Origin of the sequence: Thioalkalivibrio sp. ALJ2 (assembly GCF_000378325.1) — a bacterium.
In the GTDB taxonomy this organism is placed as follows: domain Bacteria; phylum Pseudomonadota; class Gammaproteobacteria; order Ectothiorhodospirales; family Ectothiorhodospiraceae; genus Thioalkalivibrio.
The window spans coordinates 112,397-225,574 of record NZ_KB899557.1 but is presented as its reverse complement, the minus strand read 5'-3'; the positions used below and the strand labels follow the sequence as shown (position 1 = coordinate 225,574).

At 67.3% G+C, this 113,178-nt stretch carries 113 protein-coding genes and 1 tRNA gene (1 of these 114 running past the window's edge); 52 read left to right on the top strand and 62 right to left on the bottom strand.

Features of this window, described 5'->3' with window-relative positions; translation table 11 throughout:
• Positions 1-8: 8 nt before the first annotated feature.
• Positions 9-788: an inositol monophosphatase family protein gene (locus tag F468_RS0110180; RefSeq protein WP_018174874.1), complete on the bottom strand. Its 780-nt coding sequence runs from the start codon at positions 786-788 to the stop codon at positions 9-11.
• Positions 789-918: 130 nt separating this feature from the next.
• On the opposite strand from F468_RS0110180, the gene F468_RS0110175 reads away from it, so the two are divergent.
• On the top strand, positions 919-1,236 hold the full coding sequence (locus F468_RS0110175) for a DUF2322 family protein (protein ID WP_018174875.1): 318 nt from the start codon (positions 919-921) through the stop codon (positions 1,234-1,236).
• A gap of 64 nt (positions 1,237-1,300) precedes the next feature.
• Here the strand turns inward: F468_RS0110175 and F468_RS0110170 are convergent, their stop codons facing one another.
• From F468_RS0110170 to F468_RS0110155, 4 genes are read right to left on the bottom strand one after another with little or no spacing between them, the layout of a single operon-like run.
• Positions 1,301-1,888: a histidine phosphatase family protein gene (locus F468_RS0110170; RefSeq protein WP_018138952.1), complete on the bottom strand. Its 588-nt coding sequence runs from the start codon at positions 1,886-1,888 to the stop codon at positions 1,301-1,303.
• Positions 1,885-2,451 carry a 1,6-anhydro-N-acetylmuramyl-L-alanine amidase AmpD gene (gene ampD / locus F468_RS0110165; RefSeq protein WP_018174876.1) on the bottom strand — a complete coding sequence of 189 codons (567 nt, stop codon included), beginning with the start codon at positions 2,449-2,451 and terminating at the stop codon, positions 1,885-1,887. Before ampD ends, F468_RS0110170 begins: the two co-directional genes overlap by 4 nt.
• Positions 2,448-2,774: a co-chaperone YbbN gene (locus F468_RS0110160; protein ID WP_081601210.1), complete on the bottom strand. Its 327-nt coding sequence runs from the start codon at positions 2,772-2,774 to the stop codon at positions 2,448-2,450. Before F468_RS0110160 ends, ampD begins: the two co-directional genes overlap by 4 nt.
• 31 nt (positions 2,775-2,805) lie before the next feature.
• On the bottom strand, positions 2,806-2,964 hold the full coding sequence (locus tag F468_RS0110155; protein WP_018138949.1) for an entericidin A/B family lipoprotein: 159 nt from the start codon (positions 2,962-2,964) through the stop codon (positions 2,806-2,808).
• Positions 2,965-3,104: 140 nt separating this feature from the next.
• On the opposite strand from F468_RS0110155, the gene F468_RS0110150 reads away from it, so the two are divergent.
• Positions 3,105-5,156, top strand: a complete 2,052-nt coding sequence (locus F468_RS0110150) for a UvrD-helicase domain-containing protein (RefSeq protein WP_018138948.1) — start codon at positions 3,105-3,107, stop codon at positions 5,154-5,156.
• Between the two features lie 256 nt (positions 5,157-5,412).
• On the opposite strand, the gene F468_RS0110145 is transcribed toward F468_RS0110150, so the two are convergent.
• Positions 5,413-7,134 (bottom strand): potassium/proton antiporter, encoded by a 1,722-nt coding sequence (locus F468_RS0110145; protein WP_018138947.1) that lies wholly within the window; start codon positions 7,132-7,134, stop codon positions 5,413-5,415.
• Here F468_RS0110145 and F468_RS0110140 point away from each other — a divergent pair.
• Positions 7,133-8,173, top strand: coding sequence for a lipid A deacylase LpxR family protein (locus tag F468_RS0110140; RefSeq protein ID WP_018174878.1), 1,041 nt, complete (start codon positions 7,133-7,135; stop codon positions 8,171-8,173). The genes F468_RS0110145 and F468_RS0110140 overlap by 2 nt on opposite strands.
• 15 nt (positions 8,174-8,188) lie before the next feature.
• Here F468_RS0110140 and F468_RS0110135 read toward each other — a convergent pair whose 3' ends face one another.
• A complete protein-coding gene (locus F468_RS0110135) occupies positions 8,189-9,136 on the bottom strand; it encodes an MBL fold metallo-hydrolase (protein ID WP_018138945.1) in 948 nt (315 codons plus the stop codon).
• Positions 9,137-9,585: 449 nt separating this feature from the next.
• Between F468_RS0110135 and F468_RS0110130 the strand changes: the two genes are divergently transcribed.
• Genes F468_RS0110130 through dut form a run of 3 tightly spaced genes read left to right on the top strand, consistent with a single transcriptional unit; the run spans position 9,586 to position 11,891 of the window.
• Complete coding sequence (locus tag F468_RS0110130; protein ID WP_018174880.1) at positions 9,586-10,188, top strand: DUF502 domain-containing protein; 603 nt, start codon at positions 9,586-9,588, stop codon at positions 10,186-10,188.
• 10 nt (positions 10,189-10,198) lie between these two features.
• Complete coding sequence (coaBC, locus tag F468_RS0110125; protein ID WP_018174881.1) at positions 10,199-11,449, top strand: bifunctional phosphopantothenoylcysteine decarboxylase/phosphopantothenate--cysteine ligase CoaBC; 1,251 nt, start codon at positions 10,199-10,201, stop codon at positions 11,447-11,449.
• Entirely contained in the window at positions 11,430-11,891 is a 462-nt protein-coding gene (dut, locus tag F468_RS0110120) for a dUTP diphosphatase (RefSeq protein WP_018995079.1), read from the top strand. The genes coaBC and dut overlap by 20 nt, the downstream gene beginning before the upstream one ends.
• Positions 11,892-11,909: 18 nt before the next feature.
• Here dut and msrA read toward each other — a convergent pair whose 3' ends face one another.
• From msrA to def, 13 genes are all read right to left on the bottom strand, one after another.
• Complete coding sequence (gene msrA / locus F468_RS0110115; protein WP_018995078.1) at positions 11,910-12,545, bottom strand: peptide-methionine (S)-S-oxide reductase MsrA; 636 nt, start codon at positions 12,543-12,545, stop codon at positions 11,910-11,912.
• Positions 12,546-12,576: 31 nt separating this feature from the next.
• Positions 12,577-13,737, bottom strand: coding sequence for a PQQ-dependent sugar dehydrogenase (locus tag F468_RS0110110; RefSeq protein ID WP_018995077.1), 1,161 nt, complete (start codon positions 13,735-13,737; stop codon positions 12,577-12,579).
• A gap of 84 nt (positions 13,738-13,821) precedes the next feature.
• Positions 13,822-14,646: an Fpg/Nei family DNA glycosylase gene (locus F468_RS0110105; RefSeq protein WP_018174885.1), complete on the bottom strand. Its 825-nt coding sequence runs from the start codon at positions 14,644-14,646 to the stop codon at positions 13,822-13,824.
• Positions 14,647-14,659: 13 nt separating this feature from the next.
• Positions 14,660-15,637: a lipid A biosynthesis acyltransferase gene (locus tag F468_RS0110100; RefSeq protein WP_018138938.1), complete on the bottom strand. Its 978-nt coding sequence runs from the start codon at positions 15,635-15,637 to the stop codon at positions 14,660-14,662.
• Positions 15,634-15,972, bottom strand: a complete 339-nt coding sequence (locus F468_RS0110095) for a tetratricopeptide repeat protein (RefSeq protein WP_018138937.1) — start codon at positions 15,970-15,972, stop codon at positions 15,634-15,636. The genes F468_RS0110100 and F468_RS0110095 overlap by 4 nt, the downstream gene beginning before the upstream one ends.
• 28 nt (positions 15,973-16,000) lie before the next feature.
• On the bottom strand, positions 16,001-17,455 hold the full coding sequence (locus F468_RS0110090; protein WP_018138936.1) for a TrkH family potassium uptake protein: 1,455 nt from the start codon (positions 17,453-17,455) through the stop codon (positions 16,001-16,003).
• A gap of 13 nt (positions 17,456-17,468) precedes the next feature.
• Positions 17,469-18,848: a Trk system potassium transporter TrkA gene (trkA, locus tag F468_RS0110085; protein ID WP_018995076.1), complete on the bottom strand. Its 1,380-nt coding sequence runs from the start codon at positions 18,846-18,848 to the stop codon at positions 17,469-17,471.
• 57 nt (positions 18,849-18,905) lie between these two features.
• Positions 18,906-20,285: a sigma-54 dependent transcriptional regulator gene (locus tag F468_RS0110080; protein WP_018138934.1), complete on the bottom strand. Its 1,380-nt coding sequence runs from the start codon at positions 20,283-20,285 to the stop codon at positions 18,906-18,908.
• The gene (locus F468_RS0110075) at positions 20,282-22,489 is read right to left on the bottom strand and encodes an ATP-binding protein (protein ID WP_038038520.1); all 2,208 of its coding nucleotides are present in this window, start codon (positions 22,487-22,489) and stop codon (positions 20,282-20,284) included. Before F468_RS0110075 ends, F468_RS0110080 begins: the two co-directional genes overlap by 4 nt.
• Positions 22,474-23,043: a DUF4390 domain-containing protein gene (locus tag F468_RS0110070; protein WP_018138932.1), complete on the bottom strand. Its 570-nt coding sequence runs from the start codon at positions 23,041-23,043 to the stop codon at positions 22,474-22,476. The genes F468_RS0110075 and F468_RS0110070 overlap by 16 nt, the downstream gene beginning before the upstream one ends.
• A gap of 3 nt (positions 23,044-23,046) precedes the next feature.
• Positions 23,047-24,402, bottom strand: coding sequence for a 16S rRNA (cytosine(967)-C(5))-methyltransferase RsmB (gene rsmB / locus F468_RS0110065; protein ID WP_018995075.1), 1,356 nt, complete (start codon positions 24,400-24,402; stop codon positions 23,047-23,049).
• A 3-nt stretch (positions 24,403-24,405) separates the two neighbouring features.
• The gene (gene fmt, locus F468_RS0110060) at positions 24,406-25,368 is read right to left on the bottom strand and encodes a methionyl-tRNA formyltransferase (protein ID WP_018995074.1); all 963 of its coding nucleotides are present in this window, start codon (positions 25,366-25,368) and stop codon (positions 24,406-24,408) included.
• On the bottom strand, positions 25,368-25,901 hold the full coding sequence (def, locus tag F468_RS0110055) for a peptide deformylase (protein ID WP_018138929.1): 534 nt from the start codon (positions 25,899-25,901) through the stop codon (positions 25,368-25,370). The genes fmt and def overlap by 1 nt, the downstream gene beginning before the upstream one ends.
• A gap of 144 nt (positions 25,902-26,045) precedes the next feature.
• Here def and F468_RS0110050 point away from each other — a divergent pair, with 144 nt between their 5' ends.
• The 10 genes from F468_RS0110050 to ubiA all read left to right on the top strand — a co-directional run bounded on the left by F468_RS0110050 (position 26,046) and on the right by ubiA (position 36,706).
• Positions 26,046-27,215 carry a LysM peptidoglycan-binding domain-containing protein gene (locus tag F468_RS0110050; protein ID WP_012983636.1) on the top strand — a complete coding sequence of 390 codons (1,170 nt, stop codon included), beginning with the start codon at positions 26,046-26,048 and terminating at the stop codon, positions 27,213-27,215.
• A gap of 28 nt (positions 27,216-27,243) precedes the next feature.
• Positions 27,244-28,377, top strand: a complete 1,134-nt coding sequence (dprA, locus tag F468_RS0110045; protein ID WP_018995073.1) for a DNA-processing protein DprA — start codon at positions 27,244-27,246, stop codon at positions 28,375-28,377.
• Positions 28,374-28,859, top strand: coding sequence for a DUF494 family protein (locus F468_RS0110040; RefSeq protein ID WP_012983638.1), 486 nt, complete (start codon positions 28,374-28,376; stop codon positions 28,857-28,859). Before dprA ends, F468_RS0110040 begins: the two co-directional genes overlap by 4 nt.
• 141 nt (positions 28,860-29,000) lie before the next feature.
• Positions 29,001-31,565, top strand: coding sequence for a DNA topoisomerase I (locus F468_RS0110035; RefSeq protein ID WP_012983639.1), 2,565 nt, complete (start codon positions 29,001-29,003; stop codon positions 31,563-31,565).
• Positions 31,552-32,145, top strand: coding sequence for an L-threonylcarbamoyladenylate synthase (locus F468_RS0110030; protein WP_018995072.1), 594 nt, complete (start codon positions 31,552-31,554; stop codon positions 32,143-32,145). The genes F468_RS0110035 and F468_RS0110030 overlap by 14 nt, the downstream gene beginning before the upstream one ends.
• A gap of 16 nt (positions 32,146-32,161) precedes the next feature.
• A complete protein-coding gene (gene hemF, locus F468_RS0110025) occupies positions 32,162-33,091 on the top strand; it encodes an oxygen-dependent coproporphyrinogen oxidase (RefSeq protein ID WP_018995071.1) in 930 nt (309 codons plus the stop codon).
• Positions 33,092-33,113: 22 nt separating this feature from the next.
• Positions 33,114-34,130: a porphobilinogen synthase gene (gene hemB / locus F468_RS0110020; RefSeq protein ID WP_012983642.1), complete on the top strand. Its 1,017-nt coding sequence runs from the start codon at positions 33,114-33,116 to the stop codon at positions 34,128-34,130.
• Positions 34,127-34,975, top strand: coding sequence for a shikimate dehydrogenase (aroE, locus tag F468_RS0110015; protein WP_012983643.1), 849 nt, complete (start codon positions 34,127-34,129; stop codon positions 34,973-34,975). Before hemB ends, aroE begins: the two co-directional genes overlap by 4 nt.
• 104 nt (positions 34,976-35,079) lie before the next feature.
• Positions 35,080-35,745, top strand: a complete 666-nt coding sequence (locus F468_RS0110010) for an OmpA family protein (RefSeq protein WP_012983644.1) — start codon at positions 35,080-35,082, stop codon at positions 35,743-35,745.
• 91 nt (positions 35,746-35,836) lie between these two features.
• Positions 35,837-36,706 (top strand): 4-hydroxybenzoate octaprenyltransferase, encoded by an 870-nt coding sequence (gene ubiA / locus F468_RS0110005; RefSeq protein WP_018993203.1) that lies wholly within the window; start codon positions 35,837-35,839, stop codon positions 36,704-36,706.
• Positions 36,707-36,711: 5 nt separating this feature from the next.
• Here ubiA and F468_RS14735 read toward each other — a convergent pair whose 3' ends face one another.
• Positions 36,712-37,464 carry a ComF family protein gene (locus tag F468_RS14735; RefSeq protein WP_255349414.1) on the bottom strand — a complete coding sequence of 251 codons (753 nt, stop codon included), beginning with the start codon at positions 37,462-37,464 and terminating at the stop codon, positions 36,712-36,714.
• 36 nt (positions 37,465-37,500) lie between these two features.
• Between F468_RS14735 and F468_RS0109995 the strand changes: the two genes are divergently transcribed.
• The 6 genes from F468_RS0109995 (at position 37,501) to F468_RS0109970 (ending at position 42,982) form a co-directional block, all read left to right on the top strand.
• On the top strand, positions 37,501-37,959 hold the full coding sequence (locus tag F468_RS0109995) for a hypothetical protein (protein WP_012983647.1): 459 nt from the start codon (positions 37,501-37,503) through the stop codon (positions 37,957-37,959).
• Positions 37,956-38,951 carry a biotin synthase BioB gene (bioB, locus tag F468_RS0109990; RefSeq protein ID WP_018174893.1) on the top strand — a complete coding sequence of 332 codons (996 nt, stop codon included), beginning with the start codon at positions 37,956-37,958 and terminating at the stop codon, positions 38,949-38,951. Before F468_RS0109995 ends, bioB begins: the two co-directional genes overlap by 4 nt.
• Before the next feature lie 13 nt (positions 38,952-38,964).
• Complete coding sequence (locus F468_RS0109985; RefSeq protein WP_018138923.1) at positions 38,965-39,717, top strand: class I SAM-dependent methyltransferase; 753 nt, start codon at positions 38,965-38,967, stop codon at positions 39,715-39,717.
• A gap of 24 nt (positions 39,718-39,741) precedes the next feature.
• A complete protein-coding gene (gene bioF / locus F468_RS0109980; protein ID WP_018995069.1) occupies positions 39,742-40,923 on the top strand; it encodes an 8-amino-7-oxononanoate synthase in 1,182 nt (393 codons plus the stop codon).
• A 121-nt stretch (positions 40,924-41,044) separates the two neighbouring features.
• Positions 41,045-41,623, top strand: a complete 579-nt coding sequence (locus F468_RS0109975) for a glycine zipper domain-containing protein (RefSeq protein WP_012983651.1) — start codon at positions 41,045-41,047, stop codon at positions 41,621-41,623.
• 135 nt (positions 41,624-41,758) lie between these two features.
• Positions 41,759-42,982: a DUF418 domain-containing protein gene (locus tag F468_RS0109970; RefSeq protein WP_018995068.1), complete on the top strand. Its 1,224-nt coding sequence runs from the start codon at positions 41,759-41,761 to the stop codon at positions 42,980-42,982.
• Positions 42,983-42,989: 7 nt separating this feature from the next.
• On the opposite strand, the gene radC is transcribed toward F468_RS0109970, so the two are convergent.
• The gene (gene radC / locus F468_RS0109965; RefSeq protein ID WP_018995067.1) at positions 42,990-43,661 is read right to left on the bottom strand and encodes a DNA repair protein RadC; all 672 of its coding nucleotides are present in this window, start codon (positions 43,659-43,661) and stop codon (positions 42,990-42,992) included.
• A gap of 186 nt (positions 43,662-43,847) precedes the next feature.
• Positions 43,848-45,701: a dihydroxy-acid dehydratase gene (gene ilvD, locus F468_RS0109960; RefSeq protein WP_018995066.1), complete on the bottom strand. Its 1,854-nt coding sequence runs from the start codon at positions 45,699-45,701 to the stop codon at positions 43,848-43,850.
• Between the two features lie 82 nt (positions 45,702-45,783).
• On the opposite strand from ilvD, the gene F468_RS0109955 reads away from it, so the two are divergent.
• The 3 genes from F468_RS0109955 (at position 45,784) to argA (ending at position 47,991) form a co-directional block, all read left to right on the top strand.
• Positions 45,784-46,056, top strand: coding sequence for a heavy-metal-associated domain-containing protein (locus tag F468_RS0109955; RefSeq protein ID WP_012983655.1), 273 nt, complete (start codon positions 45,784-45,786; stop codon positions 46,054-46,056).
• A 15-nt stretch (positions 46,057-46,071) separates the two neighbouring features.
• The gene (locus F468_RS0109950) at positions 46,072-46,542 is read left to right on the top strand and encodes a DUF192 domain-containing protein (protein ID WP_018174901.1); all 471 of its coding nucleotides are present in this window, start codon (positions 46,072-46,074) and stop codon (positions 46,540-46,542) included.
• A 207-nt stretch (positions 46,543-46,749) separates the two neighbouring features.
• Positions 46,750-47,991 (top strand): amino-acid N-acetyltransferase, encoded by a 1,242-nt coding sequence (gene argA, locus F468_RS0109945; protein ID WP_018174902.1) that lies wholly within the window; start codon positions 46,750-46,752, stop codon positions 47,989-47,991.
• A gap of 27 nt (positions 47,992-48,018) precedes the next feature.
• Here argA and F468_RS0109940 read toward each other — a convergent pair whose 3' ends face one another.
• Both F468_RS0109940 and dksA read right to left on the bottom strand, forming a co-directional pair.
• Positions 48,019-48,897 (bottom strand): sterol desaturase family protein, encoded by an 879-nt coding sequence (locus tag F468_RS0109940; protein ID WP_018995065.1) that lies wholly within the window; start codon positions 48,895-48,897, stop codon positions 48,019-48,021.
• Between the two features lie 42 nt (positions 48,898-48,939).
• On the bottom strand, positions 48,940-49,365 hold the full coding sequence (dksA, locus tag F468_RS0109935; protein ID WP_012983659.1) for an RNA polymerase-binding protein DksA: 426 nt from the start codon (positions 49,363-49,365) through the stop codon (positions 48,940-48,942).
• A gap of 141 nt (positions 49,366-49,506) precedes the next feature.
• On the opposite strand from dksA, the gene F468_RS0109930 reads away from it, so the two are divergent.
• From F468_RS0109930 to murU, 3 genes are read left to right on the top strand one after another with little or no spacing between them, the layout of a single operon-like run.
• The gene (locus tag F468_RS0109930) at positions 49,507-50,304 is read left to right on the top strand and encodes a phosphodiesterase (RefSeq protein WP_018995064.1); all 798 of its coding nucleotides are present in this window, start codon (positions 49,507-49,509) and stop codon (positions 50,302-50,304) included.
• The gene (locus F468_RS0109925; protein ID WP_018995063.1) at positions 50,301-51,287 is read left to right on the top strand and encodes an aminoglycoside phosphotransferase family protein; all 987 of its coding nucleotides are present in this window, start codon (positions 50,301-50,303) and stop codon (positions 51,285-51,287) included. Before F468_RS0109930 ends, F468_RS0109925 begins: the two co-directional genes overlap by 4 nt.
• Positions 51,287-51,979, top strand: coding sequence for an N-acetylmuramate alpha-1-phosphate uridylyltransferase MurU (murU, locus tag F468_RS0109920; protein ID WP_012983662.1), 693 nt, complete (start codon positions 51,287-51,289; stop codon positions 51,977-51,979). Before F468_RS0109925 ends, murU begins: the two co-directional genes overlap by 1 nt.
• Here the strand turns inward: murU and F468_RS0109915 are convergent.
• Genes F468_RS0109915 through F468_RS0109905 form a run of 3 tightly spaced genes read right to left on the bottom strand, consistent with a single transcriptional unit; the run spans position 51,964 to position 53,858 of the window.
• On the bottom strand, positions 51,964-52,452 hold the full coding sequence (locus F468_RS0109915; protein ID WP_012983663.1) for a DsrE family protein: 489 nt from the start codon (positions 52,450-52,452) through the stop codon (positions 51,964-51,966). The genes murU and F468_RS0109915 overlap by 16 nt on opposite strands.
• 40 nt (positions 52,453-52,492) lie before the next feature.
• Positions 52,493-53,305, bottom strand: coding sequence for a hypothetical protein (locus tag F468_RS0109910; RefSeq protein ID WP_012983664.1), 813 nt, complete (start codon positions 53,303-53,305; stop codon positions 52,493-52,495).
• Entirely contained in the window at positions 53,298-53,858 is a 561-nt protein-coding gene (locus F468_RS0109905) for an RNA polymerase sigma factor (protein WP_012983665.1), read from the bottom strand. Before F468_RS0109905 ends, F468_RS0109910 begins: the two co-directional genes overlap by 8 nt.
• Positions 53,859-54,002: 144 nt before the next feature.
• Here F468_RS0109905 and F468_RS0109900 point away from each other — a divergent pair, with 144 nt between their 5' ends.
• The 3 genes from F468_RS0109900 to F468_RS0109890 are packed head-to-tail and all read left to right on the top strand — an operon-like array spanning position 54,003 to position 56,907.
• The gene (locus F468_RS0109900; RefSeq protein ID WP_012983666.1) at positions 54,003-54,446 is read left to right on the top strand and encodes a hypothetical protein; all 444 of its coding nucleotides are present in this window, start codon (positions 54,003-54,005) and stop codon (positions 54,444-54,446) included.
• Between the two features lie 2 nt (positions 54,447-54,448).
• Complete coding sequence (locus F468_RS0109895) at positions 54,449-55,885, top strand: glutamate--cysteine ligase GCS2 (protein ID WP_018138912.1); 1,437 nt, start codon at positions 54,449-54,451, stop codon at positions 55,883-55,885.
• 8 nt (positions 55,886-55,893) lie between these two features.
• On the top strand, positions 55,894-56,907 hold the full coding sequence (locus F468_RS0109890; protein WP_018995062.1) for a M14 family metallopeptidase: 1,014 nt from the start codon (positions 55,894-55,896) through the stop codon (positions 56,905-56,907).
• 43 nt (positions 56,908-56,950) lie between these two features.
• On the opposite strand, the gene F468_RS0109885 is transcribed toward F468_RS0109890, so the two are convergent.
• From F468_RS0109885 to F468_RS0109865, 5 genes are all read right to left on the bottom strand, one after another.
• Complete coding sequence (locus F468_RS0109885) at positions 56,951-59,182, bottom strand: hypothetical protein (protein ID WP_018993212.1); 2,232 nt, start codon at positions 59,180-59,182, stop codon at positions 56,951-56,953.
• 209 nt (positions 59,183-59,391) lie between these two features.
• Positions 59,392-59,601, bottom strand: a complete 210-nt coding sequence (locus F468_RS0109880; protein ID WP_018138909.1) for a hypothetical protein — start codon at positions 59,599-59,601, stop codon at positions 59,392-59,394.
• Positions 59,602-59,740: 139 nt separating this feature from the next.
• Positions 59,741-59,817 (bottom strand) — tRNA-Met (locus tag F468_RS0109875).
• 60 nt (positions 59,818-59,877) lie between these two features.
• Positions 59,878-60,183 (bottom strand): ferredoxin, encoded by a 306-nt coding sequence (locus F468_RS0109870; protein ID WP_018138908.1) that lies wholly within the window; start codon positions 60,181-60,183, stop codon positions 59,878-59,880.
• A 54-nt stretch (positions 60,184-60,237) separates the two neighbouring features.
• Positions 60,238-60,972 carry a YdiY family protein gene (locus F468_RS0109865; protein ID WP_018138907.1) on the bottom strand — a complete coding sequence of 245 codons (735 nt, stop codon included), beginning with the start codon at positions 60,970-60,972 and terminating at the stop codon, positions 60,238-60,240.
• Between F468_RS0109865 and F468_RS0109860 the strand changes: the two genes are divergently transcribed.
• Entirely contained in the window at positions 60,971-62,263 is a 1,293-nt protein-coding gene (locus tag F468_RS0109860) for a (Fe-S)-binding protein (RefSeq protein WP_081616975.1), read from the top strand. The two genes, F468_RS0109865 and F468_RS0109860, sit on opposite strands and share 2 nt — an antisense overlap.
• 81 nt (positions 62,264-62,344) lie before the next feature.
• A complete protein-coding gene (gene coq7, locus F468_RS0109855; RefSeq protein WP_018995061.1) occupies positions 62,345-62,983 on the top strand; it encodes a 2-polyprenyl-3-methyl-6-methoxy-1,4-benzoquinone monooxygenase in 639 nt (212 codons plus the stop codon).
• 22 nt (positions 62,984-63,005) lie between these two features.
• Here the strand turns inward: coq7 and F468_RS0109850 are convergent, their stop codons facing one another.
• The 3 genes from F468_RS0109850 to F468_RS0109840 are packed head-to-tail and all read right to left on the bottom strand — an operon-like array spanning position 63,006 to position 67,723.
• On the bottom strand, positions 63,006-65,177 hold the full coding sequence (locus F468_RS0109850) for an HAD-IIB family hydrolase (protein WP_018995060.1): 2,172 nt from the start codon (positions 65,175-65,177) through the stop codon (positions 63,006-63,008).
• A gap of 13 nt (positions 65,178-65,190) precedes the next feature.
• Positions 65,191-66,588 carry a glycoside hydrolase 100 family protein gene (locus F468_RS0109845; RefSeq protein ID WP_018995059.1) on the bottom strand — a complete coding sequence of 466 codons (1,398 nt, stop codon included), beginning with the start codon at positions 66,586-66,588 and terminating at the stop codon, positions 65,191-65,193.
• Between the two features lie 58 nt (positions 66,589-66,646).
• A complete protein-coding gene (locus F468_RS0109840; RefSeq protein WP_018138902.1) occupies positions 66,647-67,723 on the bottom strand; it encodes an EAL domain-containing protein in 1,077 nt (358 codons plus the stop codon).
• Between the two features lie 105 nt (positions 67,724-67,828).
• On the opposite strand from F468_RS0109840, the gene msrB reads away from it, so the two are divergent.
• Together msrB and F468_RS0109830 are read left to right on the top strand one after the other, a co-directional pair.
• Positions 67,829-68,224: a peptide-methionine (R)-S-oxide reductase MsrB gene (msrB, locus tag F468_RS0109835; RefSeq protein WP_018995058.1), complete on the top strand. Its 396-nt coding sequence runs from the start codon at positions 67,829-67,831 to the stop codon at positions 68,222-68,224.
• 31 nt (positions 68,225-68,255) lie between these two features.
• A complete protein-coding gene (locus F468_RS0109830; protein WP_018995057.1) occupies positions 68,256-69,467 on the top strand; it encodes an MFS transporter in 1,212 nt (403 codons plus the stop codon).
• Positions 69,468-70,387: 920 nt separating this feature from the next.
• Here F468_RS0109830 and F468_RS0109825 read toward each other — a convergent pair.
• The 4 genes from F468_RS0109825 to gshA all read right to left on the bottom strand — a co-directional run bounded on the left by F468_RS0109825 (position 70,388) and on the right by gshA (position 77,476).
• Positions 70,388-73,546: an efflux RND transporter permease subunit gene (locus F468_RS0109825; protein ID WP_018995056.1), complete on the bottom strand. Its 3,159-nt coding sequence runs from the start codon at positions 73,544-73,546 to the stop codon at positions 70,388-70,390.
• Positions 73,543-74,658, bottom strand: a complete 1,116-nt coding sequence (locus tag F468_RS0109820) for an efflux RND transporter periplasmic adaptor subunit (protein WP_018649105.1) — start codon at positions 74,656-74,658, stop codon at positions 73,543-73,545. The genes F468_RS0109825 and F468_RS0109820 overlap by 4 nt, the downstream gene beginning before the upstream one ends.
• Before the next feature lie 76 nt (positions 74,659-74,734).
• Positions 74,735-75,751 carry a glutathione S-transferase family protein gene (locus F468_RS0109815; protein WP_018995055.1) on the bottom strand — a complete coding sequence of 339 codons (1,017 nt, stop codon included), beginning with the start codon at positions 75,749-75,751 and terminating at the stop codon, positions 74,735-74,737.
• 138 nt (positions 75,752-75,889) lie between these two features.
• Positions 75,890-77,476, bottom strand: a complete 1,587-nt coding sequence (gene gshA / locus F468_RS0109810; RefSeq protein WP_018995054.1) for a glutamate--cysteine ligase — start codon at positions 77,474-77,476, stop codon at positions 75,890-75,892.
• 147 nt (positions 77,477-77,623) lie between these two features.
• On the opposite strand from gshA, the gene budA reads away from it, so the two are divergent.
• The 8 genes from budA to F468_RS0109770 all read left to right on the top strand — a co-directional run bounded on the left by budA (position 77,624) and on the right by F468_RS0109770 (position 84,423).
• The gene (gene budA, locus F468_RS0109805; protein WP_018138895.1) at positions 77,624-78,436 is read left to right on the top strand and encodes an acetolactate decarboxylase; all 813 of its coding nucleotides are present in this window, start codon (positions 77,624-77,626) and stop codon (positions 78,434-78,436) included.
• A gap of 78 nt (positions 78,437-78,514) precedes the next feature.
• Entirely contained in the window at positions 78,515-78,913 is a 399-nt protein-coding gene (locus F468_RS0109800; protein ID WP_018138894.1) for a hypothetical protein, read from the top strand.
• Positions 78,914-79,013: 100 nt separating this feature from the next.
• Positions 79,014-79,886, top strand: coding sequence for a helix-turn-helix domain-containing protein (locus F468_RS0109795; protein WP_018995053.1), 873 nt, complete (start codon positions 79,014-79,016; stop codon positions 79,884-79,886).
• Between the two features lie 189 nt (positions 79,887-80,075).
• The gene (locus tag F468_RS0109790; protein WP_018995052.1) at positions 80,076-81,164 is read left to right on the top strand and encodes a class I SAM-dependent methyltransferase; all 1,089 of its coding nucleotides are present in this window, start codon (positions 80,076-80,078) and stop codon (positions 81,162-81,164) included.
• Between the two features lie 21 nt (positions 81,165-81,185).
• Entirely contained in the window at positions 81,186-81,548 is a 363-nt protein-coding gene (locus F468_RS0109785; RefSeq protein WP_018138891.1) for a group 1 truncated hemoglobin, read from the top strand.
• 19 nt (positions 81,549-81,567) lie between these two features.
• Entirely contained in the window at positions 81,568-82,050 is a 483-nt protein-coding gene (locus F468_RS0109780) for a DUF302 domain-containing protein (protein WP_018995051.1), read from the top strand.
• Between the two features lie 171 nt (positions 82,051-82,221).
• On the top strand, positions 82,222-82,641 hold the full coding sequence (locus tag F468_RS0109775) for a hypothetical protein (RefSeq protein WP_018995050.1): 420 nt from the start codon (positions 82,222-82,224) through the stop codon (positions 82,639-82,641).
• Between the two features lie 96 nt (positions 82,642-82,737).
• On the top strand, positions 82,738-84,423 hold the full coding sequence (locus F468_RS0109770; RefSeq protein WP_018995049.1) for an alpha/beta-hydrolase family protein: 1,686 nt from the start codon (positions 82,738-82,740) through the stop codon (positions 84,421-84,423).
• On the opposite strand, the gene F468_RS0109765 is transcribed toward F468_RS0109770, so the two are convergent.
• Both F468_RS0109765 and F468_RS0109760 read right to left on the bottom strand, forming a co-directional pair.
• Entirely contained in the window at positions 84,420-84,836 is a 417-nt protein-coding gene (locus F468_RS0109765; RefSeq protein ID WP_018137916.1) for an ABZJ_00895 family protein, read from the bottom strand. The two genes, F468_RS0109770 and F468_RS0109765, sit on opposite strands and share 4 nt — an antisense overlap.
• A 90-nt stretch (positions 84,837-84,926) precedes the next feature.
• Positions 84,927-85,289, bottom strand: coding sequence for a hypothetical protein (locus tag F468_RS0109760; RefSeq protein WP_018993225.1), 363 nt, complete (start codon positions 85,287-85,289; stop codon positions 84,927-84,929).
• A 211-nt stretch (positions 85,290-85,500) separates the two neighbouring features.
• Between F468_RS0109760 and F468_RS0109755 the strand changes: the two genes are divergently transcribed.
• Both F468_RS0109755 and fliL read left to right on the top strand, forming a co-directional pair.
• Positions 85,501-86,337 carry a zinc-dependent peptidase gene (locus F468_RS0109755; protein WP_018137914.1) on the top strand — a complete coding sequence of 279 codons (837 nt, stop codon included), beginning with the start codon at positions 85,501-85,503 and terminating at the stop codon, positions 86,335-86,337.
• On the top strand, positions 86,334-86,732 hold the full coding sequence (gene fliL / locus F468_RS0109750; RefSeq protein WP_018137913.1) for a flagellar basal body-associated protein FliL: 399 nt from the start codon (positions 86,334-86,336) through the stop codon (positions 86,730-86,732). Before F468_RS0109755 ends, fliL begins: the two co-directional genes overlap by 4 nt.
• A 119-nt stretch (positions 86,733-86,851) precedes the next feature.
• Here fliL and F468_RS0109745 read toward each other — a convergent pair whose 3' ends face one another.
• Complete coding sequence (locus F468_RS0109745; RefSeq protein WP_012983699.1) at positions 86,852-87,148, bottom strand: hypothetical protein; 297 nt, start codon at positions 87,146-87,148, stop codon at positions 86,852-86,854.
• Between the two features lie 75 nt (positions 87,149-87,223).
• Positions 87,224-89,131 (bottom strand): ATP-binding cassette domain-containing protein, encoded by a 1,908-nt coding sequence (locus F468_RS0109740; protein ID WP_018995048.1) that lies wholly within the window; start codon positions 89,129-89,131, stop codon positions 87,224-87,226.
• Positions 89,132-89,391: 260 nt separating this feature from the next.
• Here F468_RS0109740 and F468_RS0109735 point away from each other — a divergent pair, with 260 nt between their 5' ends.
• Positions 89,392-90,315 (top strand): GGDEF domain-containing protein, encoded by a 924-nt coding sequence (locus F468_RS0109735; RefSeq protein ID WP_018137911.1) that lies wholly within the window; start codon positions 89,392-89,394, stop codon positions 90,313-90,315.
• A 19-nt stretch (positions 90,316-90,334) separates the two neighbouring features.
• Here the strand turns inward: F468_RS0109735 and F468_RS0109730 are convergent, their stop codons facing one another.
• Together F468_RS0109730 and F468_RS0109725 are read right to left on the bottom strand one after the other, a co-directional pair.
• Positions 90,335-91,276: a hydrogen peroxide-inducible genes activator gene (locus tag F468_RS0109730; RefSeq protein WP_018995047.1), complete on the bottom strand. Its 942-nt coding sequence runs from the start codon at positions 91,274-91,276 to the stop codon at positions 90,335-90,337.
• The gene (locus F468_RS0109725; protein WP_018137909.1) at positions 91,273-91,626 is read right to left on the bottom strand and encodes a DUF3301 domain-containing protein; all 354 of its coding nucleotides are present in this window, start codon (positions 91,624-91,626) and stop codon (positions 91,273-91,275) included. Before F468_RS0109725 ends, F468_RS0109730 begins: the two co-directional genes overlap by 4 nt.
• A 60-nt stretch (positions 91,627-91,686) precedes the next feature.
• Here F468_RS0109725 and F468_RS0109720 point away from each other — a divergent pair, with 60 nt between their 5' ends.
• The 4 genes from F468_RS0109720 (at position 91,687) to F468_RS0109705 (ending at position 96,353) form a co-directional block, all read left to right on the top strand.
• Entirely contained in the window at positions 91,687-92,520 is an 834-nt protein-coding gene (locus F468_RS0109720) for an inositol monophosphatase family protein (RefSeq protein WP_018995046.1), read from the top strand.
• Between the two features lie 26 nt (positions 92,521-92,546).
• Complete coding sequence (locus tag F468_RS0109715) at positions 92,547-93,914, top strand: adenylate/guanylate cyclase domain-containing protein (RefSeq protein ID WP_018137907.1); 1,368 nt, start codon at positions 92,547-92,549, stop codon at positions 93,912-93,914.
• Positions 93,914-95,056 carry a hypothetical protein gene (locus F468_RS0109710; protein ID WP_018137906.1) on the top strand — a complete coding sequence of 381 codons (1,143 nt, stop codon included), beginning with the start codon at positions 93,914-93,916 and terminating at the stop codon, positions 95,054-95,056. Before F468_RS0109715 ends, F468_RS0109710 begins: the two co-directional genes overlap by 1 nt.
• 82 nt (positions 95,057-95,138) lie before the next feature.
• The gene (locus F468_RS0109705; RefSeq protein ID WP_018137905.1) at positions 95,139-96,353 is read left to right on the top strand and encodes a TraB/GumN family protein; all 1,215 of its coding nucleotides are present in this window, start codon (positions 95,139-95,141) and stop codon (positions 96,351-96,353) included.
• Position 96,354: 1 nt separating this feature from the next.
• Here the strand turns inward: F468_RS0109705 and F468_RS0109700 are convergent, their stop codons facing one another.
• The 4 genes from F468_RS0109700 to F468_RS0109685 form a co-directional block, all read right to left on the bottom strand.
• A complete protein-coding gene (locus F468_RS0109700; protein WP_018993229.1) occupies positions 96,355-97,353 on the bottom strand; it encodes a zinc-binding dehydrogenase in 999 nt (332 codons plus the stop codon).
• A gap of 72 nt (positions 97,354-97,425) precedes the next feature.
• Positions 97,426-97,941, bottom strand: coding sequence for a Slp family lipoprotein (locus tag F468_RS0109695; RefSeq protein WP_081601190.1), 516 nt, complete (start codon positions 97,939-97,941; stop codon positions 97,426-97,428).
• Positions 97,922-98,494 (bottom strand): Slp family lipoprotein, encoded by a 573-nt coding sequence (locus tag F468_RS0109690; RefSeq protein WP_018137902.1) that lies wholly within the window; start codon positions 98,492-98,494, stop codon positions 97,922-97,924. Before F468_RS0109690 ends, F468_RS0109695 begins: the two co-directional genes overlap by 20 nt.
• Before the next feature lie 36 nt (positions 98,495-98,530).
• Complete coding sequence (locus tag F468_RS0109685; RefSeq protein ID WP_018174916.1) at positions 98,531-99,412, bottom strand: HDOD domain-containing protein; 882 nt, start codon at positions 99,410-99,412, stop codon at positions 98,531-98,533.
• 159 nt (positions 99,413-99,571) lie between these two features.
• Between F468_RS0109685 and F468_RS0109680 the strand changes: the two genes are divergently transcribed.
• Positions 99,572-100,351: a dienelactone hydrolase family protein gene (locus tag F468_RS0109680; protein ID WP_018137900.1), complete on the top strand. Its 780-nt coding sequence runs from the start codon at positions 99,572-99,574 to the stop codon at positions 100,349-100,351.
• A gap of 82 nt (positions 100,352-100,433) precedes the next feature.
• Here F468_RS0109680 and F468_RS0109675 read toward each other — a convergent pair whose 3' ends face one another.
• The 6 genes from F468_RS0109675 to F468_RS0109650 all read right to left on the bottom strand — a co-directional run bounded on the left by F468_RS0109675 (position 100,434) and on the right by F468_RS0109650 (position 105,636).
• Entirely contained in the window at positions 100,434-101,729 is a 1,296-nt protein-coding gene (locus F468_RS0109675) for a response regulator transcription factor (RefSeq protein WP_018995045.1), read from the bottom strand.
• 143 nt (positions 101,730-101,872) lie between these two features.
• Positions 101,873-103,426 (bottom strand): bifunctional GNAT family N-acetyltransferase/carbon-nitrogen hydrolase family protein, encoded by a 1,554-nt coding sequence (locus F468_RS0109670; RefSeq protein ID WP_018137898.1) that lies wholly within the window; start codon positions 103,424-103,426, stop codon positions 101,873-101,875.
• Between the two features lie 39 nt (positions 103,427-103,465).
• Complete coding sequence (locus tag F468_RS0109665) at positions 103,466-103,789, bottom strand: hypothetical protein (RefSeq protein ID WP_018137897.1); 324 nt, start codon at positions 103,787-103,789, stop codon at positions 103,466-103,468.
• Positions 103,786-104,178 (bottom strand): PH domain-containing protein, encoded by a 393-nt coding sequence (locus tag F468_RS0109660; protein WP_018137896.1) that lies wholly within the window; start codon positions 104,176-104,178, stop codon positions 103,786-103,788. The genes F468_RS0109665 and F468_RS0109660 overlap by 4 nt, the downstream gene beginning before the upstream one ends.
• A 108-nt stretch (positions 104,179-104,286) precedes the next feature.
• Complete coding sequence (gene speD, locus F468_RS0109655; RefSeq protein WP_012983717.1) at positions 104,287-105,096, bottom strand: adenosylmethionine decarboxylase; 810 nt, start codon at positions 105,094-105,096, stop codon at positions 104,287-104,289.
• 111 nt (positions 105,097-105,207) lie between these two features.
• On the bottom strand, positions 105,208-105,636 hold the full coding sequence (locus F468_RS0109650) for an OsmC family protein (RefSeq protein ID WP_018137895.1): 429 nt from the start codon (positions 105,634-105,636) through the stop codon (positions 105,208-105,210).
• Between the two features lie 223 nt (positions 105,637-105,859).
• Between F468_RS0109650 and crp the strand changes: the two genes are divergently transcribed.
• Complete coding sequence (gene crp, locus F468_RS0109645; RefSeq protein WP_018137894.1) at positions 105,860-106,498, top strand: cAMP-activated global transcriptional regulator CRP; 639 nt, start codon at positions 105,860-105,862, stop codon at positions 106,496-106,498.
• 91 nt (positions 106,499-106,589) lie between these two features.
• Here the strand turns inward: crp and trpC are convergent, their stop codons facing one another.
• The 6 genes from trpC to F468_RS0109615 form a co-directional block, all read right to left on the bottom strand.
• A complete protein-coding gene (trpC, locus tag F468_RS0109640; RefSeq protein ID WP_018137893.1) occupies positions 106,590-107,396 on the bottom strand; it encodes an indole-3-glycerol phosphate synthase TrpC in 807 nt (268 codons plus the stop codon).
• Positions 107,396-108,433 carry an anthranilate phosphoribosyltransferase gene (trpD, locus tag F468_RS0109635; RefSeq protein WP_018995044.1) on the bottom strand — a complete coding sequence of 346 codons (1,038 nt, stop codon included), beginning with the start codon at positions 108,431-108,433 and terminating at the stop codon, positions 107,396-107,398. The genes trpC and trpD overlap by 1 nt, the downstream gene beginning before the upstream one ends.
• A gap of 336 nt (positions 108,434-108,769) precedes the next feature.
• Positions 108,770-109,969, bottom strand: a complete 1,200-nt coding sequence (locus F468_RS0109630; RefSeq protein WP_018993233.1) for a multidrug effflux MFS transporter — start codon at positions 109,967-109,969, stop codon at positions 108,770-108,772.
• Positions 109,970-110,270: 301 nt separating this feature from the next.
• A complete protein-coding gene (locus tag F468_RS0109625) occupies positions 110,271-110,864 on the bottom strand; it encodes an aminodeoxychorismate/anthranilate synthase component II (RefSeq protein ID WP_018174921.1) in 594 nt (197 codons plus the stop codon).
• A 114-nt stretch (positions 110,865-110,978) separates the two neighbouring features.
• Positions 110,979-112,466 (bottom strand): anthranilate synthase component I, encoded by a 1,488-nt coding sequence (gene trpE, locus F468_RS0109620; protein WP_018174922.1) that lies wholly within the window; start codon positions 112,464-112,466, stop codon positions 110,979-110,981.
• A gap of 91 nt (positions 112,467-112,557) precedes the next feature.
• On the bottom strand, positions 112,558-113,178 hold the 3' portion of the coding sequence (locus tag F468_RS0109615; RefSeq protein WP_018137888.1) for a phosphoglycolate phosphatase. Its footprint extends 63 nt past the window's final position; the window shows 621 of its 684 coding nt (coding positions 64-684); the start codon falls outside the window, past its right edge; its stop codon occupies positions 112,558-112,560.

Below are 113,178 nucleotides of genomic sequence, written 5' to 3'. Positions count from 1 at the left end.
CGACCGATCTAGCCCTTCCAGCCGAGGCGCTGCAGCGCCGTGCGGTGCAGTTCCGGCGTCGCGGCCGCCAGCACGTTGGTGGTCTGCAGGTCCAGCTCGCCGCCAGACAGATTGGTGAAGGTCCCGCCCGCCTCGCGCACAATCACGGCCAGCGCCGCGATATCGAGGATGTTCACATCCGACTCGATGATCAGGTCGATGCTGCCGCGCGCCAGCAGGTGGTAGTGGTAGAAGTCGCCATAGCCGCGCGTGCGATTGACCTCGGCCATGATCCCGCCCAGCGCCGCCCAGCCTTCGGGATTCTGCGCGAGGGTCTTCAGGTTCCCGGTGGACAGCGAGGCGCGGCCCAGCTCGGTGGTCGGGGCGACGGCAATCTTTTCGCCGTTGAGGTAGGCGCCCTGGCCCTTTTCCGCCCAGGCGCGCTCTCCGAACTGCATGCCATTGGACAGCCCCAGGATCAGATCGCCCTTGTGCATCAGCGCGATCTGGGTGGAGAAGAACGGGTAGCGACGCACGAAGCTCTTGGTGCCGTCGATCGGGTCGATCAGCCAGACATAGTCGGAGTCCATGTCCGACTGGCCGGTTTCCTCGCCGTAGAAGCCGTGATCCGGGAACCGCTCGCGGATCACCTGGCGGATCGCCTGTTCGCTTTCCACGTCGGCGCGCGTCACGGGCGTGTCGTCGGGCTTGGTCTCCACATCGACGCCGGCGGCGTAGTAGTGACGAATGACCTTGTCCGCGGCATCGGCGGCGGCCTGGGCGGCCTCCATAAACGCGCTTTGCTGCATGCTGCTACCCCTTCAAAAAAAGGAGCTATCTTAGCATGCCGCCCCCAGCGGCTCTGGCCAGGAAGCGGTCGGCGGTTGTCCCGGCCCCGGCATGCCCCGATAATGCCGCCATCTTTTCGAGGAGTCCGACATGCCCAAGAAGCTGCCCGACGTCAGCAATCTCGAACGCCTGGAACTGTTCGGCGAGGACTACAACCCGAGCGCGACCATCGAGAACGTGGACGGCCAGACCCTGTCGCTGCAGATCTACTACCAGCTGGCGCTGGACTACGGCGGCATCGGCCCGAAGGCCGCCAACTCCGGTTTGCTGATGTACGGCAGCCATGCCGACGATGCCCGCGCCAACCCGGGCAAACACCCGAACATCGACCGCCTGTTCGAGATCCTCGACAAGGGCTACTACCTGTCGGTGAAGGCTGTACCCAAGCGCAAGAGCCGCGCCAGCTAGTTCCTTGCGGAGACGTTCTCCCGTTCCGGCGCATACGTGCAAACCGGAACGCGTCCTCCGCACATCACGGCAGGCGGTTGGTGTGGATCACGCGCCAGCCGCGCGTCGGATGCCGATGCAGTCGGGTCCGGCTCGCATACTCGCATTCCAGCTGGAACAGCCGCTCGTCCGGCACCCCCATCACCCAGCCGACCAACGCACGGATGACCCCGGCGTGCACGATCACCAGCACTCGTTCCACCGGCTGGCCGCCGACCGTGGTCTCGAAGGCCGCCTCCACCCGCCGGCGAAAGGCGCCCAGCGGCTCCGCCCCGGCCGGCCGCGAATGGACCGGATCGGCATAGAACGCCCGGTATTCCTCCGGCCGTTCGCGCTGCAGCTCGACCCGTGTGCGTCCCTCCCAGTCGCCAAAGCCGACCTCGCGCAGGTCCGGCTCCAGATGCAGGGACAGGTCACGCTCGTCCGCCAGGCGCTCGGCAAACGCCCGGCAGCGGTGCATCGGCGAACTAACGACCGCCTGCCAGCCGTCATCGTCACGCACCGCGTGTTCCATCTGCGTCCACCCCTGCGCGCTGAGCGGGTCGTCGCAGCCATGCCCACGATAGCGCTGCCCGCCCTCCGGTTCGCCGTGTCGCAACAGATCCACAATCATGCCGTGTCCTCGCTCAGGCAGGCCTCCAGCCAGGCCCAGTCGAAATGCGGGCCCGGGTCGGTCTTGCGCCCGGGGGCGATGTCGCAGTGGCCCACCAGCGCATCCGGGGTAATGGCCGGAAAGCGTTCGCGCAGCCAGCCGATCAAACGGGCCAGCTCGGCGTACTGCACCGGCGTGAACGGATCGTCGTCGGTGCCCTCGAGTTCGATGCCAATGGAAAAATCGTTGCAGCGCTCGCGGCCACGCCACTGCGAGGCGCCGGCATGCCAGGCCCGCCGGGAGAACGGCACGAACTGGGTCGCCACCCCCGCCCGATCGATCAGCACATGGGCGGACACGCGCAGATCGGCGATCTGCGCAAAGTAGGGGTGGGCACCGGGGTCGAGCCGGTTCTGGAACAGTTCGGCCACGTGCGGCCCGCCGAACGTGCCCGGCGGCAGGCTGATGGCATGCACGACGATCAACTCGGGCTCCATCCCCGCAGGGCGTGCGTCCTGGTTCGGGCTCTCAAGCACTTGGGCCGACGGCCACCAGTCGCGATCGACGATCATAGTCTCGGTCACGGGGCCTCCTCGGGCGGGCGCTGCAGGCAGGCCGCGAGGGCCTCGAGCAGCAACGGCAGGCGTGGCGGGGCCTCGAGGCGGCCGTGGTAGGCACCGGCATTGAAAACGAACAGGGCCGGGAGGTGGAAGACCTCGAACTCGCGCACCAGCGCGGTATCCATCTCTGCATCGACGACGAACAGGGCGGGCGCTTCGGGCTCGGCCTGCCACTGCTCCAGCACCCGGCCCATCACCTTGCAGGCCCCGCAGCCCCGGCGGGTAAACAGGATCACCGCCGGACCCGGGACCTCCAGGAGGTGCTGATGAAAGTCGAACTGGGTCAGCCGGGGCAGGCCCGTCTGACGCAGGGTCGGGTCAGTTGGAGTTGTCTTCGGCCTGTCGCTCAATGGATTCACCGGCATCCTGCACGTCTTCGCCAAACCCCTCCATAGTGGCGCAACCAGCGATGCCAAGCGAGCCCAGAGCCACCAGCAGGATCAGCAGGGCGGCGGGAATGCATTGCGTGAAATGCATGCGAGCTCCTTGTCTCTTTCGTGATTCGGTCCGTGATACCGACCGACAAAGGGCACTCCAGGGACGGTCACACTTTATGAGGCGCACGCACTGGGGTAGTTTACGCGCCGCCCTCTTTTCGTGAAGGAAGTCGCAACCCTGTGTCCGACCTGAATCCGCAACAACAGGCGGCCGTGACCACCACGGACCGCCCCCTGCTGGTCCTGGCCGGAGCGGGCTCGGGCAAGACCCGCGTGATCACCGAAAAGATCGCGTACCTGATCGAGCAGCGCGGGCTCGAGGCGCGCCGGATTGTCGCAATCACCTTTACCAACAAGGCCGCGCGCGAGATGCGCGAGCGCGTCCAGGGACGCCTGTCGAAGGAACAGGCGCGCGGGCTCGGCGTCTCCACCTTCCACACGTTCGGGCTGAACTTCCTGCGCCGCGAACTGGACGCGGCCGGGCTGCGCGCAGGCTTCTCCATCCTCGATCCAGGCGACTGCCGCTCGCTGCTGCGCGAGATCACCTACCGCGACGATACCGGCTCCGAGGTCGACGCCCTGATCGGCCACATCAGCCGCTGGAAGAACGACTTGATGACGCCGGAAGAGGCGCTGCATGAAGCCAGCCAGATGAGCGACGCCCCGGAGGCGATCGCCGCGGCCAATCTCTACCCGCGCTACGAGGATGCCCTTCGCGCCTACAATGCGGTGGACTTCGACGACCTGATCAAGCGCCCGGTGGACTGCCTGCGTGCGGACACCGAGCTGCGCAACCGCTGGCAGGACCGCATCCGCCACCTGCTGGTGGACGAATACCAGGACACCAACTCCGCGCAGTACCAGCTGGTGCGCCTGCTGGTGGGCGTCAGTGACGGCCTGACGGTGGTCGGCGACGACGACCAGTCGATCTACGCCTGGCGCGGCGCCCGCCCGGAAAACCTCGCGCGTCTGCAGCAGGACTTCCCGCGCCTGGAGGTGATCAAACTGGAGCAGAACTACCGCTCCACCAACCGCATCCTGCATACCGCGAATGCGCTGATCGCCAACAACCCGCATGTGTTCGAGAAACGCCTGTGGAGTGCGCTCGGCGAGGGCGAGAAGATCGAGGTGATCGGCTGCTCCGACGCCGACACCGAGGCCGCGCGCGTAGTCTCCGAACTGATGCGCCGGCGCTTTCGCCTGAACGCGGGCTGGGGCGACTTCGCCATCCTCTACCGCAGCAACCACCAGTCACGGTTGTTCGAGAAGCTCCTGCGCGAGCAGGGCATCCCCTACCGCCTGAGTGGCGGGCAGTCGTTCTTCGAGAAGGCCGAGATCAAGGACCTGGTCGCCTATCTGCGCCTGCTCGCCAACCCGGACGACAACACCGCCTTCCTGCGCGTGGTCAATGTGCCGCGCCGCGAGATCGGCCCGGCGACGCTGGAGAAACTCGGCCACTACGCCAACCAGCGTGGCACCTCGCTGCTGCAGGCCGCGCGCGGGGCCGGCCTGTCCGAGTACATGGACGCCCGGGCGCAGGCACGCCTGGAACGCTTCACCGACTGGGTCGACGGCTTCCAGCGCCGCGGCGAGGACGAAGCGCCGGACGCCTTGCTGCGCACCCTGGTCGAGGACATCGACTACGAGTCCTGGCTGCTGGAGAACAGCTCCAACCCGCGGGCCGCGACCCGACGCATGGAGAACGTGCGCGAGTTCATCGACTGGGTCGGGCGCATGGGTGGCGGCAACACCACCGCGGAGTACGGCGACGACGAGGCAGACGACGAGCAGACCATGGACCTGGCCGATATCGTCAACCGCATCAGCCTGATGGACATTCTCGACCGCAACCGGGAGTCCCAGGACGGCGACGAGTCCGTGCAACTACTGACCCTGCACACGGCCAAGGGGCTGGAGTTCCCGCATGTCTGCCTGGTCGGCTTCGAGGAGGAGCTGCTGCCGCACCGGGTCAGCGTGGAGGACGATTCCATCGAGGAGGAGCGGCGGCTCGCCTATGTCGGGCTGACCCGTGCCCAGCAGACCCTGCTGATCACCTACGCCCAGAACCGGACCCGCTACGGCGAGACCCTCGAATGCGAGCCCTCGCGCTTTCTCGACGAATTGCCCGAAGAACACCTCGAATGGCCGGACGCCAGGCCGCCGGATCCCGAGACCCAGAAGCTCACTGCCCAGGCCCACCTGGCCGGCCTCAAGGCCATGCTCGGCAAATAGCCGCTGCGCGGCCGGGGAGCCTTCGCTCACTACTGGGGCGCCCGGCCCATTCCGGACGCCCCGGCCCGCTCCCCCCTTCGTCTTCTTGGCATCTCGCCGTGCGCGCCCAGCGCCTCAGGCGGCCCAAAAGTATGAAATTTGTCACACCCTGCTTTTGATTCTTATATCAAAGCCCCCACCTCAATTGAAGCCGCAAATGCGATCCATACGGATCTGATCAAGCAAGCCCCCTGTCCGGCCTCCGGCATCGACGGCATCAGTGGCGCAGCTTCAGGCCGACCTTGGTGATGCGGGCGCCGTCCATCTCGCGGATCACCAGGCGCATCGGGCCAAGGTCGACGGCGTCGCCGACGACCGGCTCGGCCTGGAGTTCACGACGCAGGTAGTCCTCCAGGGTGTCGCCCTGGTGTTCGGGCGGTACCGGGGCGCCGTAGGCCATGCCGACCGCCCCGAGTTGGGCGTCGCCATTGAGGGCAAACTCCCCGAACACACTTTGCTCGGTCAGGCGTTCCGGCACCTGGTCCTGCGGGACGAACAGGCGGTCGAGGTCATGCAGATCGGCCGGGGCGACCATGATGTAGAGGTGGTCGCCGGCATGCAGATCGAGCAGCTCGAGCGTGTCCAGCAGCTTGCCCTCGCGCAGGTGGGCCACGACCCGCGCACTGCCCGGCAGGCGGAAGTTCGACCACGCCTCGCGCACCACCGGCGTGGTCTCGGCCAGGCGATAGCCGACCAGCTCCATCTCCTGCTGTCCGGGGATGTCCAGCTCGGTGCGCTGCACCCGCGCGGTGGTCGGGGGCAGCTCCAGCCCCAGCCAGCGCGCCGAGGGCGCGACGGTCCAGCCCTGCACCAGCAGCGAGATCAGCACCACGAAGAACACGACGTGGAAGAAGTAGCCCGCCAGCTCCAGCCCGGCGAGCAGCGGGAACAGCGCCAGGATGATCGGTACCGCGCCGCGCAGACCGACCCAGGCGATGAAGACCTGTTCGCGCCACGGGAAGCGGAACGGGTACAGGCACAGCCATACGGCCAGGGGCCGGGCAACCAGGATCAGGACCGCGGCGACGAGCCCCGCATCCAGTGCCACCGGGGGCAGCCCCGAGGGCGTCACCAGCATGCCGAGCATCAGGAACATGCCGATCTGTGCCAGCGAGGCGATCCCGTCGTGGAAGCGCTTGATGTTCTGCGAGGCCTCCAGCGGGCGGTTGCCGATCAGCAGCCCTGCCAGGTACACGGCCAGAAAGCCCGAGCCGCCCACCAGGCCGGTCAGGCCGAAGATGGCCAGTGCCCCGGCCATCGCGAACAGCGGGTACAGCCCGCCCGCCATCGGCACCCGGTTGATCAGCGCCAGCAGGGCGAAACCGCCCGCCACACCAAACAAGGCCCCCAGCCCCATTTGCTGGACAAACTCGATGGCGACGACCACCCCGAATTGCTGGTCGGGCATCAGCAACAGCTCGATCAGCACGATGGTCAGGAAAATCGCCATCGGGTCGTTGGAGCCGGACTCGATCTCGAGGGTGGCGCCGACACGGCTTTTCAGTTCGAGCCCGCGCGAACGCAACAGCGAGAACACCGCAGCCGCGTCGGTGGATCCCACAATCGCTCCCAGCAGGAGCCCCTCCAGCCAGGACAGCCCCAGCCACCAGACGGCAAACACTCCGGTCAGGCCCGAGGTCACGAGCACCCCGAGCGTGGCCAGTCCCAGGGCCGGTTTCAACCCGATACGGAAATTGCGAGCAGGAGTGCGCATCCCGCCGTCGAACAGGATAATCGCCAGCGCGGCCGAGCCGATCAGATAGGCCAGGGTGATATTCTCCACCTCGAGACCGCCCGGGCCCTCCGGCCCGAGCAGCATGCCGATCACCAGGAACACCAGCAGCAGGGGCACACCCAGCCGCGAGGTGATCACGCTCGAAAGGATGCTGCCCAACAGCACAATGGCCGCCAGGAAGATGATCTGGTTGGAGAGGTCCATGCGTCGATCATACCGGAAGCCCCCGAAAACCCGCCCGGGGAGAGCGGCCCTTGCCCTGGCCGGCGCGCTGGCTGTCCCACTGGGTCTCGCAGCAGCGCCGGCCGCCGCCGAGCGCGGCGTCGACGCGCTGCACTTCGAGTTCGAGAACGACCTGTTCGCCGGTGAGGACCGCTACTACACCAATGGTTTCCGCATCGGCTGGACGCGCAGCGAGGAGCGCGTACCCCCCTGGCTGCAGCGGGTCGCGGACGCCCTGCCCTACTTCGTCGATCGCGAGGAGCGCGGGCGCCTGAAATCGGCCATCCACCTGGGCCAGAACATGTACACCCCGGAGGACATCGAGCGCTCGCCCGCGGACCCGGACGACCGTCCCTACGCCGGCTGGCTGTACCTGAACTTCAGCCTGGCCGAGGATCATGGCGACCGCCTGGACCGCCTGCAGGTCACCGTGGGCACCGTCGGGCCCGCCTCGCTGGCCGACCGCACACAGAAGGAAGTCCACAGCTGGTCCAGCGCGCCGCAACCACAAGGCTGGGACGATCAGATCGGCAACGAGGCAACCCTGATGGTGGGCTACGAGCGCCAGCTACGCGGGCGCTCGCATCGCGCCGAGGGCGGCTGGGGCTGGGACCTGACGCCACACTGGGGCGCGACCGTGGGCAGCCCGTTCACCTTCGCCAACGCCGGTGCAATCGTGCGCGCCGGCCGCAACCTGCCACGCGACTACGGCCCGCCTCGGATCAATCCGGCCCTATCGGGTTCGCATACCTTCGAGACGGTCGGCTCCATGGGCGGCTATCTGTTCGCGGGGGTAGATACCCGGCTGATGGCCTATGACCTGTTCCTGGACGGCCCGCTGTTTCGCGACGGGCCCTCGGTGGACAAGCACCCAGCAGTGGGGGAACTGACCGCCGGGTTCGTGTTCCATGTGGGCGGGGTGCGCCTGGGCTACACCCATGTGTGGCGTTCGCGGGAGTTCAGCGGCCAGGCCAAGGGCGCGGCGGAGTTCGGCTCGCTGCACGCCACCTGGCAGTTCTGACTCCGGCCGCGCGCCTCAAAACACCGCGGCCTCGACGTCGGGGTAGGTCGTGGCGACCGAGCGGTCGATCTTGTCCTCGAAGCCCGGGTAGTCCTCGAGGATGTCCGCCATGCGCTCGCGCACGAGCGGCACGGTCTCGAAGTCGGCCAGCCCCTGCTCCACGCCCTCCTCAATCGCATCCCAGAGGGTGACCAGATAGTTCTGCAGGCGCGGCAGGGTCTCCGCCCCCTCGAGCCGGCCGTGGCCGGGCACGACCACATCGGGTTCCAGCGCGATCAGCTCGTCCAGCAGCTCGATCCACTGCGCGACATCGCCATCCCAGACCGAGGGCGCGCGATCGCTGTACACCACATCCCCGGCCAGCAGGATCTTCGTCTGCGGCAACCAGACGATCAGGTCACCCGGGGAGTGGGCACCGCCGGAGGGAAAGATGACGACCTCGGTACCGCCCAGGACTCGCGTGACGCGCTCGTCCACGGGCTTGTTCGGCAGCAATGGTGTGGTATCGCCGGTCGCACCATCGGTCATCTCGCGAAAGTTCTCGACCCAGGTCTCGGCCTCCGCCTCCATACGCTCGATGGCCTCGGGGCCGGCCATGATCTCCGGCTCGTCTTCGGCGAACGCATGATTGCCCAGCCAGTGGTCGCCATGACTGTGGCTGTTCACGATCCAGCGCACGGGCTGATCGGTCACCTCGCGGATGGCCTCGCGCAGGGCCACGCCCATGGTCTCGGACGAGCCAGTATCGAACACGAGTACACCTTCGTCGGTCACCACGAACGCCATGTTCGCGTTCCAGCCGAGATTCTCGCGGCTGGGGAAATCGCGCGCCGATGTCATCACGGCGTAGACCCCGGGGGCCACGGCCTCGGGCTGCATTTCGTAGTCCTCGGGCGCCGCCGGCTCGCCAGCAGGCGACGACGTGGTCAAGACCAATGCCATCGCCAGGCTCGCCAGCACCACACCCAATGGTTTCCATCCCTGCATGGCAATCACCCCCGACTATTCCCGATCGTGAAGAATAGACCCGCCAGCCGCCGCAAAGTGCGCTGCGCCGCCTACGCGGCCGAAACTGATAGCATCGGGGCCTCCCCCCAGGGAAACACTGATCAATGTACACGCTCGCGTTGGTACCCCAGGTTTTCCGAGACAAGGAGCGTCGTGCAGCGGGTAGTGGTTCTACCCGCCCGTTTCTGATTGATTCGGGGCGCAACGCAGGATCGGGGAACCTGGGGTGCCAACCCCACAAACCATTGAACAGCAGGGGCTCGGCCGCTTTTGCGTGCGTACGGCGTTGCGGCTCGCTTATGTAGCTCGGCTACACTGCGCTCACCGCGCCTTGTTCGCACGCAAAAGCGACTCGAGCGCGAGCGTGTACATTGATCAGTGTTTCCCTAGGATGGAGACTGCAGGTGCGCAAGATTTCCCGGACCTTCCTGACCGGCCTGGCGGCCATCCTGCCCCTGGTCATCACCCTGGCCCTGCTCTGGTGGCTGGGCACCACGGCGGAGACGGTGCTGGGCGGGCTGCTGCGCGCGATCCTGCCCGATGCCCTGTATTTCCCGGGCCTGGGCATCCTGGCCGGGCTGGGGCTCGTGTTCGCGCTGGGCGTTCTGCTGCAGGCCTATGTGGTGCGCGGCCTGTTCGATTGGGTGGAATCGCTGATGCAGCGCATCCCAGTGGTCAAGACCATCCACGGGACCGTGCGCGACGTAACGAATCTCCTTTCCGGCGACATCCATCAGCGCTTCGGGCAGGCCGTGCTGGTGACCTTTCCGGGCAGCGACTTCAAGCTGGTCGGCTTTGTCACCCGCGAGGATTTCGAGGGGCTTCCGGAAAACCTGGGTGGCCCGGAGACGATCGCGGTCTACATGCCGATGAGCTACCAGATCGGCGGCTACACCCTGATGCTGCCGCGCGACCGCATCGAGCCACTGGGTCTCTCGCTGGAGGACGCGATGCGCTATGCCCTGACCGCCGGTGTCTCCGCGCGCCAGGACAAGGGAACCGGGTAGAATTCGCTGCATGACGGACCACCACGACCACCAGCCACGGATTCTGATCGGCGTCAGCGGCGGCATCGCCGCCTACAAGGCCTGCGAGCTGGTGCGCGAGCTGAAGCGCGCCGGCTGCGAGGTGCGCGTGGTGATGACGGCCGGCGCCCGCGCCTTCGTGACCCCGCTGACCTTCCAGGCCCTGTCCGGCGCGCCGGTGCGCACCGAGCTGCTAGATGCCGAGGCGGAATCCGGCATGGATCACATTGCCCTGGCACGCTGGGCGGACCGCATCGTGGTCGCCCCGGCCAGCGCCAGCCTGATCGCCCGCTACGCCCAGGGCCTGGCGGACGATCTGCTGAGTACGCTGCTGCTGGCCACCACCGCACCGGTCGCCCTGGCACCGGCGATGAACCATCGCATGTGGGCCCACCCGGCCACGCAGGCCAATATCGCGACCCTGAGCGAGCGCGGCGTGACCCTGATCGGGCCGGACAGCGGCGACCAGGCCTGTGGCGAGCAGGGCGAGGGTCGCATGCGCGAGCCCGCCGCGATCGCGCGGGAGCTGCTGCAGCCGGCACACGCCCCTCTGGCCGGGCGTCACGTACTGATTACCGCCGGCCCCACCTTCGAGCCGATCGACCCCGTGCGCTTTATCGGCAACCGCAGCTCCGGGCGCATGGGCTTTGCCCTGGCCGCGGCGGCACGCGACGCGGGCGCACACGTGACCCTGGTGCATGGGCCGACGGCCGAGGCCGTACCCGCGGGCGTCGCGGGCATTGCCACGGAGACGGCGGCCGCCATGCATGCCGCAGTGATGGAGCGGCTGCCCGAGACCGACATCCTGATCGCGGCCGCGGCCGTAGCCGACTACCGCCCGGCCGAGCCGCGGGCGCAGAAGATCAAGAAGTCCGACCCGGTGATGCACCTGGCGCTGGAGCGCACCCGGGACATCCTGGCCGAGGCGGCAACTCAGGCGGCCTCCCTCCCCCGGCGCCCGTTCCTGGTCGGCTTCGCGGCCGAAACCGAGCACCTGCGCGAACACGCCGAGGCCAAGCGCCGCGCCAAGGGGCTCGACCTGATCGCCGCCAACCGGGTCGGCGAGGGCCGCGCCTTCGGCACCCCCGACAACGAACTGCTGTGCCTCTGGGAGGGCGGCGAGTGCCGGCTTCCCAGCCAGCCGAAGACCCAACTGGCACGGGCGCTGATCGATCTGATCGTCGAGCGCTGGGCCGAATGCGAAACGGATCAAGGAACCCCGAATGCCCGCCCCCGAGATTGACCTGAAGATCCTGGACCCGCGCATGGGCGCGGACTTCCCGCTGCCCGCCCCGGCCACCGACGGCTCGGCCGGCGTGGACCTGCGCGCGATGATCGAGGCACCGCTGACGCTGGAGCCGGGCGCCGCCGAACTGATCCCGACCGGGCTCTCGATCCATATCGAGGACCCGGGCTACGCCGGGATGATCCTCCCCCGCTCCGGGCTGGGCCACAAGCACGGCCTGGTGCTGGGCAACCTGGTCGGGCTGATCGACGCCGACTACCAGGGGCCGCTGATGGTCTCCTGCTGGAACCGGGGCAGCAAGGCGTACACCCTGGAAGTGGGCGAACGCCTGGCACAACTGGTGATCGTACCAGTGGTACAGCCACGTTTCCGCGTGGTCGAGGACTTTGAGGAAAGCGCCCGTGGCGTCGGCGGCTTCGGCTCCTCCGGCCGCGGATGACCGTGCCCCGATGATCTCTCAGCCCGAGGGATAGGACACGCCCAGACCACCCAGACCGCAGTAGCCGTTGGGCACCTTGGCCAGGTACTGCTGGTGATAGTCCTCGGCGAAGTACCAGGCGTCCAGCGGCTGAATCTCCGTGGTAATGAGGCCACGCCCCGCGGCGTCCAGCGCCGCCTGGTAGCGCTCGCGGCTGACCTCGGCCGCCGCCTGCTGTTCGGCCGAGTCCACATAGATCGCGGAGCGGTACTGCGTGCCGACATCATTGCCCTGGCGCATGCCCTGGGTCGGGTCGTGCCCCTCCCAGAACACCCGCAAAAGCGTATCGATGGACACCCGGGCCGGGTCGAACACGACGCGCACCAGTTCCGTGTGCCCGGTCTGCCCGGAGCAGACCTCCCGGTAGGTCGGGTTGCGGGTGTAGCCACCGCCATAGCCCACACTGGTCGAATACACACCGTCGGTCTGCCAGAACAACCGCTCCGCCCCCCAGAAACAGCCCATGCCGACATGCAGCACCTGCATGCCATCCGGATAGGGCGGCGCCAGCGGTGTCCCCAGCACCATGTGCCGTGGCGGGACCGGCAGTGGTTCGTCGCGCCCGGGCAGGGCCTCCTCTGGCGCAGGCATGCGCGGCTCGGAAAACGCAAACATCACAAGGGCTCCTTCCGGAAACGTGGATTCGTCAGTCGGGGGCGGCCGGGGTCAGCCGGATCAGCTCGCCCGGGTTGTGGTCGGTCAGCACGTAAATCGCGCCATCGTGCACGCGCACATCGCGGATGCGGCGGCCAAGATCGGGGAGCAGGTCTTCCTCGTTGACCAGCTCGCGGCCCTCGAAGGTCAGCCGGCGCAGGGTCTGGCCCCGCAGGCCACCCACCAGCAGATCGCCATCCCAGGCGGCAAAGGCGGAATCACGCAGGATCGCCATGCCGGACGGGGCAATGGCCGGCGTCCAGTAGTGGATGGCGGACTCCATCCCCTCCTTCTCGGACTCGCCGGTACCGATCGGGCCACCGGAGTAGGCGCCGCCATGCGAGATCACCGGCCAGCCGTAGTTCAGGCCGGGCTCGATGATGTTCACCTCGTCGCCACCGCGCGGCCCGTGCTCGTTCTGCCAGAAGGTGCCGGTCTCGGGATCGATCACCATCCCCTGCGGGTTGCGCACGCCGATCACCCAAAGCTCGGGATGGGCGCCATCCTCGTCCACAAACGGGTTGTCGTCGGGTACCGAGCCGTCATCGTGCAGGCGCACGATGCTGCCGGCATGGTCGTCCTTCTTCTGGGCGCGATCCTGGTCACCACGATCGCCGATGCTGACGTACACATAGCCCTCGTCGTCGAACACGATGCGCGAGCCGAAGTGACGCCCGCCGCGGGCCGCCGGCTCGGCGGAGAACAGCACTTCGACCTCCTCCAGCGCCCCGTCCGTGAACTGCCCGCGGGCCAGGCGCGTCGTCTGACCGCCCTCCACCTGCGCGGAATAAGTGAAGTACAGCCAGCCGTTGTCCTCGTAATCCGGGTGCAGGGCCAGATCGAGCAGCCCGCCCTGGTTATTCGCAACCAGGTCGTCCGGCAGGCCGGACACCATCTCGCCGCGCCCCTCGAGGTTCTCCGCGTCGGGGAAATAGCGCAGCTGCCCGGGCCGCTCGCTGATCAGCGCCCCGCCATCCGGCAGAAAGGCAATCGCCCAGGGGTGATTGAGCCCCGAGTGCAGGACTTCGCCCCGCAGCTCGCCGTCGGCGGTGGAGAATTCCTCGGCCGCGATCCCGGCCGAACCCCCGCAGGCCACCAGAAGCCCGCCCAGCAACGGGGCCGCCAGCAACCGCCCCGGGTATCGCTTGTCCATGTCCCTGCCCTCGTTAGGTCCGTACCCGTTGGTGGCCCGTACCCGCCGCCGGGTTCCCCGGGGCACCAACGCGAGCGTGTGCATTCATCCGTGTTTCCCCGGCTGACAGGACGGACACCAGTAGGTGGAGCGCAGGTGCTCGCCCGCCAGCGCCCGCTCCACCGGTGTCCCGCAGGTGCGGCAGGCCTGCCCGCTGCGTCCGTACACGTTCAGGTACTCGTCCGTCTCGGCCCGCGCGCGCGTGATACGCGGGCCCGGCTTGAGGTTGCGTCGCAGCAGGCGCGCCGCTTCGCAATAGAGCGCCAGGAGCTCGTCATCCGTAATCGCGCCGACCGGGTCGAGTGGATGTCGTCCGTGCAGGAACAGCACCTCCGACTTGTAGATGTTCCCGATGCCGGACGCCAGCGACTGATCCAGCAGCACATCCAGAATGGGTCGCGCGGGGGCGCTGCGGGCACGGATACGCCGGACGACTGCGGTCAGGTCCACCTCCGGGTCCAGCAGATCCGGCCCCACGCGCGCATCCAGTCGCTCCGGGTCGCCGCGCCCCTCCGGCCGGGGTTGCCAGGCGAGTTCGCGCGGATGGAAACAGACCAGCACCCGGTCCGCGAGCCGCAGCACGGCCCAGGCCTGATACTCCGGCTTGTGCCAGACGGCCCCCGGCGCATACTGGTGCCAGGTCCCGTACATGCCCAGGTGCGTGCGCAGCTGCCAGGCGCGGCCCGCGGCGTCGTCCAGCTCGATCAGCAGATGCTTGCCGCGCGCGCTCACGCCACGCGCAGCCATGGCCCCATGCTCCACCAGTGCCGCACCACGCCGGGACCGGGTCGACACGGCCTCCAGCGCGGCGCCGGTCAGCAGCGGACCCAATGCCCGGGCCAGCTTGTGGATGGTATCGCCCTCGGGCATCGCGGATGGACGATCAGCGCTTGCGGCTGGGATAGAGCGGGGGCTCGCCCTCGGGACGGGTGCGAAACAGGCGCATGGACCACAGGTACTGGGCCGGGGCCTGTGTGACCCCGCGTTCGATGGCCTGGTTCATCTGCCGGGCATCCGTATGGTCATCGCCGCTAGGGAAGCCCTCGAGCGGGGGCCACAGGCGCATCACGTACTGGTCCGCCACCGAGTCGTACCAGGCGAAGCTGGGCAGCACGGCCGCCTTCGACATGCGCGCCAGGCGTCCCAGCGCAGTGAGCGTCGCCTTGGGTACCCCAAAAAAGTCGACGAACACCGCTCCCTCGGCCCCCAGATCCTCGTCCGGCAGGTAGTAGAAGAAACGGCCGCGGCGAAGCTGGCGAATGGCCGGACGCAGGCCCTGCTCACGGGCGAAGATGTCGCCCGAGTAGCGTGTGCGGCTGCGGTGGTTAATCCACTCCAGCACCGGGTTCTTCATCGGCTTGGCGAACGACACACCGTCGTACATCTGGCTCATGCGCACGCCGCCGTAGTCCAGCGCCAGCGAATGCGGGGCGAGGACGATCACCGGCGTACCGGCCGCCTGCAGGCGCTCGTAGTGTTCCAGCCCCTCGATGCGGATGCGCGCGGCGTGCTGGCCGGGCTTGCCGAACCAGAGCAGGCCGTAGTCCAGCACCGTCTGCGCCTGGTAGCGGTAGTAGGCCTCCATGCGCTTCTCGCGCTCGGCCGGGGTCATTTCGGGGAAACACAGCTCGAGGTTGCACTCCACCACCGCGCGGCTGCGCCCGGCGCCCTTGCGGATCAGTCGCCCGAGCCCCCGGGCCAGTGCATGCACGGCCGGGCGCGGTATCTCCTGCAGCACCCAGGCGACGCCCAGCAGCAGCCAGCTGCCCCAGTAGCGCGGGGCGAAATGACGGCCGGTCAGCGGTGCCTGATAGGCGCCTGCCTCCTGGCCCGAGCGGGTCTCCCCGGCCTGTTCGCTCATGCGCCCCCGCCCGCATCGAGCTGCTTGCGCGCGCGCTTCGCATAGACCTCCATCTCCTTCGCCGCCTGCAGGTCGCCCTTCTCGGTGGCGATGGCAATGCCGCGTTCGCAGGTGGACAGCGCGGCCTGCGGCCGCTCCAGGTCAACGAGGGTCTTGGCCAGCAGCTTCCAGGCGGCGGAATACCCGCCATCCAGTTCCAGCGCGCGTTCCAGGTGCGGAATCGCGGCCTCCTTCTGGCCGTCGGTCGCCAGGGCGTTGCCCAGCGAAAAGCGCAGCATCGCGGAGTCCTGTCCGCCATCCAGCATGTTCTGGAAGCGTTCGATCATGTCACTCATGGAGCTCCTCCTTCTGGATATCGTCAGGCTAACGCCGCCAGAAGGCGGGCGACAGAAGCACCAGCACGGTAAAGATTTCCAGCCGGCCCATCAGCATCGCCAGCACCAGCACCCACTTGCTGAAGTCGTTAATCGAGGCGTAGTTGGCCCCGACCTCGCCCAACCCGGGGCCAAGGTTGTTCAGGGTCGCGGCCACCGCGGAGAACGAGGTGACCTGGTCCAGCCCGGAGGCCATGATCAGCAGCATCATCACCACGAAGACCATCACGTAGGCGGCGAGGAAGCCCCAGACCGCCTGGACCACGCGGTCGGGCGCTTCCTTGCCGTTCACCTTCACCGCGATCCGGGCATGCGGATGGATCAGGCGCTTGATCTCGCGCAGCCCCTGCTTCACCAGCAGCAGTACGCGCACCACCTTCATCCCGCCGCCGGTGGAGCCGGTGCAGGCCCCGATGAACGACAGGAAGATCAGCAGCACCGGGAGAAAGCCCGGCCACAGGTAGAACGCATCGGTGGTGAAGCCCGTGGTGGTCGCCACCGACACCACGTGGAAGATCCCCCGTCGCAGGGCATCGTTCGTATCGGCGGCAAAGCCGCTCCACAGCATGTAGCCGACCACGATCACGGCGGCGGAGACCAGCAGGATCAGGTAGGTACGCAGTTCCTCGTCACGCCGGTACGGCTTCCAGGTCGCGCGGTGCAGCACCAGGAAGTGCAGCGCAAAGTTCATCCCGCCAAGAATCATGAACGCGATCGCCACCGTCTCGATCGCCACCGAATCGAAGTGCCCGATACTGGCGTCGTAGGTGGAGAACCCCCCGATCGCGATGGTCGAGAACGCATGCCCGACCGCGTCGAAGGCCTCCATCCCGGCGGCCCAGTAGGCCAGCGCGCAGGCCACGGTCAGGCCCAGGTAGATGTACCAGAGGTTGCGCGCGGTCTCGGCAATGCGCGGGGTCAGCTTGTTGTCACGGATCGGGCCGGGGGTTTCGGCCTTGAACAGCTGCATGCCGCCCACGCCCAGCAGCGGCAGGATCGCCACTGCCAGCACGATGATCCCCATGCCACCCAGCCACTGTAGCTGCTGGCGATACCACAGGATCGCGCGCGGCAGGTCGTCCAGCCCGGTGAGCACCGTCGCCCCGGTGGTGGTAAGCCCGGACATGGACTCGAACACCGCATCGGTAAACGAAACCGGCAGGTTCGGGTCCAGTACCAGAGGCGCCGCCCCGGCAATCCCCAGCCCAAGCCAGAACAGCACGACCAGGATGAAGCCGTCGCGCACCTGCAGGTCGCTGCGCGCCCGGTACATCGAGCCCCACAGGATCCCGCCGATCAGCAGCAGCAGCGCGAACGCCTGCAGGAACACCCAGGCGGTGGACTCGCCGTAGAGAAACCCGATCGCCGCCGGCGGCAGCATGGTCAGGCTGAACAGCGTCAGCAGGACCCCAAGCAGGCGGGCGGTGGATGCGAAATGCAGCATCGGCCAGTACGACCTAGAAGAACAGCGCGGAGGGCTGGAACAGGCGCTGCACCTGCTTGACCTTGCGCCGGTCGGTCAGGAACAGGATCACGTGGTCACCGGCCTCGATCACCGTGTCGTGGTGCGGGATGATCACGTCCTCGCCGCGCACCACCGCGCCCACACTCGTACCCTCGGGGAAGTCGATCTCCTCGATCCGCCGCCCCACCACCTGGGGGGTGCGGGCATCGCCGTTCACCACCGTCTCGATTGCCTCGGCGGCGCCGCGACGCAGGGTATGCACGGTGGCCGTTCCGCCCTCGCGCACGCGCGCCAGCAGCGCGCTGATGGTCGCCTGCTGCGGCGAGATCGCGACGTCAATCGTGCCGCTTTGCAGCAGGTCCACATAGCTCGGACGGTTGATCAGCGACATCACCTTGCGCACGCCCCAGCGCTTGGCCAGCATGCCGGCAAAGATGTTGGCCTGGTCGTCGTTGGTCACCGCACAGAAGACGTCGTTGTTCTCGATGCCGATCGATTCGAGGAAGCGGTCGTCCGCACTGTCGCCATGCAGGACCAGCACATTGCTGGGCAGCGAGCGCGCCAGGTGGTCGGCGCGATCCGGGTCGCGCTCGATCACCTTGACCCGGTAGCGCTTGCTGAGCGTCTCCGCCAGGCGCTCGCCGATATTGCCGCCGCCGGCGATCATGATGCGTTTGTAGGGCTTTTCCAGCTTGCGCAGCTCCGAGGTGACTGCACGGATGTTCTTCTTCGCGGCGACGAAGAAGACCTCGTCGTCAGCCTCGATCACGGTGCTGCCATCCGGCTGGATGGAGCGGTTCTGGCGAAAGATCGCCGCGACCCGCGTGTGGATGCCGGGCATGTCGCTTTGCAGGTTCTTCAGCTCGTGCCCGACCAGCGGCCCACCGTAGTAGGCGCGCACGCCGACCAGCGAGACCAGCCCCTCGGCAAACTCCAGCACCTGCAGCGAGCCCGGATGCTCGATCAGGCGGTGGATGTGACGGGTGACGATCGCCTCCGGCGAGATCAGCATGTCCACCGGCATCGCATCCTGGGCGAACAGCTCCGGGGTCTCGTGGTAATCCCGTGAGCGCACACGGGCGATCTTGGTTTCGACGTTGAACAGGGTCGAGGCAACCTGACAGGCGATCATGTTCACCTCGTCGGAGTCGGTCACCGCGATGACCATCGAGGCATCCTGTGCCCCGGCGGCCTCCAGCACGCTCGGGTGCGAGGCGAAGCCGTTCACCGTCTTGATGTCGAACTGGTCCTCCAGCTCGGCCAGGCGCTCGCCGCGGGAGTCGACGATGGTGATGTCGATGCCGTCGGCGCTCAGGGCCTCGGCCAATGACTGGCCCACCTGCCCGGCGCCGAGGATGATGATGTGCTTCATGCGTCTCCCGTCCCGGAGATGTCAGGGCGTCGTGCCAGGGAAACGAAGGCTGGCGTCTCAGCCGTCGGCCTTCACCCGTTTTGGATCGATGCCCAGTGCCTTGAACTTGCGATAGAGGTGGGTGCGCTCCAGCCCCACCCGCTCGGCCAGCCGTGTCATGTTGCCTTCCGAGCGCTCCAGTTGCTGGATCAGATACTCGCGCTCGAACTGCTCGCGCGCCTCGCGCAGCGGCAGGTCGGGGATCGCCAGTGCCCCCTCCTCGAACTCCTCACCGCGCTGCGGCTGGCCGGTCAGGGTGCGCTCGACCTCGTCGCGGGTGATCTCGTCACCGGAGCCGAGGATCATCAGCCGTTGCACCAGGTTGCGCAGCTCGCGCACGTTGCCGGGCCACTGATACTGCTGCAGCCGCTCCAGCGCCGGACGCTGGAACAGCCGCATCGGCAGGCCTTCCTGCTGGTGCAGATGGCGCATATGGTAGTCCAGCAACTCCGGGATGTCCTCCGCGTGCTCGCGCAGCGGCGGGATGGCCAGCGGGAGGACGTTCAACCGGTAGTACAGGTCCTCGCGAAACCGGCCCTGCTCCACCGCCGCGCCAAGGTCATGCTGGCTGGCGGCAATCACCCGCACGTTGACGCTGATCGGCTGATCGCCGCCGATACGGGTAATGCGCTGGGTATCCAGGGCATGCAGCAGACGCCCCTGCGTCTGCATGTCCATCTCCGCGACCTCGTCGAGAAACAGCACGCCACCGGCGGCCTGCTCGAGCAGCCCGTAGCGCACACGATCGCCTTGCTCGCTTCCGAACAGCTCGGCCACGGCCTCGTCGCCCGACAGCGAACCGACCGATACCACGATGAACGGACTGTCCCGACGGGCGCTGCGCGCATGCAGCAGCCGGGCGAAGGTCTGTTTGCCCACCCCGGGCTCGCCGGTAATCAGCACCCAGGTGTCGTGTTGCGCCATGCGCTGCACCTGGTCGCGCAGGTTCACCATCACCGCACTGCCGCCCACCGGGTCGGCGACCGTGCCGGCATGGCGTTTCAGGCCCACGTTCTCGCGCTGGAGGCGGGCGGCCTCCAGGGCGTTGTTCAGCGTGATCAGCAGCTTGTCGATCGACAGTGGCTTTTCGATGAAGTCGTAGGCCCCCAGGCGCGTGGCATCGACGGCGGTCTCGACATTGCCGTGGCCGGAGATCATCACCACCGGACAGGGCAGACCCTCGTCGTCGCCCCACTCCTTGAGCAGGGAGATCCCGTCGCCATCCGGCATCCAGACGTCGAGGAGAATCAGATCCGGCCGGCGACTACGGCGCTGAGCCTTGGCCTCGGCCACCGAGCCGGCCAGCGCCACCTGATAGCCCTCGTCCTCGAGGACATCCTGCAACAGCATCCGGATATCCGGTTCGTCGTCGACGACCAGTACGTAGGGTTCGCTCATTCCGGTTCCTCGTGGGCCAGGGCCTGCGGGGTATGTTCGACCGGGATGCGAATGCGGAAAACCGCCCCACCTTCGCCCGCCGGTTCATTATGGCACTCAATCATGCCGCCATGTTCCTCGACGATCTTCTGCGCGACCGCCAAACCGAGACCGGTTCCACGCGGCTTGTCGGTGGTGTAGGGCTCGAAGATGCGTTCCAGCAACTCGGGCTTGATACCCGGGCCGGTGTCGGTCACCCGCAGCTCGATATGGGGTCCGGTCGGATCGTCGAGATAGGCGGTCGCGATATGCACCACGAACGCCTCCTGGTCCTTGCCGGCCTCCAGCGCGTTCTTGATCAGGTTGTGCAGCAGCTGTCGCAGGCGTCCGGCGTCGCCCCGAATCCCGGGGAGGCCCGACTCCAGGTCGGTCTGCACACGGGAATGGCCGTCGGAATCGACATACAGCTCGCAGACATCCTGGATCAGCTGGTTCAGGTCCACCGATCCCAGTTCCAGGCGCGGGGCCTGGGCGTAATCGCGGAAGGCGTTGACCAGCGTCTTCATCGCCTCCACCTGCTGGATGATCGTGCCAGTCGCGCGATCCAGCACCTCGCGGTCTGCCCCGTCCAGGACCTTGCCGAGCCGGCGCGACAGACGCTCGGCGGAGAGCTGGATCGGGGTCAGCGGATTCTTGATCTCGTGTGCCAGACGCCGCGCCACCTCGCCCCAGGCCGCGTCGCGCTGCGCCTTCAGGAACTCGGTCATGTCATCGAACACGATCGCGTGCAGGCCGCGGCTGGAGCCCGAGGTTGGCAGCCATACGGCACGCGTCATCAGCACCTTGCGCCCGGAACGGGTAAACACGACAACCTGCCGCGACCACTCGTCTTCCTGGCGCGCCAGGGCATCGTTGATCGCCTCGAAGAACTGCCCGACCAGCGGACACTCGGCGCCCAGCTCGGAGATCGGACGCGTGCGGGCGCCCTGCAAGTCGCACTCCAGGATCTGGCCGGCGGCCTCGTTCGCGGTGCGAAGGCGCAGACTGCCATCCAGCGCGAGCACGCCGGAACGCAGGTGCTGCAGGACGCTCTCCAGGTAGGCGCGCTCGGCATCCAGCAGGCGGCGGTTGCGTTCGGCCTCGTCACGCGCCTCGTTCAGCGTGCGCGTCATCGCATTGAACGACTGCACCAGAAAGCCCAGCTCGTCGGCCCGCTGCACCGCGAGCCGGGTGGAATAGTCGCCAGCCGCGACCGAGCGCGTCCCCTGCACCAGATCGGAGATCGGACGCACCATGCGCCTGGCCACCAGAAGCCCGGCCCACAGAGCCGCCATCAGCGAGATCGCCAGCGCCAGCGACAGGGTAAAGATAAAGCCCTGGATGATCGGGCCGCGCAGGTAGGCGAATTCGCGGTAGCCGGCAAAGGCATCCTCCACGCGTTGTGACAGGGCCGACATGCGCGGATCGACCGGATAAATCCCCTGCAGGATGCGGTTCTCCGCCCCCGGTCTTCGACTACTGGTGGTCGCCACCACGCGAATCACCAGCGAGCCGTCGGTCTGCGGCTCAAGTCGCGAATACGGCTGCTCCGGGCGCACCCGCATCAGGATATCGGCCCCGGGGGGACTCGGCAGGCGGCGGATCGGGCTGTCGGTGGACGAGGCAATGATGCGGTTGTTGGAGCCGACCAGCGTCAACTCCTGGGCCCCAACCTGACGGCGGTAGTCATTCAACGCCAGCGGAACCAGACCCTCCGAGACCCCTTCCAGCTCGCTCATCATCTCCTGCGTCTCGGTCGCCAGCTGGCGCACGCGCAGATCCAGCGACGAACGCGACAGCTCCAGGGCATCCTCCAGCGCGGAGTCCACGCGCACGTCGAACCAGGAGTCCACGCCCTCGTTCAGGAACTCGAAGGAGAAGTAATAGACGACCGATACCGGCAGCACCGCGACCAGCATGAACCCCCCGACCAGCCGCAGCGTCAGGCGACTGCCGGGCACCCCCTGGCGATACTGGGCGACCATGCGCACGAACTGGTGGACGATCAGCCCCCCCAGCACCAGCAGGATTGCGGCGTGGAATACCAGCAGCCACAGGAACAGCTGCTCGAAGCGGGCCTGGTCCTGCGCCGCCCCGCCCATGACCACCAGCGAGGTCAGCAGCAGCAGGAACAGCAGGCCCATGCCCAGCAGGCCCCATGGGAAGCGTCTTAATCCAGGGACCATCGATGCCACTCCCGCCGGGTGGTGAGGTCACCGCGCAGACCGGCATCCAGCTGCAACGGCAAGGGCAGCGCCGAATACACAAGCAACAGCCGCGCGGCCATGTTGTAGTCTTCCGGCCGCTCGCGCACCGCCCCCGGGACGCCGTGCATCGGCAGGCGCCCGAGTCGGCGGGCGACATACTCCAGGGCATCGCCCAGGGTCGGCTTGAGCTCCATCCGGTCGTCGTTCACGTCGGTTACCAGGTAATACCGGTTCAGCGCAAAATATTGCAGCTTGACCCGGCGTGTCTCGCGCTGCACGGACTCCCGTCCCAGCCAGCGATCCCGTTCGATCCGGGCCTCGGCCTCGAACTCCAGTGTGACCCCATTGGCCAGCGCATCTTCCAGCACCTGCGGCAGTCGCATGTCGAGCACGAGGCGCACCAGCAGGGTGTCATCGTCCATCCACATGTGCCGGGCGTCGCGGATCTCCAGGGCCTGCGCCGTACCCGGGACCAGCGCCAGCACGAGCGACCACGCCAGCAGGAATCCGATCGGCGACCGCCCCGCGCGCATGCCCTAGTCCTTTGTCAACAACGCGTAGTAGAAGCCATCGCCGCCTTCCAGGCCCAGCGGCAGCGCCCAGCCGACCGAGCGTACGTGCGCGCCGGCGATCGGCGGGCCGCCCTCGGGCTCCAGCGCGCGCGCATCCGGCGTGCGCTCGAGAAAGCCCGCGACCACCGCGTCGTTCTCCTCCGACAGGAGCGAACAGGTCGCATACAGCAGGCGCCCGCCAGGGCGCAGCAGCCCCCAGGCCGCCTCCAGAATACGCGCCTGCTCCGCCGCCAGGCGCGGGATGTCGTCGGCGCGACGCAGGGTCTTGATGTCCGGGTGACGCCGGATCACCCCGGTCGCCGAGCAGGGCACATCCAGCAGGATCGCATCGAAGGGCTGGCCATCCCACCAGGCATCGGGGTCGGCGACGTCGGCCGCGGTCAGTTGCGCGGCGAAGCCCAGTCGGTCGAGATTTTCGCGCACCTGCACAAGTCGCTCGGCATCGTTGTCCAGCGCAGTCAACTGGAGATCACCACCCGCCCGTTCCAGCAGATGACCGGTCTTGCCGCCCGGGGCCGCGCAGGCATCCAGCACGCGTTCGCCCGGCTGCGGATCGAGCAGGACCGCCGCCCATTGCGCAGAGGCGTCCTGCACCGAGAGCCGGCCCTCGGCAAAACCGGGCAGTCGAGCGACGTCCGCGGGTTCCTCCAGTGTCAGGGCTGCCTCCAGCTGAGGATGCGCCTGTGCCGGGTGCCCCGCCTCGACCAGCGCCTGGAGGGCGTCCTCGCGCGAGGTGCGGGACAGGTTCACGCGCAGGGTCATAGGTGCGGGACGGGTGGCCGCCTCCAGCAACATCTCCCAGTCGTCGGGCCAGGAGGCGCGGATCGCCTCCAGCAGCCATTCCGGAACGGCATAACGCAGCGCCGGGTCTTCCCGGACTGCCGCCTCCAGCGCATCCTGTTCGCGCTGCGCGCGCCGCAGTACCGCATTGATCAGCCCCACCGCACCGGGGCGATGGATGGCCCGCGCCAGCTCCGCGGTCTCGCGCACGGCCGCGTGGTCACGGGTAGAGAAATGCATCAGCTCGGCCAGCCCCTGCGCCAGCAGCACACCGATCACGGCGTCTTTCTTGCGCAGCGGGCGCTCCAGGAACCCGTTTACCAGCGCCGACAGTTGCGGATACCAGCGCAGCGTGGTGTAGGCCAGCGCCTGCACCCAGGCCGCGTCGCGGGCGTTCAGCCCTTCGGTTGCGTGCTCGACCGCGCGCGTCAGGGAATGCCCCTGCAATACGACCCCCTCGGCCGCCTCCAGCGCCCGCTGGCGCGGGGAGCGCGAGTCCACCCGCGAGGGTACGATGCGTCCGTTGCGCTTGCCCGCCATCGCTCAGCCGCCCGCGAGGCGCTGCCCGACCAGCGCCGTAGTATTGGCCCAGTCCGCGGCCGCAACCGGGCGCTTGCCCGGCAGCTGCACGGTCTCCAGAAGCAGCTGACCTTGTTCGGTGCCCACTTGCACCCCGTCACGGCCCGCAGCTCGGATGGTGCCCGGCTCCGGGTCCGCCGGCCCGGGCAAAGGGCGCGCGGCATGCACGCGGATCACCTGCTCGCCCCAGCGCGCCTGGGCAACCGGCCAGGGGTTGAAGGCCCGCACCTGGCGATCCAGCTCCACCGCCGGGCGGGCAAAATCCAGCCAGGCCTCACCCTTTTCCAGCTTGTGCGCGTAGGTCGCGCCGGCATCGTCCTGTGGTTCCGGCTGCGAACGCCCCGCGAGGATCTCGGGCAGCCCCTCCAGCAGCAGCTCGGCGCCCAGCGTGGCCAGCGTATCGTGCATCTCGCCGGTGGTCGTCGTCACCGTGATCGGAGTCGAGCGACAGGCGTGCACCGGGCCCGTGTCCAGGCCGGGCGCCATCTGCATCAGGCAGACCCCGGTCTCGGTATCGCCGGCCAGGATCGCGCGGTGGATCGGTGCCGCACCGCGCCAGCGGGGCAACAGCGAGGCGTGGATGTTCAGCCCGCCCCGGCCGGGGATCTCCAGCACCGTTCGCGGCAGGATCAACCCGTAGGCCGCTACGATCAGGATATCCGGGCGCCAGGCGGCCAGTTCGGCCTGGGCCTCGGGCGATTTCAGGGATTCCGGCTGCAGCACCGGGATGCCGGCCGCCTCGGCGGCGACCTTGACCGGGCTCGGGCGCAGTTGGCGCCCCCGCCCCGCCGGGCGATCCGGCTGGGTGTAGACGGCCACGGGCCTCGGGCCGCGCTCGATCAGGGCCTCCAGCGCAGGGACCGCGAAGTCGGGTGTACCCGCGTAGACCACACGCGGCAATGGCACGTCCTTGTTGCCTTGCTTCATCAGACGGCGGGCGCCGCGGCCTTGTCTCCCGCGCCGGCCCGCGCGCCCTGCTTCTCCAGCTTCTTGCGGATGCGATTGCGCTTCAGGCTGGAGAGGTAGTCCACGAACAGCTTGCCGTCGAGGTGGTCGATCTCGTGCTGGATACACACGGCCAGAAGGCCATCGATATCGAGCTCATAGGGCTGGCCATCTCGGCCGAGGGCACGCACACGAATACGGTCGGCGCGCTGCACCCGCTCGTAGAATCCGGGCACCGACAGGCAGCCCTCGTCCATCTCCTCCTCGCCGGAGGTCTCGAGGATCTCGGGGTTGATCAGCACGTGCGGCTCGCTCTGGTCATCGGAGACATCCGCCACCAACACCCGCTTTTGCACGTTGATCTGGGTGGCCGCCAGACCAATGCCCGGCGCGTCGTACATGGTTTCCAGCATGTCGTCGACCAGAGTGCGGACCTCGTCGTCCACCGTCTCGACCGGCTCCGCCTGCAGACGCAGGCGGGGATCCGGGAAATGCAGTATTTCGCGCTTGGCCATGAAAAACCTCAAACTTTGTACTGTACAGATGCCGCAATTCTGCTAACGTTGGACCGCAATATCCGCGGAATTGCGTCATCCGCATGGGGCCGGGCTAAAGCAAAAGAAGGCTCGGGGAGCGCGCGGATCTGACAGGGGACAGCAATGTACAAGACCAGGGCGACCACGACCTTCGTTCTGCCGGGCATATTATTCAGTGTAACGCTGTTGCTCGGCGCCTGCGCAGCCACCCAGACCGAAGAGGGGGCTGCCACCGCCGAGGACACCGAGGCCACACAAACGGCCCGCAGCGAGGACACCTCCCGCGAAACCGACCGGGCCGCCGAGACCCCGGAGCCGGAACCCGAGATCCGCGAATCCGCTCCCGAACGCTACGTGGTCCGCGAGGGCGACACCCTGTGGGACATCGCCGCGATGTTCCTGCGCGATCCGTGGTACTGGCCGGAGATCTGGCTGGTGAACCCCGAGATCGAGAACCCGCATCTGATCTATCCGGGCGACGTACTCAGCATCTACTACGTGGACGGCGAACCGCGCATCACCGTGGATGGCGGCCCGCGCGTTCGCCCGACCAAGCGTCTGTCGCCCGAGATTCGCGTAGTCGATCGCGATGAGGATGCGACCCCGATCTCCACGCTGCAGTCGTTCATGTTCCGTCCGCAGGTGCTGGACGACGAGACGCTGGACAACGCCCCCTACATCCTGGCCTCGCAGGATGAGCGCGTGATCTTCGGCCCGGGCGACCGCGTCTACGTGCGCAATGCCGAAGACACCCAGCAATACGACCTCTATCACATCGTGCGTCGTGACGGCGAGCTGGTGGACCCGGACACCGGCGAGAACCTGGGCATTGCGACCCTGCCGATTGGCGAGGCCGAGATCGTCGAGCCCGGCAACGTGGCACGCGCAAACATCCGCAAGGGTGAGCGCGAAGCCATCCGTGGCGACCGCCTGGTCCCCTATGCCGATGAACAGGACATGCTGTTCGAGATCGGACGTCCGCCAGAAGACCTGGAGGGCACGATCATCTCCCTGTTCGACGCGATCAGCCAGATCGGCCAGCTCCAGGCTGCGATCATCAACCGTGGCGAGCGTGACGGCATCGAGAACGGCCAGGTGATGACCGCCTACACCGCCGGCCGCCAGGTTCGCGACCCGATCAGCGACCGGGCGAACGAGGTCGTGACCTTGCCCGAGGAATCGGTCGGAACGGTGATGGTGTTCCAGACCTTCGAGAAGGTCTCCTACATCCTGGTCACGGAGTCCGACCGCACCCTGCGCGAGGGTGACAAGGTCCGCCATCCGTCGCACTGATCCGCTCGCACGGGCATCCGCACCACCGATGACCGACGACCGGGACCGGGCGACGCATCAGCGCGCCTGGCTGGAACTGATCAACACCCCGGGGCTCGGCCACCAGCGCCTGCTGCATCTGGTCGAGGCCTTTGGCGGTCCCGGCGCCGCCCTGGCCGCTTCTCCTAGCGAATGGCGCCATCACGGCGTCGAGCTGAATATCGACCCGGCGGCCCGCACGGCAGCCGCCGATGCCGACCAGGCCTGGCTCGACCAGGACGAGCGGCACCACCTGCTATGCCGGGATGACCCCGACTACCCGCCGCTACTGGCCGAAATCCCCGATCCGCCCCCGGTCCTGTACCTGAACGGCGACCCGAGCCTGCTGCATCGGCCGCAGATCGCCATCATCGGCGCACGCGAGTGCACGCCGCAGGGCGAACGCCTGGCCGGGGAGTTCGCGCGCGAGCTCGCCGGTGCCGGCGTGGTGGTGACCAGCGGCCTGGCGCGCGGCATCGACGGGGTGGCCCACGAGGGCGCCCTGGCTGCCCCCGGTGGCCGCACGATCGCAGTCGTCGCGACCGGCCCCGACCGCATCTACCCGGCGCAGCATCGTCGCCTCGCCCACCGCATCGCGGATCACGGACTGGTCGTATCGCTGTGGCCAACCGGCACGCGCCCACTGGCGCGCAACTTCCCGCAGCGCAACCGGGTGATCAGCGGCATGGCCCTGGGCACGGTCGTGGTCGAGGCCGCACTGAAGAGCGGATCGCTGATCACCGCCCGCCTGGCGGCGGAACAGGGCCGGCAGGTCTACGCGGTGCCGGGCTCGGTACTGAGCCCGGTCAGCCGAGGTTGCCATCGCCTGATCCGTGATGGGGCGCAACTCGTGGAATCGGCCGACGAGGTGCTGGAAGACCTGGCGGACTGGCTCGGCGTCGCCCCCGGGGAGACAGCCAGCACACCACCGGAACCGGCCCGGGAGCCACTGGATCCGGAGCAGGAACGCGTGCTGAACGCGATGGGTTTTGACCCGATCCCGCTGGAAACCCTGCGGGATCGCACCAAATTGACCATCGAGCGCCTTTCATCCATGCTGGTTTTGCTGGAACTCAACGGCCGTGTGGCCGCCCTCGACCACGGGCGCTACCAGCGCCTCGACGCAGGATCCCCTGAATCATGAACGAAAGCGTGCTGGATGTGCTCATGTACCTGTTCGAGCACACCATGGACGAGGAATCCGACGAGGAGCCGGATCGCGCGGAACTGGAACGCCACCTGGTGGAGGCCGGTTTCGCCCGCCCCGAGATCGACCGCGCCCTGGGCTGGCTGGATCGCCTGATGAGCGAGGCCCCCCTCACCGGTCGCGGCGGCGACAGCGCGGCCCAGCGCATCTATGCCCCGGAAGAGCGCAAGCGCCTGGACACCGAGGCGCACGGCTTCCTGCTGCACCTGGAGCAAAACGGGCTGCTGACCGCCGGCACCCGCGAGCTGGTACTGGACCGCGTGATGGAACTGGACGCCGAGGAGATCGACCTCGACCAGCTGCGCTGGGTGGTGCTGATGGTGCTGTTCAACCAGCCCGACGATGCGATCGCCTATTCCCGCCTGGAAGAGGTGATGCGCGACGATGCCGGCCCGTCGGCCGTGGATTATCTGCACTGAGTCCACCGTCCTCCGCAGACAATGCGGTAGCCACGGGCGTTTTCCTCCTCTAGTCTTTAGCGCCCGTGAACCCGGTCGCTGCCATGCGACCGCGATCGCCCCGATACGGAACCCGCTGCCACGGAGACGGTCCCGAGCGACATGAGCAAGCACCTCGTCATTGTAGAGTCGCCCGCCAAGGGCAAGACCATCGAAAAATATCTCGGCCCGGACTACCAGGTCATGGCCTCCTATGGCCATGTCCGCGACCTGGTCCCCAAGGAAGGGGCGGTGGACCCGGAAAACGGGTTCCGCATGAAGTACGACGTGATCGAGCGCAGCGAAAAGCAGATCGAGGCGATCGCCAAGGCGCTGAAGAAATCCGATGACCTGATCCTCGCGACTGACCCCGACCGTGAAGGCGAGGCAATCTCCTGGCATCTCTACGAGGTGCTGCGTGACCGCGGCCTGCTAGACGATCGTGGCGTGCATCGGGTCGTGTTCCACGAGATCACCAAGAAGGCGATCCAGCAGGCGATCGAGGAACCGCGCGACCTGGCCAAGCCGCTGATCGATGCCCAGCAGGCGCGCCGCGCGCTGGACTACCTGGTCGGCTTCAACCTCTCCCCGCTGCTGTGGCGCAAGATCAAGCGCGGCCTGTCCGCCGGGCGCGTGCAAAGCCCGGCACTGCGCATGATCTGCGAGCGCGAGAACGAGATCGAGGCCTTCGTCCCGCGCGAATACTGGACCCTGGATGCGAAGGTCGAGCGCCAGGAGCAGCCGTTCACCGCGCGCCTGACCTACCTGGACGGCAACAAGCTGGACCAGTTCGACCTGAACAGCGCCGAACTCGCACATGACGCCCAGAAGCGCCTGACCGAGGCCGCGAACGGCGAGCTGCGTGTCGCCAAGGTCGAGAAGAAGCAGCGCCGCCGCAACCCGGCCGCGCCGTTCACCACCTCGACCCTGCAGCAGGAGGCCTCGCGCAAGCTGGGCTTCACCGCATCGCGCACCATGCGCACCGCGCAGCAGCTGTATGAAGGCATCGATCTGGGCTCCGGCGCGATCGGCCTGATCACCTATATGCGTACCGACTCGGTGGCCCTGGCCGGCGAGGCGATTGGCGAGATCCGCGGCCTGATCGAGGAGCGCTATGGCGCCAACAACGTCCCCGACAGCCCGCGCCAGTACAAGACCAAGTCGAAGAACGCGCAGGAGGCCCACGAGGCTATCCGCCCGACCTCCGTGCGCCGCCTGCCGAACGAGGTCCGCGCCCGCCTGAGCAGTGACCAGGCCCGGCTGTACGACCTGATCTGGAAGCGCACCGTCGCCTGCCAGATGATCCACGCGACCTTCGACACCGTGGCCGCCGACCTGGTCCCGGGTGACAGCCGACACCAGTTCCGCGCCACCGGCTCCACCCTGGTCGACCCCGGCTTCATCGCCGTCTACCAGGAGGGCCGCGACGACGCGCAGGATGACGACGAGGACAAGCGCCTGCCGGAAATGGCCGAGGGCGACACGGTCCAGCTGGAAGAGGTCACCGCCGACCAGCACTTCACCGAGCCGCCGCCGCGCTACACCGAGGCCAGCCTGGTGAAGACGCTGGAGGAATACGGCATCGGCCGTCCGTCCACCTACGCCAGCATCATCTCCACGCTGCAGTCGCGCGAGTACGTGGAGATGGACGGCAAGCGCTTCATCCCGACCGACACCGGCCGGATCGTGAACAGCTTCCTGACCCAGCACTTCGACCGCTACGTGGACTACGACTTCACCGCGAAGCTGGAAGACGAGCTGGACGCGATCTCGCGCGGCGAGAAGGACTGGGTCCCGGTGCTGGAGGATTTCTGGGGCGACTTCCGCGACCGGGTGAAGGAGAAGGAAGAAAACGTCACTCGCGCCGAGGCCGTGCAGTCGCGCGAACTGGGCCCCGATCCGCAGAGCGGACGCCCGGTCAGCGTGCGCCTGGGCCGTTTCGGCCCGATCGTGCAGATCGGCACCAAGGACGACGAGGAGAAGCCGCGCTTCGCCGGCCTGCTGCCCGGGCAGAAGATGGACAAGATCACCCTCGACGAGGCGCTGGAGCTATTCAAGCTTCCGCGCGACCTCGGCGAGACGCCCGAGGGCGAGCCGGTGATGGTCAACATCGGCCGCTTCGGACCGTACGTGAAGTACGGCTCCAAGTACGCCTCCCTCGGCCCGGACGACGACGTCTGGACCATCGAGCTGCCGCGCGCGCTGGAGATCGTCGCCGAGAAGAAGAAGAAGGACGCCGAACGCTTCATCAAGAGCTTCGACGAAGAGGGCATCCAGGTCCTCAACGGGCGCTACGGCCCTTACGTGACCGACGGCAACAAGAACGCCAAGATCCCCAAGGAGACCGATCCCAAGTCCCTGACGCTGGAGCAGTGCCAGGAACTGATCGCCGCCGCCCCGGAACGCAAGGGCCGCGGCCGCAAGGGGGCGGCCAAGTCGACCGGCAAGTCCTCCGGGAAGACCGCCTCCAAGTCGTCGACCGCAAAGAAGACGACCACGAAAAAGGCAGCCACCACCAAGAAGGCCGCCAGCAAGACGGGCACGAAAAAGGCCACCGCAAAGAAGACGAGCACGTCGAAGAAGGCCCCGGCGAAGAAGGCTTCGACCGCCAAGTCTGGTAGCGCGAAATCCGGCAGCGGCGACAGCCGCCTGAGTGCCCAGCCCTCCGGCGACCGTGGATCCGAATAGCCAACCGCTGCTAACCCCCGAGATCGAGCCCGTCGCGCAGTCCGTGCGCGACGGCGGTGTGGTCGCCTACCCCACCGAGGCGGTCTTCGGCCTTGGCTGCCGCCCGGATGACCCCCGGGCGATCGATCGCATCCTCGAGATCAAGGGCCGCCCGGCCACCAAGGGACTGATTGTGGTCACCGACCGGCTGGATCGCCTCGCGCCCTGGCTGGCGCCGCTACCGGCCGAACGCCGGGCCGAGATCGACGCCAGCTGGCCTGGGCCGACCACCTGGCTGCTACCCGTCACCGATGCCTGCCCGCCGCTGCTGCGCGGCGAACACGACAGCCTCGCGGTACGCGTCACCGCCCACCCGGAGACGCGCGCGCTGTGCGCGGCCGCGGGCAGCCCCCTGGTCTCCACCAGCGCCAACCGCGCGGGCATAGAGCCCTGCCGCACCTGGGACTGCGTGAACACGCAGCTCGGGACGGGCATCGACGCGATCCTGCAGGCAGAATGTGGCGGGCGCACCGCACCCAGCACGATCCGCGATGCCCGCACCGGGGCCTGGCTCCGGGGCGCGCCGGATACCCACGAATAACCAACCGGGACGCAGCATGAGCCAGGACCACGTCTCCATCGACCGTGTCATCGACTACCTGCAGGGCCTGCAGGACCGCATCTGCCAGGGTCTCGAGGGCCTGGACGGCCAGGCCCGCTTCCAGGAGGACGCCTGGGAACGCCCGGCCGGCGGCGGCGGCCGCACCCGTGTAATGCACGAGGGGCGGGTCTTCGAGCAGGCCGGGGTCAACTTCTCCCATGTGATGGGCGACAACCTCCCGGCCTCGGCCACCGCGCACCGCCCGGAGATGGCCGGACGCTCGTTCCAGGCCACCGGCGTGTCGCTGGTGATCCACCCGCACAATCCGTATGTGCCGACCTCGCACGCGAATGTGCGCTTCTTCATCGCGGATAAGCCCGGCGAGGAGCCGATCTGGTGGTTCGGCGGCGGCTTCGACCTGACCCCGTACTACGGTTTCGACGAGGACTGCATCCACTGGCACCGCACGGCCGAGGCCGCCTGTCGTCCGTTCGGCGAGCACCTCTACCCGGCGCACAAGCAGTGGTGCGACGAGTACTTTCATCTCAAGCACCGCGACGAGCCGCGCGGCGTCGGCGGGCTGTTCTTCGACGACTTCAGCGAGGGCGGCTTCGAGCACGCCTTCGGCTACATGCAGAGCGTCGGCAATGCCTATCTGGATGCCTATGGCCCGATCGTCGAGCGTCGCCACGCGACCGAATACGGCGAGCGCGAGCGCCAGTTCCAGCTCTACCGGCGCGGGCGCTATGTCGAGTTCAATCTGGTCTACGACCGCGGTACCCTGTTCGGCCTGCAGTCGGGCGGGCGCACCGAGTCGATCCTGATGTCGCTGCCGCCGCTGGTGCGCTGGGAATACAACTACCAGCCGGAGGCCGGCACGCCCGAGGCCGAACTCTACGAGCGCTATCTGAAGCCGCGCGACTGGCTGGCCGAGTCCGCCGGCTGACCCACCAACAAGGACGACCCGCATGACCGCACCGATCGCCCCCTATCCCGCCGGCCGTCCGCGCCGCATGCGCCGCGACGCCTTCTCCCGCCGCCTGATGCGCGAGCATCACCTGCGCGCGGACGACCTGATCCTGCCGGTGTTCGTCACCGAGGGCGAAGGGGTGCGCGAGGCGGTGCCGTCGATGCCCGGCGTGGAGCGCGTCAGCATCGACCTGCTGCTGGAGGAGGCGGCCGCCGCCGTGCGCCTCGGCATCCCGGCGCTGGCCCTGTTCCCGGTGGTCCCGGGCGAGAAGAAGAGCCTGGATGCCGCCGAGGCCTGGAACCCCGAGGGCCTGGCCCAGCGCGCGGTACGCGCCCTGAAGCAGGCCCACCCCGAGCTCGGCGTGATCACCGACGTCGCCCTGGACCCGTTCACCACCCACGGCCAGGACGGCATCATCGACGATGACGGCTACGTGGTGAACGACATCACCGTCGAGGCGCTGGTGAAGCAGGCGCTGTCGCATGCCGCGGCCGGGGCCGACGTGGTCGCCCCCTCCGACATGATGGACGGGCGCATCGGCGCGATCCGCACCGCGCTGGAAGATGGCGGGCACGTGCACACGCGCATCCTCGCCTACTCCGCCAAGTACGCCTCGGCCTTCTACGGGCCGTTCCGCGATGCGGTGGGCTCAGCCAGCAATCTGGGCAAGGGCGGCAAGGAGACCTACCAGATGGACCCGGCCAACGGCGATGAGGCCCTGCACGAGGTCGCGCTCGACCTGGCCGAGGGCGCCGACATGGTGATGGTCAAGCCGGGGATGCCGTACCTGGACGTGGTCCGCCGGATTCGCGACGAGTTCCAGCGCCCGACCTTCGTCTATCACGTCTCCGGCGAGTACGCGATGCTCAAGGCCGCCGCCGAACGCGGCTGGCTGGACGAGCGCGCCTGCGTGCTGGAGGCCCTGACCGGCATGAAGCGCGCCGGGGCCGACGGCATCCTCACCTACTACGCCCGCACCGTGGCCGAATGGCTGACGGAGGACGCGGCCCGATGAGCGAGCCGCGCCCCGATCGTTATGGCGTGGTCGGCAACCCGATCCGCCATTCGCTGTCGCCGCGCATCCATGCCCTATTCGCCGAACAGACCGGGCAGCACCTGACCTACGAGGCCCTGCTGGGCACCCCGGGTCAGTTCGCCGAGGAGGTCTGGGCATGGTTCTCCTCCGGGTTCCGCGGCCTGAACGTGACCGTCCCGTTCAAGGAAGAGGCGTTCGCCCTGGCCCGGGTCCTGACCGACCGCGCCCGGCGCGCCGGCGCCGTGAACACCCTCTGGCGCGACGACGAGCGCCAGCTCCACGGCGACAACACCGACGGCATCGGCTTCTGCCGCGACCTCGACCGCCTGGGTGGCGAGGTGCCCGGCCGGCGCATCCTGATCCTCGGGGCCGGCGGCGCGACCCGCGGGCTGCTGCAGCCCCTGCTGGAGCGCCACCCCGCACAGCTGGTGATCGCCAACCGCACTGCGGCGCGGGCCGAGGCACTGGCCGAGGACTTCGCCGACCTGGCGATCGATACCGAGCTCTCCGCCTGCGGCCTCGACGCCCTGCCCGCCGGCCCGTTCGATCTGGTCATCAACGCCACCGCCGCCGGCCTGTCCGACGCGGGGCTGAACCTACCCGCGACGCTGGTGCACCCGGACAGCCTGGCCTACGACCTGGTCTACGGCCCCGGTGCGGCCCGGTTCCTTGACTGGGCCCGGGATGCTGGCTGCCGGCAGACGTCCGACGGCCTGGGCATGCTGGTCGAGCAGGCCGCCGAGGCCTTCGCGACCTGGCGCGGCATCCACCCCGACACCACCCCGGTATTGCGCCAACTGCGTCACGAAAACGACACGGCCTGACGCCCGGTTCACCTTCCGTTCAAGCAACGGCGCAATCCTGTTCCCGAGCGCGCCCGTGGGCGCAGACTGAAACCCGGGAGTTCCTTCCCGGCTGGGGGGCAAGCATGATCTCGCGCATTGGTGTTCTGGTACTGGTCGGTTTTCTGACCTTCGCCATCGGCTGTACCACCACGGATCCCTATACCGGCGAGGAGCGGGTATCGCGCACGGCCATCGGCGCCGGTGTCGGCGCGGCTGCCGGGGCCGTGGTCGGCAGCATCACCAGCCGCCGCAACCGCACCCAGCGCGCGATGATCGGGGCCGGGATCGGGGCCCTGGCCGGCGGTGCGATCGGCAACTACATGGACCGCCAGGAGGCCGAGCTGCGCGAGCAGCTGCGGGGAACCGGTGTCAGCGTGACCCGCGACGGCGACAACATCATCCTGAACATGCCCGGGCACATCACCTTCGATATCGACCGCACCGACATCAAACCGGAGTTCGAGGAGGTGCTGAACTCGGTGGCGCTGGTCCTGGCCGAATACGACCAGACCGGTATCGAGGTCGCCGGCCATACCGACATCACCGGACGCGTCGAGTACAACATGGACCTGTCGGAACGGCGCGCTCAGAGCGTCGGGCGCGCCCTGATACGGCGCGGCGTCCAGTCGGTGCGCGTCGACACCGTCGGCTTCGGGCCGCATCAGCCCATCGCGACCAACGAAACCGCCGAGGGCCGCGCGCTGAACCGGCGTGTAGAACTGACCCTGTTCCCGCTGACCGCGGACTGAGCGCCGGCCCCCAGCACGATCGGGCCGGGGATTGCCCGACCCGCCCCCTTCCTCATCCATCCGGCGCGCCGGGCTGGTAAGCTTGGCCGCCATGGACGCACGTGCACGCCTGTGGGAACTGGCCCGACTGGTCCGCCTGGACCGGCCTGTCGGCATCTATCTGCTGCTGTGGCCGACTCTGTGGGCGCTCTGGATCGCAGCCGAGGGCTGGCCGCCGGGTTCGCTGATCTTCATCTTCGTTGCCGGCGTCGTGCTGATGCGCTCGGCCGGCTGTGCGATCAACGACTACGCGGACCGCGACTTCGACGCCCATGTCGCCCGCACGCGCGACCGCCCGCTGGCACTGGGCACCATCACCCCGAACGAGGCCCTGGCAACCTTCGCCGTGCTGGCGCTGACCGCCTTCGTGCTGGTGCTGTTCACCAACCTGCTGACCATTCTCTATTCCCTGGTCGCAGTGGTGCTGGCCGCCACCTATCCCTTCGCCAAGCGCTTCCACCACTTTCCGCAGGTGCACCTGGGCGCGGCCTTCGCCTGGGCGGTGCCCATGGCCTTTACCGCGGTCACCGGGGACCACCCGCCCCCGCTCGCCTGGCTGCTGTACGTGACCGTGCTGGCCTGGACCGTGGTATATGACACCTTCTACGGCATGGTGGACCGCGAGGACGACCTGAAGATCGGGGTGAAGTCCACTGCGATCGCATTCGGCGAGATGGACCGGCTGATCACGGCTGGGCTGCAGATACTCGTCTGGCTGGGGCTGTACCTGATCGGCCAGCATGCCGGGCTCGGCGGCTACTACACGGCGGGGCTGGTGATCGTGGCGATGCTGATGTTCTACCAGCAGTTCCTGATCGCCGAACGCGAGCCGGCCGACTGCCTGCGGGCATTCAAGAACAACCACTATCTCGGCGCCGTGGTGATGCTCGCGATGATCGCGGATCACCATCTGGGAGGCTAACGCGCTTACGCGCGAGCAAGTGCCAAGCCCTCGACCGACGCGGCTCCCGCCGCCCGCAGCGCACAGGCCAGCGCATCCAGGGTCGCCCCGGTCGTGACCACATCGTCCACCAACAGCACCCGTTCGCCCGCCAGCGCCATCTTTACGGCAAACGCATCGCGCAGGTTCCGGCGCCGCTGAGGACCACTCAGCGTCTGCTGCGAAGGCGTGGCCCGTACGCGGCGAACGCATGCGGTATCCAGCGGGAGCCCCAGGACCTCGGCGACGCACCGCGCCAGCGGCTCGCACTGATTGAACCCGCGCTCGCGCAGGCGCGAGGGGTGCAATGGAACGGGCACCACGCGGGTAGGCAACGGTGTCGGCACATCCCGGCGTTCGCGGGCTGCCTGTGCGGCCAGGTCCACGAGGATCCGTTCAGCGCGGGCGTGGCCGCTGCGCTTGTAGGCCAGCAGCACCCGATCCAGCGGCCAGGCATAGGCCCATGGCGCCCGCAGGGCGTCTACTGCCGGAGGGCGGCGCTGACAGGCGGGGCAGGCCACTGTCGCCGGCAGGGGTGCCGCGCAACCCGGGCACGGGGCCTCCACCCGCACCAGGTCCTTGCGGCAGGCAGGACAGATGGCCCCGCCCTCCGGCAACGGGGCCAGACACAAGCCACAGTGGTCGGGATACAGCGCCCGGGCCGCCCAGGCGCTCAGCGCACGCAGCGCGCCCGATCGCTCTCCAGTTTGCCCCGGCGTGGCTGAAGGGGGATGAGCCATGATGGTATGCTTCCGCTTTTGCATTCAGGGTAGTCCATGGCGACCAAGACCGTCTCCGCACGCAGTTCGCGGCGCGCCGCCGCGATGTTCGACGTCGGCAATCTGATCAGCGTGTCGATTGCCGGCATCCCGCTGTTTGTGGTCAGCAGCGAGGGGGTCGGAGTCGGCTTCATCATTGCCGCGATCATGGGCATCGTGCCGCTAGTGCTGTGGTTTGGCGCCTCCATGCTGGTGTACGCCCTGAACAAGCACCACCCCGATCCGCGCGTGGGCCATTTCACGCAGTGGGCGGCCTATCGCTACTACGCGCTGATGGGCCTGCTGATCGGGGTCGCCACCTTCTTTCCGCCGGATCTGGCCTACTACCGCGCCTATTGGGCCGTGGCTGCCGCCATCCTGCTGCCGTGGACGGTCTACGCCCTGTTCCGCGTCTACCGCGAACCCTGGGCCGATGTCGCCATCCCGGCGGAAGCCGACAAGGAGCCACACTCATGAGCACGCCCCGCCACGACTGGAACACCGACGAGGTCGAGGCCCTGCTCGACCTGCCGCTGAACGACCTGATCTTTCGCGCGCAGACGGTGCACCGCGAGCACTTTGACCCCAACGCGGTTCAGGTAAGCACCCTGCTGTCGATCAAGACCGGGGCCTGCCCGGAGGACTGCGCCTACTGCCCGCAGAGCGCGCACCACGACGTGGAGCTGGAACGCGAACGCCTGCTGCCGCTGGAGGAAGTGCTCGAGGCCGCGCGCAACGCCCGCGCCCAGGGCGCGACCCGCTTCTGCATGGGTGCCGCCTGGCGCAACCCCACCGACAAGAACCTGGAGCGCGTGATCGAGATGGTGCGCGCGGTCAAGGACGAGGGTCTGGAGACCTGCATGACCCTCGGCATGCTGAAGGCCGAGCAGGCGAAGCGCCTGTCCGAGGCGGGGCTGGACTACTACAACCACAACCTCGACACCTCGCCGGAGTTCTACGGCCACATCATCTCCACCCGCACCTACGATGACCGTCTGGAGACCCTGGAGCACGTGCGCGAGGCCGGCATGAACGTCTGCTGCGGCGGCATCCTCGGCATGGGCGAGTCGCGCCGCGACCGCGCGCGCCTGCTGCAGCAGATGGCCAACCTGCCGAAGCACCCGGAGTCGGTCCCGATCAACCAGCTGATCCAGGTCGAGGGCACCCCACTGCACGGGATCGAGGACCTCGACCCGCTGGAGTTCGTGCGCACCATCGCCGTGACCCGCATCCTGATGCCGGCCTCCTACGTGCGCCTGTCCGCCGGGCGCACCGAGATGTCCGACGAGATGCAGGCCCTGTGCTTCCTGGCCGGCGCCAACTCGCTGTTCTACGGCGACACCCTGCTGACCACACCGAACCCCGGCGAGAACCACGACCTCGCGCTGTTCGAACGCCTCGGCCTGCGCCCGGAGGCCGGCCCGGAAGCCCCCGGGGAATCGGACCGGCCCGCCTCCGCATCGGCCTGATGCCGACCGGCCAGTGGCGGGCGACTTTCCCGATCATTTCTCGGCGGTGGCGGCGGCGTATGCCCGCCACCGCCCGGACTACCCCGCCGATCTCTTTGACTGGCTGGCCGCGCGCACCCCGCACCACGAACAGGCCTGGGACTGCGCCAGCGGCAATGGCCAGGCCGCGCAGGGCCTGCAGCCTCACTTCTCCCAGGTCGTAGCGACCGATGCCGCCCCAGCCCTGCTGGCCGCTCTGCCGGCGACAGCCGGGATCAACCGAGTAGCCTGCGCCGCCGAGGCCTGCGCACTGGCCGATACCTCGGTGGATCTCGCCTGCGTCGCCCAGGCCGCGCACTGGTTTCGCCACGCCGAGTTCCATGACGAGGTTGCACGCGTCCTGCGCCCGGGCGGCCTGCTGGCGATCTGGGGCTACGGCATCCTGCGCGCCGAGGACCCGGCGCTGGACCGCCTGCTGACCGACTTTCACGACACCACCCTGGCGCCCTGGTGGCCGGAAGAACGCAGCCATATCCGCAGCCACTACCGCGACCTGCCGTTCCCCTGGCCGGAGATCGAGACGCCCGAGTTTCGGATCGACCGCGAATGGGGCCGCGACACCCTGCTCGGCTACCTCGGCACCTGGTCAGCCATCCGCCGCGCGCAGGCGGCCGGCCAGGATCCGCTGGCCGTGCTGGAGCCGGCCCTGCGCGCGCTGTGGCCGAATACGGACATCACCGCCCGCGTCCACTGGCCGATCTTCCTGCGCGCCGGGCTGCGGCCGTGAGCGATTCACCATGAGCCATTCACCATGAGCGAGACGCTGCAGGCCTTTCTGCAGGCCCGCCTCGACCGCGTGCGCACGGACGGTCGCTGGCGCCGTCTGCGCACGCTGGACGGGCCGCAGCAGCCGGAGCAGGTCATCGACGGTAAATCGATCGTCGCCTTTTGCTCCAACGACTACCTGGGTCTGGCGGCCGATCCGGCCGTCGCCGCCGCCGCCCGCGAGGCCCTCGACCGCTACGGGTTTGGGGCCGGGGCCGCCCATCTGATCAACGGCCACACCCGCGCCCATGTGGAACTGGAGCAGGCGCTGGCGCGCTTCACCGGGCGCGAGCGCGCGCTGCTGTTCTCGACCGGCTACATGGCCAACCTGGCGCTGGTACAGACGCTGGCCGGCCGCCACGACACGGTGTTCGAGGACCGCTGGAACCATGCCTCGCTGATCGATGCCGTGCGCCTGGCCGGCGCGCGCAGCCAGCGCTATCGTCATGCCGATCCCGGGCACCTGCGCGATCGCCTGGAGCGGGCTCCCGATCGCGGGCATCGGCTGGTCGTCACCGACGGGGTGTTCTCCATGGACGGGGATATCGCACCCCTGCCGGAGCTAGCCGCGCTGGCGCGCGAGTTCGATGCCTGGCTGATGGTGGATGACGCCCACGGCCTGTCGGTGCTGGGCGCGACCGGTGGCGGCAGCTGCCAGCACCACGGCCTCGGCGCGGACGATGTGCCGATCCTGATGGGCACGCTGGGTAAGGGATTCGGCGCCGCCGGGGCCTTCGTTGCCGGCTCCGAAGCCCTGATCGAGACCCTGATCCAGACCGCCCGGCCCTACATCTATACCACCGCGATGCCGGCCGCCCTCGCCGCCGCAACGCTGGCGTCCGTGCGCATCGCCGAGGCCGCAACGGATCGGCGGGCGCACCTGCAGGACCTGCTCCAGCGCCTGGGGGCGGGCCTGGACCGGCTCGGCCTGCAGCACCCGCCTCCGTTGACCCCCATCCAGCCGGTCCAGATCGGTGACGCCCACCGCGCTAGCGACGTGGCCGAGAGGCTGCTGGCCGCCGGGTTTCTGGTCCCGGCGATCCGTCCGCCCACAGTCCCCGAGGGCCAGGCACGGCTGCGCATCACCCTGTCCGCCGCCCACACCGAGGCTCAGGTGGATGCCTTGCTACGGGCGCTGGAGCAGGCCCTCGAGCATGCGACTCCGTGAACCCGTACACACCCCGGCATTGACGCCCTTCACGTTTCCGAAAACCGCCATTCCCCGTTAAAGAACCGTTCAGCGACCCCGCGCGAGGCTGGGGCCGAGCACGGTCGAAAGGAGACGGACCATGGCACGGAAACGCAACCATTCCCGACGCGGTGTACCCACTCATCTGAAGGCGCTGGCGGCCGCGATGCTGTTCGGCTTCGCCGCCGACACCCTGGCCGCCCCACCGCCCTGGGCACCGGCCCACGGCTGGCGCGCGCAGAACGACCCGGGGTATGCCGGGTACCACGGCTACAGTGTTGACCGCTGGGAACACGACTACGGCGTGATGGACGGCCGCTGCAACCGCGACGCAATCGGCGCGGCGATTGGCGGCGGTGCCGGCGCCGTCATCGGCCACCAGGTCGGCGACGGCGATCCGGTGGCCATTCTGATCGGGGCGGCGGGGGGCGCGGTCCTGGGCGGCATGATCGGACGCCAGATGGACCGCAATGACCAGGCCTGCATGGGACATGCCCTGGAACTGGCCGAGCCCGGACAGCCCGTCTACTGGGACAATGCCAATGGGCAGCCGGTGCACATGACGCCGGGGCGCGTTCGCGACAGCGGCTGCCGCGACTTCGAGATGATGATCGACGGCGAACGCCACACCGGTACGGCTTGCCCGGACGAACCCGGACACTGGGAGATCCGCGGATAAACGACCATTGGCCCGGGGGCCTTGAACGCCCCCGGGCACCATCGCCTATCCTGCAGGGCCACCCTGCCCTGCCCCGGCCGGCCACACCTTCCGTCCGGCTACCGAAGGGCCGCACAGCACGGAATGTCTCACTCCATGGCCCGGATCCTGCCCGCCAATACGTCCCCGTCCGCACCGGAACGCGTGATCGTTCTGGATGTGCTGCGCGGAGTCGCGATCCTCGGCATCCTGGTGATGAACATCCAGTCGTTCGGACGCATCTCCAGCGAATACCTGAATCCGATGGCTCTCGGCCCCCTCCCGCTGGCGGACTGGATCGCCTGGGTCGTGGTCCACGTGCTGGCGGACGAGAAGTTCATCAGCATGCTGACCCTGCTGTTCGGGGCCGGGATCGTGCTGATGGCCTCGGGTTCGCGCCATCCGGCCGACACCTTCGAGCAGCGCTTTCGCCGCCGCATGGGCTGGCTGTTCCTGATCGGGCTGGCACACGGGCTGATCCTGTGGCCCGGCGACATCCTCGCGGCATACGCGGTGTGCGGACTGGTGGCCATGCATTTTCGCGACCACCCGCCGATGACCCTGCTGGGCCTCGGGGTCGCCCTGATCGGCGGGCTGACCGCGCTCTGGCTCGTTCTGAGCGCGATCCTGATCTTCCTTGTCCCCGAGCACTGGCTGCAGACGCTCAACGAGCGCTACTGGCAGCCCGGGGCCGATGTCGTCAGCGACGAACTCAACCGGATGTCGCTGCACTGGCTGGCCGCGACCGGCGAGCGGGCGACCGGTGCCCTGACCGCGCAGCTGTGGATGTTCTTCTCCGAGCGCCTGTGGCAGATGCTCGCGATGATGTTCATCGGCATGGCCCTGCTGCGGCTCGGCTTCCTTCACGGGAGCTGGTCACTGACTGGTTACCGGCGTGTCGTGCTGGCCGGACTGGGCGCCGGCATCCCGCTGGTACTGGCGGGGCTGTGGTTCAACACGGCCGTGGAGTGGGATCTGCGCTACTCGATGTTCCTGGGCCGCATCGCCAACCTGTGGGGCAGTGTCGCGATTGCCCTGGCCTGGGTCGCCCTGGTGATCCTGCTGGCCCACCCCGACGGGCGTCGGCGGATCCTGCCAGGCGTCATCCGCGCCCTCGAGGCGGTCGGCCGCCTCGCGCTGACCAACTACATCGGCCAGTCGATCCTCGCCGCGATGATCTTCTACGGGATCGGGCTCGGCCTGTTCTCGCAGTTCGGGCACCTCGAACTGCTCGGCATCGTGCTGGCGATCTGGGTGTTCCAGATCACCTTCTCCCTGCTCTGGCAACGCTACATCGGCCCCGGGCCAATCGAGACCCTCTGGCGGCGCCTGGCAAGCTAGCCAGGGTCTACAGCAGCCCCCGTTCAGCCATGGATACGGGGGTGTCGGCGATCACCACGTGATCGAGTATCCGCACATCCACCAGCCCGAGGGCCTCGGTCAAACGCCGGGTGATCGCGATATCCGAGCCCGAGGGCTCGGCCACCCCGGACGGGTGGTTGTGGGCAAGGATCACCGCGGCCGCATTGTGGTGCAGCACACGCCGCACGACCTCGCGCGGGTGCACGGCGGCGCCGTCAATCGTGCCGCGGAACAGCTCCTCGAAGGCGATCACCCGATGGCGGTTATCCAGGAACAGGACCGCGAAGACCTCGAAGGGATAGTCGCGCAGACGCGCCGCAAGGAACTGGCGGGTGGCAGTCGGCGAGGTCAACGCATCACCACGCTCCAGGTCGGCGGCGAGGTGCCGCCGACCCATCTCGAGCACCGCCTGGAGCTGGGCGTACTTGGCGTCCCCCAGCCCCGGCGCCGCGCAGAACCCCGCCTGATCGGCCTGCAGCAGGGGCCGCAGCCCGCCGAAGCGGCTGAGCAGATCGCGGGCGACATCGACCGCGCTCTTGCCGGCCACGCCGGTGCGCAGGAAGATCGCCAGCAGTTCCGCATCGGAAAGCGCGGCCGCGCCCCGCTCAATCAGCTTCTCCCGCGGACGCTCGGCCGCGGGCCAGTCGGTAATCGCCATCCCCACCTCCCTGTGGTTCGGTCGTTTGGTTTTTTCGTTCCAGGCCGTCTCGGTCATCCCGACCGTAGCGAAGAACCCTAGGATGCGTTGAGCGGCAGCGAAACGCATCGATTCGGACACCAATGGCAAGCATGATGCGTTTCGCTGCCGCTCAACGCATCCTACGACCCTGCTGGTAGCCCTCGGTCAGTCCTCGAAGCGGGAGATATCACGCACCGCGCCGGAGGCGGCGGAGGTCGTCATCAGGGCGTAGGCGCGCAGGGCCTGGGTGACCGGGCGGGTCCGCGACTCGGGCTTCCAGGCCTTCGCGCCACGGGCCTCCATCGCCTCGCGCCGGGCTGCCAGGGTGGCGTCGTCGACGTCGATGCGGATCTCGCGCCCGGGGATGTCGATCACGATGGTGTCGCCCTCCTCGATCAGGCCGATCGCGCCGCCCTGCGCGGCCTCCGGGGAGACGTGGCCGATGGACAGCCCGGAAGTACCGCCGGAGAAGCGCCCGTCGGTGATCAGCGCGCATTCCTTGCCCAGCCCCTTGGACTTCAGATACGAGGTCGGGTAGAGCATCTCCTGCATGCCGGGGCCGCCCTTCGGACCCTCGTAGCGGATGATCACGACGTCACCCGCCTGGATGCGGTCACCGAGGATCGCCTCGACGGCCGCGTCCTGGCTCTCGAACACCCGCGCGGGGCCGGAGAACTTCAGGATGCTCGCGTCGACCCCCGCGGTCTTCACGATGCAGCCGTCCGGGGCCATGTTGCCGTAGAGCACGGCCAGGCCGCCGTCCTGGGAGTAGGCATGTTCGATATCGCGGATACAGCCGTTCTCGCGGTCGATGTCGAGGCTGTCCCAGGTCTTGTCCTGGCTGAACGCGACCTGAGTGGGCACGCCGCCCGGCGCGGCCTTGTACAGGGTCTCGGAGGCAGCGGCGTGGCGCATCACATCCCACTGCTCCAGCGCCTGGCCCATGGTGTCGGCGTGGACCGTCGGGATATCGCGGTGGATCAGCCCACCACGGTCCAGCTCGGCCAGGATGCCGACCACGCCACCGGCGCGGTGCACGTCCTCCATGTGATAGAGCTGGGTGGCCGGCGCCACCTTGCACAGGTTCGGGACCTTGCGCGACAGGCGGTCGATATCCGCCATGGTGAAGTCCACGTCGCCCTCGCGCGCGGCCGCCAGCAGATGCAGCACGGTATTGGTGGAGCCGCCCATCGCGATGTCCAGGCTCATCGCGTTCTCGAAGGCCTCGAAGGTGGCGATCGAACGCGGCAGCACGGATTCGTCGTCCTGCTCGTAGTAGCGCTTCGCGAGCTCGACCACACGCTTTCCAGCCTGTTCGAACAGCGACTTGCGCCCGGCATGGGTGGCCAGCAGCGAGCCGTTGCCCGGCAGCGACAGGCCCAGGGCCTCGGTCAGGCAGTTCATCGAGTTGGCGGTGAACATGCCGGAGCAGGATCCACAGGTCGGGCAGGCGGAGCGCTCGATGGCCTCCACCTCCTCGTCGCTGGCGCTGGAGTCCGCGGCCTTGACCATCGCATCCACCAGATCCAGGTGGATCACGTTGTCGGTACCCGGGGCCTTCACCTTGCCAGCCTCCATCGGGCCGCCGGAGACGAAGACCACCGGGATGTTCAGACGCATCGCGGCCATCAGCATGCCCGGGGTGATCTTGTCGCAGTTCGAGATGCACACCAGCGCATCGGCGCAGTGGGCATTGACCATGTACTCCACCGAATCGGCGATAATCTCGCGCGAGGGCAGCGAATAGAGCATCCCGCCGTGGCCCATCGCGATACCGTCATCCACCGCGATGGTGTTGAACTCCTTGGCCACACCACCGGCCTTCTCCACTTCGCCGGCGACCAGCTGGCCCAGATCCTTCAGGTGCACGTGCCCGGGCACGAACTGGGTGAAGGAGTTGGCGATGGCGATGATCGGCTTGCCGAAGTCGCCATCCTTCATGCCGGTGGCGCGCCACAGGGCGCGGGCGCCGGCCATGTTGCGGCCGTGGGTGGTGGTGCGGGAACGATAGGCGGGCATGGTCGGATCTCGTGAACGTTTATGCAGATGCGGAATCGTACATAATGAGTCGTACAAACCCCAGTTTCCGGAGGAAACGTTGATGAAAATCGAGGTCGAGAACATCAAGTGTGGCGGCTGCGCCAGCTCCATCCGCAAGGGCCTGATGCAGGTCGAAGGCGTCACTGAAGCCGAGGTCGATGTGGAAGGCGGCGCCGTGGAAGTCCATGCCCCGGATAGCGCCCGCGAAGCGGTCGCGGCAAAGCTGGCCAGCATGGGCTACCCCGAGGTGGGCTCGGTCTCCGGTCTGCGTTCCGCCAGCGCCAAGGCCAAGTCCTTCGCCAGCTGCGCCGTGGGGCGCATGAGCGGCGACTAGCCGGCAACGGACGGCATGCGTGCAGTCTCGCGTATCGCGCCCGCCCTCGTGGCGGGCGCGGCTTTGCTGGGGGTCCTGCTGCTGTGGGGCGCGACCCAGGCCGAGTCCGGCCTGCCCGTCACCGAGCTCACGGTCGGCGAGCGGACGCTTAGCGTGGAGATCGCCGCCGACGAGCCCGCCCGCCGGCAGGGCCTGATGCACCGCGAGGAACTGGCCGACGACCAGGGGATGCTGTTCGTCTGGGATCGACCGGCGCGCTACGCGATGTGGATGCGCAACACCTACATCCCGCTGGACGTCGCGTTTATCGACACCGACTACCGCATCACCAACATCGAGACCATGGAGCCACAGACCACCACCCTGCACGAAGCCAAACGCGACGTGCTCTATGCGCTGGAGGTCAACGCGGGCTGGTTCGCGGAAAACGATGTCAGCGCCGGCGACCGGATCGACGATCTCCCGCGCGCACTGGGCAAGAAATAGCCCAGATCTCACACTGATGCGCCCACCGCGCGCTTTCCCTACACTGTCCGACAAGCCCATCCGCGCGCGGACACGCCCGTGAACCCTCCCGCCACCGCCAGTGCCACGCCCGGCGCACCCAGTGAAACCCGGGCCGCCCCGCACCCCTCGGAACTCGACTGGTTCCGCGGGGCGGTGCCGTATATCGCCGCGCACCGGGGTCGAACCATGGTCATCGCCCTGGCCGGCGAGGCTGCGCTGGCACCGGAATTCCCGGAGCTGATGCGCGATATCGCCAAACTGCACGCGCTCGGTGTGCGTGTGGTGCTGGTCTATGGCGTGCGCCCCCAGATCGAGGCCCGACTGGCCGAGCGCGGCCTGACGCCGCAGTACGCGGAGGGCCTGCGAGTCACCGACGCGCCGGCGCTGGAGGCGGTACTGGATGCAGTCGGCCGGCTGCGCCTGCAGATCGAGGGCCTGCTGTCGCGCAGCCTGGGGCAGCCGGGCACCGGCAATGCACGGCTGCGCGTGGCCAGCGGCAATTTCGTCACCGCGCGCCCGCTTGGCGTGCGTGGCGGCGTGGACTTTCACTACACCGGCGAGGTGCGCGGGGTCGATACCGAGGCCCTGCGCAACCTGCTGGACCGGGAACAGGTGGCGCTGGTTTCGCCGCTGGGGTACTCGCCCACCGGCGAGGTGTTCAACCTCTCCGGCGAGGACGTGGCAACCCAGGTCGCGATCGCCCTGAACGCGGACAAGCTGATCTTCCTGACCGAGGCGGGGGTCCTGCGCGATCCACAACACGGGGTCCTGGGCCAGCTGACCGTGCCCGCCGCGGAACGGCTCCTGGCGGAATCGGACGATCTGCCGGAGGAGCTGGCCAATCACCTCAAGAGCGCGATCGATGCCTGCCGCCAGCGCGAGATGCGCGTCCACCTGGTGGACCGCCATGACGATGGCGGGCTGCTGATCGAGCTGTTCACCCGCCAGGGGATCGGCACGCTGGTCTCGCGCGAACCGCTGGAGCGGCTGCGTCAGGCAACGATCGACGATGTCGGCGGTATCCATGCCCTGCTGCAGCCTCTGGAGGCCGAGGGCATCCTGGTCCATCGTGCACGCGAGCACCTGGAGCTGGAAATCGAGCGCTTCCAGGTGCTGGATGTCGACGGTCTGATCATCGGCACCGCCGCGCTGTATCCGTTTGGCGAACAAGCGGCGGAGATCGCCTGCCTGGCTCTGCACGCCGACTATCGCGGCAGCGGACGGGGCGACCGCCTGCTGGCGGCCATGGAGTCACTGGCGCGGGAACAGGGCGCACGGCAGCTGTTCGTGCTGACGACCCGCACCGCGCAGTGGTTCCAGGAGCGCGGCTACACGACCGGAAAGGTCGACGATCTGCCGCCCGAGCGGCGCGCGCACTACAACCAGGCGCGAAACTCCCGGGTCTACACGAAACGGCTCCAGCCCTGACCCCGGCCGCCCGCCGCAACCGCGCCATCAGCGCCGGCGGCGGGTGACCTCCTCCCGCGAATCCCCCTCGGTCTCTGGGCGGCGATTGATCGGATAGCTGTCGGCGGGCCCGACGAATGGCTGGACCAGCATGCGATCGAGCCGCTCCCAGGCGGGGTCGCGGAACTGGTTCAGCCCAATCGTCATCCCGTCATGCCCGTCCTGCGGCTGCGCGCGGTAGGTCCCCATGATCCGGTCCCAGAGCGAGAGGTTGAATCCGAAGTTCGAGTTGGTCTCGTGCGGATACCAGGAATGGTGGACGCGGTGGAAGTCCGGCGTGACGATGAACCAGCGCAGCACCCGGTCCACCGCGGCCGGCATGCGCACGTTGGAGTGGTTGAACAGGGCCAGCGAGCTGAGGATCACCTCGAAGATCAGCACCGCCAGTGCCGGGGCGCCGATTGCGACCACCACCATGGCCTTGATACCGAACGACAGCACAATTTCCAGCGGGTGGAAGCGCAGGCCGGTGGTCACGTCGAAGTCGAGATCCGCATGGTGCATGCGGTGCAGCCGCCACAGCGACGGGACGGCATGAAACATCACGTGCTGGGCCCAGATCGCGAAATCGAGGACCACGACCGCGATCAGCACGACCAGCCAGAAGGGCAGGTCCAGCATCTGCAGCAGCCCCCAGCCCTGGGTCTCGACGAACAGCCCCAGGCCCACCAGCCCCGCCGGGAACAGGAACCGGGTCAGCAGCGTGCCGGTAATCACCACGCCCCAGTTATTCGACCAGCGATAGGCCTTGCCCACCGACAGGGGACGTCGCGGCCCCAGGATCTCCCAGGTCGCCATGATCGCCAGAACGGACAGCAGGATGCCGACCCGAATGATCGGCTCCTGCGCCAGAAACCAGTCCGCCATGTGTGTGCCCTGCGTTCGCTTCAGGCGCGGTCGCGCCCCTGCCTACTGACCGAAGCGCGCCTCGTTGCGTTCATGGGCCTCCTGGGCCGCCACGCTCAGGGTCGCGATCGGACGAGCCTCCAGGCGAGCGATACCGATCGGTTCGCCGGTCTCCTCGCAGTAGCCGTACTCGCCCAGATCAATACGCGCCAGGGCCGCATCGATCTTGTTCAGCAGCTTGCGGTAGCGATCGCGCGTGCGCAGCTCCAGCCCGGCATCGGCCTCGTGAGTCGCGCGGTCGTTGGGGTCCGGTTCCTGCCAGCTCTCGGTGCGCAGGTGCTCGAGCGTCTGCTCGGACTCCTCGATCAGTTCCGCACGCCAGGCCTCGAGCTTGGCGCGAAAGTAGTCCAGCTGACGCGGATTCATGTAGGGTTCGTCCTCGGACGGACGATACCCGGACTCCAGGATAGTTTCGGCTTCTTGGCTCATATCGGCCCCTCGCCGGACCGCCTTCCGACCCCATGTCGGAACGGACCCGGCACGACGACAGGTACACCCGATCCAGTATAGGGCACTTCCCCACGCGGACGGCAAACGCCGCGCAACAATCGCAGGACTTCATGGGAACCCATGCACACCATGAGCACCACGCAGCGCCTGATCCAGATCAGTGACACCCACCTGGGCCGCGTGCCCGGGCCGATCCGGGCCGGCTATCCGGACAGCGACACCCAGCTGGAACGAATCCTCGGCGCCCTGCCCCGGGAGCCGGCGGCGGATGCCCTGCTCCTGAGCGGCGATCTGGCCGAGGATCCGGAACCGGCGACCTATGCTCGGCTGGCGCGACTGCTGGGCAGCCGGCGCGAACCGATGCTCGCACTCGCCGGCAACCACGACGATTGCCAGACCCTGCGCACCGCCCTGGAGCCCGAGACCTGTCAAGTCCATGGCGAGAGAATGCTGGGGCCCTGGAAGCTGATCGGCCTGGATTCCAGCACACCCGGCGAGGCGGCCGGGCGTCTGGACACGTCAGAGTGCGAGCGCCTGGAGAAAAGCCTGTCGGCCGACCCGGACCGCCCCACCGTCGTCGCCCTGCACCATCCGCCAGTGGCCATCGGCAGCGCCTGGATGGATCGCCTGGGGCTGCTGGATCCGGACGCGCTGTTCGCGGTGCTCGACCGCCATCCGCAGGTGCGCGCCTGCCTGTTTGGTCACATCCACCAGGACTTCCGGGCCCGGCGGGGTGCGATCGAGTTCCTCGGAAGCCCGTCGACCTGCGTGCAGTTCACGCCGGGCTCCGAAGAGTTCGCCGTGGATGCGGCCCTGGACGCCGGCTACCGCATTCTGGATCTGCACCCGGATGGGCGATTCGATACGCAGGTGGTCCGCGTACCGGGGACCCGCATCGCCATGGAACCTTCGGCATGAGTACGCCAGACGCCCGCGCCCAGTCCTTGCAGCACTGGCTGGACACCCTGCCCGGGGCGTTCGAGGACCTGCGCCTGCTGCGGGCGGATGCGAGCTTTCGCCGCTATTTCCGAGCCCGTCGGGACGGGGTGTCGGTCGTGATCATGGACGCCCCGCCCGAACGCGAGGCAACCGAGCCCTTCGTACGAATCGCCCGGCTGCTGGAGGGTCTGGGGCTGCGACCACCCCGGGTACTGGAACACGAGCCCGACTCGGGCTTTGTGCTACTGGAGGACCTGGGGGACCGCACCTTCACCCGGGCCCTGGCCGAGGGGGCGAACGAATGGCCGCTGTACCAGCGCGCCCTGGATACGCTGGCCACGCTGCATCGGCGCTGGCCCGAGCAAGGCCGCGCTGATCACGCCCCCCCCTATGACCGCGAGCGTCTGCTGGCAGAGACGGCCCTGTACGCGGACTGGTACTGGCCACGGCTGCGGGGTCACGCCATGCCGGAGGCCATGCGTGCGGAGTTCGACGCCGCCTGGCACCAGGTGCTGGAGGCCCTGCCAGGTCTCCCGGACACCCTGGTGCTACGCGATTTCCATGTCGACAATCTGATGCTGCCTCCCGGCGACGAGCAGGCCTGCGCGCTGCTGGACTTTCAGGATGCGGTGATCGGCAGTCCCGCCTATGACGTGGTCTCGCTGCTGGAAGACGCTCGCCGCGAGGTCTCGGCCGAAACGGTCGCCCGCGGGCTCGAACACTACCTGGCGAACGCGGACATGCCCCGCGCGTCGTTCATGGCGCACTATCACGTGCTGGGCGTGCAGCGCACGGTGAAGATCCTGGGCATCTTCGTGCGCCTGGCCGAACGCGACGGCAAGCCCCGCTATCTGGAGCACCTGCCGCGCCTGCACCGACTGCTGGAACAGGGCCTGCGCCACCCCGAACTGGGGCCGGTCGCCCGCTGGTTCGCTGCCCATGCGGCCAGGGAGCACGCCTGATGCGCGCGATGATCCTGGCCGCCGGACGCGGCGAGCGCATGCGCCCGCTGACCGACCATTGCCCGAAGCCACTGCTCCCGGTCGCCGGACGCCCGCTGATCGCCTACACCCTGGAACGCCTGGCCCGGGCCGGCTACCGCACGGTGGTGATCAACACCGCACACCTGGGCGCACAGATCCGCGAGGCGCTGGGGGCCGAGTACGCAGGCACGCGACTGTTGTACTCCGAGGAACCGGAGGGGGCGCTGGAAACCGCGGGGGGCATCCGCCAGGCCCTGCCGCTGCTGGGCGACGGGCCGTTTCTGGTGGTCAATGGCGACGTCTGGTGTGAGCACCCGCTCCACCCTCCCGCCCAACAGCCGCTCGCGGAAAGCGGCCCGCTTGCGCACCTGGTGCTGGTGGACAACCCGCCGCACCATCCGCAGGGCGACTTTCGACTGTCCGGCGGGCGGGTATCGCTGGATACCGGCACGCCGCTGACCTTCAGCGGCATCGGCTGGTATCACCCCGCGCTGTTCGCGGGCCTGCCCGAAGGGCGCCGCCCGCTGGGACCCTTATTGCGCGAGGCCATCGGCGGCGGGCGGGTGAGCGGAGAGCGCTACAGGGGGGATTGGCGCGACATCGGCACCCCCGAACGCCTCGCGACGCTGGAGGCGGACATCGACCGAAGTCGGGATCACGGCTTGATGTAGGTGTAGCCCGCGCGCTGCAGCCGCGTCAGCTCGCCAATGCCCGAGGACACACGGTCCTTGGGCTCGGCATCATGCAGATCGTCCAGCTCGATCCCGCGCTTGTCCAGGGTGTTGCCGCAGACGAGGAACCGCACATCCTGCATCTTCAGGGTGTCCACAGTACTGCGAAGGTCGGGGTCGTCCTTGGCGTGCTGCAGCAGACTGACCCCGCCACCGTGCATCACGACCTTGATCTCCAGACGATCCACCGCACTGCCGTCGATATGGTTCTGCAGGTTGCGCAGGGCATTGAGGTGCAGAGCCGGATCATCGGCATTGATGTGATAGACCACCTGCAGTGTGTCGTCGGCATCAGCGGTCTCGCCGCCGTCTCGCTCGAACGAGAACAGGGCCCAGGTGACCCCCAGCGACAGTACGAAAAGCGCCCCGGCCAGGAACCAGCCGGGGCGCGCGAGAAACGAGAGGGGGTTCATCGCCAGGCCGAACCCTCGGGATGACCTGCGACTGGCGCGATCATACCTTGATGTAGATCCAGCCTTCGGCCTGACGGCGCGCGGCCTCGGCCACGCCGGAATCGATCCGTTCGGCCTGTGGGAGGATGTCCACCGTGCCGCCCTCCTCGCGGGCCAGGCGATCGAGGGTCTGGGTGCAGGCCGTGAAACGCAGGCTCGCATACTCCTGGCTGAGCGCCGCAACCCGCTCGGGATACGGAGCCCGGTCCGTGCGCAGGAAATCCATCGCGTTGTTGTGCACCACGACCTGCACGTTCAGCTCGCGACCATCGGCCGCCGCGTCGCGGTACATCGCCTCGATGTCGTCCAGCAGCTCGGCCATGGATTTCGGGTCGGCCTCGTTGATATGCAGCAGGATCTGGTCAGTCTCGGTCGCCGCGACGACCTGTGGCGCGGAACCATCGGCCTGATCGCTACCGGCAATCAGCGCCGTCTCGCCGGCATCACCACCGATCCAGGCGGTTGGTTCGCCACTCCCGAGGAATCCGGCGTCGCGCGTAATCTCGTAACCCGCCAGGGACCCCAGCACGAGCGCCACCACCCCGGCCGCCATCGACGGGAACCAGTGGGTACGTGATGATCGGGAGATACGACAGCGTCCGCCGCCTGACTGGGCCGTGGGAAGGTCCTCGTAGGCCATGCCCACCAGCTCCTTGAGCTGGTGCATATCGCAGACCTCTCGGCTCAGGCGCTCGCTGGAGGAGATCAGCTTCAGTGTATTGAGGCGATCCTCGGGCGAGAATTCGCCATCGACGAACGCATTGAGAATCTCCTCGCTGGGGCGATCCTGCGCATTGAGACGGTGTTCAGCCATGCCGATTCCTCACTACCTGAAGATGGGGTCCATCAGCCGCTTGCCCCTGGTCGGCCTGCTGTTCCAACAGCACCTTTTTCAGTTGCGCCCGAGCCCGGCTCAGGCGGCTCATTACGGTCCCGATCGGCACATCCAGCACCTCCGAGACCTCTGCGTATGCGAACCCCTCCAGGTCCACGAGCGACACCACCTGTCGGTGATCCGCGCTCAACTGCGCCATCGCACGGTGGACATCCGACACCATCCGGTTGCGTTCGGTCTGCATCTCCGGACAGTCCTCGCAGGGCAGCTCCATGCTGTCCACGTCCACCGTATCCTTCTGCCGCCGTCCCCAGTCCCGGTAGCAGTTGGTCATAATGCGGAACACCCAGGCCTTCAGGGCGCTCTCGTCCTGCAGCGATTTCAGCCGGGTCAGGGCCTTCATCATCGCTTCCTGCACCAGGTCGTCGGCCAAAGCGGCGTCGTGACACCAGGCAAAGGCCATGCGGTACATTTGCGGTCGAAGGTCACAGACCTTCTGGCGCAACCGCCTCTGTGCGAACCAGGTCGCCATGTTGTATTTCCTCCATCCGCAGGGCCGTACGTGCGGCCTTGCTTGTTCTTGTACCTTGTAGGACGCTACCCCACGCAGCGCTATTCCGGTCCAGGCCCTTCTCTTTGTGGCCTGCGTCCCGAATCCCCAGCCTCAGGATACCCAATGCCCTTCGATCCGCAACAACTGGAAGCCTCCTTTGCATTCGACCCGGAGACCACCCGTGACCTGCGCGAGCGCTGGTCGCGTCTGATCACGGATGCCGTCTGGGGCGACCTGAAGACCGGGACGATCGGGGCAGTACCCCGCCTGCGCAAGCGCCTGCTGGAGCTGGGCGAGAACCTGCGGTCGCTGTTGTCCGACCGCGCCTGGATTCCGCACGAGCGCGAACGCGTGAAGGGGGCGATGGCGGCCGCGCTCAACCTGCGCGACAGCCTGCAGCAGACCGACCGGGCGGCGAAGCTGCTGAACGGAGGCGAGGATTTCGCGGCCTTCGAGGCCGACTACCTGGCCTTTCGCAAGGCCCTGCTGACCTTCCTCGAACAGCACGAACAGGTCTGGGGTGATCTCCTGGAAAGCCTCTACGACGACGCGCCGGACGAGGACTGACTTTGGGCCAGGAGATCGCCGACGAGCACTTCAACGCACAGGACTACGAGCGTTTTCGCGCCGCCCTGGGTCGCGAGACGGCGCTGCTGCACGAATGGCTGGAACAGCAGACGGATGGCCCCGAAGTCCCGCCACGACTCGGGTTCGAGATCGAGGCCTGGCTTTGCGATGCGGCCGGACGCCCCCTGCCGGTCAACCAGGGGGTCCTCGAATCGATGGACAGCCCCCTGGCCACGCTGGAACTCGCCCAGTTCAACCTCGAGCTCAATTCGTCGGTCTTCCAGGTAGGCCCCGGATGCTTTGCGGCGATCCTCTCGGAGCTGAACGAGACCCTGCGCCAGGCACGCCGCGCCGCACGCCACCATCAGGCCGAGCTGCTGATGGCCGGCACGCTCCCAACCATCCAGCCGGGGGACCTCGGCCTGCACCACATGTCGCCCCAGGCGCGCTACCGCGCACTGAACACGGCGGTGCTGGAACAACGTGCACAACGGCCGCTCAAGCTCGACATCGTCGGGCGCGAACATCTGCAGCACGCCCACCGCGACGTGATGCTGGAGGCCCTGGCCACCTCGTTCCAGGTCCACACGGAGACCCGTCCAGCAGTCGCCCACCGCGCCTACAACGCCAGCCTGGTGGCCAGCGCCCCGGTACTGGCCGCAGCCGGCAATACCCCGTTTGTGTTCGGCCATGATCTGTGGTGCGAGAGCCGCATCCCGGTGTTCGAACAATCGGTCGAGGTGGGTGGCTTTGCCGACAGCGCGCGCGGCCCGATCCGGCGCGTGACCTTTGGCACGGGGTACCTGCATCACTCGATCGGCGAACTCTTTACCGAGAATCTGGAGCACTTTCCGGTGCTGTTGCCGGCCAGGCTCGATGCCCCGTCGCGGGAGCTGCGCCATCTGGCCCTGCACAACGGGACGATCTGGCGCTGGACGCGCCCCATCGTGGGCGTCGACGACCGCGGCCACCGCAACCTGCGGCTGGAGTTCCGCTGTCTGCCGGCCGGGCCCACGCTGATCGACATGCTGGCGAACACGGCGTTCGCGATGGGACTGACCGAACACCTGATCCACGAATCGCCCGACGGCACGCTGGGCACACCCTTCTCGGAGGCACGCGACAACTTCTACAATGCCGCGCGCTACGGGCTGGATGCCAGACTGCGCTGGGGACACGCGGAGCCGGAGCCGGCCCCCCGGCTGATTCGGCGGCACCTGCTGCCGCGGGCCGCCGCGGGACTCGAGCGTCTGGGCGTGGACCCCGCCGAGGCCAACAGCCTGCTCGGAATTATCGCGGCGCGCACGGCCACGCGGCAGACCGGGACCCAGTGGCAGCGCGACTGGGTCGAGCGTCATGGTCGGGACTGGTCCGGCCTCGTGCGCGCCTATCGCGGCTGGCAAAACACCGGCTCGCCGGTCCACACCTGGGGACTCTGATTCGACCCATGACCCAAGACCTGCCCGAACTCCACGAACTGCCTGATGGCTTTCTCGACGCCACCCCGCAGAACCTGCACGAGTGCGTACCGGAGCCCACACTGATCCACCTGGAGGGGCAACGCAGCCCGGCGGTCGCGGTCGTCCTTCTGCTGCACGGCAACGAGCCCGTGGGCCTGCAGGCGGTCCAGCAGCTGCTGCGACACTACACCGGGAAGCCCCTGCCACGGGCACTGACGCTGATCATCGGCAACCCGCGCGCCGCGGCCGTCAGCCAGCGCCATCTCGACGAGCAACCGGACTTCAATCGCATCTGGCCCGGTACCGAGCAGGCGGGATCGCCGGAGGCCGAGCGCTTCGCCGAGGTCTGTCGCCGCCTGGAACAGCGCGGACTGTTCGCCGCGGTCGATTTGCACAACAACACCGGGCGCAACCCACATTACGCCTGCATCAACCGCCTGGACCCGGCCTTCATGAACCTGGCGGCGCTGTTCGGGCGCACAGTGGTTTACTTCACGCGCCCGCGCGGCGTCGCCTCGATGGCCCTGGCGCGTATCGCCCCCTCGGTCACGCTGGAATGTGGCCCGCCGAATGACGGGTCAGGCATCCAGCACGCCTTCGAGATGCTGGACGCGGTGCTGCACCTGGATCACTTTCCGGAGCATCCGCCACGCGCCGGCGATATCGAGATCTTCCACACCGTGGCCCAGGTGCGCGTACGACCCGGGCTGCAGGCCGGGCTGGACGCCCAGCACGATGTCCGGCTCGAACCCGACCTGGACCGCCTGAACTTCCAGTTGCTCCCGGCCCGCTCGACACTGGTGCATATCCGCCCCGAGGTCGACAGCCCGCTGGTCGCGATTGCCGAGGACGGAAGCGAGGTGACCGCTCAATATCTGGAGACGCATGGCGACGAGATCCAGCTCAAGCGCGCGGCGATGCCGTCGATGTTGACGCTGGATTCACGGGTAATCGCACAGGATTGCCTGTGCTACCTGATGGAGCCCCTGGCCCTGCCTTGACGAGCGCTCTGCCCCTGACGCCTCAGGGGCAGCCCCAACATTCTTACTTCTTGCTGCTGGTCCGGCGCTTGGTCGCAGTCGTACCGGTCTTGCCGTCGTTCAGGCTGATGATCTGCGTCTTGCTGGTGCGGTGGCGGTAGATTTCGCGCAGATAGCGAATCGCCTGCTTGACGTTCTCTCGACTCAGCCGGATGTCATTGATCGAGACGAAGCTCTGCTCGTCGCTGCACATCTCGCGATATTTTTTCTCGTACATCGGTTTGATCGCGTACCAATTGGTATCAAGGATGCGCGTCGGGTTCTCGAACTCGTTGAGCATGTCGTCCACGCGCTGTTCGTCGAATTCCTCGGCCCGGATCAGGTCCAGAACCGCATGGTCGAGGGTGTCATCGAAGCGGGTCTTGTCATTGGCGAAGCAGCGCTTGATGTAGGCAACGAACAGGGTCAGGAAGTCGTCCGACAGGCAGGGGCTCTTCACCACCAGGGTGGTCAGCGACAGGTTGGCCGAGGCCCCGATGACCAGGGCGTAGCGCTTGAGCGTGGTGTTCGGGAACAGCCCGTTCAGGTGCGTCTTCAGCCGGTTCAGGTCCATGTAGGACAGCTTGTAGTCCTTGGGCAGCGACAGGATCGTGACGATAGACGAGCAGTTCTTGAAGAAGTGCAGGTCGCGCAGATGGACCGCGTCCATGCTCGACTCCTTGTACTTCTTCAAGGACTCGCGGTAGCGCGGGGCATCGATCGGCAGCAGGCTGATGCCCTCGATCGCCTCGGTCTGCTTGTTGAAATGCGGCAGATCGATGGAGCGATAGAACAGGTCATCGATATCCAGCGAACCCTGCCCGACCGGGGCCTGCTCGCCGGTCGCCACCTCGGACTCCGCGTAGGCCACGGCCACCGGCCCCGCCAGGCTCATGAAGAGATCGTTCGCATCCAGGCGGATCGTCTCGCCGATGTCGACCCCCGCACGGCGGAAGTAGTCTTCATCGTAGTCCGTGGTGACCGCCTGCGCGGTCAGGATGTTGAAGATCTGCTGGGAGATGTACTGGTTGGCGTACTTCTCCATGGCGTTGACATCGACGTTGCGGATATTGCCGTCGTCGGTCTCCTCCGCGTAGCGCATGATGTCGTTGGAGATCAGCATCATCGCGTTCCAGGGGCGGATGCGATGCATCATGTCCTCGTCGCGGGTCTCCTCGGCCTCGAAGTTGTAGGAGAAATCCCATTCCTCCGCGAGATACTTGCACAGCAGGCGCCCGGCATTGATGTGCAGCGCCTCGGACATCTCCACTCGGTTGTCCTGGATGTTCGGCAGGATGCAGATACCGGCGGCAAAGATCGGCTCGAACACGAACGAGTGGTCGCGGTTGGCCTTGTCGCGCTTTTCCAGCTTCGGGTCGAAGGTCTTGCGCATGTAGGAGTACTGTTGCGCCAGCCCGAATTCCGAGGCCATGCCGGAGCCCGTACCGCCGCCGGCGCTGAAGATGTAGAAGTACAGCCGCGACTGGTTGGCCTTGATCCCGCAGGAATCGATCAGATAGGAGTGGATGAACTTCCAGTCCTCGTTGGAGAACTGATCGGTGTCCTTGTTCAGGATGATGCGCGCCAGGTACTGGCCCAGGATCGGCGCGTTACCGGCCCCGCCGGCATGCACCTCGGACAGGTCCATAATCTTCATCTTGTTGTAGTTATCGATGAAGTTGTCCTGCCCTGCACGACTGGAGAAGCGGATGCGCCCCTCGATGTCCTTGTCGAGATCGCCCAGCATCACCATCGGCTCGATCAGGAATACCGGCTTCACCGCATTGGACGGCGGCAGGTTCAGGCTCTTGCGAATCCAGCGCAGCGGCCGCATCTCCTTCTCGCGGCCACCATTTTCTTCGTTGTCCAGCTCGCGCATGTATTCCGAGCGCGCGCTGTGAACCAGCGCCGCCACATCGAGGGCGACGTTGGAGCCGCACCGGCCAACACCGATCAGGCACACGGACGGGAAGCACTGCTGCTTGTGTTCGTCGGCGGCGCTCCCCTTGGTCAGTCGCGGGAATACCGTGCTGCGCAGGTGATCGAGATTTTCGAGGATCCGGTCGAGGTCGCGCTCGGTAAAGTAGTGCGGTTCTGCGCGATCCTGGGTGGTGCGCATCGACGCGCGACTGGCACCCGCGGCCGGCATGGCCATGCGCGGCCGCGACGGTGGCGCCACGACCCCTTCAGTCAGGACGTTGTCCGCATCCTCGGGCGGGTTCTCCGGCGTGGTATCGCTGGGGTTGGACGTGGACATGCCTGTACTCCTGTATGAATCGCCAAAAATGAGCGCTGGTTCCTTGCGCCTCGCACTAAAGCATGGCAAGGGCGGGGTTTCAACCAGACAGGAGGCACGGGCCGACCGGCCACGTATGGCGGAGTATCACGCGATGCAGAAGCGTTCGACGGGCCGGCGGGTCGTCATACTAAAGACGGACGACACGGGGAAGCATCGTCCTGGAAAACTCAGCCGTCGCGCTCGACGCGCTCGAGCACCTGGGAGACATGATCACCCTTGCGGTAATTCGGCAGATCACGCTGCATGTCGGCCAGGGCCTTTTCGCGCGCCTGCTCGCTGTCATACCAGCGATAGGACTCCCAGTCGGGCCCCAGCAGGTGCGGCATGGCCATGGTGCTGCCTTCCGGCAGGCGGATGCGGATTCCGTAACGTTTCATGGAGTTCGTCCGATGTTGGTCCCAATGAGCCGGGACGGCCGGGGCGCAGTCTAGCCGAGCCCTGAAAGACCAGCAACAAACCGGCGCAGGCCCCCAGAACAAAAAAGGGGCTGCAGAAGCAGCCCCTTTCGGAAGACGGTGGTGGCTACGCCCTGATTCGAACAGGGGACCCCATCATTATGAGTGATGTGCTCTAACCAGCTGAGCTACGTAGCCACGCGGGTTGCGAATTCTCCGGAGCTGCCCGCCCAAAGTCAAGTAGATGCGCGAAGCGGGTCAGATCTGCAGGCGCTCCACCACCCGTCCGTTCTTCAGGTGCTCCTCGAGGATCTCGTCGATATCGTGCTCGTCGTGATAGGTGTACCAGACACCCTCGGGATACACGACGGCGATCGGGCCTTCGTTGCAACGGTCCAGGCAGCCGGCGGTATTGACCCGCACCTGCCCCTTGCCGTGGATCCCCATCGCCTTGGCGCGATCCTTCGCGTAGGCGCGCATCTCGGTCGCCCCGTGGTCCTCGCAGCAGTTGCCGTCTTCGCGGCAATTGGTGCAGAAGAAGATGTGGCGTTCGTAGTAGCCCATCGTGTGCTCCGTCATTCGATCAGCGCATCATAGCGCGGGGTGCGAAAGATCCGGTTACTGGAAGCGATAGACCAGACTCACGTCGGTAATGGTGTCGGTATTCTCGGTACCCGGCTCGACATCGGTGTTGTGCTTGACCGTGAAGCTGGTGCGCAGTGCCAGCCGGCTGGTCATGTCTGCGGTGAGCGAGAGGATGTTTTCAATCTCGGTGTTGTCCGAACCATAAAGGATCAGGAGTTCGTCGGTCAGGCGCGCATTCTCGGAGAAGTCCCAGCGAAAGTTGCCGCCAAAGCGTGCCACGGGTTCGCGTTCGGTGCTGCCCTCGATGCGCTGCTTGTACTGCCGCATACCGCCACCCACTTCGGCGTCCAGCTTGACGGTCTCGCGATCCACCAGCCGGCGACCGTAACCGCCAGTCAGCGAGCTCTGGTACACATAACTGCTGAACCGGTCACGCTCGTAGCGTGCAGCACCGAACAGGTAATCGTGTTCGCCCAACTTGCGATCCAGCTGGTAACTGCCGACATAGCGCTGCCCGGTCGTGTCGTCGTCTTCCTCGTGGTAGTACCCGTCCAGGCGCAGCCGATTGCGCCATTCTTCCGCCGTGTGCTGCGAGCGGAAGCGGGCATTGGCCGTAGTCGACTCGGTGTTCCCTGTGGTCTTGGATGCCCCGAGCTCGATACTGGTCTCCCAGCCCTCGGCATCCCAGGCGATGGCGGGCAGGGCTGGTATGCTCACCAGCATGAACAGGGCAAGCGAGGAACGAACAGGGTGGGCAAAACGCAGCATGAAACCTCTCCCGGGACAGAGTAATGGGGACGAAACCCTAGCAAAGCCCCTCGGTGCGTCGGACCAACCGCCCCGGTTTCAGGGTCTTTCCGCGGCTGACCAGTGCGTCCACTGCGGGCTGTGCCTGCCGCACTGCCCCACCTATGCCTGGCACCGAGTCGAAGGGGACTCTCCGCGCGGGCGCCTGACCCTGATGCAGGGGCTGGCCCAGGGCCGACTGGAGCCGCAGGCGCCCCGCCTGCGCGAACACCTGGAGGGTTGTCTCGGTTGCCGCAGCTGCGAGGCCGTCTGCCCGGCACGCGTACCGTTCGGCGCATTGATGGATCGCGCACACGAGATCCTGGAGGAAAACCCGCAGGAGGACCGCCCCGCCACCGCCCGTTGGCGCCAGTCCCTGCAGGCCTCGGCTCTGCGCCACGAGTCACTGCGCGCCCTCGGTGGCATGGCCGCCCGCATCGCCCAGAAGACCGGGGTGCAGCGCTGGCTGCGCCCCGGACAGCGGTTGTGGCGCACCCTGGACCATACCCGTGCCTCGCTCGCCCCGGCGCCGCGACTGGCGGACACCGTGGCCCCGGAACACGCGGATGCCCTGCTGTTTACCGGTTGCATGGATCGTTTCTTTACCGGACCGGACCTGGAGGCCGCGCTCGCCGTACTGAACGCGCTGGGGTTCCGGGTCGCGGTACCGCGCGACCAGGTTTGCTGCGGGGCACTGGAACAGCATGGTGGGCGGCCACAGGCCGCGCGCGCCCTGCAACAGCGAAACGCAGAGGCCCTGGCCGGCGAGATGCCCGTGATCGCGCTGGACAGCGGTTGCGAGGCCACGCTGCGGGAAACTCCCGAGGGCAGTCAGGGGGAGCGCAGCATGAGCCTGACCCGGTTCCTGAGCGACCACATCGAGGCCGAACCCGCGCCTCCGACCTGGCGCGACAGCCCGGTACGCGTCGCGCTGCACCTGCCCTGCACCCTGCGCAACGTGACGCACGAGACCCGCGATCTGACCGCACTGCTGCAACGGCTGCCAGGCGTCACCCTGACGGACGTGTCCGGTGCCCCGAACTGCTGTGGTGCGGGTGGCACCGCGATGCTTGCGCTTCCGGAGATGTCCGACGGGCTGGGCGCGGCCACGCTGGATGCGCTGACCGCCGATGCCCCGGATGTGATCGTGAGCGCAAACGTCGGTTGCAGCGTCCACCTGCGTGCCCTGGCGGACGACTGCGGGGGCCCGCCAATCCTCTCGCCGGCCCGCTTTCTCGCCAGTCGGCTCGGCTCCGGCCCCTCCCGGACCTGACGGCCGCAATCGCTTGCGTTACGCTAGGGAAACACTGATCAGTGTTTCCCTGGAACCATTCCCTGCGAAACAGGCACCACCATGCGCAAACTCAGCCCCCTGGATCACCTGATCGGCCAGGCCGATGCCTTCGTCAAGGTCGTGGCCGGCCACGCCCGCTCCACCGGCCGTCCGTCGCCCGGGGGCGACGACTGGCCGCACCTGGAAGAGGAAGACCGCCAGCTGTCGACGCGCCTGATGCGGGTCAACCATGCCGGCGAGCTTGCCGCCCAGGGTCTGTACCAGGGGCAGATGCTGACCGCGCGCAATCCACAGATCCGCGAGCACCTGGACCAGGCCTCACGCGAGGAAGGCGACCACCTGCACTGGTGCGCGCAGCGTGTGCACGAACTGGGCGGCCACACCAGCCTGCTGGGGCCGTTCTGGTACATCGGATCATTCGGGCTCGGCGCCGTGGCGGGCCTGGCGGGGGATGCCTGGAGCCTGGGCTTTGTCGACGAGACCGAGCGTCAGGTCGAGCGCCACCTGGACCGCCACCTGGAGCGCTTGCCGAAGAGCGACGAGACCTCCGCCCGTATCCTCGAGCAGATGAAGCAGGACGAGGTGGAACACGGGGCGCATGCGATGGCGCTGGGCGGCAAGCCACCCCCCTGGCCGGTACGCAACGTGCTGATGCCGCTCACCTCGACCGTGATGACACGCACCGCCTACTGGATCTGAGACCTGCCCCGGAGGACCGGGGCTATTCGTCGGCCGGGATGTCGCAGCGGTTGGGCAGATCGAAGTGCTCGATGCCCTCGAGGATACCGCGCGCATAGGTCGCGTCAGCAAAGAAGATGCGCTGGAATCCGCGCAGCCCTTCCAGCTCCGGCTGGTGATTCCCGACCACGACCCCGAGCAGCCGCCCGCGCAGCATATCCTCGTCGTTACCGGAGTCCCCGGCCACCAGCACATGTTCGAGCGGGATGCCCCACTTGTCGGACAGGTAGCGCACCGCGAGCCCCTTGGAGGCGCGCACCGGGAGCAGATCCAGATAACGCTTGTGCGAGTAGATCACGCGGGCGTGCAGGTCTTCGCGGTACAGGCGGGTCTCGATGCTCTCGGCATCCAGCTCCCCCGGAGGATCGACGAAAAAGCTCACCTTGAACGCCCGCTGGTCCTCCTTGGGCTGCAGCTCCAGCCCGGGCACCTTCAGCAGGCACTCGCGCAGGCGGTCGGGCTCCCAGCGGTGGCTGATGTGCCGTGCCCAGCCGCGATCCTCGGTCCGCTCCGCCCCGTAGTGGATCTCGCTGCCCACCGAGGTAATCCAGACGTCCGGCGCGGGCACCCCGTGCTCTTCCAGCACGGCCGCGGCGGAATCCAGCCGCCGGCCCGTGGCCACACCGAATACCACCTGCTTGCGGTGGCGCTTGAGCCAGGCGACAAAGGCCCGCGTGGCCTTGTCGTTGCCCAGCAGGGTGTTGTCGATGTCCGTGATCACGGCACGGTCGGCCTTGGCCAGCCGACCGGAGGTCGAGCGCTGTTCGCGCCGTGTCTGGCGCACCTCCTTGCTGAGCGCCTTGACCAGCCTCACGTACTTCTCGGCATGTCCGTCCCAGGAGTAGTGCTGGCGCACGCCCTTCAGGCCCGCACGCGAATAGCGCTGCCAGCGCGGGCGGTCCGCGAGGATGCCCTGGATCGCATCGGCGATCCCTTCCGGGTCCAGCGGGTCGACCAGCAACCCGTTGTGGCAGCGCGAGATGATCTCTTCGGGCCCCCCGTCATTGGTGGCGACGATCGGGGCCCCGCTGGCCGCGGCCTCGATCAGGGTCAGGCCAAACGGCTCGGTCAGCGCTGGATTGACGAACACCCCCTTGCTGGACGCGACCAGGCGGTAGAGGTCCGGCACGTCCTCGGGGCTGTGGTGCTTCGGGTAGGCCACGTGGCCGTAGAGGTCGTGGCGGTCGATGCGCAGCAGCAGGTCCTTCAGTACGTCGCGCGCACCCTTGTCGAGGTCGCGGATGTCATCGCGATTACCGGCCACGATCACCAGATTGGCGTTCTCGCGCAGCCACTCGTTGCCGGCGTAGGCCTCGACCAGGGCGCGGATGTTCTTGCGCTCGTCGGCCCTGGAGAGCGCCATGATCAGCGGGCGATCCGGCTTTTGCAGAAACCGCCGGATCTCGGGCCAGATCGGCGGCTTGCGCTGGCCGCGTTTGGGCGGGTAGAAGCGTTCGAGGTCGGTCCCGGGCGGGATCACCTCCATGCGTTCGGGCTGGTAGTTGTCGTAGGTCGCGTACTGCTCGCCGATCTCCTGGCGAGTGCTGGCAATCACCCGATGGGAATGGGCCAGGGCCTCTTCCTCGGCGTGGATGCGGGTGGCGATGTTATAGCGCGACTCGATGTCGTCGTCGGACATCCCGCCCTCGCGCAGACGCTCGCGCTTGACCCGACCCAGGGAATGCCCGGTCTGGAGCATCGGCGCGCCCAGCAGGTTGGACAGGCGCACCGCCACATGCCCGGCATCGGCGTAGTGCCCGTGAATCACGTCCGGGCGCAGCCCCACCTCGCGGATATGCCCGAGGGCGTTGTCGGCGAAGCAGTCGAGATAGGGCCAGAGCTTTTCCTTGCGCAGGTAGCGTTTGGGTCCGCAATCCAGACGCACAATAAAGGCGCCGTCGCCGAGTGGCTCCTCGCGTTCGGCGTAGTCGTCCGCGACCCGGCTGTCGACAATGCGCCGTGTGAGCAGATCGACCCGCCCCACCTGCGGGTGTCGCGCCAGCGCGCGCGCCAGCTCGACTACGTACAGCGTCTGCCCACCGGTGTCGGCGTCGCGCCCCAGCTCCAGATCCCGCCCCCGCATCAAGCCGTGGACACTGATCAGGACGAGGTACAGGCCCTCCCCATCACGGGCCTTGCTCTGGGTCTTTTTCATGGACGCATATGCCTCATGGCAATTCGGGTTCGGGGCTGTCGAACAGGCTCATGGTCTCGGGGTTGTCGAGCAGGGCCTGTGAAACCAGGACGGCGGTAGCCGACCAGGTCTGCTGATAGTTGGCGCGCCGACCGATCAACCGGCCGTGACGGCCGTCGTAATACTCCGGCCAGTCGTCGCGATGCAGCCGTTCGGCCGCCACTGCATGCACGCTGCGCGCGAGATCCGGGCGCCCGACCCGCAGCGCGGCACCGGTAAACGCCCACAGCAACGCCGGCCAGTTGCCACCATTGTGGTAGGACCATGGCGTGTTCTTGGGGTCGGAGCCGGTCAGCAGGCGCCATTCCTCGCCGCTCATCGCCGGGTAGCAGATCTTCACCGGCATGGTCCCGATCAGGTCCTCGAAGCGCTGCTCGAAGGTCTGCATGATCGAGCGCGACTGGCGCTCGTCGGCCAGCCCGAACAGAACCGCCAGCAGATTGCCGAAGCTGAAGAAGCGAAAATCCATCCGCCCCGGCCCCAGGTTGCCGACCAGATACCCGCTCTCCGAGGGCAGCCAGTCCACCAGCCAGTCAGGGATGCTCTCGGGATAGATGTTCAGCGCATTCTCCGACTCGTGGCCGAAGTGCTCGGTACGGTAGCGGTGGATGTGGTTCAGTCGCTCGAGATCCAGCCAGTAGTAGTGGCGGATGTAATCGGACAGTTGCCGGGTACGGATCGCGGACTGCTCGCAGAGCTGCTCGGAGTCGGTATCGCAGGGTTCCAGCATCGCCAAGGAGGCCTTCAGCATGCCGTAGAACAGCGCCTGAATCTCCAGCGGGTGGCCGAACACGCCCATGCGCCGGTCGATCATGAAGCTGCCGTCCGGCACCAGCAGGGTCGGGAAGACCTCGAAGCGGTCCTGCAGACAGATACTGAGGATCAACCGGATGCCGCGCTGCACATCCTGGCTTTTGATGAAGTCGTGATCTCCGGTGCGGTTCTGATAGGCGCGCAGCAGCAGCACCCACCACATCATCGAATCCACCGGGGCCACGCGGCCGATCGCGCGATCGCCGAAATCGGCCGCCAGCCCCTCGCGACCGTTCTCGTCGGTGAACACGCGAAAGCTCGCCGGCATCACGCGCGGCAGACGGCGGTGACCCTCGATTTCTTCCTGGGTATCGCGGATTTGCAGGATCAGCGACAGGAAGTCGCGCACCACCTCGGGCTCGTCGTTCAGCAGGTAGACGAGCCCGGAGGGCACGAAATCGCGGATAAAGCAGTCCGCGTAGTTGTCCGCAGGCGCGCGGGCATCCAGGCTGGCGACGGTCCCCACCGTACGGCCTTGATAGCGCACCTCGGCATCACGAAGAAGCTGGAAGGCGGACTCCAGCGTCGGGTTTCGGGCATCGGGCGGAAGCTGGTTCATACCCTTGAGTCTAAGGGAGACACGGGTCGGATGTGCACCGCCCCAGAGAAACCACGGTTCAGGCCTCCGGATGCACGGGCATGGGCGGCTCGGCGGCCGGACGGGCGAACAGGTACCCCTGGCAGTAGTCGACCTGGTCCTTGAGCCAGCGCCACTCCTCCACCGTCTCGATGCCCTCGGCGACGGTCTGGATCTCGAGCTCGCGCGCCAGTTCGGTGATCTTGCCGAGAATCTTCTGCTGATAGATATCACCGTCGATGCCACTGACCAGCTGGCGGTCGATCTTCACGTAGTCCGGGCGCAGCTGCGAAAGCATGTTCAGCGAGGCATAACCCGCGCCGAGATCGTCGAGTGCCACCTGGAAACCGGCACGGCGATAGCGATCGACGATGCGCGAGAGGTGATCGACATCGGTCACGTAGTCGCTCTCGATCACCTCGAACACGAAACCGCTCGGACCATCCCCGTCCGGACGCGACAGGATCTCGCGCACCGTCGTCTCCAGACAGAACGCCGGGTCGTAGATCGCCGTGGGGTTGAAGTTGATGAACAGCCGACTCCCGATCCCGCGTTCGGTGGCGCGGCGAATTGCGTTGATCCGCGCCGAGCGGTCGAGATGGAACAGCAGCTCGGCCGCCCGCGCCGTCTTGAACAACTCATTCGGCGGGATCACGTCGCCGGCGGGCGTGCGGGCACGCACCAGCGCCTCGTAGGCGAACACCTCTTCGGGCTGGGCGGCGTGCACGATCGGCTGGAAATGAAAGTCCAGCGAGTCGTTCGCGAGGATCGCCGCCAGATCGCGGGCGTTGTGGCGAGCGATCAGCGTGGACAGCAGGTGGGTGTCCTGCAGATGGGCGAGGCTGAAGGTCTCGTCGCCCGGGACGAAGGTCGCCCGACAACCGGACTGTTCCGCACCACTCAAGGCCTGCTCCAGACGCACCAGGGTGTCACCCAGCCCCCCGTTATTGTCTACCGGCATTGCAAGAATGCCGGAGACGGGTTCGCTGCAGGGGAGTTGTTCCTCCACCATGCGGCTGCGCAAGACTGCGCGGGTATGCGCCAGAACCGGCGCGAGATACAGGGTGCCGGATTCCGCCGGCAGGAGATCGATACGTTCGCAATCCGGGCAACTCACGACCACCTCCAGCGGTCCATCGTATCCAGTCGAGACCCTCCGGGCAGTGCTACGATCCCGGTCATTCTCGGTTTGTACGCACCATAGCACCACCCGGAGGCTGCAATGAATAACCCAGATCATCCCGACGACGACCTGCGCGCACGCCTGACACCCGAGCAGTACCGCATCGCCCGCGAAGGCGGGACCGAGCGCCCATTCACCGGGGCCTATCACGACCACAAGGCGGATGGCGTCTATCACTGCGTAGCCTGCGGTACCGCGCTGTTCGACTCCACCACCAAGTTCGATTCCGGCTCCGGATGGCCCAGCTATACGGCCCCGGCCGCGCCCGACGCCGTGAGCGAGTACCGCGACCGCTCGCTGGGCATGGAACGCACCGAGGTCCGCTGCGCGGGCTGCGACTCGCACCTGGGGCACGTCTTCCCCGATGGCCCACCCCCGACCGGGCTGCGCTACTGCATCAACTCCGCCGTGCTCGATTTTCGCCCCCGCACCTGAGTACGTCGCCACTCCCGTGGAAAGGAATCCCGTGCCCTCTTCGATCACCCCGCGCGAACGCGTGAATGTCCTGCTGCTGGCCACGGCCCAGGCCCTGTTCCTGATCGCCGCGGTCACCGTGATGACGCTGAGCGGGGTGGTCGGGGAGCGCCTGGCCACGGACCCGGCCCTGGCCACCCTGCCGGTCGCCGCGATGATGGTCGGGACCCTGGTCACCACCCTGCCCGCCTCGCTGTTCATGAAGCGCTTCGGGCGGCGCACCGGCTTCCTGCTGGGCACCAGCGTGGGCGGGGTCGGTGGCGCCGCACTGGCGGCGGCCGGGGTCTTCGCGGAGGCCTTCTGGCTGTTCGTGCTCGGCAACCTGCTGCTGGGGGCCTACCAGGCGTTCGCGATGTACTACCGCTTTGCCGCCGCCGACGTGGCCAGCCCCGCCTTTCGCCCGCGAGCGATCTCACTGGTGATGGCCGGCGGGGTCGTGGCCGCCTTCCTCGGCCCGTGGAACGCCCACCATGCCCAGGCCCTGCTGCCGGACACGCCGGAGGCCGGACCCTACCTGGTCCTCGGCGCCCTGGCCCTGCTGGCGATGGCGCTGCTGGCCTGGCTGCGCGTGCCGGCGCCGCCGCCAGAGGAACGCGGGCCCGCCCGGCCGATGGCCGAGATCCTGCCGCAGGGTCGCTTCCTTGTGGCCCTGACCGCGGCCGCGCTGGGCTATGCGGTCATGGTGCTGCTGATGACGGCGACCCCGCTGGCCATGCGCCAGGCGGACTTCGACATGGGTCAGGTCGCACTGGTGATGCAGTGGCACGTGCTGGGGATGTTCGCGCCTTCGTTTGTGACCGGCCACCTGATCACCCGCCTTGGGATCACACGCATCCTGGCGCTCGGCAATGCGCTGGTGCTGTTCAGCGTGGCGGTTGCCGCGCACGGGGAGACGCTGGGGCATTTCTGGCTGGCGCTGTTCCTGCTGGGGGTCGGCTGGAACTTCCTGTTCATTGGCGGCAGTACGCTGCTGACGACCACGCATACCGCCACCGAGAAGGGCAAGGTCCAGGGTGTGAACGACCTGACCATCTTCACGCTGGTCACGGCCGGCTCGCTGCTGGCTGGCGCACTGCTGCGACCACTGGGCTGGGACGGCCTGAACCTGGCCATGCTGCCGGTCGTCGCGCTGCTGACCATCGCCGTCGCCTGGCTCTGGTTCGACGACACCCGCGCCTCATCCGCCCCACGCGCCGAACCCTGATTTCCCGTTGCCGGGCCGCCTGTCTTGTTGTGGCTGGCTCTGGTTCGGCATCCGGTGTTTACGGTGGCTTCGGGCCGCCGCCTGCCATGCGCTGTCTCGCCAGCGCACCGCGCCCGTTGTTGATCAAAAACGGGCTTCTTTGCTCGTGCAAAGAAGTATCCAAGAAACACGCCCGACTGCCGCGACCCCGGCCCGCTATGCGGGCCGGGGTTTCCCTCGCTCCGAGGCTTTTCGCGGGCGGCGCTGAAACTCGCTGCGCTGTCGCTTCGCTCAGACAGTCAGCGCCTCTCTTCCCGCGAAAACCCTCTCCACTCGGCGCGACGACAACGGGGGGTGAAGGTCTAAACAGCGGCGATCCCCATGTTCGTGCTTCTGGATTGAGGCTGGGTCTTCGGACATCTTCGGCACGCTCGGCCTACGGCCATAGCGTGCCGCGCCCGCAAGCGGGCGCCAAGGGTAGGATGCCGATGAGCGTAGCGAATCGCATCAGGGTTGCCCGGACGCTGGGATGGTGCGTTTCGCTGCGCTCAACCGCCCCCTACGGCGTCGGAGTTGGGCGAAACGTTGGGGAATGGCTCTTGTTTTGACCTTCTCCCCCCGTATGAAGCCCCTTGCGGAAGGGTCCTCGGGACGGACGATTCAAAATAGAAACGGGGGCGCTGACTGTCTGAGCGAAGCCGAAGGCGCAGCGAGTTTCAGCGCCGCCGGCCCGAGGGCCCTGGAGCAAGGTCCCCGGGCGGAATCCGGGTGCCCTTCTTTGGGTACTTTCTTGGGCAAGCAAGAAAGCCCGTTGTTGATCAAAAACGGGCGCGGCGCGCTCGCGAGTGAGCGCTCGGCAGGCGGCCGGACGAAGCCACCGTAAACTCCAGACGACGAACCAGGCCCCGCCCCAGCAGGGCAGGCGGCCCGGCAACGGGAAATCAGGGTTCGGCGCGGGGGGCGGATGAGGCGCGGCCGCCGCGGCGTTCGCCGTCGACGTCGGTGACTTCGGCGTCGAGGTCGTGCAGGCGGCGGGTGGTCGCCAGCGGCGAGGTGGTGCCGCGCGCGACCAGGCTGTAGGCCGCCGGAATCACGAACAGCGTGAACAGCGTGGCAAACAGCACACCCGAGAACACCGCCACCCCGATCACGAAGCGCGTCTCCTCGCCCGGCCCGGAGGCCAGGATCAGCGGAATCGACCCGGCCACGGTGGTCAGCGCGGTCATCAGCACCGGCCGCAAACGCATGCGCGCCGCCTCGACTACGGCAGTGTCGAAGTCGCGCCCGCGGTCGCGCAACTGGTTGGCGAACTCGACAATCAGGATGCCGTTCTTGGCCGCCAGCCCGATCAGCATGACCATCCCGATCTGACTGTAGATGTTCAGGGTCTGGCCAGTCAGGTGTAACCCCAGTAATGCCCCGACCACCGCGAGTGGCACGGTCAGCATGATCACGAACGGGTGCACAAAGCTCTCGAACTGGGCAGCCAGCACCAGGAACACGACCAGCAGTGCCAGCGCAAAGACGAACAGGATCGCCTCGGAGCCCGTGCGCAGGTCCAGCGACTCGCCCTTGTAGTCGATTCCTGCCTCGGCCGGGAGCAGCTCGGCCGCCTTCGCATCCAGGGCATCCAGCGCCTGGCCGAGCGTGATCCCGTCCTGCAGGCCGGCGGTCAGGGTAACAGCGCGGGCTCGGTTATAGCGTTCCAGAGACGAGGGACCGGCAAATTCCTCGTAGGTGACCAGGCTCGACAGCGGCACCATGGAGCCGGCCGCCGAACGCACGTAGAGGTTGTCGATATCCCCGGGGGTGCGGCGCTGGTCGGTCAGGCCCTCAATGATCACGTCATACTCCTCGCCGCGATCGACAAAGGTGGTCACATCGCGCCCCCCGAGCACGATGTCCAGCGTGCGCCCGACGTCGCGCATGGAGACGCCAAGGTCACCGGCCCGGTCGCGGTCCAGGCGCACGTTGATCTGTGGCTGCGTGGGCTCGTAGTCGAGATCCACGCGGGTGAGGCCGTCGATGCCCTCGGCCGCCTCGCGCATAATCTCGCCCCACTCCTCGAGGGTGTCGTAGTCCGGGCCGGAGATCACAAACTGCACGGGTGGACCGATGCGTCCGCGCGAGAGACCCTGGCGCATGACCACGCGCGCCTCGACCCCGGGCATCTCGTCTACAATGCCCCGCACCTCGTCGATCACCTCCTGTCCCGACATGTCTCGGTCGTCCCAGTGCTCGAGGATGGCGATCACAAAGCCATTGTTCATCAGCTCCGAGCCACCAAAACCGCGCGGCGTACGCACCAGGGCCCGGCGAATGGGACCGTCCTCGATCAGGGGCTGGATGCGCGTCTCGATCTCGGCCATCTGACGGCTCATGTAGTCGAAATTGGCCCCCTCCGGGCCGTCGACCATCACGAAGAAGGCACCGCGATCCTCCTGCGGTGCAAACTCCTCGGGCAGGGTGTCGAACAGATACCAGGCGGCCGCGAGCACGAGCGCCAGGATCGGCACGATCAGCCAGGCTCCCTTAAGGCCGGTCTGCAGCGCACGCCCGTAACCGCGTTCCAGGTAGGAAAAGCCGCGACTGATAAAGCGCGCCGCGCCGGTGTCATCGTCGCCCTTGTGCATCAGCCGCCCGGACAGCACGGGCGCGAGGGTGAGCGCGACCAGGCTGGAGAAGAACACGGCGATCGCCATCGCGATCGCAAACTCGGTGAACAGACGCCCGACCGTGCCCTCGAGGAAGGCCAGCGGCACAAACACCGCAATCAGCACCGAGGTGGTCGCGACGATCGCGAAGCCCACCTGCCCGGCGCCACGATAGGCCGCCAGCAGACCGGGCTCGCCACGCTCGATGCGCCGGTGGATGTTCTCCAGCATCACGATGGAGTCATCCACCACCAACCCCACGGCGAGCACCAGCGCCAGCAGGGTCAACAGGTTGACCGAGAACCCGAACAGGTTGATGCCGATAAAGGCCGCCGTGATCGCCACGGGCACCGTCACCGCCGGGATGATGGTCGCCCGCCAGCTCCCCAGGAACAGCCAGATCACGAATACGACCGCCGCCGTCGCCACGGCCAGCGTGATGTAGACCTCGCGGATCGCCCCCTCGATGAACACCGACTCGTCGTAGGTGGTCACCAGCGAGGTACCCTCCGGCAGGCTGTCCTGCAGATCGGCGGCCAGGGCCTTCACCCCGTTGGCGACATCCAGCACGTTTGCATTCGACTGACGGATGATGCCCAGGCCGATCATGTCCTCGCGGTTGCCGCGGAACTCGCTGCGTTCGGTGTCGGCGCCGATGTTCACCTCGGCGACGTCGCTCAGCCGCACCAGCTGCCCTTCCTCGCCACGCTTGAGCACGAGGTTGGAGAAGTCTTCCGGGGTGCGGTACTGGCGATCGACCCGCACCGTGAACTCGCGCTCGACCGACTCCAGACGCCCGGCCGGGAGCTCGACGTTCTCCTGTTCCAGGGCATCGGCGATGTCCGTTACGGTCAGCTCGCGCGCAGCCAGGGCCTCGCGGTCCACCCAGATCCGCATCGCATAGCTGCGCGCACCGCCGCGGCGCACCAGCGCGACACCATCCACCACCGAGATGCGGTCGATCAGGTGACGCTCCGCGTAGTCCGCCAGCTCCAGCTGATCCATCGTGGTACTGGACAGGTTCAGCCAGAGGATCGGGTTGGCGTCGGCATCCGCCTTGGTGACCTCCGGCGGGTCAATATCCTCGGGCAGGTCGCGCATCGCGCGGCTGACGGCCTCGCGCACGTCGTTGGCCGCCGCGTCCAGGTCGCGATTCAGGTTGAATTCGATGGTAATGCGGGACTGGCCGTCCTCGCTGGTGGACTCCACATAGCGGATGCCCTCGATCCCCGCGACCCGGTCTTCCAGCCGCTGGGTCACCTCGCGCTCGATGATGTCGCCGCTGGCGCCTGGGTAGACGGTGTCGATCGTGACCACGGGCGGGTCCACGTCGGGGTATTCACGTAGCGGCAGGTTGTCGTAGGCGATCAGGCCGAAGGTAATCAGCAGCAGGTTGAAGACAATCGCCAGGACCGGACGGCGATTGGCGACATCCGAGATAATCATTGCGCGTCACCGGCCTCGCCGGTTTCCAGGAACTCGGGCACGCGCGGCGGCAGCACGCGCACGGACTGCCCGTCCCGCACTCGGGACACGCCCTCGGAGACGACCACATCCCCGGTTTCCAGCCCGGACAGGATCTCGGCAAAGCCCGGCATGCGACGCCCAATGCGGATCCGTACGCGCTCTACCGTACCGTCCTCCAGATGGCGGAAGGTGAAGTGCTGATCGGCCACCTGTTGAACCGCGCCCTCGGGGATGGCGACCCGTTCGACCGGATCCAGCGCCAGGCGAATATTGACCAGCATCCCCGGGCGCAGGATGAAGTCGGGGTTGTCCACCGTCGCGCGCACCGTCAGCGTCCGGGTCGACACATCGAGGCGGTTGCTCACCGCCGAGACCTGTCCCTCGAACACCCCGATCGCGCTGCGACCATAGACCGTGCTACCCAGCGGGATCGCGGCCGCGTGCCGCTCGGGGACCGCGAAATCGACCCTCACCCGCTCGATATCATCCAGCTCCGCGATCGGGGTACCGGGGCTCACCAGCGAACCGGGACTCACCTGGCGCAGGCCCAGCCGGCCGGAAAATGGGGCGCGGATCGTGCGGTTGGCCACGCGCGCCTCGGCGGCCGCCAGCCGGGCCTCGGCCTCGCTCAGGCGCGAGCGCTGCTGGTCCACCTGCTGCTGTGTCACCACGCCATCGGCCACGCGATCGCGCACACGTTCCAGTTCGCGCTCGGCCTCTTCGACCTGAACACGCGCCTCGCGCAGGGCCGCCTCGGCCTCGTCTGCATCCAGGCGGACCAGGATCTGCCCTGCCTCGACCTCGTCACCATCGTCGAACAGGACCTCGACCACGCGCTCGGTCACGTTCGCGGTGACCAGCACCGATTCGTTGGCGCGAACGGTACCCAGGGACTCGACAATGGTTTCGAAGGTGCGCGGCTGCACGGTTGAGGTCCGCACCGGCGTGCGGCGATCCGCCTCCTCGGGGGCCTCGTCGGCGGCCTGCGCGTCGCCACTGTTCGACTGGAATTCGCCCTCGAGCCCGTACCAGGCAGCCACGCCCAGCGCGAGCACAGCTACCAACCCCAGCAACCAGCCAATCGCCTTCACCCAGCCAACCCCTCGCTAAAAAGCGGGCCCGAGCAAGCCCGGGCCCGCGTAATCCTCGCCAATAGTGTAACGACCGTCACACTTCCGCGGCGTTCCGGAGTTCGGCCGGGAGATCCCCCAGCGGCCGACCGTGCGGCGCACTGTAATCGAACACCGGGCCCTTCGGCACGATGCGGCTGGGGTTCAGCATCGGGTGGCTGCCGTAGTAGTGCGCCTTGATGTGATCCATGCGCACGGTCTCGGCCACGCCGGGGCGCTGGTAGAGCATGCGCAGGTAGGCCGACAGCGCCGGGAAGTCGATGATGCGCTGGCGGTTGCACTTGAAGTGGCTGTAGTAGACCGGATCAAAGCGCACCAGGGTGGTAAACAGTCGCCAGTCGGCCTCGGTGATCCGGTCGCCCACCAGGAACGGCTGGCGTGCCAGACGCTCTTCCAACCAGTCCAGGGTCTCGAACAGGCGGTCCCAGGCGGCATCGTAGGCCTTCTGGGAGGTTGCGAAACCCGAGCGGTAGACGCCGTTGTTCACATTTTCATAGACGCGATCGTTGACCGCGTGGATCTCCTCGCGCAGGTCCTCCGGGTAGAAATCCAGCGTATTGCCGGTGATGCCGTCGAAGGCGCTGTTGAACATGCGCACCAGGTCTTCCGACTCGTTGTTCACGATCCGGTCGGTCTGGGTGTCGAACAGCACCGGCACGGTCACGATGCCCGTGTACTTCGGATCGATGCGGGTGTAGAGCTCGTGCATGTAGCGGGAGCCGTGCACGCGGTCGCCGGTGCAGCCGTCGCAGTCATCGAAGGACCAGCCGGCGTCGCCCATGTAGTGATGCACCACCGACAGCCCGATGTGCGACTCCAGACCCTTGAGCTTGCGCAGGATCAGCGCGCGATGCGCCCAGGGGCAGGCATAGGAGACGTACAGGTGGTAGCGCCCGGACTCGGCCGGGTAGCCGCCCTCGCCCAGCGGGCCCGCGGAGCCGTCGGCGGTCACGTAGTTGCGGTATTGCTGGTCCTGGCGCACGAACTCTCCGTTCTCGTCGGACTCCTCTTCCAGCCAGCCCTCGCGCAGTTCGCCGTTGATCAGAAGACTCATGGGGTTCCCTCTGTAGCGGTCCAGTCGCCACGGTTACGGATGATGGCTTCGATTATCATGTCGATAAATTCGAAGATAAATCGCGTTGTTTCCGCTTGAAGATTCGAGAATATCGAATCAACAACCAAACACTGAGGTTCAGGAGGCGCGCAGCGTGCCGTCGAAGTAGCGGGCAAGGAAGGTATCGAAGTCCAGGGTATCGGCCGCCTCGATCGCGGCCTGCTCCGCCAGGCTCTGGCGCGCCAGGGCCTCCAGCGTCTCGGCGCGCGGCAGCGGACCGTTGAAGCGAAACGCCTCGCGGTGCTGCGCGGACAGACGGCTGGCGTAGCGGTAGAAGCCCTCCTCGCGCGCCATCATGTCCTCCAGCATGCGCGCCGAGGGAGTCAGATCGGCCTGCTCGACCTTGCCCCACTGCTCGCTTAGCGCACGGCGGTACGGGTCGCCCGGCAGTTCCTGGTCAAGGATTGCGGCGACCGGGCGCATCAGGGCCAGCAGTTCGCGCGCCCAGTCCTGCAGCGCGACCTCGCCGCCGGGGCGACGCAGTGCAAGCCCCGGGCGGCGGCCATAGTGCGCCACATCGAGCAGGTTGGCATCGATCGCGTCCAGCTCACCCGCCTCCAGCTGTGGGCTCGGCTGCAGCAGGCAGGCCAGGGCGAACACCTCCAGAAAGCGCAGCTGGGTCTCGTCCACCCCCAGCGGGTGCTGGGCGTTGATGTCCACCGAGCGCAGTTCGACGTACTCGATCCCGCGCGCCTCCAGCGCATCGGTGGGCTTCTCGAAGCGCTCCAGCGGCTGCTTCGGGCGCACCGTGGAGTAATACTCGTTCTCGATCTGCAGGATGTTGGCGTTCAGCTGGCGATACTCGCCATCGACCTTCACGCCGATGCGCTCCCACTCGGGACTGGGCGTGTTGATCGCGCAGCGCAGCGAGTCGACGTAACCGCCAAGGGAGTTGTAGTCCGCCTTGATGCCGGTGTCCGCCTCCTTGCGGTTGGTGTACCCGATGTCGCCCATGCGCAGGCTGGTCGCATGCGGGAGGTAGGAGGTGTCGTCGTCGAAGTCCTCGAGCACCGCGCCGTGGCCCTCGAGGAAGGAATTGCACACCGCCGGCGAGGCCCCGAACAGATACGGCACCAGCCAGCCGAAGCGCAGCAGGTTGCGGATCATGCCCATCATGCGCTCGTCGCGGAACGCGCGGTCGTCCTGTTCGCCCAGCACCTGCGCGAGCGCCGGCCAGAACTCGGGGCGCGGGGAATAGTTGAAGTGCACCCCGGCGATCACCTGCATTTTGCGCCCGTAGCGGTGCCCCAGCCCGATGCGATAAACGGTCTTCATGCGTCCGGCGTTGGACGTGCCGTACTGCGCGACCGGGATCGCGTTGTCGTCGGCGGTCACGCAGGGCATGGAAGTGGACCACAGGGTCTCGTCGCCGACATTGGCGGCGGCGAAGGCCTGCAGGTCGTGCAGGAAACCCAGCGTCTCGCGCACATCGTCGAACGGCGGGGTGACCAGCTCCAGCAGGGCCTCGGAGTAGTCGGTCGTGATATTCGGGTGGGTCAGCGCCGAACCCAGTGCCGCCGGGTGTGGGGTCAGGGCCGGCGAGCCCTGCGGGCCGACGCGCAGGGTCTCCTTCTCCAGGCCAATGCGCCCGTGCAGGCCAGTGCCCGCCAGGCGCTCCGCCAGCTGCGCGACCAGTCCCTGCAGATTGCGTTCGTCGGTTCCCACTGGGCTGCGTTTCCTGCCTGTCTGCAAACCCGGCGAACATACCGGAATGCGCCCCCGGGGTCACATGCAACCGGCACGGGGTTGCGGGAAGCCCAGCGCCCGCGCAACCTTGCCGGCAACCGTTTGCGCTGACCGGAAGCCACCGAGATGTCCAGTAACGATTTACCCGATGACCTGATGGAACGCTTGAGCGCCCGTGCCCGCCGCGAAGGCCAGGACCCGCAGGCCCTGATAGAGCGCTGGCTGGAGACGCCGGCGACCGCCGCCAGCCTGCATGTCTCGGCCCCGGTGAACGCCCTGGTCGAGGGGCTTTATCGCGAGGACACGACGATCGCCGACATCCTCGATCGCGGCGATTTCGGGCTGGGGACCTTCAACGACCTCGACGGCGAGATGGTGGTCCTGGATGGCGAGGTCTTCCAGCTGCGCTCGGACGGCCGCGCCTACGCGGTCAGCCCGGAGACACGCACGCCCTTCGCCTGCGTCACGCGCTTTCGCCCGTGGAGCGAGGAAACCATCGACACCCCGATGGACTACGACGGGCTGCTCGCCCTGTTCAACCGCCTGATCCCGTCGCACAACATGGTCTACGCGATCCGGCTGGATGGCGTGTTCGATTACGTGCGCACCCGCTCGGTCCCGCGCCAGGACGCCTACCGGCCGCTGGTGGAGGTTGCCCGCGAGCAGCCAGAGTACGAATTCGAGGGCATTGAGGGTTCGATGGCCGGCTTCTGGACCCCCGAGTTCATGCAGTCAGTTGCGGTGCCCGGCTACCACCTGCATTTCGTGGACGCCGACCGCCGCTGCGGCGGTCACCTGCTGGAGGCCCGTCCGCGATCCATCCGCATCGCCCTGCAACACCTCCCGCGCGTGGACCTGGGCCTGCCCATGACACTGGACTATCTGACCGCGGACCTGTCGCGGGACACATCCGAGGATCTGAACGAGGCCGAACACTGACCTGACCGTTCATACGCGCCTTTGCCTGCGCCCGCGCTGCATATTAGTCTTTTCTTATTTTTGGTAATCGGAGCGCCCGTGGACCAGGAAAGACAACGCCGCAGCTGGGACGAGATCGTGGTGGATGCCCTGCGCACGCCCGCCGCCTGGCTGTTTCTGCTCGGGCTGGCAGCGGGCGCCGGGATAGTGCACTGGGGCGTCGAGCCGGGGCCGCCCGAAGGGGTCCTGATGGTCACCCTGCACAATGACAGCGAGGTCCCCATCCGCGCGGTTCACTTCGACTTCGGGCACGACCTGTCCGAGTCGTCGCTGCGCGAGGGCGAGATCGGCCCCGGAGAACGCCGCCGTGTGGCCCTGAACCACCCGCCCGGGGCCGGTTTCAACGTGGAGATCCGCTACGCCGACGGCCATGAACAGGAGTTCTGCGCCAACCGCGGCGTGGAGGGCCGGGAGCAGGAAGTCCGGGTCTATCGCTGACATCCCCGTCACGGTCATCCCGTGACAAGTGGATCGACGGCTCGCCATGGCCTATAAGCCAGGTTGCGGGGTGCAGACGATGCCACAACGATCGACCAGTATGCTCGACTTCTTTGCGCGGGGGCACGACGCGCCGTTCCTGCAGGAGGTCCGCGCGCGGGGAAACCCGCCGATCCCGATGATCGAGAACGCCCACCCGCCGGGGCGCATGAGCACGCCGCCAGTGCGCGAGCTGATGATCAGCGACACCTGCGGGGCACCCTTTCGCTTTCGTTGCGACATCGGCGCCGGGGCTTTTTCCGGCTGGGCAGACCCGAAGGAGTTCGTGGTGATCCCACCGAACGTTCCTACTTACTGCCAGATGCACGACCCTGCCAGGATGCGTTTTGTCGGTATACCCGCGGGACTCGCCCGCGCCTGCCTGGAACGCGCCCCCGATGACCCGCTGGACTTTGGCCCCCTTCATACCCGCACACAGGCCGACCCGCTGGTGAGTCAGGCCCTGGCGGCGCTGTGGCAGGAGATGGGGCGGCAGGACCCGGCCGCACGTCTGTTCGTGGAAAGCATGATCGCGGTGCTGGTCGTGCGCCTCGCCCGCCTCGCGGATCAGCACCAGGAACTGGCGTCGCGCCGAGCGGGTCTCGCGCCGCACCAGTCGGCACGGGTCATCGAATACATGCGCGGCCATCTGGATCACCGCGTCACACTGGGCGACCTGGCCGCCCTGACCGGTCTGTCACCCTGGCACTTCGCGCGCGCCTTTCGCGAGACGCATGGCCTGCCACCACATCGGTACCTCACGCGCCTGCGCCTGGAGCGGGCCCGCGACCTGCTGGTCCGCACCCCCCTGAGCGTTACCGAGATCGCCAGCGCCACCGGGTACTCGTCGCAGCAGCTGGCGCGACACTTCCGCCGCGCCTTCGGTGTTGCCCCGGCGGCCTACCGGCGCATCCACGCGGGCAGCGCCGCATAGGGCCACACGGTTTTTTCGAGCCTTCCTCGCTCGACCCGCACCCGCCTCGGGGTGGCCGGCCAGCGGCGGACGCCCCCGGCGGGACATTTGCCGCAAGAAAGCGCCGCCCGGCGCAAGTTTCTGACAGCGCAGGGCGCCCCCGCCCCCTAGGCTCGAGACAAAGCCATCCGCCACCCCCGAGGCCGGCCCATGTCTTCTGCCTCGCAAACCAGCGCAACGCCACGGACTGCCGAGGCCTTCGGCGAGCACCTGATCGAGGTCCTCAACCACGGCGCGGTGTGCCTGATGCTTTCGGTCGGACACCGCACCGGGCTGTTCGACCAAATGCGCGACCGACCCGCCGCGACTGCGGAGGCGATCGCCACGGCCGCGGGTCTTAACCCGCGCTACGTGCGCGAATGGCTGGGCGCGATGGCCACCGGCGGCTTCGTCACCGTGGAGCCGGAGGGCCCGCGCTTCGCCCTGCCCCCGGCACACGCCGCCTGCCTGACCCGGGCCGCCGCGGCTGACAACCTGGCCGTGTTCGCCCAGTACATCGGCCTGCTGGGCGGCGTGGAGGACCAGATCGTGAACGCCTTCCATACCGGCGAAGGCGTCGGATACGAACACTATGCCCGCTTCCACGAGGTGATGGCCGAGGACAGCGGCCAGTCCGTCCTGTCGTCGCTGGAAAGCGACATCCTGCCGCTGGTGCCGGGCCTGACCGACCACCTCGAACGCGGCATCCGCGTACTGGATGTCGGCTGCGGCAGGGGCCGTATCCTCAACCGGCTGGCGACGCTCTACCCGCGCAGCGAGTTCACGGGGCTCGACCTGTCGGCAGAGGCCATCGAGCAGGCCCGTGCCGAGACGCAGACCCTCGGGCTGGACAACGCGGTGTTCATTGAGGCGGACGCCGCGACGCTCGATCGCCACGTGCCGGCACGCCAGTTCGAGCTGATTACCACCTTCGACGCCATCCACGACCAGGCCGACCCGCTGGCCACCCTGGAGGGCATCCACCGCGCACTCGCGCCCGAAGGGATCTACCTGATGCAGGACATCCGCGGTTCCGGCGCGATCCGCGACGATCTCGATCATCCCCTGGGCCCCTTTCTCTACACCGTGTCCTGCATGCACTGCATGCCGGTATCACTCGCCCAGGGCGGCCCGGGACTGGGCGCGATGTGGGGCGAGCCCCGGGCCCGCGAATACCTGACGCGCGCCGGCTTTCACGACATCCAGGTCCATCAACTGGCCCATGACCCGCAGAACAACTGGTACGTGGCCACCCGATAACCCCCGCGAGGAGGATTCATCATGACCGACACAAGTCTCTACGAACGCCTGGGCGGCGAGACGCGCATCCGCGAACTCGCCACGACCATCTTCGACAAGCACACGCAGAACGCCACCATCCGCAACCGCTACGCCAACACGGATCGCGATGACGTGATTCGCCTGGTGACCGAATTTATCTGCAACGGCACCGGCGGCCCGCAGGCCTACAGCGGACGCGACATGCTGACCACCCATCGCGGCATGAACATCAGCGAAGAGGAATTCGTCGCGGTGGTCGACGACATCGTCGAGGCCCTGGACGAACATGGGGTCGGCCAGCGCGAGAAGGAAGAACTGCTGATGATCTCCTGGTCGCTAAAGCCCGAGATCGTGCGGGTCTGACATCCCGGAGGAACGAACCATGAAGACCTATTCACCCTTCACAGGCCTTGCGCTGTCGGTCGCAGTCGCCGCGACCCTGGCCCTGACCGCCCCGGCGATTGCCGCCGAACCCGACGACCACTTCATCATTCGCGACACCGAACAATCCCGCGAGGAACTGGCGCGGACCGTCCGCGAGTTTGCCGAGAACGAGGAGGACTGGATCTTTCTGGCCGAGTTTGGCCTGGCCGGTGGCGACATCACGGCCCTGAAGGTCTGCTATCTGCCCCTGGGGCCCGACATCCTGGATGCCGGGATGCACGTCGGCGCGATGATGCCCTGCGGCCATATCGGGCTGTACGAGGAAGACGACGTCACCAAGCTGTCCATACTGCACCCGAAATTCATGACCACACTACAGCCGCACCCGAGCCTGGAGCGGGCAGTGGAACGCGCCGAACCGGCCTTCGAGGCACTGCTGGACCACACCCTGGGCCCGCGCCCGCAAGGCAATGCGCCGTAGCCGCACACCAGCAATCCGCGGCGGGGTGGCCCACGCCTGGCCGCGAGCACGGGTCTCCGGACAGAGACCGTCCGGAGACCCGCCAGCCGGAATGCCCCTTGAGGAGATGCCGGTTTGATTGCGCAAACCGCCTGTCACAGAACCGTCACTTTCGCGTTGTATGCTGGCGCGATGACGCACTCACGTTCTCGCCACTGGGCCGGGGCCGGCGCCGACCTCTGGCTTCTGCTGCAGGCGGTCGACGGAGTGGAAAAGGCACAGCGCCTGGCCCGGGTCGCCGGCTGGGTGCTGGCGCTGGCCGGTGCGGTCGTCGTCGCACTCGGCCTGCTGATGCAGCACACCCCGACGATGATGGAGGGAACACTGGTCGCACTGCTGGCCGTCATCGGCGGTTGGCTGCGCAGTCGCATCGCCGCCACGCTCCTGATGCTGCTGATGGCGCTCGGGCTGGCCACCGGCCTGGCGGCCGGGGCGGCGACAGGGGGCCTGTTGGTGCAGGTGGCCCTGTTCGGCGTGGCCCTGCGCATGGTCGAAGCGGCCTTTCGCTTTCGCCAGCGACATGCTTTCGCGCAGCGCCAGAACGGTCAGTAGTTCTCGGAGCAAACGGGGCTTCGTCACGGAGACTTGAACCCGTCTCGCGGGCCAGACAGGATGAAGCTTTCCACCCGCGAAGGAACCGCATACGCGATGTCGGTCGTCGCCCGTCTGCAAACCCGCCTGCGGCGCTTCATCTGGCCCGGCTGGGCCACACGTGTCCTGGGGTCGCTGTCGATCCCGGGGCTGATCCTGGCCACGCTGTTTTTCGCCGCCTCGCTGACCCCGAGTCTGATCCCGCGTACCGACGACGTGCAGGGCGTCCTGTCCGGGCTGTCGCTGGCCGCGGGCTACGGGCTGGGCGTGTTTTTCCACTGGCTGTGGTCCTACCTGGAGCTGCCCGAGCCCAGCGAGCGCGTGCACAACACACTGGTGCTGATCGCCGGAGGCGGGGCCGCACTGATCGTGCTGATGTTTCTGTGGCAGGCCACCGAGTGGCAGAACACCATCCGCGAGTTGATGGATCAGGAGCCGGTGGACGGAGGCTTCCCGGTCCGCCTGGGGCTGATCGCCGCGGCCGTGTTCGCCGCGACCCTAGCTGTCGGGCGACTGTTCCAGTTGCTGGTGCGGTTTCTCGCGCAGCACCTGCGGCGCTTCATCCCGCGCCGGCTGTCGAACGTGATCGGCGTGGTGGCGGCCGCGGCAGTATTCTGGGCCGTGATCGACGGCGTCGTCCTGGAATACGGCCTGCGCACCGCCGATCGCAGCTTCCAGCAGTTCGACGTACGCGAGTACCCCGGGGCCGAGCAACCGACCAACCCCGCCCGCACAGGCAGTGCCGAATCGCTGGTCTCCTGGGAAGAGGGCCTGGGTCGCCAGGGCCAGCGCTTCATCGGCGACGCCCCGGTCGCGGCCGACATCGCGGACTTCACCGGTGAAGAGGCCTTTGACCCGATTCGGGTATACGTCGGACTGAATGCGGCCGAGGAAATCGAGGAACGGGCCCGCCTGGCCCTGCAGGAGCTATTGCGGGTGGACGCTTTCGACCGTTCGGTCCTGATCCTGGCCACTCCCACCGGGCGCGGCTGGGTGGACAACCGCGCGATCGCGCCGGTGGAATACCTGCATAACGGCGACATCGCAACCGTCGCCGTGCAGTACTCCTACCTGCCGAGCTGGCTGTCGCTGATGTCGGAGTCCCAGTACGGTCACGAGACGGCCCAGGCCGTGTTTGCGGAGATCTACAGCTACTGGAAACAGCTCCCCGCGGATGCACGTCCGGAGCTGTACCTCTATGGCCTGAGCCTGGGCGCACTGAACTCCGAACGCGCGGCGGACCTCTACGACGTGATCGGCGACCCGTTCAACGGTGCCCTGTGGGCGGGGCCGCCCTTCCGCAGCGAGACCTGGCGCGACATCACGCGCCAGCGCCAGCCGGATTCCCCGGCCTGGCTACCGCGTTTTCGCGACAGCTCGGTGGTGCGCTTCACCAATCAGCAAAACCACCTCGACATCCCCGGCGCCTCCTGGGGCCCGATGCGCATCGTCTACCTGCAGTACGCAAGCGACCCGATCACCTTCTTCGAGCCACAGGCGCTGTACCGCAAACCCGAATGGATGCAGTCGCCACGTGGCCCGGATGTCTCGCCGGACCTGACCTGGTACCCGGTGGTCACCATGCTGCAGCTGGCCGTGGACGTGGCCATCGGCGATGCCGCACCGCGCGGCTACGGACATGTCTATGCCACCGAGCACTACATCGACAGCTGGCAGGCGGTGACAGCCACGGAGTGGTCGGAAGACGAGCTCCAGTGGCTGAAGCGCCACCTGGCCGACTAGTCGGAAGCCCCCTGTGGAATCAGGCCGCGCTTGCGGAGATTGCGGCCGGTGATGCTGACCGCGCCCGCCACGCATCCCGCGTACAACAGCGCAACAACACCCAAAATTCCGAGGAACACGGGGTCCAGTGCGTTGCCTTCGGCCCATACCAGCAGAAATGCAACGGGAAGTTGCGTACCCAAGAGCACGGCCACCATCACCGCAATCACCCGCCACTTCTCGGAGCGCGACAGATAGCGCCCGTTCCTGCGCCCGAAGGCCTCGCACGGCCACATGACCGCCAGCATGAGTATCGCAATGCCAAGTGGCGTACCGAGCTCCTCCAGCTCGAAATACGCAATCACCACCATTGCCGCAATCGACAGCGAGAAATAAAGCAGTACAAACCGCGTCAGCAGATTCTTGATGGACATGATCCCCTCCCTGGGTGTGCGTTGGCCGCACCATCCTGTGCGGCCCGAATGACATCTGAAATACTCTGGCCCCGCGATCAGGGCGCGTTGCTACCTCTCGGTAAACTCGGCGTCCTCGATGAGCACGGGATAGGTATAGCCCGCGCCGAAGTCACGCTCCAGCACCAGCGTCCCCGTCACCGAAACGCGGTCGCCGACCTCCGGCAACTCGGTGGATGTAATCGTGATGTAGTCACCCTCGTTGCCGGTTCCGTCCACGAAGTGGATGAAGTTCACCCCCATGATGTCCTCGTTGACCCGGCCGACGATGCCCTCCAGGCGCACCGATTCACCCTCGAGTTCGGCCGGCGCCTGACTCAGCTGCGCGACCGTATGGACCTCATCCGCGGCCACAAAGGGCACCCACAGGGCCGCCACCAGCAGCCCCGCCACGATTCCTGCTTGCTTGCGCATCCACTCCACTCCATCGCTTGCCTGTGGCAGCCACACGGGCCGCCCGAACGATTGATTCTGGCACAGAACATCCCTTTCACGTCACACCGCCGCCCGCAGCGGACAGGAAGCCCGATACCTTCGATAGCCGCCAGCCGCCCTGCCCCTCCCCCGGGCCACGCCGAATCCGTCCACGCGGCACCCCGCACATAAAACGTGCGACGATGTCGGCATGCACGACACGCCCCATTATCCGTTGCGCGGCCTGCTCAAGCGGCTGATCGAGCCCTTTGCGACTGGCCATAGCGGCCGTGTGCCGCTCGGCCCCGATGAATGGGAGACCCTGCGCCGCCAGGTTCCGTTCATCGCGACGCTCACGCCCGAGGAGACCGAACGCCTGAAGGGGCTGGTCGAAGAGCTGTTGGGCACCCGCGAGTTTGTGGGCATCGAGTCCGAGCCGACCCCCGGCCAGTGCCGCATGATCGCGGCCTACGCGGCACTACCGGTCCTGGAGCTGGGGCTCGCCCCCTATCGCGACTGGCGCACACTGGTGCTGTATCCGGACACCTTCGTGCCGGAGCACGAATGGGTGGACGAGGACGGCATCGTGCATCAGGGGGCCATGCCACAGTCCGGCGAGGCCTGGGAGCGCGGGCCCGTCATCCTGTCCTGGGCCGATGTCGTTCGCGATGGTGCCGTGGTGGTGCACGAGATGACCCACGTTCTGGATGCCGGTAACGGCGACGTGAACGGCTTTCCGCCACTCGCGCGCGATCACTCGGCCGAGGACTGGACCCGCGACTTCACCGCGGCCTACGAGGCGTTTGTCGAGGCCGTGGAGAACGACACCCCGGAAGACCAGCTGCCGCTGGATCCGTACGCCGCGACCGCGCCGGAGGAATTCCTGGCCGTGGCCGCAGAGGCCTTCTTCTTCGAGCCGCAAGGGCTGCGCGAGGCCCTGCCGGCGGTCTATGATCATCTGGCCCGATATTATCGCCAGGAACCACACCGTCGCGCGGCGGCCATCGCCACGCAAGGGACCCACTTGCCACACGAGATCTCCGCATGAAGACCCTGTCGCCAAGCCTTTTCCTGCTCGCCATGCTTTGGTGGATGATCCCCGGCAGCGCTGTCGCTGTCGATGACCTCGACAGCCGCTACGTGACCCTGGAACCCGTGGTGGTCAACATGGAATCCTCCGACCGCGCCCGTTACCTGCAGGCCAAGATTCAACTCGAGGCTGCGGAGATGGGTGACGCCCGCGAGATTCGTGGACATATTCCGGCCGTGCGCGACCGGCTCATTCGCATCCTGGGAGGGCGCTCACCCGACAGCCTGCGCGGCAGCGCGGCCCGCGAGGACTTGCGCCAGGAGGCGATGGAAGAGCTCAACGAGCTGCTGGAGGAACTGACCGGCGCCCCGCGCATCGAGGCCCTGTACTTCTCGGACTTCATCCGCCAGTAGTAACGCGCGCCACCGGCCAAACAAAGGAGACCCCGGCAGCCAAGATCTGCCGGGGCCCAAGCTGCCCGACGGAGGACCGGGCCGAGGTCCCGCCAGGGACCCAGTTCATCCTGCCAAGATCAGTGCGGCCGGTGCAGCAGTGGCATCTCGCCACGCTCGACCATGTGCCGGATCAGGGTCGCCCGGCCAGGTTCTTCCTGCTCCAGCTCGGCAGCACACTGTGAATCCTGGTGCGTGGCCTCGGCCAGCAGCACCTCGAGCTCACGCAGGTCCACCTTCGGCTGCTGCAGATCCTCCGGCTTCGGGTTCTCCACCATGTGGGTCTCCCAGAACATCCGGGGATGCCAGCAGTGCAGTTGTGCATCCGGATGCTGAAAGAGTTCGACACAACGACGATTGAGTTCCTGTGCATTCATTGCGAATGACTCCTCGTGCCGGTGTATTCACTCTTCTGTATAGACCCCCGAATACCCGAGTGCAAGGCTCGGGCATTAGACCTGGCCCACAGAATCCCCGCGCGCTGACTCAAGTGCCTCCAGCGCCTCCATCCATTCGGCCTCGGCGTTCTCCAGGCGCGCACGCAACTCGCCCTGCTCACGGGTCAGCTCGGCCAGCCGGCCCGTGGCATCTCCGGTGTACAGCGCGGGATCGGCCAGCTCGCCTTCGATCGCCTCCAGCCGCTGCTGCAACTCGCCACAGGCCTGCTCCGCCGTATCGGCCCGCTTTTGCAGTGGACGCAGCGCCGCGCGTGCCTGAGCAGCCTGCTGGCGGCGCTCCTTCTGCGAACGCGGCGCTTCCGGCGCGCGCGACGCCGATGGCGCGGAGGTATCCGGCGTCTCCCGTTCGCGCTGCAGCTCGCGCGCGTAGTCATCCAGATCGCCGTCAAACTCGGTCAGACAGCCCTCCTCGACCCGCCAGAAACGGTCGCAGACACGCGCCAGCAGTTCGCGATCGTGTGCCACCACGACCAGCCCGCCGGCATAGTTCTCCAACGCCTCCGCCAGGGCCTCGCGCATGTCGAGGTCCAGGTGGTTGGTCGGCTCGTCGAGCAGCAACAGCGCGGGCGCCTGCCAGATGAGCATCGCCAGCACCAGACGCACCCGCTCGCCGCCGGAGCACTGCCCGACGGGGTCGTCCGCACGCTCGCCGGGAAACCCCATGCCGCCCAGGAAATCACGCAGGCGCTGTTCCGGTGCGGCGGCATCCAGCCGCGTCATATGGGTCAGGGGCGAGGCCGCAAGATCCAGCTGCTCGCGCTGATGCTGGGCGAAGTAGCCCACCCGCAGGCTGGGGTCGACGCGCCGCTCACCCGCCGTCGGGGCAAGCGCGCCTGCGAGCAGGGACAGCAGTGTCGATTTCCCGGCGCCGTTGGGTCCCAGCACGCCGATACGATCCTCCGGGCGCAGCCGCAGGTCGGTCGCCCGCAGGCGGCAGGTCTCGCCGTCGCAGACCGCCGCCGCCTCCAGCGCCAGCAGAGGATCGGGCAGACGCCCCGGGGTCGGGATCTCCAGGTGGATCGGGCGCGCGGCGCGAATCACCGCGACCTCATCCAGCCGCTCGAGGCGCTTCAGCCGGCTCTGGGCCTGGCGCGCCTTGCTCGCCTTGGCGCGGAAACGGCGCACGAAGTCCTCCAGGTGCGCGCGCTCGGCGGCGACCTTCGCGGCCGCCGCCTCGCTTTGTGCCGCGACCTCCGCGCGTCGTTTCTCGGCCTGGGTGTAGCCCCCGCTGTAAAGCTCGATCCGTCCGCGCTCGATATGCGCGATGTGTGTGACTACCGCATCAAGGAAACGCCGGTCGTGGGCGATCACGATTACGGTGCCCGGATAGCGCGCCAGCCAGCCCTCCAGCCAGACGATGGCCTCCATGTCGAGGTGGTTGGTCGGCTCGTCCAGCAGCAGGAGGTCCGACCGGGTCATCAGGGTTCGCCCCAGGCCGAGCCGCATCCGCCAGCCACCGGAAAAGTCGCTCATCGGACGATCGGCATCCTCCGGCGCAAACCCGAGACCGGCCAGCAGGCGGCGCGCGCGGGCCTCGGCGGACCAGCCATCGACCGCATCGATGGCCGCATACAGCTGCGCGTGTTCCGCGCCGTCCTCGACCGACTCCAGCTGGCGCTCCAGCTCGCGCAGCTCGGCGTCGCCATCGAGTACGTAGTCGACCGCTCGGCGGGGGCTGCCCGGGACCTCCTGCGGGAGGTGGGCGACCACCCACTCCGCCGGCACATCGACATGGCCGGCATCCACGGAGAGCTCGCCCTGCAACGCGGCCAGCAACGAGGACTTGCCGCAGCCATTCGCCCCGGTAAGCCCTACGCGCCAGCCGGCGTGAACAGTCAGGTCGCTGTGCTGCAGCAGCACCTGCCGGCCACGCCGCAGCTCGATATCGGAGAGTCGGATCATGAGCGTAGTGTAGGGAAACGGTTACCCGCGCACACATGACAGTGCGAGTTCAAAGCCCCCTCCTGACCCAGGCGTCAATTTATTGCCACCCCTTGCCGCCTGGGGCGGCCTTGCCTTGCCACCCCGGCAGAAAGGCGCCGATTTTCCGTCACCCCAAGAAAGACAATAAACGCATCACATTGTTTATACTCATTTTTTATTAAATGGCACAAAATTCGCTTCAGCTTGAGCCCAAGACTTTTGGATACGGCGAGGCGGCCATGAATCGCGACGGAAACGCAGGGAATCTGCGCCTGGTATCGGGCAAGGGGAAATCCACCGAGCACCCCGAGGCCCCATTTGACGCGCTGGCCTTCGTCCAGTCCCTGACCGCGACACTGGAATTCGACGCCGTCCTTCAGCGCCTGCAAGAGCAGCTCCACACCCTCCTGCAGCATTCCGGATGGATCTTCTACACCGACAACGAAGACCAGTCGTGGTCGGGCGGCGAGGATGACCGTCACCGCATCGAATACGGGCTCAGCTACAACGGCGTCACCATGGGCTCCTTGATCCTGATGCGCGGACGCCGCTTCAGCGACGCGGAACAGCAGCAGATCGAGGCGCTGCTCGGGCTGGCCGCCCCCGCCCTGCACAATGCCCACCGGTTCCGGCGGCTGATGTCCAACCTGGAGAGCGACGAACTCACGGGGCTGGGCAACCGTCGTGCCTTCGAGATCCAGGGCGCCAAATGGCTGGCCGACTGCCGCCGCCAGGACCGCCCACTGTCCGTGCTGGCCATCGACCTGGACCACTTCAAGCGCATCAACGACGACTACGGCCATGCGGTGGGCGACGAGCTACTGCGCCGCGTAGCGGACACGCTGCGTACGGCCACACGGCAGTCCGATCTGCTGGTGCGTATGGGCGGAGAGGAATTCCTGGCCGTCTTGCCGGGGGCCGACCTGGCCTGCGCCATGGAGTGCGCGGAACGCATCCGCACGGCGATTGCGAGTATCCGCGCCACCGCGACCGCCGATGATGCATCAGCCCTGCAAAGCGAGGGCGTAGTCAAGGTCACGGCCAGCATCGGGGTCGCGAGCGTGGGCCGCCACACGACGCTGCAGGCCCTCTACCAGAAGGCCGACGAGGCGCTGTACGCTGCCAAGCAGTCCGGGCGCAACCGCGTCCTGGCGGGCAACTGACCCCCGGCCGAAGCTGGACTCAGGGGTTCGCGCCAGGCTGAATAAAATCCACACAGGTAAGCGCCGTGGCCAGGATGGCCTGGCGCAGGGCCTCGATCGCCTCCGGCCGCGGAAAACTGGTACGCCAGGCCAGCGCCACCCGGCGGCTGGGGGCCGGGTCCTCGAATCGACGCACGGCCAGCAGGCGCTGGGCGTAGCGATCGGCCCCCACCGCAGTACACGGCAGAATGGTCACGCCCATACCCGAGGCCACCATATGGCGAATGGTCTCCAGTGAGGACCCCTCCATATTGCGCGGCGTACTGCCATCGGCCGTAACCGTCCTCTGGCAGGCGGGGCAGCGTTCCAGCACCTGATCACGGAAGCAATGCCCGGCACCGAGCATCAGCAAGGTGGCATCCGCCATGTCCTCGAGGGTCAGCGTCTTTCTGTCCTGCAGGGGGTGACCGCCCGGCAGCACCGCGACGAAGGGCTCGTCGTACAGCGGCAGCGTGACCACACCCGGTTCTTCGAACGGCAACGAAATGATGATCGCGTCCAGTTCGCCGTGCTTCAGTCGCTCGCGCAGTCGATCGGTGTAGTTCTCTTCGATCACCAGCGGCATCCTGGGTGCGCGCTCGCGCAGCACCGGGATCAGCTCGGGCAGCAGGTACGGGCCAATGGTGTAGATGGCCCCGAGCCGCAAAGGACCCGCCAGCTGGTCCTGACTCTGCACCGCCACCGCACGCAGATGCTCCACCTCGGTCAGCACCCGGCGGGCCTGGGTCACGACTTGCTCGCCGGCCGGGGTCACGCTGACCTCGCCACGGCCGCGCTCGAACAGGGTGACCCCCAGTTCATCTTCAAGTTTGCGAATGGCGACGGACAAAGACGGCTGACTGACATGACAAGCCTCGGCCGCCCGACCAAAATGACGCTGGTCGGCCACCGCAACGACATAGCGCAACTCGCTCAGCGTCATCGTTCGGGGCCCCGATGCCCCGCACCGCCATCGCCATCCACCAGGCGCCCGTCATCGGGCAGGTCGAGGGTGACCTGGCGCAGACGACGGCCATCCAGCGAGATCTCGCCCACATGTCGGCTGGCCCCGTCGGTGGCGAATTCAAAGCGGTATTGCCGCCACCAGGCCAGGCCTCCGGGCCGGCGCCGAATGGACTGGCGCGTGCGTACCACGCTGCCATCCAGCAACTGCACACCGGCCTGCTCGCAACTGCGGCGCGCGATCTGGCGCACCCGTTCGTGGGTGCGCCAGGAGTCGTTCACGTAAAAGGCCACCAGAACCAGGGCTAGGATTATCAGCAAAGCCGTCATGGACGGGTATGATACCCACATTCCGTTTCTTGCCGACGACCACCCTGCACTCGACGCCCCATGTCCATCAGCACAAACGCATTCAATCAACTCGCCGGAGAGCTCCGTTCTGTTGGCCAGAGCGAGCTGCTACCTCGCTTCGAGGCCGGGATCGCGGTGGACTACAAGGCCGATGGCTCGGTGATCACCCAGGCCGACCATGCCGTCGATGCACGACTTCGCGACCTGCTGGGGACCGCGATCGCAGCCGAACCCGTATTGAGCGAGGAGCAATCGCGGCAGGAGCAGGCCCGCGTACTCGACGAGGCACCCGCCTTCTGGCTGGTCGACCCGCTGGACGGCACCAGTAACTTCGCCGGCGGCATGCCCTTTTTCGCGATCTCCATTGCGCGCATCGAAGACGACCGCGTCACCCATGGCGCGACCTACGACCCGGTACGGGACGAACTCTTTACCGCACGCGAAGACGGACCCCTGCTGCTAAACGATGCGCCCCCCCCGGCAGCCGCCCGCGCCCCGGCCAGCCGCCTGGACAAGGCCATCGCCCTGGTCGACTACAAGCGCCTGGCCCCCGACTTGGCGGCGGCCATGGCCACTAACGCCCCGTACCGCTCGCAGCGCAACCTGGGGGCCTGCGCCCTGGAATGGGCCTGGCTGGCGGCCGGGCGCGCCGATCTGTATCTGCACGGCGGGCAGGCCCTGTGGGACAGCGCCGCCGGAACGCTGATGCTGGCCCGCGCCGGCGGCACAATGAGCAACCTCGAGGGCGAGGCGGCGTTTGGCCGCTCCCTGAACAAGCGCTCGGCCATCGCGGCCCGTTCGGCCGCGTTGTTCGATCAATGGCGGGCATGGACCTCCCCACACCGAAAGCCCTCCATGACCTCTCAATCGTGAAATCCAGAAAATCAAACAACGGGCGCTTGTCGGCGGGGGATTTCACTCCACGCTATCTCCCCATCGCCTGGAAGATCGTCGCGGTCGTCGCCATCCTCACCCTGCTGGGCATCGGCACCCTTTCGGTGGTGGTGCTGAACCAGGTCACCAATGTCCTCAACAACCAGATCCAGGCCCAGGCCGAGCTGACCCTGGCACCCGTCGCCCGCACCTCGGCCGAGCTGATGCTGGCCGAGGACTATCTGACCCTGGAGACCCTGCTGAACTCGCTGGTCGAGGACGGTCGCGTCGAATCGGTCACCGCCTACGCCATCGACCGCGGCGTGATCGCCTCGGCCGGCACCCCACCCTCCCCCGGGGGAGGCATCAGCGAAGGCGTGTGGCCACTGGCCGTTCCGGTAGAGCCCTACCAGCGCGAGGTGTACTTCCAGGATGTACAGGTCGGGTACATCGAGGCGCACATCGACACGACCCCCATGCAGGAACTGATCCGCAACACCATCAATGCGGGGATTGCGACAGCGATCGGGGTCTTTCTGCTCAGCCTGATCCTGGCAATCGACATCAGCAAGCGCCTGGTGCGCCCGCTGGAGCGCCTGGCACATGCCATGCGCGAGCGCATACGCCATCCCGTCGACGAACATGGGCGCCCCGTGCCGATGGTGCACGAGGACGAGATCGCCCAGCTGACCGACGCCTTCAACAACATGGCCCAGGACCTGCTGCGCAAGGACCAGGTCGAATCGGCCCTGCGCCGTTATGTCTCCGACGCGATCGCGCAGGACATCCTGGAGAATCTCGACCGGATCGAGCTCGGAGGACGGGCGGTCGAGGGCTCGGTGCTGTTCGCCGACATCAAGGGCTATACCGCGCTGTCGGAGCGCTGCACCCCGGAAGAACTCGGCCGCATGCTGAATGAATTCTTCGGTCCGATGGCGGAATGTATTGCCCGTCACGGTGGGACGGTAGACAAGTACATGGGCGACTGTACCATGGCGGTGTTTGGCCTCGGCGGTGACGAGAACCATCGCCAGACGGCCGCACGAACCGGGCTCGCGTTGCTGGAAACGGTCGCCGCGATCAACGCTGAACGCGAGGCCCGGGGCGAGGAACGCGTCGAATTCCGCATTGGCTTGAACGCGGGCGAGATGCTGGCCGGCAACATGGGCGCGCAGGACCGCATGCAATTCACCGTGGTCGGCGACACCGTCAACGTGGCGGCCCGCCTGGTCACGGTCGCGCCATCCGCCGGCATGGTAACCACGCAGTGCTTCATGGAGCATGAGCAGGTGAAAGGGCAGTTTGAAACCGAACACTGGGGGACGCACGAGTTACACGGCGTCAGCGAACCCGCCGAGGTCATTCGTATCCTCGCGGTGGCGGACACCCATTGATGCGGCTCCACGGCGCGCGACCGGGCCTGCTGCTGGCCGCCCTCGCTCTGCTTTTTTTCCAGGGCTGCGCCGGCATGCAGCCCTTCATGACGGCGGAAGACCAGATCGAAGCCGCCGTCGAGGAAGGCGAGTACCAGCGCGCCCTGGAGCTGATCAACGAGCACGACCCCGAGCCAGCCGCCGAATGGACCTCGCGCCGAGAGCAGATCGAGATCATGGCGCAAGAGGCAGCAGAGCAGGCCATGAAGAAAGCACGGGCTGTTTCCGCCGAGGGCGCGGTCGCAGAGGCCCTGGGGATCCTGGAGGACGCCGACTCCCGCCTGCCCGAAAGCGAGGAGCGTGCCCGCTTCATTGACCAGCTGGAGCGCCAGCGCCAGGTCGGTCTGCGCACCCTGCAGCAGCGCCACGATGTCCTTGAGGCCCGCAACCTGGTTCAGCAACTCCGCCTGCTGGAGATCATGCGCCCCCTGGTTCCGGATACCGGTCAACTGCCCGCAGACCCGGACGCCCTGAGCGAACGCGCCCCCGCCCTGGCCAAGGCCCTGGAGCAGTATGCCGACGACAGCGATGGCCGCGAGCGCCTGGAGCTGTTGCGCCTGGCACAGGATTTATCCCCGGTCAGCGAACGGGCCACCCGCATCCGCGAACTCCAGGAGGAGATGCGCACACGCGAAGAAGACAAGGACCGCGAAGAGGAGGCCGAGCGCCTGTCCGCGATCAACGCGCAGTTGCGTCAGGCCCTGCAGGCCGGCGAATTGCAGCGGGCGGCTCAGTGGTGCCGTAGTGGCGACATCCGGCTGGACGAAGATGCCTCCGGCCCCGACCAGGCCGCCCAGCGAGCACGCATCTCCCTGTGCGACGAGTGGCGCGAACAGCGCGACCAGCGCGCCGAGCACCTGCTGGAAGAGGGCCGCCGCCAGTACACGGCCGGCCAGATCCAGGAGGCGGTCGACACCTGGGAAGAAGGACTTGCGCTGGCCCCCAGTCATTCCGGGCTGGCCACCGCGCGCGAGCGGGCCCTGCGCGTACTTGAACGTCTTGACACCCTGCGCATCCCCGAGGCCCCGGCGCCGGTCGATCCGGAGGCCTTCCCCATCCCCGACACCGAGGATGCCGAGGGGGACGAGGAGCCGGAGTCCTGAGATCTGGCAGGCTGCCAGGTCGTCCCCATGCGGCGACCCTGCTAGGATTGCCGCGCCCGCCTAACCGGAACCACCCCCTGCGATGAGTGCTTCTGTCCACGACCTGATCACCGACGAACCCCACCGAGTCCTGCAACTGGGCAGTACCGAGGTCGTTGTGCTGGGCACCGCGCATGTCTCCCGCGCCAGCGCCGACAAGGTGCGTGCCCTCGTGGACACCGGCGAGTTCGACGCGGTGGCCATCGAACTGTGCGAGAGCCGCCAGCGCGCGATGCTGGATCCCGACGCGGTCGGGCGCATGGACCTGTTCAGTGTGATGCGCCAGGGGCAGGCCCCGATGATCGCCGCGAGCCTCGCGCTGGGGGCCTATCAGCAGCGCCTGGCGGAACAGTACGGGATCGAGCCGGGGGCCGAGATGCGCGCGGCGATGGACGCAGCCCTGGATGGCGGGCTGCCGCTGGCGCTGATCGACCGCGACCTCGGCCTGACGCTACGCCGCACCTACCGCGCGGTGCCTTGGTGGCAGCGCATGGGGCTGATCGGCGGGCTGTTCGGCTCGGTCCTGTCGCGCGAGAAGATCGACGAATCGGAGATCGAACGGCTGAAGGAAGGCGACATGCTGGAGTCCACCTTCAGCGAATTCGCCGAACAGTCGGAGGACCTCTATCGCACGCTGATCCACGAGCGCGACCAGTACATGGCGGCCCACCTGCGGCGCCTGGCCGCGTCCGGCAACCACCGCCGCATCCTCGCCGTGGTCGGTGCCGGGCACCTGTCCGGGATCGCAACCCAGGCGGAAGACGAACTGACGCCACCCGACGCCATCCTGGACTCCCTCGACCAGTCACCGCCCAAGGCACGCTGGCCCAAGGTCCTGCCGTGGGTGATCGTCGCCGTGATCCTGACCGGCTTCGTGATCGGCTTTTTGCGCAATCCGGACATCGGCCTGCAGATGGTGATGGACTGGGTGATGATCAACGGCGGCCTGGCCGCCATTGGCGCCATCATCGCGCTCGCGCATCCGCTGACCGTGGTCACAGCGGCGCTGGCCGCACCCCTGACCTCGCTGAACCCGACCATCGGGGTAGGCTTCGTCGCGGCCGCGGCCGAGCTGTTTCTGCGCAAACCGCGGGTCGACGACTTTGCCCGCCTGCGCCAGGACACCACCACCCCGAGGGGCTGGTGGCGCAACCGGGTCTCGCGCGTGCTGCTGGTCTTCCTGCTGACGACGCTCGGCTCCGCGGCCGGCACCTATATCGGCGGTGCACGCGTATTCAGCCACCTGTTCGGTAGCTGACCTACTCCGGGATCCGCAGCACCAGCTTGCCGCGACGCCCGCCGGCCTCGATACGCCGGTGCGCCTCGGCCGCCTCGGCCAGCGGCAGGCTGTCCTCCACGTTGACCTGCAGCCGCCCGCTGGCCAGGCGCGCGAGCCCCTCGGCCACCAGCGTGGCCTGGTGCTTCAGGCGCCGGCGATCCCCTTCCAGCATCGGGGTCAGCATCAGCTCCAGGCTGATACTGGGGTTGCGCAGGCGCGCCGCGTTCCAGTCCACGTCATCCGGCGGCGCCAGCAGGGTCACCAGATCACCGCCGTAGGCCACCTGTGCCAGCCCATCGCGAAAGACCGGCCCGCCCACGGTATCCAGCACGATGTCGAAACCGCGCCCGTCGGTGTAGCCCCGGATCGACTCCCCGGCGTCGGGCCGGGTCAGGTCGACCACGTCGCCGCCCAGGCCGGTGACCAGGCGCTGCGCCTCTTCGCGACGCACCAGCCCCAGGACCCGGGCCCCGGCCGCGCGCGCGATCTGCACGGCCATCTGTCCCACCCCGCCTGCAGCGGCATGCACCAGTACGGTCTGTCCACGCTGCAGATCGGCACGTTCGAACAACGCCTCCCAGGCCGTGAGCCAGGTCAGCGGCAAAGCCGCGGCCTGCAGGTCCGTCACCGCGGCCGGTACCGGCACCACGGCCGCCTCCGGGACCACCACCTGCTCGGCATAGGTACCCGGGGCCGCCCCCACGCCACCAAAGCAAAAGGCTACGCGCTGCCCCGGTCGGACATGGCGCACACCGCTGGCGCAGGACTCGACCACACCGACGCCGTCACAACCGGGCGTGTTGCGTGGCGCGCCGGGCACCAGCATGCCCCGCGTCCGAACCTTGGTGTCGACGGGATTCACCCCCGCCGCCAGCAGTCGAATCTTTACGTCGTCAGTCCCTTCAAGCTCGGGCTCGGGGACCTCCCTCAGTTCCAGGACATCCGCCCCGCCGGGCTCGTCGAAAACGATGGCTCGCATCGAGCGACTCCTCGTGTTTGAACATGCCTTGTGGATTTTGATACCGCTCCGGGAAACCTTGCCGGCGGCACACTAGAGCCCGATCCCGATGCCGATCCCGAAACGCACGCCCGACGACGGCCTCGGGGGTTCCGGGTCTGGCCACAGGTGGACCGAGTAGGCATCCAGCAGCGGGAAGACATAGGCCAGCTGCCCGATCGAGCCCTCCTCGGTCCCCGATACCGTCCCCACCGCCGTAACGCGGCGTCCCGGGCGGTAGTCGACCGGGTCGGCAAAACCATCGAGCTTGAGGCGAAAACGCCCTGTGTTGGCCTGCCGTGTCTGGGGTTCCTGGCGCTGCAGCGGGTAGCTGACCACCTCGAGTACCGTGCTGTCCGCACGGTTGTCGACGCGGGCAATCACCCCGCCCCAGACCTGGTCCTCGGCGGGCAGATTGTCAGCCGTCACGCTGCGCGGGGGCACCGGATCACCCACCGCATCGGGGATGTCCAGCGGGCCGGAGGCGCAACCCGCCAGCAGCACCGGCGCAAACACCAGCACCAGCGCAGCGACCCGGGTGCGCCATGCGTTACCAGTACCAGGGATCATATCGCCAGGGGTCGTGACGCCAGTGGTAGGGGTGCGGCCGCCAGTACGGGCCCATATAGCCCGGCGGGCCCCAAGGGTCGTAGTAATACGGATCGCGCGGCGGGGGGCGCTTGGCCCACAGGTGTACCGTCTGTGCGTCGATACGGACGAAGCGATAGTCGAACTCGCCAATTGAGCCGTCCTCTATGCCATCCAGCCGGCCGCGCACCGTGACCTCGCGCCCCTCCGCGTACACCTGGGGATCGAGGAAGTCGTCGATATAGGCACGGAACCGGCCCTCCGACTGGTCGACCTCGCGCGGACGAGCCTCGCGATTGAGCGGGCGCGCCACCACCTCGAGCCGGGTGCCGTCCCGGGTGTTCTCGACCTTTGCAATGACACCGCCCCAGACCACGGCCTGGCCCTTGGTCGCCTCGGGGTCGGCCAGGACCTCGGCGCGGGTCAGGGGCTCCTCCGGCAGGGGCTCGATCCCTTCGGGGATACTCGCACAGCCCACGAGCAACCCGCCCAGCAGCAAGCCGGTCAGCGCAGAAAAGTGACGCAGAAGGTTCATGCCTCTAGGACCGCCCGCAGCGCATCAAGGTTCGCGTCACTCCGGGCCTGACGCACAAAGCGCCTCGACATCCACGATCTCGTGCTGGGCCGCCTCCACGGCCCGCAGCAGGTCCTCCGGCTCCAGCCCGACGGCCTGCCAGACATCCTCGTCCACCGGTGGGGCATCGGCCCAGTCGCGCGAGTCAATCTCGGCCAGGTGGGCCCCGGTATTGGCAAGATGCACCAGCATCACCGCCAACCGGTGCCCCTCGGGCGCTGACTGCGGGTGGTGGTGCCCAGCCACACAGGCCACCAGCCCCTCCGGCAGTCCCCAGTGGGCGGCCAGCGCCCCGCCCAGTTCCGCGTGATCGAAACCCAGCTGCTCGCGCTCGGCCCGCTGCGGACTGGGCCCCGCCCCGATATCCAGGCTGGAGAGAAATGCGCGGTGCGCCGCCTCCGGCGACTGGGTGAACAGCAAGAGCTTGCCCAGATCATGCAGCAGCCCGGCGAGAAACACGCTACCGGCCTGGCGCGGCAGGACGCGGTCAGCCAGGTGGCGGGCGATGACCGCACAGTAGGCGGAATGGCGCCAGAACACCTCCAGCGGCAGACGCTCCTGGTCGGGGATGCGGCCGGTCGCGCGGGTGATCGCACCGGCCACGACCAGACGCTTAAGGGTGTCGCGTCCGAGCAGGTTCACCGCGCGTTCCACGGTATCGACGCTGCGCGTCTGTGCATACGCCGGGCTGTTGGCCAGGCGCAGAACGAGGGCCACCAGACCGGGGTCCCGCCCCAGGGTTGCGGCGATCTGTCCCGGTGTACTGTTGTCATCCTCCAGCAGGCGCGCGACTTCGAACACGACCTGCGGCATCGCCAGCAGCTTGTCGGCCGACTGGACGCGCGCCTCGAGGCTTTCCGTTGCGTGCATCTCGGACATCCTGGTTCTCCACAACAGGGCCGCACGCCCCGCTGTACCTACTGTAGCCCCATGCCCCCCGCCAGGGAAACGAAGCCCGGGCAAATCGCGGCGGAGCGAACCATAATCAGGTACTCGGATCACTAATTGTTGCTTGCACCCCACAACGGAGGTTGTCCCATGGCGTTTCGACTGACCGCTGCACTACTGGCCTTTACCCTCCCCGGCCTGGCGCTGGCCGGCATCCAGACCGAGGAGGTCACCTACGATCATGATGGCGAGGAGATGACCGGCTATCTCGCCTACCCCGACAGCGACGGCCCCCACCCGGGCGTCCTGGTGGTCCATGAATGGTGGGGCCACAACGAATACGCCCGCGACCGGGCCGAGCAACTGGCACGCGAGGGCTATGCCGCCTTCGCACTGGACATGTACGGCAGCGGCAAGAGAGCCGACCACCCATCCGAGGCGGGAGAGTTCGCCGGACAGATTCGCGGCAACCGCGACCTGATGCTGGGCCGCTTCGAGGCCGCCCATGACTGGCTCAAGGAGCACGATGCCACAGCCGACCAGGCGCTGGCGGCGGTGGGCTACTGCTTCGGCGGCACGGTGGTGCTGGAGGCCGCGCGTGCCGGAATGGACCTGGCCCTGGTTGCCAGCTTCCATGGCGCACTGGTGACTGACCACCCGGCGAGTGCGGGCGACGTCACGGCGGAAGTCCTGGTCTTCAACGGTGCGGCCGACCCGATGGTCCCGCCGGAGCAGGTGGCGGACTTCCGCGAGGAGATGGATAACGCCGAGGCCACCTATACCTTTGTCGACTTCTCCGGTGTGGTGCACAGTTTCACCAACCCCGGGGCCGACGAGATCGCCGAGAAGTTCGACATGCCGGTGGGCTACGACGAGCGGGCTGACCGCGACTCGTGGAAGCACCTGCTGAGCGCCCTGGAACGCATGTAGTTCGAGTATCTGGCACTGCTCGAGCGTGGCGGGCCCGTTGCCCGCCACGCTCGATTTACGCTACCCGGCCCCGCCGATCCGGTCAGAAGTTGCGGAAAAAGATCAGGGTCCCAAGCCCCACCACCACGGCCACCATGACCAGGATCGCCAGCTTCAGCCAGCGCCAGCCGCGAGAAGGCGCCGGACGACTGCGGCGCTTGCGCGATGAAGGCCTGGCCGCGGGCGTATCGGCCGCCAGGGCCGGTGCAGGCGACATCGGTTCGTTGCTACGGGCCACCAGCGGTTCATGCGTCTCCCCGCCCACCGCGGTAGCGTCACGTTCCTTCCCCGACAGAGACGCCCCCGGATCCGGCGTCGCCGACCCCAGCTCCAGTTCGCGGATGCGGGCGCGCAGGGTCTGGTTGCGTTCGCGCGACTCCTCCAGTTCCTGCTCACGACGGGCCAGCCGTTCAGCAAGGGCCGAGGAGGAGCCGTCCTGCTCCGAACAGCGGGCCTCCAGGTCGGCCCGTGCCCGCTCGGCTGCGGCGGCACGCTCACACTGCTGATTGCGCTCCTGACGCAGCCGGGACGCCTCTTCCAGGGCCTGATCCCGCTCCTTCTGCACGGTCTCGCGCAAGCGGTCCAGCTCGACCAGCTCGTGGTCCAGCCGGATATTCTCGTTCTCGAACTCGCGCACGCGGGCACGTAGTACTTCTAGCTCCTCGACCCGCTCGGACGAGTCCGGAGTGGCCGTCTCCTCGCCCGGATCTTCGCCCGCGATCAGCTCGGCCGCCTGCAGCTCGGCGAGCTGGCCTTCGCTTTCCTCGGCGCGCTGCAAGGCGGCCGTCGCCTCATCGCGCGCCTCGCTCAGCGCGGTGCGCAGGCGTTCGATCTCGCGCTGCGCCTCGCGCTCACTGGCGGATTGCTGGCGTAGCATCAACTCGCGACGCAGCCGGTCCACTTCCTGCCGCAGGAGCTGGTCGCCGCCACCCCCTGTAGTCAGCGGCAGCAGATCATTGACCACCTCGCGCACGCGACCGGGCACAAAGGGTTTCATCAACACAGCGTTGGCGCCCAGTTGCAGCCATTCGCGACTGGCTTCCTCGTCGCTCTCCTGACCGGTGATAATGGCCACCGGAAGATCGGCCGGGAGCCCTTCGGCACCATCGCGAATCCGCAGCAGCAGGTCCTGGCCATCCAGGCCCGGCATAGACAGGTCCGTCAGCACCAGACCGATATCGGCATTGCGCTGCAGGAGCGACCAGGCCTCTTCGCCGTCCGCCGCCTCGTAGACCACACGCTCACCCTGCAGGATGCGCTGCAGGGCGATCCGGATCACCTTGGAATCATCCACTACCAGAATGGCGGTGCGGGTCGTTGCCGATTGTTGTTCAGTCATCAAAGCCCCCCGGGGCACGTCACGTACCGCGCTCCCCTGCACGGCCGGACTCAAGTCCCGCTCTGAAGGTTACGCATGCGCCCGGCCCGGCGCCAGCGCACGCTGCGGCCCGGCGAGAACCGGGTCACGTTTTTGCGCAGCGCTTAAACGGGCTTCGACTTCCACTGGACCGCATACAGATCCCGCCGCCGATCGCGCAGGTTGCGCACCGAGCCGTGGTTACGCAGCTCCTTCAGGTTGTCGAGGTCGAGGTCGACGATCAGGGTCATCTCGGTATTCGGCGTCGCCTCCGCGGCCACCGCGTCATGCGGGAACGCGAAGTCGGACGGCGTGAACACCGCCGCCTGCGAGTACTGCATGTCCATGTTCTCGACCCTGGGGAGGTTGCCGACCGAGCCGGACATCACCACATAGCACTCGTTCTCGATGGCCCGCGCCTGGGCGCAGCGGCGCACCCGCAGATAGGCATTCTTGGTATCGGTCCAGAACGGCACGAACAGGATCTGCAGCCCCTTCTCGGCCATCACCCGGGGCAGCTCCGGAAACTCCACGTCATAGCAGATCAGGATGCCGATCTTGCCGAAGTCGGTGTCGAATACGTGCACCTCGTCGCCACCCTGCAGCCCCCAGTAGGCGACCTCGTCGGGGGTGACATGCACCTTGTACTGTCGGTCCCAGGTCCCGTCACGCCGACACAGATAGGAGACATTGCGCAGGACCTCGTCGCTGTACTCCGGCATCGACCCGGCGACGATGTTGATGTTGTAGGCGAGCGCCAGGCGCACCATCTCCTCGCGGATCTGCTCGGTGTATTCGGCCAGATGGCGCACGGCCTCGGCCGGATACTCCTGGTTGAACGCGCCCATCAGCGGGCCATTGAAGAACTCCGGGAACAGGACGCAGTCGGAGCGGTAGCCGGAGACGGCATCCACGAAGTACTCGACTTGCTGAAACAGCGAGTCGAGGTCCGGTGTCGGGCGCATCTGCCACTGGACCACGCCGATGCGCACGTCCGAACGGCTGCCCCCGATCAGCTTCTCCTTCTCCTCGTAGTAGATGTTCAGCCACTCGATCAGCGTCGCGTAGGCGCCCGATTTCTCGTCGTCCGGGAGGTAGTTGGTGATGATCTTGCGAACGTGGAAATCGTTGGCCAGCTGGAAGGTCAGGATCGGATCGGTGATCTCGTGATTCTTGACCTTCTCCACGTACTGCTGCGGGGTCAGGTCGTCCCGGTGCTGCTCGTAGCCCGGGATGCGCCCACCGGCCACGATCGCGCGCAGATTGAGCTTCTGGCACAGCTCCTTGCGCGCGTCATACAAGCGACGGCCGAGGCGCAGGCCGCGATACTCGGGGTGGACAAAGATATCGACGCCGTAAAGGGTGTCGCCATCCGGGTCGTGGGTCGTCAGGAACCCGTTTCCGGTGATCTGCCAGTAGCTGTGCTGATCACCGAATCGCTTGTACTCGACGATCAGGCTGATTGCCGCAGCCACCACCTTGCCCTTGTCCTCGATACAGATCTGGCCTTCGGGAAAACGGGAGATCTGTGACCGAAACTGGGCCTCGCTCCAGGCCCCGTCGAGGTCGTGGTAGACCCGCTCCATGATCTCGCGGATGTCGTCGTAGTCCTCCATCCGTGTCGGCCGCAGCGTCAGGCGGTGCGGGACATTGGGGTCGGCGTCTTGCTGATTGCTCACGCGTTAAGTACTCCGTGACGGGACCGCTCGCCGGTCGGTTCAGAAAATCCAGGCCAGCAGCAGCCAGAAAAAGACAAAGAACAAGAAAAAGCCGGGGATCATGAACTGCAACTCGCCGATCAGCCCCTCACCAGCGGCCAGCGCGAACACCAGCATGACCAGCACCGAGACGATCGCGGCGACCAGGGCCGCCATCTGCAGCCCAATGCCATCGTCGAACGTGATCGCGACCCACTCGGACAGCCCGGGCAGGGTGACGGCCGCGCCCAGCACGATCAACGCCACCAGCAACGCGGCCAGCGCCGAGGTCCCCAGCAGTATGCGCAGGGCCAGGCGGCTGTCGCGGCGATCGCCGGAACTCACGCGGCCGCCTCGCGACGATCGCGCACGTAGTCACGCACGCGGTGCGGATCGGGGATACCGCTCACACGGAACTCCGGGTTGTCGCCGGTGGTGTACACCGCAATCTCGCCGACCCGGAAGATCCGGTTCCAGAAGCTCTGATCGACCTTCACGGTGCGGATCTGGCCAATGTCCAGGTCCACATGGGACTTGCTGAGCAGGCCCTCCTCCAGGTGCACCTGATCGGCATCGATGCGCAGACGCACCGAGCGCGTCTGCAGATACCACCACAGCAGGATCAACAGCCCCAGACCAAAGGCCGCGATCAGCAGGACACTGAAGATGAAACCGAACGGGTGATTGCGAAACATCGCCGGGCGGGCGTCGATCGCGGGCGCACGACTGGACATGGGACCTCCGGTTCGCGGACAGGTCCCAACAGTGTGCCAGATGGAGCGCCCGCCGCGGGTGTCTCCAGGCGATGCTGCCGCGCCGGTCAAGGAACGCGGTATCGCGTATCAGGCGGGGCGGCTCATGTTCTTGCCGTAGAAGATCTCCATCATCTCGTGCTTGAGCAACTTGGCGATGCGCTTGGCCTCTTTCGCCGAGTAGTCATCCTTGCCCAGGCCGAACAGGTAGCTGTCGAGATCGAAATCCTTGAGCACCATCTTGGTGTGGAACAGGTACTCCTGGTACACGTTCACGTCCACCATCTGGTACTTCTCCTTGGTGTCGCGCGAGAGGAAGTCCTGGATGGAGTTGATCTTGTGATCGATGAAGTGCTTCTTGCCACGCACGTCGCGGGTAAAGCCGCGCACGCGGTAGTCCATGATCACGATGTCCGACTCGAAGCTGTGGATCAGGTAGTTCAGCGCGCGTAGCGGGGAGATGCGACCACAGGTGGAAACATCGATATCCGCGCGGAAGGTTGCGATCCCGCCCTCCGGGTGCGCCTCCGGATAGGTATGGACCGTGATATGACTCTTGTCGAGGTGACCGACCACCGTTTCCGGCAGCGGGCCCGGGCCTTCGGTGTAGCCGATCATCTCGGTCGCCACCGGCTCCTCGGAGATCAGCATCGTCACCGAGGCGCCCTGCGGGTCGTAGTCCTGGCGCGAGATATCCAGGATGTTGGCCCCGATCAGGTGGGCCACGTCCGTCAGGATCTGCGTCAGACGCTGGGCGTTGTAGGCCTCGTCGATGTACGCAATGTACTCGTCACGATGGCGTTCGCCGGAGGCGTAGCAGATATCGTAGATATTGAAGCTCAGGCTCTTGGTCAGGTTGTTGAACCCGTGGAGCTTGATCTGCTTCTTGTGACGGGGCATGGCGTTTCCTCTTGCCCGGTGCGCAGGGAACGGCGGATTGTAGACGTCCCGGGGCGTCAGGGAAACACGCTACGCCCTTTGGGGAAAATTCCCGCCGACTGCGCGGGTGTCTCAGCGGGGCGCGGGGCCCTCGAGGATTTCGAAGTCGTGGGTAACCCGGGCCGCCGCCCCCAGCATCAGCGAGGCCGAGCAGTACTTCTCCGCGGACAACTCCACCGCGCGCCCCACCTGCTTCTCGGACAGGCCATGGCCGTAGACCCGAAAGTGCACGTGGATGTCGGTGAACACCTTGGGCACCGTCTCGGCCCGCGTACCGTCCACTGTGACCTCGCAGTCGAGGACCTCCTGGCGTCCCTTCTTGAGCATCGCCACGACATCGAAACTGGTGCATCCACCCAGCCCCAGCAGCAGCATCTCCATCGGGCGGGCGCCCAGGTTCCGACCACCGGCATCCGGGGGGCCGTCCATCACGATCGCGTGGCCGCTGCCGGTCTCGCCGACAAACGCCACCTGTTCCAGCCACTTCACCCTGACCTGCATGCGCGTCTCCTTTTGCCCACAACTTCGGCCCGTTTGGAAGGCCCTGTGTGGCCTATACTCAACAAAAAATGCATGAACTTTGAGATGCAAGACACAAAATCAAATGCTGGTCGTTGGATTTTGTGACTCGATCCCGACACCCGGGTCCCGCTCACGGAGGGCTGAATTACACTGAAAACCGTCCTCAACAAGCGAGACGTTAAAAGCCATGGATGCCATGACTATGAATAATCCGTTCGTCTACCGCCCGGCGCAGCCGTCGCCGGCACTGGAGCGCTTCCTCGGTTACTGCCATCGCCGGCACTACCGCAAGCGCACGACGATCATTCACTCCGGCACGGTACCGGATACGTTGTACTACGTCGTCAGCGGTTCCGTTTCCGTGTTGGGCGAGAACAACGGCCACGAGCTCGTCCTGGCCTACCTGAACAAGGGCGAGTTCTTCGGCGAACTCGGCATGTTCGAGGATGACCCGCGTTCGGCGACGGTCGTCACCCGCGAGGATACCGAGACCGCCGAGATCCCCTACACCCAGTTCCGCGAGATCGCGCAGCGCGACCCGGAGATCCTGATGCTGCTGACCAGCCAGATCGCCACCCGCCTGCGCCAGACCTCGCGCAAGGTGATGGACCTGGCCTTTGTCGATGTCACCGGCCGCATTGCCCACACCCTGCTGGATCTGGCACGCCAGCCCGACGCCATGACCCACCCGGACGGCATGCAGCTGCGCATCACCCGCCAGGAGATCGCGCGCATCGTCGGCTGCTCTCGCGAGATGGCCGGGCGTGTCCTGAAGGACCTGGAGGAACGCGGGCTGATCACCGCCCACGGCAAGACCATCGTGGTGTTCGGCACCCGCTGAGCGGCACCCTGGCGAAAACCTGCCCGCAGCCAATACGGGCGGGCGCCGCGCCCGCAAGCAAGCAAACCCCGGGCGACTTGTTGCCGTGGTACTAGTCTTCGCCGCGGAACAGCCGGCCCAGCGCCTGGCCCGGATCCTCGGTCCGCATGAAGGCTTCGCCTACCAGGAAGGCATTCACCCCCGACTCCTGCATGCGCGCCACATCCTCACGGGTATGGATGCCGCTCTCGGTGACCAGTAGCGCCGAGTCCGGCACCTGGTCCTTCAGCTCCAGCGTGGTCTCCAGGCGCGTCTCGAAGGTGCGCAGGTCGCGGTTGTTGATGCCGATCAGATCCGCCCCGATCTTCTTCGCGCGCTCGAGCTCCTCGGCATCGTGCACCTCGACCAGGGCATCCATGCCCAGCTCGCGGGTCAGGAAGTACAGTTCGTGCAGCGCGGTGTCATCCAGCGCGGCGGCGATCAGCAGCACGCAGTCCGCCCCCAGCACCCGCGCCTCGTAAACCTGGTAGAGGTCGATCACGAAATCCTTGCGCAGGATCGGCAGCTGGCAGGCCACGCGCGCATCCCGCAGATCCCCGTCACGCCCCTTGAAGAAGTCCACGTCGGTCAGCACCGACAGGCAGGTGGCCCCGTGTTCCTCGTAGCTGCGGGCAAAGACCTCGGGGTTGAAGTTCGGGCTGATCTGCCCCTGGCTAGGGCTGGCTTTCTTGATCTCCGCGATCACGGCCGCGCGGCCGGCATCGATATCGCGCTGTAACGCCGCCCGGAACCCGCGCGGCTCCGGGGCCGACCCCATCCAGCCACGCAGCTCGCGCAACGGCCAGAAGGCCTCGCGTTCCTTCAGTTCCTCGCGCTTGCGCTCGAGGATCCGCTTGAGGATGTCCGGGACGTCAGTCATCAGCTTCCTGCTCCTTGATTGGTCAATCGTGCACTGGTCGCCTGCAGCCGCTCCAGGCGCTCGCGGGCGGCACCCGAATCGATCGCCTCGGCCGCACGGCCAACGCCCGCGGCCAGCGACTCGGCGCCACCCCCGGCGTAGATCGCGGCCCCAGCGTTCAGCAGGACGATATCGCGGGCCGCGCCGGCCTGCCCCTCCAGCACCCCGCGCAGCATCGCGGCCGAGGCCTCCACGCTGCCGACCCGGATCGCGTCCAGCCCGCTCCGTGCCAGCCCGAAATCCTCGGGCACGACGGTGTACTCCTCGATCGCGCCATCCTTCAGCTCGGCCACACGCGTCGGGGCACCGATGCTGATCTCGTCCAGCCCGTCCTCGGCGTGCACCACCAGCACATGCTCGCTGCCCAGTCCCTTCAGGGCCTCGGCCAGCGGCCGCACCCAGGCATCGGAGAACACGCCCAGCACCTGATTCGGCGCCCCGGCAGGGTTGGTCAGCGGGCCCAGCACATTGAACAGAGTGCGCACGCCCAGCTCCTTGCGCGGGCCGATCGCGTGTTTCATCGCGCCATGATGGGCCGGAGCAAACAGGAAGCCAACGCCGACCTCTTCGATGCAGGACCCGACCGCCTCCGGCGCCAGCCCGAGATGGATCCCCAGGTGCTCCAGCACGTCCGCGGAGCCGGACTTCGACGACACCGAGCGGTTGCCGTGCTTGGCCACCCGCACGCCACCGGCCGCCGCGACCAACGCCGAGGCGGTGGAGATATTGAAGGTGCCGGAGGCATCGCCGCCGGTGCCGCAGGTATCGACCAGCCCGGTGCGCGGGACATCCACGCGGGTCGCCAGCTCGCGCATTACACCGGCCGCCGCGCGGATCTCCTCGATGGTCTCGCCCTTCATGCGCAGGGCCACCAGCAGCCCGCCAATCTGGGCGTCGGTGGCCTCTCCGGTCATCACTAACTGCATCACGGCGGTCATGGCCGCCTCGTCCAGGTTCTGACGTTCGATCAGGGCCGCTATGGCTTGCTGCACGGTCACAGGGCTGCTCCTGTCGGGGAATGGGGAGCGCTAGTGTAACGCCCGCTCCCGCGCGGCACGAACCAAGGAAACGCTGACCCCTATGCACACTCGCGTTGGTACCCCAGGTTTTCCGAGACTAGGCGCGGTGCGCAGCCGGTAGTGGTTTTACCGGCAAGGGCCGCAACGCAGGATCCGGGAACCTGGGGTGCCAGCCTCGAAGGGGCTCGGCCGCCCGTTTTTGATCACAACGGGCGCGGGAACAGCGTTGCGGTTCCCTTGTGCAGAATGACTGCACGGCAGTCACCGCGCCTTGTTCGCACGCAAAAGCGACTCGAGCGCGAGTGTGCATAGGGGTCAGCGTTTCCCTAATCCTCCGCCGAACCAGACAAAAGCAGCAAAGAGCCAGATGACCGCCGCACCGGCGACCAGGTGCAGCAGGACGTCATCCAGCCAGTCGACCACGAAGAGCGTGAGCAGGGCTGCAAACCCAAGCTGAATAAAGGCCTGCATCGCCGAGGCCATACCGCGCGCCCCCGGATAGCAGTCCAGCGCCAGCAGGGTCAGCGAGGGCATCCCGAGGGCCAGGGCAAAGCTGTACAGCGCAAACGGCAGGGTCACCGCCGCCACCGAGGGTTCCGGGGCCAGCGCCGCCCAGCCCACCAGCGCCAGCGAAATCCCGGTGAGCAGCAAGCCGATGCGGACCGTGACCTCGGGCGCCACGCGCCCGGCACTCCAGCCGGAGGCCACGCCCCCCAGCATCAGCCCGACCACCATGGGCGCGAACAGCCACCAGAAATCGCGCTCGCCCCCGCCGAGATGGACATAGATCAGCGCGGGCGAGGCCGCGACGAACAGGAACTTGGCCCCGAACAGGGTGGTATGCACCAGCACCGGCTGCAGGAACTGCACGTTGCGCAACGTACCCGCATAGCGCCCCAGCACCAGCCGCGGCCGGCTGGACACGCGCCCGACCGGGGGCAGGGTCTCCGGCAGCCAGAGACGCGCGGCCAGCAACAGCACGACCCCGTAGAGCACCAGGAACGCGAACACCGACCGCCACCCGAACGCGGACTGCAGATAGCCGCCCAGGATGGGCGCGATCGCAGGCCCCATCGCGAACATGATCGTCACAATCGCGAATACGCGCCGCGAATCGATGGGGTCGAAACGGTCGCGCACCAGGGCACGGCTCACCACCACCCCCGCCGCCGCCGCGAAGCCCTGGCCGATCCGCAACCCGATCACTTGCCAGTACTCCACCGCCACCACCAGCAGCGCGGATGTCGCGACATAGGCCACTAGTGCCCACAGCACGACCGGACGCCGGCCAAAGGCATCCGACAGCGGCCCGGCTACCAGCGTAGCCAGGGCAAAGGCGACCAGATAGGAGGACAGCGTCGCCTGCATCGCCGCACCGTCGACGGACAGGTCCGCGGCCATCGCCGGAAACGACGGCAGGTAGGTATCCAGCGAGAACGGCGCCAGCAGCGCCAGGGGCGCGACCAGCAGCGCGAAGCGCAGCCGGGTGCGGCGTTCTAGGGAAGCACTGGTCAATGTACGCGCCCGCGCTCGAGTCGCTTTTGCGTGCGAACAAGGCGCGGTGACCGCCGTGCAGTCATTCTGCACAAGGGAACCGCAACGCCGTGCGCACACCCGTTTTTGATAACAACGGGCGGCCGAGCCCCCGCATTGAATAGCTTGTGGGGTTGGAGCCCCATGTTCCCCGATCCTGCGTTGCGCCCCGAATCAATCAAAAACGGGCCGGTAGAACCACTACCCGCTGCACGATGCTCCTGGTCTCGGAAAACATGGGGCACCAACGCGGGTGCGTACATTGACCAGTGCTTCCCTCCGCTCACGCCGGCTGGGGCAGGCGGCGCAGGAAGTTGTCGAGGAGCTCGTGCCCCTGCCGGGTCAGGATGGATTCGGGGTGGAACTGCACGCCCTCGACGTCCAGTTCACGGTGGCGCAGACCCATGATCTCGTCGCGGGTGCCATCCTCGCGCTCGGTCCAGGCGGTGACCTCCAGGCAATCGGGCAGCGAGGCCGACTCCACGACCAGGGAGTGATAGCGCGTGGCCTCCAGCGGATTCTCGAGGCCCGCAAAGACCCCCACCCCGGTGTGATGCACCGGGGAGGTCTTGCCGTGCATGATCTCGCGGGCCCGCACCACGCGCCCGCCGAACACCTGACCGATCGCCTGATGCCCGAGACAGACCCCGAGGATCGGAGTCTGCCCGGCAAAGCGGCGGATCACCTCCATGGACACACCCGCCTCGTTCGGGGTGCAGGGGCCGGGCGAGATCATGATCCCGGCAGGCGCCAGCTCGGCGACCTGGTCGGGGGTGATCTGGTCGTTGCGATGCACCTCGACCTCCGCCCCCAGCTCGCCCAGGTACTGGACCAGATTGAAGGTGAACGAGTCGTAGTTGTCGATCATCAGGATCATGCCGGGAGTCCCTCCGCCGCACCGGACCGGTACAGATCGCAGACTAGCGCGAGTGCGCCCGGCGTGTCCGACAACCGCGTTCGTGCTGCCCGTTCTGCGTCGGTCATCACGCCCTCAGCCACGGTGCTTGCGCGGCCCTAGTCCGCCCAGTGCCAGCTCGGCTGCGCGCACGACCGCGCGCCCCTTGTTCAGGGTTTCCTGCCACTCGTTCTCGGGCACCGAGTCGTGCACCACGCCGGCCCCGGCCTGGATGTGCAGCTCACCGTCATGCAGTACGGCCGTGCGGATCGCGATCGCGGTATCCATGTTGCCGGACCAGGAGAGGTAACCGACCGCACCGGAATACGGCCCGCGCTTGACCGGCTCCAGCTCGTCGATGATCTCCAGCGCGCGGATCTTCGGCGCGCCGGAGACCGTACCGGCCGGGAAGGTCGCCCGCAGCACGTCCATCGGCGAGTGCCCCGGGGCGAGCTGGCCCTCCACATTGGAGACGATATGCATCACGTGCGAGTAGCGCTCGATGGTCATGGTGTCGGTCACCTCCACCGAGCCGATCTCGCAGACCCGACCAACGTCGTTGCGCCCGAGGTCGATCAGCATCAGGTGCTCGGCGCGTTCCTTCGGATCGGCCAGCAACTCGACCTCCAGCGCGCGGTCCTCCTCCTCGGTACGCCCGCGCGGGCGGGTACCGGCGATCGGACGCACGGTCACGCGGTCATCCTCCAGCCGCACCAGGATCTCCGGCGAGGCCCCGACCACATGGTGGTCGTCCAGGTCCAGGTAGTACATGTAGGGCGACGGGTTCAGCGCCCGCAGCGCGCGGTAGAGGTTCAGCGGGGGCGCCGAGAACGGCACGCTCATGCGCTGCGCCAGCACCACCTGCATCACGTCGCCGTCCATGATGTATTCCTGCGCCCGCGCCACGGCAGCCTGGAAGCCCTCGGCCGACCAGCCCGGCACATACTCCGGCACCGCGTGCGGGTGCGGCGGGTCCTCCGGCGGTACCAGCGGCTCGCCGATCCGGCTCTCCAGCTCGTCGAGGCGTTCGGCCGCCACGGCCTGTCCGTCGGGGCGAGAGGTATCGGCATGCACCACGAGATACAGCCGCCCGGAGAGGTTGTCGTAGACCACGACCTCCTCGGAGACCATCAGCAGGATGTCCGGCAGCCCCAGCGCATCGGGCTTTTCCGGGCCCTCCAGGCGCGGCTCGATCAGGCGCACGGTCTCGAAGCCGAAGTAGCCGACCAGGCCACCGGTGAAGCGCGGCAGGCCCGGCAGCTCGGCAACCTTGAAGCGCGCCTGGTAGGCCTCGATCCAGGCCAGTGGATCGGTCTCGGTGGTCTGCTCGACCAGGTCACCGTCGGTCTCCACCGTGATGTCGTGACCGTGCACCCGCACCCGGGTCCGCGCCGGCAGGCCGATAAAAGAATAGCGGCCCCAGCGTTCCCCGCCCTGTACCGACTCGAACAGGTAGGAATACGGCCGGTTGGCCAGCTTCAGGAAGATGGACAGCGGGGTCTCGAGATCCGCCAGGACCTCGCGCACCAGCGGGATGCGGTTATAGCCCTCGCGGGCCAGGGCGTCGAACTGTTCGGGGGTCATCACAAGGGTTCCTGACAAGAGAGGGGCAGACGGCGCGGCAGATCAGTCGCCGTTTCGCCATCGCCCCGCTGTCCGGTCCATTGCGATCATGTCAGGCCGCCCGGGCTGGCAGCAGTCCCGGCAGTTCGTCCAGGCGATCCAGCACGGCGTCTGGATTTTCGTCGCGGATGTCGTCGCCGTGATTGTAGCCGTAGGTCATGCAGACGATCTGGAAGCCCGCCGCGCGCGCCGCCTTCACGTCGCTCTTCGAGTCCCCGACCATCAGCGACTCGGAGGGGTCGACACCCAGCTCGTTCGCCGCGTGCAACAGCGGCGCCGGGTCGGGCTTTTTCTGCGGCAGGGCATCACCGGCGACCACGATCTCGAAGTCATCGAGGATGCCCTTCTCGCGCAGCAGCGGCACGGTGAAGCGCTCGGCCTTGTTGGTCACGCAGCCCAGGCGGTAACCGGCGGCCTTCAGCTGGTCCAGCCCCTCGCGCACCCCCGGGTACAGCGGCGAGCGCCCGGCGGTGTTCTCCTGGTAGATGCGCATGAACACCGGCAGGGCCCGCTCGAAGGTCTCCGGGTCCGGCTCGCCGTCGAGCGCATTGAGCAGCGCCCGCTTGACCAGCCTTTCCACGCCGTTGCCGACCCAGTTGCGCACGGCCGCCTCGCCGCGCTCGGGCAGGCCGAGCTCGCGCATCATGGCATCCACGCTATAGGCGAGGTCCGG

Coding starts and splice junctions, on each gene's coding strand:
- F468_RS0110180 (WP_018174874.1), bottom strand. CDS start 788: ATGCAGCAAAGCGCGTTTATGGAGGCCGCCCAGGCCGCCGCCGATGCC.
- F468_RS0110175 (WP_018174875.1), top strand. CDS start 919: ATGCCCAAGAAGCTGCCCGACGTCAGCAATCTCGAACGCCTGGAACTG.
- F468_RS0110170 (WP_018138952.1), bottom strand. CDS start 1,888: ATGATTGTGGATCTGTTGCGACACGGCGAACCGGAGGGCGGGCAGCGC.
- F468_RS0110155 (WP_018138949.1), bottom strand. CDS start 2,964: ATGCATTTCACGCAATGCATTCCCGCCGCCCTGCTGATCCTGCTGGTG.
- F468_RS0110140 (WP_018174878.1), top strand. CDS start 7,133: ATGCGTCGATCATACCGGAAGCCCCCGAAAACCCGCCCGGGGAGAGCG.
- F468_RS0110145 (WP_018138947.1), bottom strand. CDS start 7,134: ATGGACCTCTCCAACCAGATCATCTTCCTGGCGGCCATTGTGCTGTTG.
- coaBC (WP_018174881.1), top strand. CDS start 10,199: ATGACGGACCACCACGACCACCAGCCACGGATTCTGATCGGCGTCAGC.
- dut (WP_018995079.1), top strand. CDS start 11,430: ATGCCCGCCCCCGAGATTGACCTGAAGATCCTGGACCCGCGCATGGGC.
- msrA (WP_018995078.1), bottom strand. CDS start 12,545: ATGTTTGCGTTTTCCGAGCCGCGCATGCCTGCGCCAGAGGAGGCCCTG.
- F468_RS0110110 (WP_018995077.1), bottom strand. CDS start 13,737: ATGGACAAGCGATACCCGGGGCGGTTGCTGGCGGCCCCGTTGCTGGGC.
- F468_RS0110105 (WP_018174885.1), bottom strand. CDS start 14,646: ATGCCCGAGGGCGATACCATCCACAAGCTGGCCCGGGCATTGGGTCCG.
- F468_RS0110100 (WP_018138938.1), bottom strand. CDS start 15,637: ATGAGCGAACAGGCCGGGGAGACCCGCTCGGGCCAGGAGGCAGGCGCC.
- F468_RS0110095 (WP_018138937.1), bottom strand. CDS start 15,972: ATGAGTGACATGATCGAACGCTTCCAGAACATGCTGGATGGCGGACAG.
- F468_RS0110090 (WP_018138936.1), bottom strand. CDS start 17,455: ATGCTGCATTTCGCATCCACCGCCCGCCTGCTTGGGGTCCTGCTGACG.
- trkA (WP_018995076.1), bottom strand. CDS start 18,848: ATGAAGCACATCATCATCCTCGGCGCCGGGCAGGTGGGCCAGTCATTG.
- F468_RS0110080 (WP_018138934.1), bottom strand. CDS start 20,285: ATGAGCGAACCCTACGTACTGGTCGTCGACGACGAACCGGATATCCGG.
- F468_RS0110075 (WP_038038520.1), bottom strand. CDS start 22,489: ATGGTCCCTGGATTAAGACGCTTCCCATGGGGCCTGCTGGGCATGGGC.
- F468_RS0110070 (WP_018138932.1), bottom strand. CDS start 23,043: ATGCGCGCGGGGCGGTCGCCGATCGGATTCCTGCTGGCGTGGTCGCTC.
- rsmB (WP_018995075.1), bottom strand. CDS start 24,402: ATGGCGGGCAAGCGCAACGGACGCATCGTACCCTCGCGGGTGGACTCG.
- fmt (WP_018995074.1), bottom strand. CDS start 25,368: ATGAAGCAAGGCAACAAGGACGTGCCATTGCCGCGTGTGGTCTACGCG.
- def (WP_018138929.1), bottom strand. CDS start 25,901: ATGGCCAAGCGCGAAATACTGCATTTCCCGGATCCCCGCCTGCGTCTG.
- F468_RS0110050 (WP_012983636.1), top strand. CDS start 26,046: ATGTACAAGACCAGGGCGACCACGACCTTCGTTCTGCCGGGCATATTA.
- dprA (WP_018995073.1), top strand. CDS start 27,244: ATGACCGACGACCGGGACCGGGCGACGCATCAGCGCGCCTGGCTGGAA.
- F468_RS0110040 (WP_012983638.1), top strand. CDS start 28,374: ATGAACGAAAGCGTGCTGGATGTGCTCATGTACCTGTTCGAGCACACC.
- F468_RS0110035 (WP_012983639.1), top strand. CDS start 29,001: ATGAGCAAGCACCTCGTCATTGTAGAGTCGCCCGCCAAGGGCAAGACC.
- hemF (WP_018995071.1), top strand. CDS start 32,162: ATGAGCCAGGACCACGTCTCCATCGACCGTGTCATCGACTACCTGCAG.
- hemB (WP_012983642.1), top strand. CDS start 33,114: ATGACCGCACCGATCGCCCCCTATCCCGCCGGCCGTCCGCGCCGCATG.
- aroE (WP_012983643.1), top strand. CDS start 34,127: ATGAGCGAGCCGCGCCCCGATCGTTATGGCGTGGTCGGCAACCCGATC.
- F468_RS0110010 (WP_012983644.1), top strand. CDS start 35,080: ATGATCTCGCGCATTGGTGTTCTGGTACTGGTCGGTTTTCTGACCTTC.
- ubiA (WP_018993203.1), top strand. CDS start 35,837: ATGGACGCACGTGCACGCCTGTGGGAACTGGCCCGACTGGTCCGCCTG.
- F468_RS14735 (WP_255349414.1), bottom strand. CDS start 37,464: ATGGCTCATCCCCCTTCAGCCACGCCGGGGCAAACTGGAGAGCGATCG.
- F468_RS0109995 (WP_012983647.1), top strand. CDS start 37,501: ATGGCGACCAAGACCGTCTCCGCACGCAGTTCGCGGCGCGCCGCCGCG.
- bioB (WP_018174893.1), top strand. CDS start 37,956: ATGAGCACGCCCCGCCACGACTGGAACACCGACGAGGTCGAGGCCCTG.
- bioF (WP_018995069.1), top strand. CDS start 39,742: ATGAGCGAGACGCTGCAGGCCTTTCTGCAGGCCCGCCTCGACCGCGTG.
- F468_RS0109975 (WP_012983651.1), top strand. CDS start 41,045: ATGGCACGGAAACGCAACCATTCCCGACGCGGTGTACCCACTCATCTG.
- F468_RS0109970 (WP_018995068.1), top strand. CDS start 41,759: ATGGCCCGGATCCTGCCCGCCAATACGTCCCCGTCCGCACCGGAACGC.
- radC (WP_018995067.1), bottom strand. CDS start 43,661: ATGGCGATTACCGACTGGCCCGCGGCCGAGCGTCCGCGGGAGAAGCTG.
- ilvD (WP_018995066.1), bottom strand. CDS start 45,701: ATGCCCGCCTATCGTTCCCGCACCACCACCCACGGCCGCAACATGGCC.
- F468_RS0109955 (WP_012983655.1), top strand. CDS start 45,784: ATGAAAATCGAGGTCGAGAACATCAAGTGTGGCGGCTGCGCCAGCTCC.
- F468_RS0109950 (WP_018174901.1), top strand. CDS start 46,072: ATGCGTGCAGTCTCGCGTATCGCGCCCGCCCTCGTGGCGGGCGCGGCT.
- argA (WP_018174902.1), top strand. CDS start 46,750: ATGGTCATCGCCCTGGCCGGCGAGGCTGCGCTGGCACCGGAATTCCCG.
- F468_RS0109940 (WP_018995065.1), bottom strand. CDS start 48,897: ATGGCGGACTGGTTTCTGGCGCAGGAGCCGATCATTCGGGTCGGCATC.
- dksA (WP_012983659.1), bottom strand. CDS start 49,365: ATGAGCCAAGAAGCCGAAACTATCCTGGAGTCCGGGTATCGTCCGTCC.
- F468_RS0109930 (WP_018995064.1), top strand. CDS start 49,507: ATGCACACCATGAGCACCACGCAGCGCCTGATCCAGATCAGTGACACC.
- F468_RS0109925 (WP_018995063.1), top strand. CDS start 50,301: ATGAGTACGCCAGACGCCCGCGCCCAGTCCTTGCAGCACTGGCTGGAC.
- murU (WP_012983662.1), top strand. CDS start 51,287: ATGCGCGCGATGATCCTGGCCGCCGGACGCGGCGAGCGCATGCGCCCG.
- F468_RS0109915 (WP_012983663.1), bottom strand. CDS start 52,452: ATGAACCCCCTCTCGTTTCTCGCGCGCCCCGGCTGGTTCCTGGCCGGG.
- F468_RS0109910 (WP_012983664.1), bottom strand. CDS start 53,305: ATGGCTGAACACCGTCTCAATGCGCAGGATCGCCCCAGCGAGGAGATT.
- F468_RS0109905 (WP_012983665.1), bottom strand. CDS start 53,858: ATGGCGACCTGGTTCGCACAGAGGCGGTTGCGCCAGAAGGTCTGTGAC.
- F468_RS0109900 (WP_012983666.1), top strand. CDS start 54,003: ATGCCCTTCGATCCGCAACAACTGGAAGCCTCCTTTGCATTCGACCCG.
- F468_RS0109890 (WP_018995062.1), top strand. CDS start 55,894: ATGACCCAAGACCTGCCCGAACTCCACGAACTGCCTGATGGCTTTCTC.
- F468_RS0109885 (WP_018993212.1), bottom strand. CDS start 59,182: ATGTCCACGTCCAACCCCAGCGATACCACGCCGGAGAACCCGCCCGAG.
- F468_RS0109880 (WP_018138909.1), bottom strand. CDS start 59,601: ATGAAACGTTACGGAATCCGCATCCGCCTGCCGGAAGGCAGCACCATG.
- F468_RS0109870 (WP_018138908.1), bottom strand. CDS start 60,183: ATGGGCTACTACGAACGCCACATCTTCTTCTGCACCAATTGCCGCGAA.
- F468_RS0109860 (WP_081616975.1), top strand. CDS start 60,971: ATGAAACCTCTCCCGGGACAGAGTAATGGGGACGAAACCCTAGCAAAG.
- F468_RS0109865 (WP_018138907.1), bottom strand. CDS start 60,972: ATGCTGCGTTTTGCCCACCCTGTTCGTTCCTCGCTTGCCCTGTTCATG.
- coq7 (WP_018995061.1), top strand. CDS start 62,345: ATGCGCAAACTCAGCCCCCTGGATCACCTGATCGGCCAGGCCGATGCC.
- F468_RS0109850 (WP_018995060.1), bottom strand. CDS start 65,177: ATGAAAAAGACCCAGAGCAAGGCCCGTGATGGGGAGGGCCTGTACCTC.
- F468_RS0109845 (WP_018995059.1), bottom strand. CDS start 66,588: ATGAACCAGCTTCCGCCCGATGCCCGAAACCCGACGCTGGAGTCCGCC.
- msrB (WP_018995058.1), top strand. CDS start 67,829: ATGAATAACCCAGATCATCCCGACGACGACCTGCGCGCACGCCTGACA.
- F468_RS0109825 (WP_018995056.1), bottom strand. CDS start 73,546: ATGATTATCTCGGATGTCGCCAATCGCCGTCCGGTCCTGGCGATTGTC.
- F468_RS0109815 (WP_018995055.1), bottom strand. CDS start 75,751: ATGAGTCTTCTGATCAACGGCGAACTGCGCGAGGGCTGGCTGGAAGAG.
- budA (WP_018138895.1), top strand. CDS start 77,624: ATGTCCAGTAACGATTTACCCGATGACCTGATGGAACGCTTGAGCGCC.
- F468_RS0109795 (WP_018995053.1), top strand. CDS start 79,014: ATGCTCGACTTCTTTGCGCGGGGGCACGACGCGCCGTTCCTGCAGGAG.
- F468_RS0109790 (WP_018995052.1), top strand. CDS start 80,076: ATGTCTTCTGCCTCGCAAACCAGCGCAACGCCACGGACTGCCGAGGCC.
- F468_RS0109785 (WP_018138891.1), top strand. CDS start 81,186: ATGACCGACACAAGTCTCTACGAACGCCTGGGCGGCGAGACGCGCATC.
- F468_RS0109780 (WP_018995051.1), top strand. CDS start 81,568: ATGAAGACCTATTCACCCTTCACAGGCCTTGCGCTGTCGGTCGCAGTC.
- F468_RS0109775 (WP_018995050.1), top strand. CDS start 82,222: ATGACGCACTCACGTTCTCGCCACTGGGCCGGGGCCGGCGCCGACCTC.
- F468_RS0109770 (WP_018995049.1), top strand. CDS start 82,738: ATGTCGGTCGTCGCCCGTCTGCAAACCCGCCTGCGGCGCTTCATCTGG.
- F468_RS0109765 (WP_018137916.1), bottom strand. CDS start 84,836: ATGTCCATCAAGAATCTGCTGACGCGGTTTGTACTGCTTTATTTCTCG.
- F468_RS0109760 (WP_018993225.1), bottom strand. CDS start 85,289: ATGCGCAAGCAAGCAGGAATCGTGGCGGGGCTGCTGGTGGCGGCCCTG.
- F468_RS0109755 (WP_018137914.1), top strand. CDS start 85,501: ATGCACGACACGCCCCATTATCCGTTGCGCGGCCTGCTCAAGCGGCTG.
- fliL (WP_018137913.1), top strand. CDS start 86,334: ATGAAGACCCTGTCGCCAAGCCTTTTCCTGCTCGCCATGCTTTGGTGG.
- F468_RS0109745 (WP_012983699.1), bottom strand. CDS start 87,148: ATGAATGCACAGGAACTCAATCGTCGTTGTGTCGAACTCTTTCAGCAT.
- F468_RS0109740 (WP_018995048.1), bottom strand. CDS start 89,131: ATGATCCGACTCTCCGATATCGAGCTGCGGCGTGGCCGGCAGGTGCTG.
- F468_RS0109735 (WP_018137911.1), top strand. CDS start 89,392: ATGAATCGCGACGGAAACGCAGGGAATCTGCGCCTGGTATCGGGCAAG.
- F468_RS0109730 (WP_018995047.1), bottom strand. CDS start 91,276: ATGACGCTGAGCGAGTTGCGCTATGTCGTTGCGGTGGCCGACCAGCGT.
- F468_RS0109725 (WP_018137909.1), bottom strand. CDS start 91,626: ATGACGGCTTTGCTGATAATCCTAGCCCTGGTTCTGGTGGCCTTTTAC.
- F468_RS0109720 (WP_018995046.1), top strand. CDS start 91,687: ATGTCCATCAGCACAAACGCATTCAATCAACTCGCCGGAGAGCTCCGT.
- F468_RS0109710 (WP_018137906.1), top strand. CDS start 93,914: ATGCGGCTCCACGGCGCGCGACCGGGCCTGCTGCTGGCCGCCCTCGCT.
- F468_RS0109705 (WP_018137905.1), top strand. CDS start 95,139: ATGAGTGCTTCTGTCCACGACCTGATCACCGACGAACCCCACCGAGTC.
- F468_RS0109700 (WP_018993229.1), bottom strand. CDS start 97,353: ATGCGAGCCATCGTTTTCGACGAGCCCGGCGGGGCGGATGTCCTGGAA.
- F468_RS0109695 (WP_081601190.1), bottom strand. CDS start 97,941: ATGATCCCTGGTACTGGTAACGCATGGCGCACCCGGGTCGCTGCGCTG.
- F468_RS0109690 (WP_018137902.1), bottom strand. CDS start 98,494: ATGAACCTTCTGCGTCACTTTTCTGCGCTGACCGGCTTGCTGCTGGGC.
- F468_RS0109685 (WP_018174916.1), bottom strand. CDS start 99,412: ATGTCCGAGATGCACGCAACGGAAAGCCTCGAGGCGCGCGTCCAGTCG.
- F468_RS0109680 (WP_018137900.1), top strand. CDS start 99,572: ATGGCGTTTCGACTGACCGCTGCACTACTGGCCTTTACCCTCCCCGGC.
- F468_RS0109675 (WP_018995045.1), bottom strand. CDS start 101,729: ATGACTGAACAACAATCGGCAACGACCCGCACCGCCATTCTGGTAGTG.
- F468_RS0109660 (WP_018137896.1), bottom strand. CDS start 104,178: ATGTCCAGTCGTGCGCCCGCGATCGACGCCCGCCCGGCGATGTTTCGC.
- speD (WP_012983717.1), bottom strand. CDS start 105,096: ATGCCCCGTCACAAGAAGCAGATCAAGCTCCACGGGTTCAACAACCTG.
- F468_RS0109650 (WP_018137895.1), bottom strand. CDS start 105,636: ATGCAGGTCAGGGTGAAGTGGCTGGAACAGGTGGCGTTTGTCGGCGAG.
- crp (WP_018137894.1), top strand. CDS start 105,860: ATGAATAATCCGTTCGTCTACCGCCCGGCGCAGCCGTCGCCGGCACTG.
- trpC (WP_018137893.1), bottom strand. CDS start 107,396: ATGACTGACGTCCCGGACATCCTCAAGCGGATCCTCGAGCGCAAGCGC.
- F468_RS0109625 (WP_018174921.1), bottom strand. CDS start 110,864: ATGATCCTGATGATCGACAACTACGACTCGTTCACCTTCAATCTGGTC.
- trpE (WP_018174922.1), bottom strand. CDS start 112,466: ATGACCCCCGAACAGTTCGACGCCCTGGCCCGCGAGGGCTATAACCGC.